Source organism: Halopenitus salinus (assembly GCF_055397165.1).
The window spans coordinates 2,508,662-2,621,964 of the sequence record NZ_AP043853.1 but is presented as its reverse complement, the minus strand read 5'-3'; the positions used below and the strand labels follow the sequence as shown (position 1 = coordinate 2,621,964).

Annotated in this window: 103 protein-coding genes, 2 tRNA genes and 2 pseudogenes (2 of these 107 running past the window's edge); 48 read left to right on the top strand and 59 right to left on the bottom strand. The window is 66.7% G+C overall.

Features of this window, described 5'->3' with window-relative positions; genetic code table 11:
• Positions 1-1,828, top strand: partial view of a carbon starvation CstA family protein gene (locus ACZ5YD_RS14980; RefSeq protein ID WP_379740444.1) — the 3' portion only. It extends 20 nt beyond the left edge of the window; 1,828 of the gene's 1,848 nt are visible here — the last part of the coding sequence; the start codon falls outside the window, past its left edge; the stop codon is at positions 1,826-1,828.
• A 65-nt stretch (positions 1,829-1,893) separates the two neighbouring features.
• Here the strand turns inward: ACZ5YD_RS14980 and ACZ5YD_RS14975 are convergent, their stop codons facing one another.
• Positions 1,894-2,691, bottom strand: a complete 798-nt coding sequence (locus ACZ5YD_RS14975) for a DUF8052 family protein (protein WP_379740447.1) — start codon at positions 2,689-2,691, stop codon at positions 1,894-1,896.
• A 119-nt stretch (positions 2,692-2,810) separates the two neighbouring features.
• On the opposite strand from ACZ5YD_RS14975, the gene ACZ5YD_RS14970 reads away from it, so the two are divergent.
• The 4 genes from ACZ5YD_RS14970 to ACZ5YD_RS14955 all read left to right on the top strand — a co-directional run bounded on the left by ACZ5YD_RS14970 (position 2,811) and on the right by ACZ5YD_RS14955 (position 4,461).
• A complete protein-coding gene (locus tag ACZ5YD_RS14970; RefSeq protein ID WP_379740450.1) occupies positions 2,811-3,014 on the top strand; it encodes a hypothetical protein in 204 nt (67 codons plus the stop codon).
• Positions 3,015-3,479: 465 nt separating this feature from the next.
• Positions 3,480-3,803, top strand: a complete 324-nt coding sequence (locus ACZ5YD_RS14965) for a DUF8028 family protein (protein WP_379740453.1) — start codon at positions 3,480-3,482, stop codon at positions 3,801-3,803.
• A complete protein-coding gene (locus ACZ5YD_RS14960; protein ID WP_379740456.1) occupies positions 3,800-4,054 on the top strand; it encodes a DUF7123 family protein in 255 nt (84 codons plus the stop codon). Before ACZ5YD_RS14965 ends, ACZ5YD_RS14960 begins: the two co-directional genes overlap by 4 nt.
• A 336-nt stretch (positions 4,055-4,390) precedes the next feature.
• A tRNA-Gly gene (locus ACZ5YD_RS14955) sits at positions 4,391-4,461 on the top strand.
• Positions 4,462-4,465: 4 nt separating this feature from the next.
• Here the strand turns inward: ACZ5YD_RS14955 and ACZ5YD_RS14950 are convergent.
• Positions 4,466-4,750: a hypothetical protein gene (locus ACZ5YD_RS14950; RefSeq protein ID WP_379740458.1), complete on the bottom strand. Its 285-nt coding sequence runs from the start codon at positions 4,748-4,750 to the stop codon at positions 4,466-4,468.
• 128 nt (positions 4,751-4,878) lie between these two features.
• Between ACZ5YD_RS14950 and cofH the strand changes: the two genes are divergently transcribed.
• Positions 4,879-6,312, top strand: a complete 1,434-nt coding sequence (gene cofH, locus ACZ5YD_RS14945; RefSeq protein ID WP_379740461.1) for a 7,8-didemethyl-8-hydroxy-5-deazariboflavin synthase subunit CofH — start codon at positions 4,879-4,881, stop codon at positions 6,310-6,312.
• A gap of 104 nt (positions 6,313-6,416) precedes the next feature.
• On the opposite strand, the gene ACZ5YD_RS14940 is transcribed toward cofH, so the two are convergent.
• The 5 genes from ACZ5YD_RS14940 to ACZ5YD_RS14920 all read right to left on the bottom strand — a co-directional run bounded on the left by ACZ5YD_RS14940 (position 6,417) and on the right by ACZ5YD_RS14920 (position 12,767).
• On the bottom strand, positions 6,417-8,534 hold the full coding sequence (locus ACZ5YD_RS14940; protein WP_379740464.1) for a PGF-pre-PGF domain-containing protein: 2,118 nt from the start codon (positions 8,532-8,534) through the stop codon (positions 6,417-6,419).
• A complete protein-coding gene (locus tag ACZ5YD_RS14935) occupies positions 8,534-10,885 on the bottom strand; it encodes a surface glycoprotein (RefSeq protein ID WP_379740467.1) in 2,352 nt (783 codons plus the stop codon). The genes ACZ5YD_RS14940 and ACZ5YD_RS14935 overlap by 1 nt, the downstream gene beginning before the upstream one ends.
• A gap of 384 nt (positions 10,886-11,269) precedes the next feature.
• A complete protein-coding gene (locus ACZ5YD_RS14930) occupies positions 11,270-11,560 on the bottom strand; it encodes an ArsR family transcriptional regulator (protein WP_379740470.1) in 291 nt (96 codons plus the stop codon).
• 326 nt (positions 11,561-11,886) lie between these two features.
• Positions 11,887-12,501 (bottom strand): DUF7504 family protein, encoded by a 615-nt coding sequence (locus tag ACZ5YD_RS14925; protein ID WP_379740473.1) that lies wholly within the window; start codon positions 12,499-12,501, stop codon positions 11,887-11,889.
• Positions 12,498-12,767, bottom strand: a complete 270-nt coding sequence (locus ACZ5YD_RS14920; protein ID WP_379740476.1) for a DUF8103 family protein — start codon at positions 12,765-12,767, stop codon at positions 12,498-12,500. Before ACZ5YD_RS14920 ends, ACZ5YD_RS14925 begins: the two co-directional genes overlap by 4 nt.
• 473 nt (positions 12,768-13,240) lie before the next feature.
• Between ACZ5YD_RS14920 and ACZ5YD_RS14915 the strand changes: the two genes are divergently transcribed.
• From ACZ5YD_RS14915 to ACZ5YD_RS14875, 9 genes are all read left to right on the top strand, one after another.
• Positions 13,241-13,795: a metal-dependent hydrolase gene (locus tag ACZ5YD_RS14915; RefSeq protein ID WP_379740479.1), complete on the top strand. Its 555-nt coding sequence runs from the start codon at positions 13,241-13,243 to the stop codon at positions 13,793-13,795.
• 91 nt (positions 13,796-13,886) lie between these two features.
• A complete protein-coding gene (locus tag ACZ5YD_RS14910; protein WP_379740482.1) occupies positions 13,887-14,141 on the top strand; it encodes a DUF2250 domain-containing protein in 255 nt (84 codons plus the stop codon).
• 71 nt (positions 14,142-14,212) lie between these two features.
• Positions 14,213-14,713: a DUF5810 domain-containing protein gene (locus tag ACZ5YD_RS14905; protein WP_379740485.1), complete on the top strand. Its 501-nt coding sequence runs from the start codon at positions 14,213-14,215 to the stop codon at positions 14,711-14,713.
• Positions 14,714-14,817: 104 nt separating this feature from the next.
• Positions 14,818-15,300 carry a DUF5809 family protein gene (locus ACZ5YD_RS14900; RefSeq protein ID WP_379740488.1) on the top strand — a complete coding sequence of 161 codons (483 nt, stop codon included), beginning with the start codon at positions 14,818-14,820 and terminating at the stop codon, positions 15,298-15,300.
• Positions 15,301-15,505: 205 nt separating this feature from the next.
• A complete protein-coding gene (locus ACZ5YD_RS14895) occupies positions 15,506-16,729 on the top strand; it encodes a translation initiation factor IF-2 subunit gamma (protein WP_379740492.1) in 1,224 nt (407 codons plus the stop codon).
• 139 nt (positions 16,730-16,868) lie between these two features.
• The gene (locus ACZ5YD_RS14890) at positions 16,869-17,312 is read left to right on the top strand and encodes a twitching motility protein PilT (protein ID WP_379741326.1); all 444 of its coding nucleotides are present in this window, start codon (positions 16,869-16,871) and stop codon (positions 17,310-17,312) included.
• 7 nt (positions 17,313-17,319) lie between these two features.
• Complete coding sequence (locus ACZ5YD_RS14885; RefSeq protein ID WP_379740495.1) at positions 17,320-17,904, top strand: DNA-directed RNA polymerase; 585 nt, start codon at positions 17,320-17,322, stop codon at positions 17,902-17,904.
• Positions 17,904-18,101 (top strand): transcription elongation factor subunit Spt4, encoded by a 198-nt coding sequence (spt4, locus tag ACZ5YD_RS14880; protein WP_379740498.1) that lies wholly within the window; start codon positions 17,904-17,906, stop codon positions 18,099-18,101. The genes ACZ5YD_RS14885 and spt4 overlap by 1 nt, the downstream gene beginning before the upstream one ends.
• A 33-nt stretch (positions 18,102-18,134) precedes the next feature.
• The gene (locus tag ACZ5YD_RS14875; RefSeq protein WP_379740501.1) at positions 18,135-18,731 is read left to right on the top strand and encodes a GTP-dependent dephospho-CoA kinase family protein; all 597 of its coding nucleotides are present in this window, start codon (positions 18,135-18,137) and stop codon (positions 18,729-18,731) included.
• Between the two features lie 102 nt (positions 18,732-18,833).
• Here the strand turns inward: ACZ5YD_RS14875 and ACZ5YD_RS14870 are convergent, their stop codons facing one another.
• The 9 genes from ACZ5YD_RS14870 to ACZ5YD_RS14830 all read right to left on the bottom strand — a co-directional run bounded on the left by ACZ5YD_RS14870 (position 18,834) and on the right by ACZ5YD_RS14830 (position 27,757).
• Positions 18,834-19,175 carry a DUF7126 family protein gene (locus ACZ5YD_RS14870; protein WP_379740504.1) on the bottom strand — a complete coding sequence of 114 codons (342 nt, stop codon included), beginning with the start codon at positions 19,173-19,175 and terminating at the stop codon, positions 18,834-18,836.
• Positions 19,175-20,092, bottom strand: coding sequence for a glutamine-hydrolyzing GMP synthase (guaA, locus tag ACZ5YD_RS14865; protein WP_379740507.1), 918 nt, complete (start codon positions 20,090-20,092; stop codon positions 19,175-19,177). Before guaA ends, ACZ5YD_RS14870 begins: the two co-directional genes overlap by 1 nt.
• A complete protein-coding gene (locus tag ACZ5YD_RS14860; RefSeq protein WP_379740510.1) occupies positions 20,092-21,759 on the bottom strand; it encodes a CTP synthase in 1,668 nt (555 codons plus the stop codon). The genes guaA and ACZ5YD_RS14860 overlap by 1 nt, the downstream gene beginning before the upstream one ends.
• Before the next feature lie 104 nt (positions 21,760-21,863).
• Positions 21,864-22,442 carry a magnesium transporter gene (locus tag ACZ5YD_RS14855; protein ID WP_379740513.1) on the bottom strand — a complete coding sequence of 193 codons (579 nt, stop codon included), beginning with the start codon at positions 22,440-22,442 and terminating at the stop codon, positions 21,864-21,866.
• Entirely contained in the window at positions 22,442-23,011 is a 570-nt protein-coding gene (locus tag ACZ5YD_RS14850) for a magnesium transporter (RefSeq protein ID WP_379740516.1), read from the bottom strand. The genes ACZ5YD_RS14855 and ACZ5YD_RS14850 overlap by 1 nt, the downstream gene beginning before the upstream one ends.
• A 105-nt stretch (positions 23,012-23,116) precedes the next feature.
• Positions 23,117-24,826, bottom strand: coding sequence for a GTPBP1 family GTP-binding protein (locus tag ACZ5YD_RS14845; protein WP_379740519.1), 1,710 nt, complete (start codon positions 24,824-24,826; stop codon positions 23,117-23,119).
• Positions 24,827-25,028: 202 nt separating this feature from the next.
• Positions 25,029-25,625: a DUF7978 family protein gene (locus ACZ5YD_RS14840; RefSeq protein ID WP_379740522.1), complete on the bottom strand. Its 597-nt coding sequence runs from the start codon at positions 25,623-25,625 to the stop codon at positions 25,029-25,031.
• A 275-nt stretch (positions 25,626-25,900) separates the two neighbouring features.
• Positions 25,901-26,725, bottom strand: coding sequence for a molybdopterin synthase (locus tag ACZ5YD_RS14835; RefSeq protein WP_379740525.1), 825 nt, complete (start codon positions 26,723-26,725; stop codon positions 25,901-25,903).
• A gap of 93 nt (positions 26,726-26,818) precedes the next feature.
• Positions 26,819-27,757: a hypothetical protein gene (locus tag ACZ5YD_RS14830; protein WP_379740528.1), complete on the bottom strand. Its 939-nt coding sequence runs from the start codon at positions 27,755-27,757 to the stop codon at positions 26,819-26,821.
• Between the two features lie 90 nt (positions 27,758-27,847).
• On the opposite strand from ACZ5YD_RS14830, the gene ACZ5YD_RS14825 reads away from it, so the two are divergent.
• From ACZ5YD_RS14825 to ACZ5YD_RS14805, 5 genes are all read left to right on the top strand, one after another.
• The gene (locus tag ACZ5YD_RS14825) at positions 27,848-29,131 is read left to right on the top strand and encodes a glycosyltransferase family 2 protein (RefSeq protein WP_379740531.1); all 1,284 of its coding nucleotides are present in this window, start codon (positions 27,848-27,850) and stop codon (positions 29,129-29,131) included.
• 58 nt (positions 29,132-29,189) lie between these two features.
• Entirely contained in the window at positions 29,190-30,221 is a 1,032-nt protein-coding gene (locus tag ACZ5YD_RS14820; protein WP_379740534.1) for a lysylphosphatidylglycerol synthase transmembrane domain-containing protein, read from the top strand.
• Between the two features lie 110 nt (positions 30,222-30,331).
• On the top strand, positions 30,332-31,081 hold the full coding sequence (gene pyrH / locus ACZ5YD_RS14815; RefSeq protein WP_379740537.1) for a UMP kinase: 750 nt from the start codon (positions 30,332-30,334) through the stop codon (positions 31,079-31,081).
• A 5-nt stretch (positions 31,082-31,086) separates the two neighbouring features.
• Positions 31,087-32,742 (top strand): lysine--tRNA ligase, encoded by a 1,656-nt coding sequence (lysS, locus tag ACZ5YD_RS14810; protein ID WP_379740540.1) that lies wholly within the window; start codon positions 31,087-31,089, stop codon positions 32,740-32,742.
• Between the two features lie 3 nt (positions 32,743-32,745).
• Positions 32,746-33,000, top strand: a complete 255-nt coding sequence (locus ACZ5YD_RS14805; RefSeq protein WP_379740543.1) for a DUF7573 domain-containing protein — start codon at positions 32,746-32,748, stop codon at positions 32,998-33,000.
• Between the two features lie 77 nt (positions 33,001-33,077).
• Here the strand turns inward: ACZ5YD_RS14805 and mutL are convergent, their stop codons facing one another.
• Both mutL and mutS read right to left on the bottom strand, forming a co-directional pair.
• Positions 33,078-34,955 carry a DNA mismatch repair endonuclease MutL gene (mutL, locus tag ACZ5YD_RS14800; RefSeq protein WP_379740546.1) on the bottom strand — a complete coding sequence of 626 codons (1,878 nt, stop codon included), beginning with the start codon at positions 34,953-34,955 and terminating at the stop codon, positions 33,078-33,080.
• The gene (mutS, locus tag ACZ5YD_RS14795; RefSeq protein WP_379740549.1) at positions 34,952-38,020 is read right to left on the bottom strand and encodes a DNA mismatch repair protein MutS; all 3,069 of its coding nucleotides are present in this window, start codon (positions 38,018-38,020) and stop codon (positions 34,952-34,954) included. Before mutS ends, mutL begins: the two co-directional genes overlap by 4 nt.
• Before the next feature lie 123 nt (positions 38,021-38,143).
• On the opposite strand from mutS, the gene ACZ5YD_RS14790 reads away from it, so the two are divergent.
• The 4 genes from ACZ5YD_RS14790 to ACZ5YD_RS14775 are packed head-to-tail and all read left to right on the top strand — an operon-like array spanning position 38,144 to position 42,913.
• Positions 38,144-39,790: a COG1361 S-layer family protein gene (locus ACZ5YD_RS14790; RefSeq protein WP_379740551.1), complete on the top strand. Its 1,647-nt coding sequence runs from the start codon at positions 38,144-38,146 to the stop codon at positions 39,788-39,790.
• Positions 39,791-39,796: 6 nt separating this feature from the next.
• Positions 39,797-42,100: an efflux RND transporter permease subunit gene (locus ACZ5YD_RS14785; protein WP_379740554.1), complete on the top strand. Its 2,304-nt coding sequence runs from the start codon at positions 39,797-39,799 to the stop codon at positions 42,098-42,100.
• A complete protein-coding gene (locus tag ACZ5YD_RS14780) occupies positions 42,097-42,291 on the top strand; it encodes a hypothetical protein (RefSeq protein ID WP_379740557.1) in 195 nt (64 codons plus the stop codon). Before ACZ5YD_RS14785 ends, ACZ5YD_RS14780 begins: the two co-directional genes overlap by 4 nt.
• A gap of 52 nt (positions 42,292-42,343) precedes the next feature.
• Positions 42,344-42,913: a J domain-containing protein gene (locus ACZ5YD_RS14775; protein WP_379740560.1), complete on the top strand. Its 570-nt coding sequence runs from the start codon at positions 42,344-42,346 to the stop codon at positions 42,911-42,913.
• Positions 42,914-42,959: 46 nt separating this feature from the next.
• Here the strand turns inward: ACZ5YD_RS14775 and fer are convergent, their stop codons facing one another.
• Positions 42,960-43,688 (bottom strand): ferredoxin Fer, encoded by a 729-nt coding sequence (gene fer / locus ACZ5YD_RS14770; protein ID WP_379740563.1) that lies wholly within the window; start codon positions 43,686-43,688, stop codon positions 42,960-42,962.
• A 151-nt stretch (positions 43,689-43,839) separates the two neighbouring features.
• Between fer and pdxS the strand changes: the two genes are divergently transcribed.
• Positions 43,840-44,748, top strand: a complete 909-nt coding sequence (gene pdxS, locus ACZ5YD_RS14765) for a pyridoxal 5'-phosphate synthase lyase subunit PdxS (protein ID WP_379740566.1) — start codon at positions 43,840-43,842, stop codon at positions 44,746-44,748.
• 47 nt (positions 44,749-44,795) lie between these two features.
• Here pdxS and ACZ5YD_RS14760 read toward each other — a convergent pair whose 3' ends face one another.
• From ACZ5YD_RS14760 to ACZ5YD_RS14735, 6 genes are all read right to left on the bottom strand, one after another.
• Positions 44,796-45,173 carry a DUF7522 family protein gene (locus tag ACZ5YD_RS14760; RefSeq protein ID WP_379740569.1) on the bottom strand — a complete coding sequence of 126 codons (378 nt, stop codon included), beginning with the start codon at positions 45,171-45,173 and terminating at the stop codon, positions 44,796-44,798.
• A 183-nt stretch (positions 45,174-45,356) separates the two neighbouring features.
• Positions 45,357-46,232, bottom strand: a complete 876-nt coding sequence (locus tag ACZ5YD_RS14755; protein WP_379740571.1) for a homoserine kinase — start codon at positions 46,230-46,232, stop codon at positions 45,357-45,359.
• A gap of 76 nt (positions 46,233-46,308) precedes the next feature.
• Complete coding sequence (locus ACZ5YD_RS14750) at positions 46,309-46,560, bottom strand: hypothetical protein (RefSeq protein WP_379740574.1); 252 nt, start codon at positions 46,558-46,560, stop codon at positions 46,309-46,311.
• Between the two features lie 130 nt (positions 46,561-46,690).
• Entirely contained in the window at positions 46,691-47,923 is a 1,233-nt protein-coding gene (locus ACZ5YD_RS14745) for a hydroxyacid-oxoacid transhydrogenase (RefSeq protein WP_379740577.1), read from the bottom strand.
• Positions 47,924-48,425: 502 nt separating this feature from the next.
• Complete coding sequence (locus tag ACZ5YD_RS14740; protein WP_379740580.1) at positions 48,426-49,583, bottom strand: MFS transporter; 1,158 nt, start codon at positions 49,581-49,583, stop codon at positions 48,426-48,428.
• A 43-nt stretch (positions 49,584-49,626) separates the two neighbouring features.
• Entirely contained in the window at positions 49,627-50,046 is a 420-nt protein-coding gene (locus tag ACZ5YD_RS14735; protein WP_379740583.1) for a PIN domain-containing protein, read from the bottom strand.
• A gap of 481 nt (positions 50,047-50,527) precedes the next feature.
• Between ACZ5YD_RS14735 and ACZ5YD_RS14730 the strand changes: the two genes are divergently transcribed.
• Positions 50,528-52,354 carry a sensor histidine kinase gene (locus tag ACZ5YD_RS14730; RefSeq protein ID WP_379740586.1) on the top strand — a complete coding sequence of 609 codons (1,827 nt, stop codon included), beginning with the start codon at positions 50,528-50,530 and terminating at the stop codon, positions 52,352-52,354.
• A 133-nt stretch (positions 52,355-52,487) separates the two neighbouring features.
• On the opposite strand, the gene ACZ5YD_RS14725 is transcribed toward ACZ5YD_RS14730, so the two are convergent.
• The 4 genes from ACZ5YD_RS14725 to ACZ5YD_RS14710 form a co-directional block, all read right to left on the bottom strand.
• Positions 52,488-52,700 carry a hypothetical protein gene (locus ACZ5YD_RS14725; RefSeq protein ID WP_379740589.1) on the bottom strand — a complete coding sequence of 71 codons (213 nt, stop codon included), beginning with the start codon at positions 52,698-52,700 and terminating at the stop codon, positions 52,488-52,490.
• 66 nt (positions 52,701-52,766) lie between these two features.
• Positions 52,767-52,958, bottom strand: coding sequence for a DUF7563 family protein (locus tag ACZ5YD_RS14720; RefSeq protein WP_464384453.1), 192 nt, complete (start codon positions 52,956-52,958; stop codon positions 52,767-52,769).
• A gap of 197 nt (positions 52,959-53,155) precedes the next feature.
• A tRNA-Ile gene (locus ACZ5YD_RS14715) sits at positions 53,156-53,229 on the bottom strand.
• A 123-nt stretch (positions 53,230-53,352) separates the two neighbouring features.
• Positions 53,353-54,039, bottom strand: coding sequence for an FxsA family protein (locus tag ACZ5YD_RS14710; RefSeq protein WP_379740592.1), 687 nt, complete (start codon positions 54,037-54,039; stop codon positions 53,353-53,355).
• Positions 54,040-54,112: 73 nt separating this feature from the next.
• Between ACZ5YD_RS14710 and ACZ5YD_RS14705 the strand changes: the two genes are divergently transcribed.
• On the top strand, positions 54,113-54,832 hold the full coding sequence (locus tag ACZ5YD_RS14705) for a DUF1405 domain-containing protein (RefSeq protein ID WP_379740596.1): 720 nt from the start codon (positions 54,113-54,115) through the stop codon (positions 54,830-54,832).
• A 17-nt stretch (positions 54,833-54,849) separates the two neighbouring features.
• On the opposite strand, the gene ACZ5YD_RS14700 is transcribed toward ACZ5YD_RS14705, so the two are convergent.
• Complete coding sequence (locus ACZ5YD_RS14700) at positions 54,850-55,704, bottom strand: TatD family hydrolase (RefSeq protein ID WP_379740599.1); 855 nt, start codon at positions 55,702-55,704, stop codon at positions 54,850-54,852.
• A 104-nt stretch (positions 55,705-55,808) separates the two neighbouring features.
• Here ACZ5YD_RS14700 and ACZ5YD_RS14695 point away from each other — a divergent pair, with 104 nt between their 5' ends.
• The gene (locus ACZ5YD_RS14695; RefSeq protein ID WP_379740602.1) at positions 55,809-56,843 is read left to right on the top strand and encodes a DUF7972 family membrane protein; all 1,035 of its coding nucleotides are present in this window, start codon (positions 55,809-55,811) and stop codon (positions 56,841-56,843) included.
• A gap of 64 nt (positions 56,844-56,907) precedes the next feature.
• On the opposite strand, the gene ACZ5YD_RS14690 is transcribed toward ACZ5YD_RS14695, so the two are convergent.
• Positions 56,908-57,501 (bottom strand): HIT family protein, encoded by a 594-nt coding sequence (locus tag ACZ5YD_RS14690; protein WP_379740605.1) that lies wholly within the window; start codon positions 57,499-57,501, stop codon positions 56,908-56,910.
• Positions 57,502-57,601: 100 nt separating this feature from the next.
• Here ACZ5YD_RS14690 and ACZ5YD_RS14685 point away from each other — a divergent pair, with 100 nt between their 5' ends.
• Positions 57,602-57,802, top strand: coding sequence for a DUF7835 family putative zinc beta-ribbon protein (locus ACZ5YD_RS14685; protein ID WP_379740608.1), 201 nt, complete (start codon positions 57,602-57,604; stop codon positions 57,800-57,802).
• A 100-nt stretch (positions 57,803-57,902) separates the two neighbouring features.
• Here ACZ5YD_RS14685 and map read toward each other — a convergent pair whose 3' ends face one another.
• From map to ggt, 4 genes and pseudogenes are all read right to left on the bottom strand, one after another.
• Entirely contained in the window at positions 57,903-58,811 is a 909-nt protein-coding gene (map, locus tag ACZ5YD_RS14680; protein ID WP_379740611.1) for a type II methionyl aminopeptidase, read from the bottom strand.
• A gap of 53 nt (positions 58,812-58,864) precedes the next feature.
• Positions 58,865-60,045, bottom strand: a pseudogene (locus ACZ5YD_RS14675) (M24 family metallopeptidase).
• A 226-nt stretch (positions 60,046-60,271) separates the two neighbouring features.
• Positions 60,272-61,534 (bottom strand): isocitrate dehydrogenase (NADP(+)), encoded by a 1,263-nt coding sequence (gene icd / locus ACZ5YD_RS14670; RefSeq protein ID WP_379740614.1) that lies wholly within the window; start codon positions 61,532-61,534, stop codon positions 60,272-60,274.
• Positions 61,535-61,811: 277 nt separating this feature from the next.
• Complete coding sequence (ggt, locus tag ACZ5YD_RS14665; RefSeq protein ID WP_379740617.1) at positions 61,812-63,458, bottom strand: gamma-glutamyltransferase; 1,647 nt, start codon at positions 63,456-63,458, stop codon at positions 61,812-61,814.
• Positions 63,459-63,602: 144 nt separating this feature from the next.
• On the opposite strand from ggt, the gene ACZ5YD_RS14660 reads away from it, so the two are divergent.
• Positions 63,603-64,820: a tRNA sulfurtransferase gene (locus tag ACZ5YD_RS14660; protein ID WP_379740620.1), complete on the top strand. Its 1,218-nt coding sequence runs from the start codon at positions 63,603-63,605 to the stop codon at positions 64,818-64,820.
• On the opposite strand, the gene ACZ5YD_RS14655 is transcribed toward ACZ5YD_RS14660, so the two are convergent.
• The gene (locus tag ACZ5YD_RS14655) at positions 64,817-66,157 is read right to left on the bottom strand and encodes an FAD-dependent oxidoreductase (protein ID WP_379740623.1); all 1,341 of its coding nucleotides are present in this window, start codon (positions 66,155-66,157) and stop codon (positions 64,817-64,819) included. The two genes, ACZ5YD_RS14660 and ACZ5YD_RS14655, sit on opposite strands and share 4 nt — an antisense overlap.
• 423 nt (positions 66,158-66,580) lie before the next feature.
• Here ACZ5YD_RS14655 and ACZ5YD_RS14650 point away from each other — a divergent pair, with 423 nt between their 5' ends.
• From ACZ5YD_RS14650 to ACZ5YD_RS14635, 4 genes are all read left to right on the top strand, one after another.
• Entirely contained in the window at positions 66,581-67,234 is a 654-nt protein-coding gene (locus tag ACZ5YD_RS14650; protein ID WP_379740626.1) for a TetR/AcrR family transcriptional regulator, read from the top strand.
• 259 nt (positions 67,235-67,493) lie between these two features.
• Positions 67,494-68,930: a sulfatase gene (locus ACZ5YD_RS14645; RefSeq protein ID WP_379740629.1), complete on the top strand. Its 1,437-nt coding sequence runs from the start codon at positions 67,494-67,496 to the stop codon at positions 68,928-68,930.
• Positions 68,927-69,349 carry a GtrA family protein gene (locus tag ACZ5YD_RS14640; RefSeq protein WP_379740632.1) on the top strand — a complete coding sequence of 141 codons (423 nt, stop codon included), beginning with the start codon at positions 68,927-68,929 and terminating at the stop codon, positions 69,347-69,349. The genes ACZ5YD_RS14645 and ACZ5YD_RS14640 overlap by 4 nt, the downstream gene beginning before the upstream one ends.
• Positions 69,350-69,386: 37 nt before the next feature.
• Positions 69,387-69,953: a YqaA family protein gene (locus tag ACZ5YD_RS14635; RefSeq protein WP_379741329.1), complete on the top strand. Its 567-nt coding sequence runs from the start codon at positions 69,387-69,389 to the stop codon at positions 69,951-69,953.
• Here ACZ5YD_RS14635 and ACZ5YD_RS14630 read toward each other — a convergent pair.
• Together ACZ5YD_RS14630 and rdfA are read right to left on the bottom strand one after the other, a co-directional pair.
• A complete protein-coding gene (locus ACZ5YD_RS14630) occupies positions 69,950-71,896 on the bottom strand; it encodes an archaea-specific SMC-related protein (protein ID WP_379740635.1) in 1,947 nt (648 codons plus the stop codon). The two genes, ACZ5YD_RS14635 and ACZ5YD_RS14630, sit on opposite strands and share 4 nt — an antisense overlap.
• Before the next feature lie 142 nt (positions 71,897-72,038).
• Positions 72,039-72,644 carry a rod-determining factor RdfA gene (rdfA, locus tag ACZ5YD_RS14625; protein WP_379740637.1) on the bottom strand — a complete coding sequence of 202 codons (606 nt, stop codon included), beginning with the start codon at positions 72,642-72,644 and terminating at the stop codon, positions 72,039-72,041.
• Between the two features lie 263 nt (positions 72,645-72,907).
• On the opposite strand from rdfA, the gene ACZ5YD_RS14620 reads away from it, so the two are divergent.
• The gene (locus ACZ5YD_RS14620; protein ID WP_379740640.1) at positions 72,908-73,879 is read left to right on the top strand and encodes a D-2-hydroxyacid dehydrogenase; all 972 of its coding nucleotides are present in this window, start codon (positions 72,908-72,910) and stop codon (positions 73,877-73,879) included.
• A gap of 347 nt (positions 73,880-74,226) precedes the next feature.
• On the opposite strand, the gene ACZ5YD_RS14615 is transcribed toward ACZ5YD_RS14620, so the two are convergent.
• The 6 genes from ACZ5YD_RS14615 to ACZ5YD_RS14590 form a co-directional block, all read right to left on the bottom strand.
• Positions 74,227-75,003 (bottom strand): IclR family transcriptional regulator, encoded by a 777-nt coding sequence (locus ACZ5YD_RS14615; RefSeq protein ID WP_379740643.1) that lies wholly within the window; start codon positions 75,001-75,003, stop codon positions 74,227-74,229.
• Between the two features lie 98 nt (positions 75,004-75,101).
• On the bottom strand, positions 75,102-76,004 hold the full coding sequence (locus ACZ5YD_RS14610; protein WP_464384477.1) for a mannonate dehydratase: 903 nt from the start codon (positions 76,002-76,004) through the stop codon (positions 75,102-75,104).
• A gap of 182 nt (positions 76,005-76,186) precedes the next feature.
• A complete protein-coding gene (locus tag ACZ5YD_RS14605; protein WP_379741332.1) occupies positions 76,187-77,356 on the bottom strand; it encodes an ABC transporter ATP-binding protein in 1,170 nt (389 codons plus the stop codon).
• Between the two features lie 62 nt (positions 77,357-77,418).
• Positions 77,419-78,297: a carbohydrate ABC transporter permease gene (locus ACZ5YD_RS14600; protein WP_379740649.1), complete on the bottom strand. Its 879-nt coding sequence runs from the start codon at positions 78,295-78,297 to the stop codon at positions 77,419-77,421.
• A complete protein-coding gene (locus ACZ5YD_RS14595; protein ID WP_379740652.1) occupies positions 78,294-79,013 on the bottom strand; it encodes a carbohydrate ABC transporter permease in 720 nt (239 codons plus the stop codon). Before ACZ5YD_RS14595 ends, ACZ5YD_RS14600 begins: the two co-directional genes overlap by 4 nt.
• A gap of 261 nt (positions 79,014-79,274) precedes the next feature.
• A complete protein-coding gene (locus ACZ5YD_RS14590) occupies positions 79,275-80,846 on the bottom strand; it encodes an ABC transporter substrate-binding protein (protein WP_379740655.1) in 1,572 nt (523 codons plus the stop codon).
• A 298-nt stretch (positions 80,847-81,144) separates the two neighbouring features.
• On the opposite strand from ACZ5YD_RS14590, the gene ACZ5YD_RS14585 reads away from it, so the two are divergent.
• The 4 genes from ACZ5YD_RS14585 (at position 81,145) to ACZ5YD_RS14570 (ending at position 85,467) form a co-directional block, all read left to right on the top strand.
• The gene (locus ACZ5YD_RS14585) at positions 81,145-82,176 is read left to right on the top strand and encodes an NAD(P)-dependent alcohol dehydrogenase (protein WP_379740658.1); all 1,032 of its coding nucleotides are present in this window, start codon (positions 81,145-81,147) and stop codon (positions 82,174-82,176) included.
• 49 nt (positions 82,177-82,225) lie between these two features.
• Positions 82,226-82,654, top strand: coding sequence for a universal stress protein (locus ACZ5YD_RS14580; RefSeq protein ID WP_379740661.1), 429 nt, complete (start codon positions 82,226-82,228; stop codon positions 82,652-82,654).
• A gap of 82 nt (positions 82,655-82,736) precedes the next feature.
• A complete protein-coding gene (locus ACZ5YD_RS14575; RefSeq protein ID WP_379740664.1) occupies positions 82,737-83,246 on the top strand; it encodes an LUD domain-containing protein in 510 nt (169 codons plus the stop codon).
• Positions 83,239-85,467, top strand: coding sequence for an LUD domain-containing protein (locus ACZ5YD_RS14570; protein WP_379740667.1), 2,229 nt, complete (start codon positions 83,239-83,241; stop codon positions 85,465-85,467). The genes ACZ5YD_RS14575 and ACZ5YD_RS14570 overlap by 8 nt, the downstream gene beginning before the upstream one ends.
• A gap of 97 nt (positions 85,468-85,564) precedes the next feature.
• On the opposite strand, the gene ACZ5YD_RS14565 is transcribed toward ACZ5YD_RS14570, so the two are convergent.
• From ACZ5YD_RS14565 to tenA, 3 genes are read right to left on the bottom strand one after another with little or no spacing between them, the layout of a single operon-like run.
• Positions 85,565-87,121: a sodium:solute symporter family transporter gene (locus tag ACZ5YD_RS14565; RefSeq protein ID WP_379740670.1), complete on the bottom strand. Its 1,557-nt coding sequence runs from the start codon at positions 87,119-87,121 to the stop codon at positions 85,565-85,567.
• Positions 87,121-87,888, bottom strand: coding sequence for a TenA family protein (locus tag ACZ5YD_RS14560; RefSeq protein WP_379740673.1), 768 nt, complete (start codon positions 87,886-87,888; stop codon positions 87,121-87,123). Before ACZ5YD_RS14560 ends, ACZ5YD_RS14565 begins: the two co-directional genes overlap by 1 nt.
• Positions 87,885-88,550, bottom strand: coding sequence for a thiaminase II (gene tenA, locus ACZ5YD_RS14555; protein WP_379740676.1), 666 nt, complete (start codon positions 88,548-88,550; stop codon positions 87,885-87,887). The genes ACZ5YD_RS14560 and tenA overlap by 4 nt, the downstream gene beginning before the upstream one ends.
• A gap of 106 nt (positions 88,551-88,656) precedes the next feature.
• On the opposite strand from tenA, the gene ACZ5YD_RS14550 reads away from it, so the two are divergent.
• The 3 genes from ACZ5YD_RS14550 to ACZ5YD_RS14540 are packed head-to-tail and all read left to right on the top strand — an operon-like array spanning position 88,657 to position 92,373.
• Positions 88,657-90,048 (top strand): four-carbon acid sugar kinase family protein, encoded by a 1,392-nt coding sequence (locus tag ACZ5YD_RS14550; RefSeq protein WP_379740679.1) that lies wholly within the window; start codon positions 88,657-88,659, stop codon positions 90,046-90,048.
• Entirely contained in the window at positions 90,041-91,054 is a 1,014-nt protein-coding gene (gene pdxA, locus ACZ5YD_RS14545) for a 4-hydroxythreonine-4-phosphate dehydrogenase PdxA (protein ID WP_379740682.1), read from the top strand. Before ACZ5YD_RS14550 ends, pdxA begins: the two co-directional genes overlap by 8 nt.
• Before the next feature lie 5 nt (positions 91,055-91,059).
• On the top strand, positions 91,060-92,373 hold the full coding sequence (locus ACZ5YD_RS14540) for a nickel pincer cofactor-dependent isomerase, group 22 (protein WP_379741335.1): 1,314 nt from the start codon (positions 91,060-91,062) through the stop codon (positions 92,371-92,373).
• Between the two features lie 195 nt (positions 92,374-92,568).
• Here the strand turns inward: ACZ5YD_RS14540 and ACZ5YD_RS14535 are convergent, their stop codons facing one another.
• Positions 92,569-93,933, bottom strand: coding sequence for a GntP family permease (locus ACZ5YD_RS14535; protein ID WP_379740685.1), 1,365 nt, complete (start codon positions 93,931-93,933; stop codon positions 92,569-92,571).
• Between the two features lie 204 nt (positions 93,934-94,137).
• Between ACZ5YD_RS14535 and fba the strand changes: the two genes are divergently transcribed.
• The 3 genes from fba to ACZ5YD_RS14520 are packed head-to-tail and all read left to right on the top strand — an operon-like array spanning position 94,138 to position 97,794.
• A complete protein-coding gene (fba, locus tag ACZ5YD_RS14530; protein ID WP_379740697.1) occupies positions 94,138-95,136 on the top strand; it encodes a class II fructose-bisphosphate aldolase in 999 nt (332 codons plus the stop codon).
• 39 nt (positions 95,137-95,175) lie between these two features.
• Entirely contained in the window at positions 95,176-96,747 is a 1,572-nt protein-coding gene (locus ACZ5YD_RS14525; protein WP_379740701.1) for an FGGY-family carbohydrate kinase, read from the top strand.
• Between the two features lie 6 nt (positions 96,748-96,753).
• The gene (locus ACZ5YD_RS14520; RefSeq protein WP_379740704.1) at positions 96,754-97,794 is read left to right on the top strand and encodes a 2-hydroxyacid dehydrogenase; all 1,041 of its coding nucleotides are present in this window, start codon (positions 96,754-96,756) and stop codon (positions 97,792-97,794) included.
• Positions 97,795-97,866: 72 nt separating this feature from the next.
• Here ACZ5YD_RS14520 and ACZ5YD_RS14515 read toward each other — a convergent pair whose 3' ends face one another.
• The 5 genes from ACZ5YD_RS14515 to aglF form a co-directional block, all read right to left on the bottom strand.
• Entirely contained in the window at positions 97,867-98,616 is a 750-nt protein-coding gene (locus ACZ5YD_RS14515) for an FkbM family methyltransferase (RefSeq protein ID WP_379740707.1), read from the bottom strand.
• An 8-nt stretch (positions 98,617-98,624) separates the two neighbouring features.
• Positions 98,625-98,948 (bottom strand): rhodanese-like domain-containing protein, encoded by a 324-nt coding sequence (locus tag ACZ5YD_RS14510; RefSeq protein ID WP_379740711.1) that lies wholly within the window; start codon positions 98,946-98,948, stop codon positions 98,625-98,627.
• Positions 98,949-98,971: 23 nt separating this feature from the next.
• Positions 98,972-99,451, bottom strand: coding sequence for a desampylase (locus ACZ5YD_RS14505; protein WP_379740714.1), 480 nt, complete (start codon positions 99,449-99,451; stop codon positions 98,972-98,974).
• Between the two features lie 25 nt (positions 99,452-99,476).
• Positions 99,477-101,657 (bottom strand): PAS domain S-box protein, encoded by a 2,181-nt coding sequence (locus ACZ5YD_RS14500; RefSeq protein ID WP_379740717.1) that lies wholly within the window; start codon positions 101,655-101,657, stop codon positions 99,477-99,479.
• A gap of 87 nt (positions 101,658-101,744) precedes the next feature.
• The gene (aglF, locus tag ACZ5YD_RS14495) at positions 101,745-102,575 is read right to left on the bottom strand and encodes a UTP--glucose-1-phosphate uridylyltransferase AglF (RefSeq protein ID WP_379740720.1); all 831 of its coding nucleotides are present in this window, start codon (positions 102,573-102,575) and stop codon (positions 101,745-101,747) included.
• A 143-nt stretch (positions 102,576-102,718) separates the two neighbouring features.
• Between aglF and aroC the strand changes: the two genes are divergently transcribed.
• Entirely contained in the window at positions 102,719-103,903 is a 1,185-nt protein-coding gene (gene aroC, locus ACZ5YD_RS14490; protein ID WP_379740723.1) for a chorismate synthase, read from the top strand.
• A gap of 61 nt (positions 103,904-103,964) precedes the next feature.
• Here the strand turns inward: aroC and ACZ5YD_RS14485 are convergent, their stop codons facing one another.
• From ACZ5YD_RS14485 to ACZ5YD_RS14475, 3 genes and pseudogenes are all read right to left on the bottom strand, one after another.
• Complete coding sequence (locus tag ACZ5YD_RS14485; protein WP_379740726.1) at positions 103,965-105,953, bottom strand: class I adenylate-forming enzyme family protein; 1,989 nt, start codon at positions 105,951-105,953, stop codon at positions 103,965-103,967.
• Between the two features lie 63 nt (positions 105,954-106,016).
• On the bottom strand, positions 106,017-106,445 hold the full coding sequence (locus ACZ5YD_RS14480; RefSeq protein ID WP_379740729.1) for a universal stress protein: 429 nt from the start codon (positions 106,443-106,445) through the stop codon (positions 106,017-106,019).
• 76 nt (positions 106,446-106,521) lie between these two features.
• Positions 106,522-107,355: pseudogene (locus tag ACZ5YD_RS14475) on the bottom strand (polymer-forming cytoskeletal protein); the annotation flags it as partial.
• Positions 107,356-107,539: 184 nt separating this feature from the next.
• Here ACZ5YD_RS14475 and ACZ5YD_RS14470 point away from each other — a divergent pair.
• Positions 107,540-108,289 (top strand): phosphoglycolate phosphatase, encoded by a 750-nt coding sequence (locus tag ACZ5YD_RS14470; protein WP_379740732.1) that lies wholly within the window; start codon positions 107,540-107,542, stop codon positions 108,287-108,289.
• A 21-nt stretch (positions 108,290-108,310) separates the two neighbouring features.
• Here the strand turns inward: ACZ5YD_RS14470 and ACZ5YD_RS14465 are convergent, their stop codons facing one another.
• The 3 genes from ACZ5YD_RS14465 to ACZ5YD_RS14455 form a co-directional block, all read right to left on the bottom strand.
• Entirely contained in the window at positions 108,311-108,484 is a 174-nt protein-coding gene (locus ACZ5YD_RS14465) for an HEWD family protein (RefSeq protein WP_379740735.1), read from the bottom strand.
• 115 nt (positions 108,485-108,599) lie between these two features.
• Entirely contained in the window at positions 108,600-109,544 is a 945-nt protein-coding gene (locus ACZ5YD_RS14460) for a DUF368 domain-containing protein (RefSeq protein WP_379740738.1), read from the bottom strand.
• Between the two features lie 6 nt (positions 109,545-109,550).
• Positions 109,551-112,691, bottom strand: coding sequence for an oligosaccharyl transferase, archaeosortase A system-associated (locus tag ACZ5YD_RS14455; protein WP_379740741.1), 3,141 nt, complete (start codon positions 112,689-112,691; stop codon positions 109,551-109,553).
• A 110-nt stretch (positions 112,692-112,801) separates the two neighbouring features.
• Here ACZ5YD_RS14455 and aglG point away from each other — a divergent pair, with 110 nt between their 5' ends.
• Positions 112,802-113,303 carry the 5' portion of a glucosyl-dolichyl phosphate glucuronosyltransferase gene (gene aglG, locus ACZ5YD_RS14450; RefSeq protein WP_379740745.1) on the top strand. It continues 437 nt past the right edge of the window, so 502 of the gene's 939 nt are visible here — the first part of the coding sequence; its start codon is at positions 112,802-112,804; its stop codon lies off the right edge, out of view.

Genomic DNA, 113,303 nt, shown 5'->3' with positions numbered 1-113,303 from the left:
CATCGTCGCGTCGTTAGTGACCTTCTCGGCCGGATATCTGGCGTATTCGAGGTATCTGGCGCAGTTCGTGGATCTGGACGACGACCGGGAGACGCCGGCACATAAATACGAGGACGGACAGGAGTACGTCCCCTCGAAGAAGCCGGTGTTACTGGGACACCACTTCTCGAGCATCGCCGGCGGTGCTCCGATCGTCGGCCCGATAACGGCCGGCGCGATCTGGGGGTGGCTCCCGGCGCTGGCGTGGGTCGCGATCGGCAATCCGCTCATGGGCGCGGTGCACGACTTCATGTCGCTTTCGAGCTCCGTGCGACACGAGGGGAAGTCGATCGGCTACATCATCGGCGAGTACGTCGGCGAGGGGGGCAAGAACATGCTGCTTTGGTTCGCGTTCCTCACCATCATCCTGGTCGTGGGGGTCTTCGCGCTCGTGGTCGGAATCGTGTTGAACGCGTATCCGCAGGCCGCGACCGCCAGCCTCGTGTACATCGGGCTGGCGTTCCTCTTCGGCGTGTACCTCTATCAGCTCGACGGGCCGCTCATTCCCGGAACGGTCCTCTTCGTCGCCGGCGTCTTCGCCGGCGTGTGGGTGGGCATTCAGTACCCCCTCGCGCTGTTCGAGCTGGCCGAGGGGTCCCACCCCGCCGGAACGATCGTTCTGCTGGGCGGAACGGGCACCTGGATCCCGGGTGCGGGCGTGCTCGGCGGCAACACCGCCGCGTGGATCCCGGTGATCCTCCTGTACGCGGCGATCGCGAGCGCCCTTCCCGTCTGGGTGCTGTTGCAGCCGCGTGATTACCTCTCGTCGTTCCTGCTGTATGCGGGGGTCGGCGGTGCGCTCCTCGCGGTGATCGTGGGAACGCTTCTCGGAACGTCCACGCAGCCGCTCGTGGTCTCGGACAGCATCAACGCCTTCGAGGGGTTCTTCGGCGTCGACGCGGTCGGCGTCTACCCGCTGTTCCCGCTACTGTTCATCACGATCGCGTGCGGGACGATAAGCGGGTTCCACTCGCTCGTCTCCTCGGGGACGACCGCGAAACAGCTGAACAAGGAGAGCGACGCGCGTCTCATCGGCTACGGCGGCATGCTCGCCGAGGGACTGCTCGCGACGACCGCCATCGTCACGCTCGCCGTGGCCGGATTCGCCTCCGACGCCGCCGCCGGCGGGATCGGCGGCGCGCTGCCGAACTTCGCGGCCGGCGGCGGGATCATCCTCACGAGCTTCGGGATCCCCGAAGCGTACGGGGCACCGTTCATGGCGCTCGTGCTCGTGAGCTTCCTCCTCACCTCCACGGACACGGCGGCACGGCTCGGCCGATACATGATGGAGGAGATCGTCGGAACCCCCGGAAGCGGCGTCGACACCGGGCTCTCCGGCGGAATCGGAGCGTTCGCTCGCGGGCGGTACACGAATCCGGTCATCCAGTGTGGGCTGGCGTACCTGCTCGTCATCTCCGGTCAGTGGGCGACGCTTTGGGCGCTCTTCGGCGGCGCGAACCAGCTGCTCGCCGCGCTCGCGCTGTTGACCGGCACCGTCTGGCTCGCCAACTGGGACCGCTCCAAACAGCTCGTGAGCACGGGCGCACCGATGGCGATCATGGTCACGATCACGGTGCTCGGCCTCGCGTGGATCACGCTGTATGAGAACCTGCTTTTGAACATCATCCAGGGCGGAGCCGAGGGCCTCGGGTCGATGATCTCCTCGGGCGTTCAGATCGTGCTCGGACTGGTCCTCATCTTCCTCGCGTTGTCGCTCGTGCGCATCGGCTACGCCAACATCACGAGCGCGCGAAAGGGAGGCACCTCGGTGCAGCCGGGCGACGACTGAGGACGACTGACGACGATCTCGTCCGCCACCGGCGGACGTCCCCACCGTTTTTTACGTCCCCATTTTCAGTTTCGGTTTCGCAACCAGTTCGCCACGCGGGAGAGTGTTCCTCGGGGTTCCGTCGACGATCCTCGTTCCGCGGACGTTCCGTCCTCCCAGAGCGTGAACGCCTCGACGACGGCCGCGAGTTCGCTCGCGACGGCGTCCTCTCGATCGGGTGAGACGACGGCGAGGTTCACCTCGTAGTGGCCGTAGTATCCGAAGCGCAGCAGGGTCCGATCCCTGAAGCCGTCGACGTACGAGCGGACGTCATCCGGAATCTCGGGCGTAACGGTCACGAAGGTGAACTCGGTCACCTGATGGGTCTCGTCGGCTTCGATGCGGTCGTCGGCGATCGCGTGTCCCGTCTCGACGAGGCGATCGAGCTCGTCGGGCGAGACGGTCGAACTCCGGCGAACGAACACGTGTTCGCGCGATTCGTGGTTGGCCCAGTTTATCGACCGGTGAAGGAACTGCCGCTGGTTCTCGACGGCCAGGAGGCCGTACAGGTCGAAGCGCTCGCGACCCGCCCGATGATCCGCTTCGAGGTCGTAGCTGTACCGGAGCCTGCGGGCGACACGACGCAGGTACTCGTCGCCCAGCTCGGGAACGCCGACGTCCGCGTCGACGCCGTCAGCATCGGACTCGATGCCGCCACCCCCGACCTCGCTTCCGCCAACTTCGCTCCCACTTCCGTCGACTTCGACCTCGCCGCCGTTCACGACGGCGTCAACACCGGCCCCGGCGGAATCCTCGGAGGGCTCGCCGGTAGCGTCGGCTTCGACCCCCGCCGACTCCTCGCGCGTCGCGTCCGGTTCGCTCATCGTGTGAGGGTTGGCCACCGGACACCTAAAACGTCGCCCCTCGACTGCGGGATCCACCACCCCTCGGAAACCATCAGGAACGTTTATGTAAATACCGGCTCGATGTACGACACGGTACCATGAGTAAACGGAGGGAGGCCTGTGGCCGGTGCGGGCTGAGCAGCGTCGTCGACGCGTCGAACGACGGCGATTCCGACCCGTTCGGCGACGAACGCATCAAGGTGTCCGAGGAGGACGCGAGGCGGATCTCGCCGAGCGCGTGGATCGCCGGCGTCGTGGAGCGACTCGACGACGCCGCGATGGGGCTGACCTATCGTCGTTGACCTCGGCGACGCCACCCCCGAGGTCGATCCCGGACCTTCCAGCGTTCGAACCGGTCTTTTTTCGACGCCGAACCCGATCGGCGTCGACGGTTCGCGATCCGAATCGCCACCCACATCGAACCCAGATCGTTCCGTACGACGGGTGCCTTGGTACGTGCGTGAGGCGGGTGGGAGCGTCCGTGAGACGGGTGGCCATGACCGCGCGCGACCGATCGTCGTCGTCGATCCGCCTCGAAACCGGCGGAGATCACGGTGAATCGAGGAACTGAACGGCGTGTCGACGTCATCCTAAATAACGTCTTAGAACGCCCGATAAAATTTCTAAGCGTTTCTAATCGGTTTGTGAAAGGTAATCGCCCGGCGTAAAACGTCGTTGAGAGTCGTTAATCCACGTGAATCTACGCTAACGCTCGTTCCATTATATAGGGGTGGCAGTCCGTGTACGAATCGAGGCAGGTGACACAGATGTCGAACACTACCCTCCGATCGAACGCGCCGCTCCCGACGCGGCTCCGCCGGCGAACCGGCGACCAGCTCCGGGCCATCGCGTTCTGGGCTGCGGTGCTTTTGCCCCTCACGTACATCCCGGTCCTCCACGGGATCGTCGTGGAAGCAAGCGCACAGCTCTTCGTGGGCCTGCTCGGGCTCAACGTCGTGTGTGCGATCGTTGGCCACGAGCACGGGATCAACCACGACGGCCGCGAACGCGATGCCCGAATGCAGCGACGGACGAATGGAACGTCGACGACCGACGCGAGCGAGATGACCGCCACGGAGTCACGATCATGAGCACGAACACCACGACCACCACGGACGGAGCGTACGGGTCCCCGAAAGCACGCCGACTCGCGGAGTTCCTCCGTGAGGAGGCGAAGAGCGGCGAGATATACGTCAAAAGCAAGTTCATCTCCGAGGACGTCGGACTCTCCCCGAAGGAGATCGGCGCGTTGATGATCCAGCTGCAGGGTTCGATCCCGGACCTCGAGATCGAAAAGTGGTCCTACACCGGCGCGACGACCTGGCGCATCGCGCCGCAGTAGCGAGCCCGACCTCGCCTGCCACCCGCCGCCCGCTCCCCATCTCCGATCGACCGTCTCAAGAGGACGGCATTCCCGATCACGTGAAGACGGCTCCGTTTCCCGTTTCCCCGTTGCCAACCTCTTCCGATACCGACAGCCGTCTCGGTACAACGACAGCCACCCCTGTACAACGACAGCTGCGATCGCGAACACCGAGATTCGGCGCGTCACGCGCCATGCATCGTCGTTTCGACGCCGTCACGTCCGGCGATCGACGTGGATGGTACCGCGGGACGTGGGCGGACCGGAACGGAACGCTTTTATTGGTCCCTCGGGTTAGAAACGAATGCGAAGAACGCACCGGTAGTGTAGTGGTATCACGCAACCTTGCCATGGTTGCAACCCGCGTTCAAATCGCGGCCGGTGCATTTCTCACGTGACTTCGTCCTTCGGAGGGCCCTCTATCGTCGCGGCCGTCTCGATCCGAACGATGCCGCGGGTATCACACAGGTCGTCGACCGCCTCCTCGGGAAGTTCGATCGAGTAGGTGTCGAACCCGAGTTCCCGGTCGAAGGTGCCCTCAAGCTCCGCGACCGTTCGACGGAGGGCGTCGGCGTCGACGTCGTCCGAATCGGGATCGATCTCGACGACCAGCGCGATGGATCGCCCGGGTTGCGGGTCAAAGCGAACGCGTCGAACCGGGTGTGAGAGGTACATGTACGCGTCGGGTAGGACGCGTCGGTGGAAAAGATCCCCGTCCGATTGCGGTGGTCCGGACACCATCCGATCCACTCCCCGGATCCGGGGTCCGTTCCTTTTTACTCGTGGAACGTGGAACCTCAATGATGACCTCCGCGCGCGATCCGGACGCGAGCGATCCCGGTGGCGATCTCGACGTCGACGCGGTCTCGAAACTCGAGTTCGACCGCCGTCCGGAGACCGACCAGTCCTTCGAGAACGCGCTCGCGAAGGCTCGAGACGGCGACCGGCTCACGGTGGACGACGGGATCGAACTCATCACGACCGGCACGGACGTGGCGGGGATCGATCCCGAGCGCAAGGAGGCGGTCCTCGAGATCGCGGACCGACGGCGCGCGGAGACGGTCGGCGAGGAGGTCACCTTCGTGGCCAACCTCAACAACAACGTGACGACGGCGTGTAACACGGGGTGTCTGTTCTGCAACTTCAAGGACTCCGCACACGCCTTCGAGGCCGAAAGCGGGATCGACCACCCCGGATTCACCAAGACGCCGGCGGAATCGCGCCGGATCGTCTCCGACGCGCTGGAGTTCGGGATCTCCGAGGTGTGTTCGGTCTCTGGGCTCCACCCCGCCTTCGCGCTCAACGGGGAACACCACGATATCCTCGAGTCGTACGCCGATCCCGAACGCGAGGTGAACTACAAACCCCCCGCGGCGTACGCGACCGATCCCGGCACCTACCGCGAGCAGATGGCCGCGATGTCGGTCGACGACGTGCATCTCCACTCGATGACGCCGGAGGAGGCCTACCACGCGAAGCGCGGAACCGACTGGAGCTACGAGGACGTCTACCGCGAGCTCGAAGCGGCCGGCCTCGACAGCGCCCCGGGAACGGCGGCGGAGATCCTCGTCGACGAGGTCCGCGACGTCATCTGTCCCGGAAAGATCCGAACCGACGACTGGGTGGCCGCGATGGAGGGGGCGATGGCGGCGGGCCTCGATACGACGGCCACCATCATGTACGGCCACGTGGAAAACGCCGCCCACCGCGTCGAACACCTGCAGGTCGTTCGCGACCTCCAGGACCGCACCGGCGGTATCACGGAGTTCGTCCCGCTCTCGTTCGTCCACGAGAACACGCCGCTCGCCGAACACGGCGTCGTCGACGGCGGCGCCAGCGACGCCGAGGACGAGCTGATGATCGCGGTCTCGCGGCTCTTCCTCGACAACGTCGCCCACGTCCAGTCCTCGTGGGTCAAATACGGCGACGAGAAGGCGCTCAAGCTGCTCAACTGCGGCGCCGACGACTTCATGGGGACGATCCTCTCCGAGGAGATCACGAAACGCGCCGGCGGCGAGTACGGCGAGTACCGCAGCTTCGAGGACTACGTCGACATGGTGAACGCGATCGGTCGCATCCCGGTCGAGCGATCGACCGACTATCGAACCCGCCACCCGATCGATCCGGACGACGGACCGTACGGACCGACGATCGGCCCGCGAGCGGACGGAACGCCGATGCTCGCGGGTCGGGACCGCGAACTCGGGAGGTCCGGGTCGGTGAATGCGGACGACTGAGGAGTGATTTCGTTCCCACGTGTCGTTGCAGTTGTCGATGACAGCGGAGCTCACGGACAACCCATCCGAACGAAAAAATGAAACTCGAGGTTCGGAACCGAACGCTACTCGGCGTAGCGACGGGCGATTAACGCACTACCGATCAGCGCGACGACGGCCATCACGCCGGTGAATCCCGGGATCCATTCCTCGGTCGTTTCCGGAGGCTCCTCGGTGTCGTCCGGCGGCTGGTCGGTCGTCTCCGCCGTATCCACTGCGTTGACCGTGATCGACGTCGTCACGGTGTCGGTTTCGCCGGCATCGTTCGTGACGGTCAACTCGACGTCGTACTCGCCCGGCTCGTCGATCGTCGTCGAGACGGTTTCACCGCGGAGCGACTCGTCGGCGATCGACCATTCGTAGGAGACTACCTCCCCGTAACGGTCGTCGGAGCCGCTTGCGTCGAGTTCGACGTCCTCGCCAACCTCGACGGTCGTCGCGGACGCCTCAATGGACGCGGTGGGTTCCGACACTGCGCTCACCGAGAAGTATGAGAATCCGGGCGTCTCGGCTTCGAGAACGACGTCGTCATCGGTTCGTTCTACGACCTCGGTGTCGAGGGGTTGCCAGTCACCCTCCGCGTATCGGTTCACACGAAGATCCTCGGCGACGGCGTCCACGTCGTCGAGGGTTGATTCGGACACGCTCGTGCGGACGGTTCCGGAGGTGTCAGTTGCCTCGTCCGGAACCGTGATCTGTACGACTGAAACGGACGCACCCGGTGAGGGTCCGGTCTCTCCGGGTTCACTTTCGAGATCCGCGACGGTGACCTCGCCGTCGACCTGATCGCTTTCGATGCGGATCTCCTCGACGGAGGTCGCCTCGGGTGTCGCCACCGTCTCGGCGGTTTCCTCGTCGACCTGCGTTGCGACCGTCTCTACTGCTTCGACGGCGACGTCATCCGGAACCGACTCGGGAACGTCATCCTCTTCGTCCCCATCGTCGGACGGCGCGGCTCCACCGCCGCCTCCACCGGCACCATCGTCACCGTCATCGCCTTCCTCGCTGTCGCTTCCGTCATTTCCATCGTCCTCTCCGCCGTCGGATTCGCTTTCGACGACGATCGTACTGGAGGCGGTATCCGTTTCGCCGGCATCGTTCGTGACGGTCAACTCGACGTCGTACTCGCCCGGTTCGTCGATCGTCGTCGTGGCGGTTTCCCCAGTGAGCGTTTCGTCGGCAACCGACCACTCGTAGGAGACGATCTCTCCGTGCTCCGTCGTCGATCCACTTGCGTCGAGGCTGATATCGGAGCCGGTCTCGACGGTTTCGGAGTCGAGCGAAAGATCGGCAACGGGTTCACTAACCGCGCTCACGGCGAAGTAGGAGAACCCCGGTGTTTCGGCTTCGAGAACGACGTCGGATGCAGTCTGCTCTGCGACGTTTGTGTCGAGAGTCTGCCACTCGCCGTTTACGAAGCGGTTGGCACGGAGGTCTTCAGGATTCGCATCGATCTCGGAGAGTCGATCGTTCGAGACGCTCATCCGGATCGTTGCTGAGTTATCACTCGCCGTCTCTGGCACTTGTATCTGTGTCACCGATACGGAATCACCCGGTGCCGGACCAGTTCCGGCAGGCTCCGTATCGAGTTCGACGACGTTGACTCCCCCGGAGAGTTCGTCGGAGTCAGGTGAGAACTCGATCTCACTCACAGGCGACTCGGGATCCTCGGCCTCGAGCGACACCGTCGGGTTCCCTGTCGCCGGATCAGTCTCGATGGGTGCTGCGACTTCGAGCACGACTTCCGCGTCACCTCGGTCGATCTCTTCGTCCGCATCATCGACGGGAACGCCGGTGAACGACAAATCGACTTCCTGTACCGCTCCGGATTCCCATTTGACGGTCTCCTCGGCGGAAGCACCGCGAACACGGAACGCCACCGTGTCGCCGCTCGAGGCATCCTCGACGACGAGTTTCTCATCGAAGGCATCGGGTCCGCCGAAGCTTCCCTCCTCACTTACAGTGATCGTGTCGGCGACCTCGCCGTTGACGACCGCCTCGATCTCGGTTCCGGTCGAAATCGGCTCACCGTTAACCGTCGCACTACCGTAGTAGGCGGCGGGTACGTCCGGCGGGCTATCGTCGTGGCTGTCCGCGACCGCGACCCCGACAGCTGTCGGGGCCGCAAGTGCGGCCAGCGCGAGGGCGATCACCAGGACGTTTCGCGTTGAGATCTGGCTCATCAACTACTCTGAGAAAGCGCGCTCTGTTCTTGATCCTGTGTCGGATCGACGACCACGGTCGCCCCGATCTCGCCATCGTCGGTCGCGAAGACCCAGTATCCACGGAACGGACCGACGTTCGACGAGCCGACGAGCGTCTCGTCACCGGCCACGTCGTAGGGGACGCTATCGGGACCGGACATCGGATTCACGACGCGTTCGACCGATGCCGTCGAAGCCGAGAAGGCCTCATCCGAACCGCCGGACTGGGGCGCACCGATGTAGTTCCACCCGGCCTCGAGGTCCGCGGAGGTCATCGACGGCGCGACGCCGTCATCGGACTGATACTCGAAGGAGATGTGGAGATCCTCCTCTCCCTCGTTGATCACGACGAAGGCGTCAAGGGCGTTGACGTCCTGATCGGCGATCTGGGAGCCGGTCTGCCACTCGTTGCCGTCGTGCGCGTAGACGACGCCGTCGACGTCACCGAATACCTCGCTCACAGTTCCGTTGACCGGTGCGGGGAACGCCACCGCGTAGGCGTTTCCGTCCGCGGGTACCGTCAGATCGTGGCCGAACTCCGTCGTCTCGGAGGGCGTGTCGACGGAGAGCTGATCGGGTTGGGTCGTCAAGAACGGATCGTAGGTGACGTCTCCCTCGATCCCGTTGCCTGCGGCCGCGTTCGGCCCTTCGGAGTGGTTCCAGTAGTTGAGCGTGGCGTCGAGTGTGTGTTCGTACTCGGACGCGTTCACCGCAAATTCATCGGCGCTTACGTTGTTCCGTCGGATCGTGACGTCCGCCGTTGCGCTTGACTCGACCAGAATGCCGGTCTCGGTGCTCTCGATCGTGTTGTTGGTGACTGAGACATTATCCCCGGAGATGTCGATTGAGCGTTCCTGTTGGAAGTTACCGCGCTCAGTGTACTCGGAGTCGTTGACGGTGATCGTATTGTTCGTAATCACCATATCGTCGGTATTCCAGCCAGAGATTCCTTGTACACCGGTGTCGATCGTGTTGTTCGCGATGTAGGATGCAATGGCATCGCTACCCGAGCTTTGTCCGATTCCAGTCACATCACTATTTATGACGTTTGATTCGACTGTTGCAGAGTCACTTGTGAGTTGAACGCCTCCGTTGAATCCGGTGAATTCATTTTCAGATATTTTTGCATTACGCCCTTCAACCCAGACAGCATACCCATCTCGAGAGTTGAAATCGCTAGTGCTTGGCCCATCGAATACCGAATTATTAATTGTAACTGATTCTCCCGTTATTTTTACTGCATTTTCTTTGTTTAGCTCTTCGAATTCCACACCATTCACAATTACACTATTGGCATTTATGTCATGGTTCCCCACGATAGTTGCTTCTGATTCGTCACTACGATCAGTACGATCACCGGATACACCCGCGTAAGGTCCTCTGATTATCACTTCTGTGTTGATTGTTAGAGATTCTTGATAATCTCCGGAATTGATATTGACTGTTTGTCCGGATCCAACAAAAGTGATAACCGGTTGTATCTGGTTAGATAACGCCTCTGAGCTCGTTACACTAAGACCATTCTCACCGAGTTCTACAGAATCATTCTTGAATATAGTTACGACGTTATCACTTTTATTGACACTATCAAGAATGCCACTAAAGTCGTTATTCTTTATTTTACTCTCGCTCGCCTCATGTTCCAATCCAACACCATCTTTGGGAGTAGCGTCAATAGCGCTTGTACTCCCCGAAAATGTGTTGTTTGTTATATTAACCTCCGTTGAGCCCCGATCAGATCCGTACGATCTCTCACCACCAATAAACACTAATTTATTGGCAGTTGCACCCTCTACGGTCGTGAATGTGTTTTTTTCATACGTGACGTTTTTAGTATTACCACCATGGAATACAGCATATCCGTCATTAGGTGCCTTGATTGTATTATTGATGAATTTAATATTTCTTTGCGGATTATCGGAGCTCCCGCCAGTCTGAATATCTAGTGCTTGAGATCCTTCGGTGGTCTGCTGAATAACGAATCCATCAACCGTAAGTCCAGAAACAGAGCCGACTGGCTCTCCTTCTGCCTCGCTAGGAAGGTAAATACCACCCTCAATTGTTGGATCGGCATCCGACGCAGATTTAAGCGTAATACCGTCCGTCGTTATCGTTACGCCACTGTAGGTTCCTTCTTTGACAATGAGTGTATCTCCAGTATTTGCAGCATCAATCTTATTTTGCAAGTCATCGCTATTGCCAACAGCAACTTCTGCCGCCGCCGCACTTCCCGCAAATCCCGTACTCAACGCGGCCACCGACAGCACCATCACGGCGGCCAGAAACACCGCGCGCGATCGCTTCCGGAAGGTTCGTTCGTCGGTTGTCATGCCTGTACTACCCCCACACCATTGGGACGGGACCGTCGGTACGGCCCGTCGATCGTCCTGTTTCGAGTCATTCTCGGAAGTACCGTATGCCGACGAAACCGGGACCGATCACGGATCCACATCACGTTCCGCTCGCTCGAGCCCTGTCGGCATATACCGTTGGTATCTACCAGCGTAGTATAAAAATTTGGGAGCAGGAGAGATGGGTCGGGACCCGAAAGCGTGCGGACACACGATGTCGAATACGGGGATCGTTTCTGAGAGCGTAGTGACGAGCCTAGATCGAACCGCCCTCCGGACTTACATCCAGGATTCGACACTTCCGAACGGTATCGGCATTGCTCGTCGACGAACGAACACCGACGGAGGAGATACGGAGCCGATCTACCGTGCCTGCAGTTCGCGTTCGATCAGCTCGTCGAAGTCAGTCTCGTCACACTCGTAGGCTTCCCGATTCTCCGCGACGACGCGTCCCTTCTCCGTGATCACGTAGAGTCCGCTGTTCGGGGCCGGTCCGATGCGTTTGAGGAGGCCGTAATCCGCCAACACCGGGAGCCGGGTGTTGATGTACGAACGGTTTCGGTCGAGAACGTACGCGAGGTTCGCCGCGTTGTTCCGCCGACCATCCGAGAGGGCCTCGAGGATGTCGAAATCGGTCGGAACCGTAATCCGCATTATGCGGGGTACCACATACGAATATAAAGTCCTTTTTGATCATCGTTCGGATTATAGACGATCTGAGAGGAATTTTCGACGATCGTTTTTCGTTTCGACACCCGACCCGATGAATCCGAGACGAACGACCATCCTCGAGCAGACCGTACCGCGACCATCCGGAAATCCGCTCACGGTTCATCTTGAATCCGCTCCCGTTCCTCCGTGAGATCGACCAGCACCCGTTCGTGGTCTCGACCGTCCAATCGAGGCAACCCTCAACCATCTCTTGTGGCGGGCTGTGGCGTGTCTATTCTCTCACGTTTCGGAACCGATACGCGACCGTGTCATCGTGATCGGCGAGACCACCCATCCGCGTCACGATCGATCACGACGTCGAACAAACCGGATAACGCTTCGACCGTCTCCTCGTCGTGAGCTGCAGGAGTCAGACGATATCGAGCGATCGCGTTCGCAGCGGTACAGCGCCCAGTCAGCTGCGAGAGGAATCGATATGCGGACTCGATGTCCACGTACTGCAGCAGCGTCGATATCGACTCGAACTGGACGTCGATCGGACGCCCCCGTTCGGCCCACTCGTCCACGCGTTCCGTGATGCGGATCCCGAGCGGCGTCAACGCGCCTGGAGAGTTCACGAACGCGGCCGAGAACGCGGATCGAGGGAGGTCGACGTCGCTCCCGTTCGGCAACGCGCACAGTATCACGCCCTCGGCTGGGTCCGCTCCGACCTGTCGATCCCACGTCTCGAGGCAGGACTTCGCCGATCGCGTGAGGGAGATCAACAGCACGTGACTCTCAGATGGATCCAAGACGGGGGCGTCCGGGAACTGGAACGGCGGCTCCGCTGCTCCCGTCGAACGATCGAGGACGAGCACGTTCGTGCCTGGATCGGGATCGAGTGGCGGATCGGGGGGCGATCGAGCCCCGGAATCCGGATTCATCGATCCTCGGGAGTTTCACGAGCCTCGTAGTCCTCGCAGTCCTCTCCGTTGAGCGTCGCCTTGGCCGTTCGGAGATCGTCGATGGCGCGTTCGTGACCGTGAATCGCGTCCTCGAGACACGTCTCGATCTCCTCGTGGTTCAGATCGAACTCGTCGTGAGTGACATAGAGGAGGTACTGCTCGAGGCTCGTGTTCGCGTGCGACTGGGCGTCGATGATCGCCTTCACTACGGTCCAGTCGATCTCGGAGGGTTCGTCGGGACTCACAAGCCCCCTCCGGATCGTTCGAATGCGCTTCCCCACGATTCGTTCGAGCGTCGGCGCGGTAACATCACGATGCTCTCGTCGCGTTGTTCCGTTTGGAACCTCACAGAGCGGCCACCCCTCCCATCATCATTCGACGATGACCGCGGATGTGCCGGCGACGTTTCATCTGACACGGATCGAACCGACATCACTCCCGGATACATCTCTCCCACACCGGATCATACCGATAGTACATACTATTAAGAACGTTACTGAACCACACCCATTTGTTGGGTTCTCACTGGTATCGGAATTATCCGTCTTCCTCGAGAGATGGGCCATCAAGTCATCGATCGTCCCGATTTCGACTCCGATAGACCGAGATACGACGGGAGTCGCGGTAGCCGTGAGCGAATTACCGTTCGCTCGCCACGACGCCCCATCACCGCAGGAGTGAATACCGTCGATCGATTACCGCCGATCGATCACGGATGATGGCCCCCACCCACGTCGTCCTCGGGCCCGTGTTGGCCCTCCCGCTGCTCGTCCTCGCCCCGGAGCTGGCGGCGACGGGCGCGCTCGCGGGAATTGCGGGCGGCATCCTCCCCGACCTCGATCTCTTCGTCGGCGAGCACCGGCGGACGCTTCACTACCCGCTTTTCTACTGGATCCCCACGATTCCGGCGGTCGGCCTGGCCGCGCTCGTTCCGACCGCGGCCACGGTCGCGATCGCGATGTGTCTGCTCGCCGCCGCGGTCCACTCCGTCGCCGACGCGCTCGGCGGCGCCCGGGAGCTCACCCCCTGGGAGGCAACCTCCGATCTCGGCGTGTACCACCACGTCGAGCGACGGTGGATCCCGCCGCGACGGATCATCAGATACGACGGCGCTCCGGAAGACGTGGCGCTCTCGTTCGTGCTTGCGATCCCGGGCGCGTTCCTCTTCGACGGGGGCGTCCGCCTCGCGGTCGCGATCGCCTTGATCGTCGCGGTCGTCTACGGGCTCATCAGAAAGCGCGTCCCGCGGTACATCGAGCCGATCGTCGAGTAGGGAGGGGACGGCTCCGTTACCGGACCTCTCGCGCCGATCGGGAGTTTAATCCACCAATAGGTATTTAAGGTATGGTAACGTGTAACACGATATGGCTGCCAGCCGGTGTCGAGACCTCGATCGGACCGACGAGAGGGTTCTCAGGTACCTCCTCGAGTCCGGCGCGGACTATCCGGCCCTGATCGCGGGAAACACCGGACTGCACGTGGCCCACGTCGAACGGCGCCTCGAGACGCTCGCGGAGACGGGGCTCGTCGAGCCGGTCAGCGACGAGGTGGTCTACCGGGCGACCGAACGGGGAAGCGAGCGGTACCACGCCAGCGACGCGACCCCCGTCTCGGAGTGATCCTCGGCGACGGGCGCTTCGATCGAGCTTCTGCGACGGGTTGAAGTCCCCGACACCCCGAGTGTCCCCCGATGGGATACGCGTGTCCGGTCTGTGAGGTGCCCCAACGGGACGGCGAACACCTGGCACACCACCTCGCGTTCACGGCGATGTTACACGGCGGCGATCACGAGGAGTGGCTCGCGGAGCACGCTCCCGGATGGACCGATCGCGAGCCCGCGGAACTGGCCGCGGACGTGACCGAACACGCCGAGGCGGCCGAGTACCACGAGGTGTTCGAGGACACCGTCCACGGTCACGACCGGGGGCGGCCGGACGTCGGGGGGGCCGACGCGTCGAGCCGCGGTCGAAATCTCGAGCACGCAAGCGGTGCTCCCAACGCCGCCGACGCCGCCGACGGCGCAAGCACCACCACGACGTCAGCTCCGGACGCCGAGACGGAGGCGATCATCGAGGAGGCCCGCGAGCTGACGCGACGGATGTATTCGGACGACCATACGGGTTCGGATGGCGATACGGATCCGGACTCGGGCGGGGACGCCGACATGGACGACTGCGACGGATCGAATTAATTCCCGATCGCCACCGGATTGCCGACCGGATCACCGCGATCCGATCGCTTCGTCGTCCGGACGCAAGCGGAACGCCCTTCCGAACCTCGCGTCTACGAACGCGCATGGACACTCGGGGAGCGTTCGCGCCGGAGACGATGGCGGAAGCACGCGAGCAGTACGTCGAGACCGGGCCGGCCGCGAAGGTGGTCGTCCGCGAGACGGCGAAGGCGATGTCCTTCGACGCCGACGAGTACGCCGACCGGGTCACCGGCGAGGTGGTCGAGACCGCCCGCGACGCCATCTTCGCCTCGATGCTGGAGGTGCGGGTGGCGGACCGCCCGACCTTCGAGGAGTGGCTCGAGACGTCCGAGACGTACGACGATTCCGACGTCGAGCTGCTGGGCTCCGAGCACGTCGACCGGATCGTCTGGCACGCCGCTCCGTTCGCGGGGACCGTGATCGCCGCCAGCTTCCACGAGGAGGAGGAGGCCGCGATCGGGACCCTTCGGCGGAACGCGTTCGGACGGATCTATCACGATCGGCTCCGATCGGGCGGGGATGCGCCCGCCGATGTGTCCGCGGACGCGTCCACCGACGAACGGTAGCGTCGTCGATTGGTAGCGTCGTCGATTCCGCGGGGTGAACGTGCGGCGAAACTGCCCGACGTGACGGCTGTATCTCGGTTCCGACGGATGCCCGACAGATCCTCGACGGCGACCCACGTCCGGGCGCCGTTCGTCCGGAGAACAGCAACTTTATCACTCGCACGGAGCCAATTCCGCACAAGATTACTCCCAAAGGAGGCTTACGGTGACAAAAGACCACACACAACCGGAGGTGAACATCGGACTCGTCGGCCACGTCGACCACGGGAAGACGACGCTCGTCCAGGCGTTGTCGGGCTCGTGGACGGACCAGCACTCAGAGGAGATGAAACGCGGCATCTCCATCAGGCTCGGCTACGCGGACGCCACGTTCCGCGAATGCCCGGGGCTCGAGGAGCCGCAGCGGTACACCGTCGAGGAGGAGTGTCCGGACGGCGGCGAAAGCGACGTCCGCCGAACGGTGTCGTTCGTCGACGCTCCAGGCCACGAGACGCTGATGGCGACGATGCTCTCGGGCGCCTCGATCATGGACGGCGCCGTGCTCGTCGTGAGCGCCACCGAGGACGTTCCGCAGGCACAGACCGAAGAACACCTGATGGCGCTCGACATCATCGGGATCGACGACATCGTCATCGCCCAGAACAAGGTGGATCTGGTCGACCGCGATCGGGCGGTCGAAAACCACGAGCAGATCCGCGAGTTCGTCGAGGGGACCGTCGCGGAGGACGCGCCGATCGTCCCCGTCTCGGCCCAACAGGAGGTCAACCTCGACCTCCTCATCCAGGCGATCGAGGAGGAGATCCCGACCCCCGACCGCGATCCCGACGCGTCCGCGCGGATGTTCGCGGCGCGTTCGTTCGACATCAATCGGCCCGGCGCGACCTTCGAGGACCTCCAGGGCGGCGTCGTCGGCGGCTCGCTCGTCGAGGGGGAACTCGAGGTGGGCGACGACCTCGAGATCCGTCCCGGCCTCGAGATCGACGAGGAGGGCCGCACGGAGTGGCAGCCGCTCACCACCTCGATCCGGTCGCTACAGGCCGGCGGCGAGCAGGTCGAGACCGCCCGTCCCGGCGGGCTGTTGGGCGTCGGAACCGGACTCGATCCGAGCCTCACCAAGGGCGACGCGCTCGCGGGACAGGTCGCGGGCGAGCCCGGAACCCTGCCGCCGACCCGCGAGGCCTTCGAGATGGACGTCGACCTCCTCGACCGGATCGTCGGCGAGGGCGAGATCGAGGAGATCTCCACCGGCGAGCCGCTGATGCTCACCGTCGGCACCGCCACCACGGTCGGCGCGGTCACGAGCGCCCGCGAGGGGGAGTGCGAAGTGAACCTCAAACGCCCCGTCTGTGCCGAGGCTGGCGCGCAGATCGCGATCAACCGCCGTGTCGGCGCACGTTGGCGGCTCATCGGCGTGGGGACGTTGAAGTAGCGTGTCGGGGATCTCGAGACGGAACGCGAGCGACCGGATCGTGACGGACGAGATCGGGAGGGACGAGACGGTGACCGAGAACCGAACCGCCGCCGACGATCCGGACGCCCCGATCGTCGCGTTGGACACGAGCGTGCTGATGGCGCCGGTCGAGGCGAACGTTCGCCTCTTCGAGGAGCTCGATCGGCTTCTCGGAACCCACCGAACGGTCGTCCCGGCGGCGGTACGCTCCGAGCTCGATCGCCTCGCGGACGGGAGCGGAACCGAGGCGACCGCCGCGGCCGTCGGCGCCGACCTGGCCCGACGGGCCGACCCGATCGAGGTCGACGACACGAGTTCCACGACGGGGACCGGAGAGACGACGCAGACGAGGATGGAGGCGGAGGAGATGAGACGGACGACGGAGGAATCGGGCGGTTCGGCGAACGAATACGCCGACGACGTGCTGGTCGCGCTCGCGGAACGGGGCGCGGTCACGTACGTCGCGACGAACGATCGACCCCTCAGAGACCGGATCCTGGCGCGGGACGTACCAGTAATCGGTTTAAGGGGTCAGAACGCACTGGCGATAACGGAACCATAGCGCACGCATGTACAAGCGAGTACGACTCACAGATACGGTCGAAGTGCCGCCGAAACACCTGGCGGACGTGTCCGAGACGCGGGTGAAGGCCCTGTTGCAGGACAAACTGGAGGGACGAATGGACGAGGACGTCGGCAGCGTCGTGAGCGTCATCGACGTTCACGACATCGGCGACGGGGCGGTGTTGCCGAACCGCCCCGGCGTCTACTACGAGGTCGAGTTCGACGCGCTCACCTACGATCCCGGGATGCAGGAGGTCGTCGACGGCACCGTCGTCGAGACGGTCGAGTTCGGCGCCTTCGTCGGGATCGGGCCGGTCGATGGGCTCTTGCACGTCTCCCAGATCACGGACGAGTACCTCAACTTCGACGGGGCCAACCAGCAGCTGGCCTCCTCGGATTCGGACAAGACGCTCGGCGTCGACGACGCCGTTCGCGTCCGGATCGTCACGAAGAGCATCGACGAGCGCAACCCGCGCGACTCGAAGATCGGCCTCACCGCCAAACAGCCGGGGCTCGGCAAACACGAGTGGCTCGAGTCCGAGCGTCGACGCCGCGAACAGCAGGGTGAAGGCGTCGTGGAGGAGGACTGATGGCCGAGGACCGCCTCGCGTGTCGGGAGTGTCACTACGTCAACGATCCCGACTCCCAGACGTGTGCGCTCTGTGGCTCCTCCTCGCTGACCGAGGACTGGGCGGGCTACGTAATCATCACCCACCCCGAGGACAGCCAGATCGCCGAGGAGATGAACGTCACGGAGCCCGGCTCCTACGCGTTGAAGGTCAGATAGCGTTCCGGACGTCCACGGGACGGATCCACCCCGATGCTACGACTTCCCAGGGAGCTTCGAGACGCGTTCAAGGAGCCGCTGGGTCCGGTGACGACCGACGCCGACGATCTCTTAGAACGCATTGCGGAGACGCGTGCGATCTACGCCGACGGAAAGCGAGGAGCGGCTGCCCCGCTCGTCGCCGTCGGCGACGTCGTCACCTACCACCTCATGAACGCGGGGCGAAACCCGGACGTCGCCCTCGTCGACGGCCGAACGGAGCGGGAGGCTGTCGACGCGGAGATCGCTCGAGCGCTCGCGGCGAGCGACGATCGCCGGATCGCGGTCGAGAACCCGCCCGGCGAGCTCTCCCGCGAGCTGCTCGCCGCCCTGATGGAGGCCATCGAGGATCCGGATCCGACCGTCATCGAGGTCGACGGCGAGGAGGACCTGGCGGCGCTTCCGGCCCTCGCGGCGGCGCCGCTCGGCTCGAGCGTCGTCTACGGCCAGCCCGGAGAGGGGATGGTCCACGCGCCGGTCACGGAGACGACCCAACGCGATGCCCGCGAGCTGCTGGGCCAGTTCGAGGGCGACGTCGAGCGGGCCTTCGAGATACTGGGCGTGGACTCGGGATCGTCGGAAAACGAGTGACGACCCGGTTCGCCGCGGACGATCCGACCACGTTCGAGACGGCGGCCACGGGCTACGTTCGAGACAGTGGCCACGGGCTACGTTCGAGACAGTGGCTATGGACTACTTTCGAGACAGTAGCTCCGTCGCCACCACGTCCGGTTCCATCAGGTCCGGATCGACCGCGAGGTCGGCGATCCCTGAGAGGAACTCCGGTAGCGACCGGTCGACGTAGGCGACCGCCTTCAACTCGGGGTTCAGCTCCTTGGCCACCGCGATCCCGGTCGCCTCCTCGACGTCCGTGATCACGAGGAGTTCTGCGGTCTCGATGCCGGCGTCCCGCAGCGTGTCCGCCGAAACGACGCCTCGGATGCGTTTGACCTCCGCGCCGCGATCCTCGAAGGCCGACTCGAGGTCGTGTTCGTCCGGACCCGCGAGAACCACGCGGGGGACAACCACCACCATCACTCGTACTCGATCGTCGCCGGCGGCTTGTGGGTCACGTCGTAGACCACGCGGGCGACGTCGTCGTTCTCTCCGGTGATGCGGCTCTGGATGCGCTGGAGGGTGCTCCAGTCGATCTCCTGGGCCCTCGCGGTCATCCCGTCGCGGCTCTCGACGGAGCGGACGGCGACGATCCAGCCGTGGACGCGGTTGTCCCCCTTCACGCCGGTACCCTTGCCGATCACGGCGGCGAACGCCTGCCAGGGGTCGTACTCCTCGAGTTCGTCCTCGACCACGTGACACGCCTCGCGGGCGACGTCCGCCTTCTCCGGGGTGACCTCGCCGATCACCCGGACGGCGAGTCCGGGGCCGGGGAAGGGCATTCGCTCCGAGATGATCTCCTCGAGCCCGAGCGCGCGGGCGACCTCGCGGACCTCGTCCTTGTAGAGGTCGCGGACCGGCTCGACGATCGTCTCGAAGTCGATGATCTCCGGCAGCCCGCCGACGTTGTGGTGGGACTTGATCCCGCCCTCGCTTTCGATACGGTCGGGGTAGATCGTCCCCTGGACGAGGACGTCGGCGTCGACGTCACGCGCCTCGCGTTCGAACTCGCGGATGAACTGATCGCCGATGACTTCGCGTTTCTCCTCGGGGTCGGTGACGCCCGCCAGCCGATCGAAGTAGCGGTCGGCCGCCTCGATCACCCGAAGCGACTCCATGAACGAGAACGTCTCGCGGATCTCCTCGGTCTCCCCCTTGCGCATCAACCCGGTGTCGACGTAGACCGGCGTGAGCTGGTCCCCGACCGCCTCGTAAGCGAGCGCCGCCGCGACCGAGGAGTCGACGCCGCCAGAGAGGGCGATGACCGCGTTCGAGTCGCCGATCTGGTCGTCGATCCGCGCCACCGCCTCCTCGATGAACTCGTCGGTGTCGACCATTATGCGGTCACCCCCTCGTCGGCCTGCGGTCCGTCCGGCTCCCCGCGGGCCTCCTCGAGTACGCGCTCGACGAACGCCACGAACGGCGGGCTCGCCCTGTCCGGCCGCGACCGGAACTCGGGGTGGTACTGGGTCCCGAGGAAGAACGGGTGGTCCTCGCGTTCGAGGATCTCCATGCGGTTGTCCGCGCGTCCCGAAAAGCGCAGGTCGTCGGACTCCAGTCGATCGATGTACTCGGGGTTCACCTCGTAGCGATGGCGGTGACGTTCGGTACAGGAGTCGTCCCCGTAGATGTCGTAGGCGAGCGTTCCGGGGTCGATCGCCGTCTCGTGGGCGCCGAGGCGCATCGTGCCGCCCATGTCCTCGGTCTCGTACTGCTCGGGCAACAGGTCGATGACCGGGTGGGGCGTGTCGGGGTCGAGTTCGGCCGAGTGGGCCGCCTCGAGCCCGAGGACGTTGCGCGCGTGCTCGACGACCGCCAGCTGGAAGCCGAGACAGAGCCCGAGGAAGGGGACGTCGTTTCGGCGTGCATAGCGGATCGCCTCGATCTTGCCGTCCGTCCCGCGGGATCCGAACCCGCCCGGAACGACGATGCCGTCGGCCTCCGCGAGCCGTTGTTCGTGTTCTTCGGCCATCTCGTCGGCGTCGACCCACAGCACGTTCACCTCCGTCTCCGTGTGGATCCCGGCGTGTTTGAGCGCCTCGTGGATCGACATGTAGGCGTCCTCGAGCGCGTACTTCCCGACGAGCGCGACGTCGATCTCCTCGTCTCGATCCCGGGTGACGAGCTCGCGCCACCGCGTCGAGCGTTCGGGCTTCGGGAGGGCCTCGTCGTCGATGTCGAGTCGGGACATCACGTACTCGTCGAGCCCCTCGTCCTCGACCATCAGGGGGACGTGGTAGACGTCCTCGACGTCGGGGTTCGAGAAGACGGCCTCGGTGGGAACGTCACAGAACAGCGCGATCTTCTCTTTGACCTCGGGATCGAGGGGGTCCTCACACCGTCCGACCAGAACGTCGGGCTGGAGGCCGATCGACCGAAGCTCCTTGACCGAGTGCTGGGTGGGCTTCGTCTTCTGTTCGCCGTTCTTCGAGTAGGGAACGAGCGTGACGTGGGTGAAGAGGACGTCCTCGTCGTCCTCCTCCTGGGAGAACTGCCGGAGCGCCTCGAGGAACGGCATCGACTCGATGTCCCCGACGGTTCCACCGATCTCGACGATACAGACGTCGGTCCCCTCCGCCGCCTCGCGGATCCGGCGTTTGATGTCGTCTGTGATGTGCGGGATGATCTGGACCGTCTTGCCCAGGTAGTCGCCGGCGCGCTCGTTCTCGATGACGTGTTTGTAGGTCTTGCCCGTCGTGACGTTGTGATCGAAGGTCATGTCGACACCGAGGAACCGCTCGTAGTTCCCCAGGTCCAGATCGACTTCGCCCCCGTCTTTGAGCACGTACACCTCGCCGTGCTCGTAGGGGTTCATCGTTCCGGCGTCGACGTTCAGATAGGGATCGATCTTCACGGCGGTCACGTCGAACCCCGCGTTCGAGAGGAGTCGGCCGGTGCTGGCGGCGGTGATTCCCTTCCCCAGCCCGGACATGACACCTCCGGTGACGAATACGAACTTCCGGCCAAGCGAGGGGTCATACCCCGTGTCGGGATCCGTCGGCATACCGACCGTGCGCGAGCGTTCGCCTAAACGGTTTCGGGACCGACGACGACTGCGAGGTCCTCACACGCGTTGGGTCGCCCTCGTTCAGCCCCCGACGTCCCCGTTCAGCCTCCGAGCGTCCATCTCGCGATCCCGAGGAAGATGAGCATCCCGAAGACGTCGACGACGTTCGTCACGATCGGAATCGTCGTGTCGTCCGGGTCGATCCCGAGACGGTAGGACCCGTAGGTGGCGGCGACGGCGAAACAGACGGCGATGACCGCGACCGACAGGCCGCTCGAAAGCGAGATGAAAAGCAGCGTGGAAAGCGGCAGACCGCTCCCGGTGTACAGGCCGACGAGCCAGACGACGACCGCGAGCGTGGCGAAGACCGTCGCCGCCAGCGCGAGGATGGCCGTCACCGTGGCCCACAGGTGTCGATCCCGCGGATCGAACTCGGTCGTCCCGAGGTGGAGCCTCGTCGTGAGCCGCGAACTGAGGATGGCCCCGAGGTTGCCGCCCATGCCCACCATCACCGGGACCATCACCGCGAGCGCGCCGTACTCGCCGAGCAGCTCCTCCGCGTCCTCGAGGGTGATCCCGGCCCACAACACGATGACCGAGAGCGCGACGAGAAGCGGGAACATGTTCCCCACGATCCGGCGGGCCGACCACGATCCGAGCGTTCCGGTCGAGGCCGCCATCAGCCGACCACCTCCACGACGCCGACCGCGACGAGCAGGAACGCCATCCCGAAGACGTCCCCGAGCGTGGTGACGATCGGTCCCACGAGGTTGTCCGGGTCGTGTCCTCGGGTATAGCCGACGAACAGAAGCGAGAGCAGGCCGAAGATCAACACGACGGAGGTCAACACGCCGGAGATGAGCATGATCGCCAGGAACTCGAGCGGGTGTGCGGCCTCCCGACCGAGCAGTACCAGCGCGACCCAGGAGATGACGGCGATCACGACGGAGATGCCGATCGCGTTCACGAAGGAGGCGACGACCGCGTGGGCGAGCCGGTCGTTCCACTCGAGTCGCGGCTCGATGAGCCCCTGGTGGAGCCCGCTCGAGATCCGTCCGCCGAGGGCCCCGTAGACGTTTCCGCGGGTGGCGAGAAACACCGGAACCATGACCAACAGTCCCGGAAACCGCTCGATGCTCGCGAGCAGCTCCTCGAGGATGACCCCGGAGAAGAGCCCGCCACAGAGCGCGACGAGGAGGACCGGGAGCGACTCCCGATAGATGGATGCGAACTCCTCGCGGACGTCCATGGATGGTCGTGTTCGAATTCGAAGTTAAAGGTACCTACTGCGTCCGAAAGCCGTGCGGCGGTCCGCGTCCGTCGTTCGACCGTCCGGCCGGAGGTGCGGGTCGGATCAGTCGTCCGCCGGAGCGGGATCCGAGCCGGCGCCGACGCCCGTGACGGTTCCGACGCCCTTGCTCGATCCCTCACGGAAGACGAACCGCTGTCCCTCCTCGACGAGGTACGGTCGGAACTTGAACCGCACGCGCGTGCGACCGGTGTCGCCCGGAAGCAGCCGGCCGTCCTCGGGGGTGAACTCGGCCGCCTCGCTCGCGGTCTCGAGGTGAACGACCGGTTCGTAGCCGGACTGGATGCGCGTCGGGTGGTTGAGGACCACGACCTCGGCCTCGAACTCCCGGACCGGCTCCGGATCGGCCGTTCGCGGGAGAAGCACCATCCCGCGCTCGAGCGACGATTCCGGGATCCCCTTCAGGGCGATCCCCACGATCCGTCCCGCCGTCGCGCGGTCGACCCGGTGGTAGTGCATCTCGATCGAGCGCACCTCCACCTCCCGGAACGAGCCGTCGGCCATCGGCCCCACGAGCAGCTCGTCGCCCGTCTCGACGGCGCCGGAGTTGACGGTTCCGGAGGCGACCGCGCCGACGCCCTTGACGTCGTAGGACCGATCCACGTACATCCGGAACTCCTCGCGGTCCGGGGTCGACCGCTTCGGGAGCGACGCGAAGAGGGTGTCGAGGTCCCCGAGCCCGTCGCCGCTCACCGCGCTCGTTCGAACGATCGGCACCACCGACTCGCCGATCTCGTCGATGGCGGTCGCCACGCCGTGCCGCTCGACCGACAGGGGCGTCCGATCCACGTCGCGAAGCAGCGATTCGATCTCGCGTGAGACCTCCTCTATGCGCTCCTCGGAGACGAGGTCGGTCTTCGTCACCGCGACGATCGTCGGGAGCTCGGTGGCCAACAGGATCCCGAGGTGCTCGCGGGTCGTCCGCGTCGGACCGTCGTCGGCGGCCACGACGAGCAGCCCGTAATCGATCCGCTGGCCGACGAGCCCGCGGATCGTCGTCCGCAGCCACGGCTCGTGGCCGACCGTGTCCACGAACGAGACCAGCCGGTCGGCCTCCTCGACGATCCGCGCCCGGTCCTGTTTGCGGTGGGGGTTGTCCATGCGGACCGGGTCGCCGTCGTCGAACCCGTAGACGGCATACGAGAGATCCGCGGAGAGGCCGCGTTCGATCTCGTGGGGCTGGACGTCGAGGAACCCCCGCGTCCCGCCCTGGCCGTCGTCCGCCTGCCCGGTGACGAGCGACCCGACGAGCGTCGACTTGCCGTGGTCGACGTGGCCGGCCGTGCCGACCACGACGTGTGCGTCGTCGGTCTCGAGGACGGACCCCTCCCGGATCGTCGCGATCCCCACGAGTCCGCGATCGTCTCCGTCGTCGCGATGGACCGCACCCGGATCGCCGCCTGCCGTCTCGACCGATCGGCGGTCGTCCGCGGTCTCGTCGGCCGTGACGCCCCAGGTCTCGACGTCGTGGATGTGGGCGTCGGCCTCCTCGGCCAGAAGCGAGAGGACGTCCATCGTCTCCGAGAACCGTTCCGGCGGGATGCCGGCGATCCCGCCGTCGTCGGTGACCCCGACGACGTAGGTGGCCTCGCCGTCGCCGGAGAGGACCCGGTGGCGAAGCTGTGCGGCGAGCGACTCCTTTCGGCCGTCCGCCAGGTGCACCTCGCGGGTGAGTCGTTCCTTGAACTCGATCGCGCCACCGTCGCGTTCGCCGCGCTCTATGGCCTGTCTGAGGACAGACCGGTCCGCGCTCATGTCCCCCCGTAGGTCGTATCGGCGTTTAAGCGTTTTCGTGGTGTGTCTACCCATCTCACGGGAGACGTCGGGTTCCGTCACAGACGCGGGAGGGCCCAAAAGGGGTGAGGAGCACACCTACGTCTTCTGCTCGCGACAGCACACTTACGCCGTCTGCTCGAGACGAATGTCGACGCAGATACGTCAGCGACGATGATCGGCGTCAGCGCTGATCCGTCACGTACGCGATCGCGGCACCGATCGCGCCGAAGACGACCGGATAGACGATCCCGGCAAGCAGCAGGGAGGGAACGAGTTCCGGCCCCGACCCTCCCACCCGAAACGCGAACACCCCGATCACGACGAGCGGCAGGTAGCCGATCGCGACCGCCGGTCCGAGCCGAACCGTCTCGACCAAAGAGGAACTTGGACCGGCACGGCGGGCAACCAGGAATCCGGCGGCGGCGAGCGTCAGCGGCGGGACGAGATAGAGGATCTCCAACGGCCCCTCGCCGCGCGCGATCAGATCGACGTAGGAGCTCGCGAGCCCGACGTCGACGTAGGCCGCCACCGCGTGAGCGTTGTAGAAGAGCCAGCCGACGAGCCGCCAGGGTTCCGGCGTTTCAACCCCGAACAGGTCGGCGATCGGTCCGATCCGCCCCATCGTCTCGCGGTACTCGCCGGCCTTCCAGAGGTAGGCCAGGAGGTAGCCGATCGCGTAGGCCGCGACGCCTCCGAGCGCGCCCTCACGGGCCGCTCGGAGAGGCGATCCGGCGGAGTCGTTCGCCGATCGTTCGGCGGCGGAATCGGGATCCGACATGGACGGTCACGACCGTCGGTTCGCGGGAGTTCCCGTGCGAGCCGATGTCCGTGCGAGCGCCGTCGTGGCGGGCATGCTCGAACCCGAGGGGCGCGGGGGAGAAAAATCCCGCGTCAGCCGGAGGACTGACGAGCGTCTGACGATCGGTCCGTCCGACCGTCGCCCGATCGGCGTCCGAATTCCGATCGGGTATCGTCCAACTTCGGTCGCCCACCGGTCAGGTCTCGGTCGCTCACGGTCGATTTCTAGCCGCTTACCGGTCGAAATCCGGCCGTTCACCGGTCGTGTACCCAGAACTCCTCGCGCTCGGTGGTCTCCTTTTTGAAGATCGGGACGCGCTCTTTGAGCTGGTCGATCCCGTCCTCGACCGCCCGGAACGCTTCCGCGCGGTGGCCCGCCAACACCACGACGAAGACGATGTCCTCGCCGTCGGGGATCACGCCGGTTCGGTGATGCATCCGGACGTCGAGGACGCCGTCGCGCGCCTCGAGTTCGGCGGCGATCTCGGCCATCCGCTCGGCGGCGACTCCCTCGTATCGTTCGAAGGCGAGGTGAGTCGTCCGATCGTCGTCGGGGGCGTCCCGCGCGCGAACACGGCCGGTGAAGGAGGCGATCGCCCCCGAGCGGTCCGCCTCGTCGCTCGCTTTGACGCGTTCGACCAGCTCCTCGAGGGTGATCCACGGCTCCGCGGCGTCGACCGCCTCGACGATCGCATCGAGGTCGGCTGCCGCGGCGGCCTCGACCGTTGCGACGACCGTCCCGGCGACGTCCTCCGGATCCCGGTCCCCGCCGACGAGCACCGTCGGGACGCGAAGCCGCGTCCGACCGATGACGATCAAGTACTCGTGATCCGGCGCGAATCGGTCGAGAAGCGACGTGAGATGGGCGCCCGTCCCCGTCGCCGTCCACGTCCCGTCATCGAGCAGCCGGACGTCGGTGTCGGCGACGCCACCCGCAGTGGTGTCGGTGGGATCGTCCCCCTCATTCCCGGCCAGCGCGTCGACGCGACCCACGCGGCCCTCGGCGCGCTCATGAAGGTGGTCAACGAGGCGATCGGCGAGGTCCGCGGCCCCGTCGCCGAGTATCGAGATCGGTTGCATATCGATGGAGGGGCGAGCCAGCGGCTTAGGACTTTCCCGGCGATGCAGGCGGTGTTCGGAACGTGACCCGAGTCCGGGGGCGGTTCGACGACATCACCCGACGTATCCGAGCGCCTGCAGCCGCGCCTCGATCTCCGCCGATTCCTCTCCCGCTTTTGCAGACTCGCCGCCCGCTCCGATCTCGCTGGACGGCTCATAGGTCCCGTGATCCGTGGCGGTCGTGGTCGTCCACGGGACGGTTCGAACGCTCGGGTGGAGACAGCCGACCGGGTGGTCGTAGATCCCCCACTCGCCGAGGGCGTCGCCGTGGTCGGCGGTGATCGCGACGCGGTCGGCGTCGACGTTCGAGAGGAGCAGCTCGACGTCGTCGAGGACGAGTCGGAGGTTCTCCCGGTAGGCCTCCCAGAACGTCTCGAAGTCGATTCGACCCTTTCTCAGGGCGTCCACGACGGTGTCAGAGAGGGCCGGACCGAAGGGGTCGGCGTCGAAGCCCGCATCGAGGCCGACGAAGGGGTGATGCGGCTGGACGTAGTGGACGATCAGCCGGTCGGGATCGGACTCGCGGGCCGTTCGAACCGCCCGGTCGGTGACCGGACGCGGCAGGACCGTGTCGGTCTCCTCGTCCCACGCGTATCGCCAGACCTCATCGAGCGTCCCGAAGCGGTCCGGGGAGAGGATCCGCTCGGAGAAGACGTTGCTCGTCACGTAGGCCGTCTTCGCGACTGACTCCGCGTGTTCGTCGGTGAACGTCTTCGCCATCCACTCCTTGGACATGCTGCCGACCGACTCCATCCGCTCTATCCCCTCGAGAAACGCGTACTCGTCGGCCACCGACCGGAGGAGGTCGACCCGACAGGCGTCGAGGATCACGAGCACGTCCCACTCGCGCTCGTAGACGTTACGCCCGCGGGGGAGCGGATACGCGAGCCACCACAGGCCGGTGTACAGGTCGTAGGCGACGTCGCCGAGCCCCTCGACCCCCCGTTTTCGAACCTTCTCGGCGGATACCGACAGCCAGTCTCGAAACGTCACTATTCGGGCGTTAAACGTCCCCATGCAACTATGTATCGGCACGTCCGGGAGCCACAACTTTAAATACTGAAAGGGAACCATAGGTGAACGATGAGCCGAATAGAGCGGCGTATCGCGGAGACGACCGGGAGCTGGATCGCGATCATCGGGCTGTTGGTGGTCGGGTTCGTGACCGCCCCGGACATCTGGACCGTGGTGATCGCGCCGCTTTTCGTTCGGATCCAGTTCCTGCAGGGCGTGTTGTCGGTCGGGGTGTTCAGCCTCGTCGTCGCCAGCACGGGATACCTCCTGGCGGCCGACGTCTGGCGCAGCGAGGACGCGGATCAGCGGATCACCGAGGGGCCGCCGGTTCAGGCCATCGTCCCGGCCTACCGCGACGCCGACGTCCTCGACGCCAGCGTCTCGAGCCTGCTCGAGAACGACTACGACCCGCTTTCGATCGCCATCGTCGTCGAGCCCGACGACGATCTGACGCGCGAGCGCGCGGAGGAGCTGGCCGCCGAACACGGGGAAGTGACTTGCCTCGTCAACGAGTCGCCCGGGTCGAAGGCCACCGCGATCAACCACGCCGTCGAGTGGAGCGCGGCCGACCACTTCGTCGTCTTCGACGCCGACGAGCGCGCCTCACCGACGTTCGTCTCCACGGCGATGGGCGAGCTGCTCGCGGACGCCGACGTCTTTCAGGGACGTCGCGTGCCCCGTCCAACCGGTCCCGTCGAGACGCTCGCCTACTGCGAGCGCGTGGTCGTCCAGGCGGGCTACCTGATCGGCGACCTGGTCGGGTTCACACACTGTCAAAGCTCCGCGACCGGCTTCACCCGGGAGGCCATCGAGGCCGTCGGCGGCTTCGCGGACGTGCTGACCGAGGACATCTACTTCTCACACCAGTGTTACCGCGCCGATCTGACCGTGGTACAGAACCGTCGGTGCACCAGCTCGATGGAGGCCCCGCACACGCTCTTCGATCTCTGGGGACAGCGCAAGCGCTGGCGGATCGGCCACGTTCAGGTCTCCCACCTCCGGATCCGCGAGGCGCTCTCCGATCGGCCGACTCTCGGCGATCTGATCACCGTCGGGCGGGCCGTCGGCGCCGTGCTCGCCGGCGGGGCGCTCTTGATACTCACCGCCCACGTCCTGCTGCTCGCGCTCGTCGATACGAGTTCCGCGCTCGTCCCCCTCGCGTGCGTCTTCGCGATGATCGGCGGGGTCTGGAGCAAGGACGCCCTCGAGGGGCGCGTCGGGCGACCCTCCTGGACCATCGCGCTCGCGCCGCTCGTCTATCTCGGCCACGGCGTCCTCACGGTCAAGGCGGTCCTCGAGTACGTGCTCACCTGGGAGGGCGAGTGGTACCAAGTGACGAAGACGGGCGCGTGACTCGCGCCGAGCCGGACGCCATTTATAAATCCTCCCGCCCTCGAGTGAGGCCAACTACGTGTCCACGGACGAGACGGTAGGCGCGGGCTGGGTCGATCGATCGGCCGTCCTCAAGACGCTTCTGGGGTTCGTGGTCGCCATCGTGCTCGTCTACCTGATCGGCGCCGTCGTCGGCTGGGAGGAGACGATCGAACGACTTCGAACGGCGGAGGCGACGTGGGTGCTCGCGGGGGCCGCGTCCGCGCTGGCGTGTCTCGTCGTGTGGGGAAAGACCTGGCACGTCGTCCTCGAGGCGATCGGCATCGACGTCCCCTATCGACGGCTCGTGGTCACGTTCCTGTCCGCGACCTTCGCCAACTACGTCACGCCGATGGGGCAGGCGGGCGGCGAGCCGTTCATCGCCTACATCCTGGCGAGGGACACCGGCGCCAGCTACGAGGAGAGCCTGGCCAGCGTCGTCACGAGCGACCTGATCCGAATGCTCCCGTTTTTCACCGTCGGAGGGGTCGGGCTCGGTTACCTGCTGTTGACGACCGGGCGGCTTCCGGGGGCCGTTCGGCCGTTCGCGCTCGTGTTGATGGGACTCGCCGTCGGCCTCCCGCTCCTGGCCGCCTTCAGCTGGCGGTTCCGACATCGGCTCCGCGAGTGGATCCTCGCCGTCGTCTCCCCGCTCGCTCGCCGAACCGATCGGATCTCCATCGCCTCCGTCCGCGACCGGATCGACCGGCTCTACGGGTCCATCGAGATCGTCGCCCGCTCGCCGCGCGCCCTGCTCGTCGCGGTCGCGTACGCCTACGTCGGATGGATCCTGTTCGCGCTTCCGCTCTACTTCTCGGCCGTCGCGCTCGGGACGCCGGTGTCAGTGCTGCTCGTCTGTTTTCTCGTCCCCGTGACCGTCGTCGCGGGATCGACGCCGCTTCCCGGCGGGCTGGCGGCGATCGAGGGAACGCTCGTCGCGTTGCTTACGGCCCTCACCGCGCTCTCGACGACCGACGCGCTCGCCGTGACGACCGTCTATCGACTCGTGAGCTACTGGCTCGTCGTCGCCGTCGGCGGGGTCGCGACGCTTTGGGTGATCCGGCGGAACTGATGGTGGGTCGGAAATCCGCAGTCCCGGCTCGCCTCGGCTGAGCGGTTCGAACCCGTGAATCCGTGTCCGCTTGACAATCCTTAAGAGCGCGACAGAGCTACCCGACTCCAATGAAGGTCGTCGTATCCATCGGCGGGAGCGTGCTCGCCCCGGACCTCGATCCGGGGCGCGTGTCGGCACACGCCGAGGCGATCGAGGCGGTCGCCGAGGCGGGCTGTGAGGTCGGGGTCGTCGTCGGCGGCGGCGGCGTGGCCCGCGAGTACATCGGGACCGCCCGCGATCTGGGCGCGAACGAGGTCCAGCTCGACCAGCTCGGTATCGGCGTCACGCGGCTCAATGCCCGGCTTTTGATCGCCGCGTTGGGCCAGCAGGCAACGCTCTCTCCCGCCGAGGACTACGACGAGGCCGCCGGAGCGCTGCGACGGGACGAGGTGTCGGTGATGGGCGGCGTCATGCCCGGACAGACCACGGACGCCGTGGCCGCGGAGTTCGCGGAGGCCGTCGATGCCGACCTCCTCGTCTACGCGACGAGCGCGAACGGCGTCTACGACGCCGACCCGAACGTCGATCCCGACGCCGAACAGTACAGTCGCCTCACGCCGCGCGAGCTCGTCGACATCGTCGTCCCGATGAGCCGCGACGCCGGGGCGTCCGCGCCGGTCGACCTCCTCGCGGCGAAGCTCATCGACAGGGCGGACCTCCGGTCCATCGTCCTCGACGGCACCGACCCGTCGGCGATCGTCAACGCGGTGCTCGAGGGGAATCACGGCGGGACCGACATCGTGCCCGACGCCTGTGAGGACCCCGCCGCCTGGAGTGGGAGCGAACTCGCGGCCGAGCCCGAAAGCGGAGGTGAGTAGGCCGGATGGCCGATGCCGACGCCGACTCCGACGTCGCGGACCCACACGCCACCGGCGAGGACGGCCACCGGGACTTCTGGGCTGACGCGGTCGCAGACGAGGTCCTCTCCCGCGACCCGGAGGAGCCGATCGTGATCAAAGGCGGCGTCTCCCCCTCCGGCGTCGCCCACCTCGGCAACTTCAACGAGATCATCCGGGGCTACTTCGTCGCGGCGGTGCTGCGCGAGCGGGGGTACGAGGTGAGACAGGTGTTCACCTCCGACGACCGCGACCCGCTCCGCAAGCTTCCGCGCAAGCTGGCGAACACGGAGGGGGAGATCGTCGGCCTCGGCGAGGTCGACGCCGGAGCCCTCGGGCGCAACCTCGGCAAGCCCTACACCGACATCCCCGACCCCTTCGGCGAGGCGGACTCCTACGCAGCCCACTTCGCGAACCTGCTGCAGGCGGACGCGGAACGCCTCGGAATCCCCGTCGAGATGGTCTCCAACACGGAGCTGTACGAGAGCGGGGACTTCGATCGGGTCGTTCGGACCGTCCTCTCGGACCTCGAGGGCGCACGCGAGGTGCTCTCGAAGTACCAGGCGAAGGTCGACGACGAGTACGTTCCGTTCAACCCGATCTGTTCGGCCTGCGGGAAGGTCACGGAGACCGTGACCGCGATCGATCCGGAGGCGGGGACCGTCGAGTACGTCTGTACCGACATGGAGGCCGGCGGCTCGACGATCGAGGGCTGCGGCCACGAGGGGACCGCGACCTTCCGCGAGGGGAAGCTCCCCTGGCGCTTCGAGTGGCCGGGGCAGTGGGACGTCCTCGGCGTCGACTTCGAGCCGTTCGGCAAGGACCACGCGGAGGGCTCGTGGCCCTCCGGCGTCGACATCGCGGAGAACGTGTTGGACATCGATCCGCCGGTTCCGATGGTCTACGAGTGGTTCACCCTCGACGGCGAGGCGCTCTCGTCGTCGTCGGGCAACATCGTCACCGTGCCGGAGATCCTCGAGCTGCTCGAGCCGGAGGTCCTCCGGTACTTCTTCGCGCTCGAGCCGAAGAAGGCGCGGGATCTGAACCTCGAGCGGCTCGACCAGCTCGTCGACCGCTTCGACCGCTTCGAGCGGGCCTACTTCGGCGAGGTCGACGACGAGGAGCTCACTCGGTTCGCCGAGCGGGCCTACCCCCTCGTCGTCGAGGAGGTCCGCGAAGGGCGGGTTCGACTGCCCTACACCTTCGCGGCCGTGCTCGGCATGGTCGAGGACGAGGCGTTCCGCGAGCAGCTGGCTCGCGACGAGGGGCACTTCGGTCCGGACACGCCCGAGTGGGCCATCGAGGACGCCCTCGATCGCGTCGAACGGGCCCGGAGGTGGGCCGAACGCATGGACAACGAGTACAACTACAGGCTCCGGACCGATCTCCCGGAGGCGTCCTTCGAGGAGGCGACCGAGGCGGCCCTCGACGACCTCGCCGACTACGTCGCCGAGGGTCACGACGGCGAGGCGATCCAGTCCCGGATGTACGAGACGGCCCGCGAACACGGTCTCGAGGTGTCCGACTTCTTCGAGGCGGGCTACCGGCTCTTCTTCGATGAGACCCAGGGCCCCCGGCTCGGCGAGTTCCTCGGCGAGCTGGAGCGGGAGTTCGTCGTCGACCGGCTCAGACGGGAGGCGTAGGCGATGGACGAGGACCGATCGCTCGATGAGTTCGCGAACCGCGACGGGGACGACGGCGAAGCCGGTGGTGGAGGCATCGAAGTCGACGATGGGGCCGACGGCGAGGCGAACGAAATCGGGGACGACGAGCGGGATCCCGCGACCGCGACGAGCACGGTCTCGACGTCCGGGTCCGACTGCGACCGGTGCGGCTCGACCGTGGAGCGCCGCTGGCTCGATGACGGCGAGTACGTCTGTTCGGACTGCAAGCAGTGGTGAAGGGTCGAAAGCCGTGGAAAGGATCGCAGGCAGTAGAAAGGGTCGAGCGGCCCCGTCCGCGATCGACGTCAACCGGCTCACCGGCGCGTCGGTCGATCGAACCCGTCCGCGAGCGTCGCCTCCTCGATGGAGAGCACCGTCGGCCGGCCGTGCGGACAGCTGAAGGGCCGATCACACTCGCCGAGGCGATCGAGAAGCGACCCCATCTCGGCGTCCGTCATCGCGTCGCCGCGTTTGAGCGACGGGTGACACGCGAGATCGGCGAGCAGCTCCTCGCGGGGATCGTCGGGACGCCCGCCCGCGGCGAGCGTCGAGAGCGCGTCTCGAAACGCCTCGACGTCGGCCGCGCGTCCGAACGGGGCCGGAACCGACCGGAGGCGGACGGTCGATCCGCCGAACGCCTCCGAGTCGAATCCGACCCGGCGGAGGTCCTCTCGGTGGGCCTCCATCGCGGCGCGCTCGTCGCTCGAGAGGGAGACCGTCGCCGGGGGATCGAGCGGGACGACGGCCTCGGGGGACGGGTCTTCGGGGGACGGATCTCGGGCGGTCTCGAAGGCGCGTCGCAGCCGCTCGAAGTTGACGCGCTCGTGGGCGGCGTGGGCGTCGACCACGAGGAGCTCCTCGCCGGCGTCACAGAGGACGTAGAGGTCGCCGTACTGGCCGATGGGATCGACGTCGGCGAACGGTGAGGCGTCCGAAGGCGCCGAAAGGGACGTCTCGAGATCCGTCGCGACCTCGGCCTTCCGTCGGAGGTCCGCTCCCGTGAGCGCGTCCTCGACAACTGCCGAGACGGCGTCCGCGACCGCCTCGCCGCGCCGTAGCCGAACCTCGCGTTTCGCCGGATGGACGTTCGGGTCCACCTCGCTCGTGGGGAGCCGCAGGTCAACCGCCGCGACCGGCTCGCGCCCGTCCGGAAGCAGTCGACCGTATCCCTCGGAGACGGCGCGTTCGAGTCTGGCGTCCTCCACCGGCCGTCCCTCGACGGCGATCCGAACGTGATCGCGGCTGGCTCGCGAGACGGAGGGGTACGCCAGGACGCCGCGAACCTCGAGATCGACGGCGGCCGAGTCGGCGTCGTTCGCGGTCGCGTCGGAATCCTTCGCGGCCGCGCCGTCATCATTCACGGTCGCGTCTCCATCCCCCGCTCGCAGGCGGCTCGTCGCGTCGATCTCCGTCGATCGGCTCGCGACCTCCCGGTCGTAGACTCCGAGGACGGCGTCGGTCCATCCCGTCCCCGGCGTCGAGAACGTCTCGCGGCCGTCGTGTTCGAGCGTGAAGGCGACGTCGGGACGCGCGAGGGCGTAGTCGGTCACGAGCGCGGAGATCCGTGCGAACTCGGCGGCCGCCCCCGCGAGCGACTCCCGTCTGGCCGGTCTGTTCGCGAAGAGGTCCTCCACGATCACGGTCGTCCCGCGGGCCCGTCCAGCGTCCTTGACCGTGACGGCGTCGTCCTCCGCATCGCCCGCATCCCCGGCATCGCCCGCAACGCCCGCGCCGGAGCGCGGCCGCGTCTCGATCCGGGTTCCGACCGCGCCGCCGGCGTTCGTGAGGATCTCGAGACGCGCGGCATCGGCGATCGACGGGAGCGCCTCGCCACGAAAGCCGAGGGCGGCGACGTCGGTCGGGTCCTCGCCGTCGCGGAGCTTGCTCGTCGCGTGCCGCTCGATCGCCAGTTTCGCGTCCGCGCGGGACATGCCGCGACCGTCGTCGCGAACCCGGAGCGACTCGGTTCCGTCACCCTCGACGGCGATCCCCACGCGGCTCGCGCCCGCGTCGAGGGCGTTGTCGACCAGCTCGCCCACCACGCGGGCGGGACGCGTGATCACCTCGCCGGCGGCGATCCGGTCGACGGTCGGCTTCGAGAGCCGTCGGATCCGAGGGGGATCCCCGTTCGATCCCGCTTCCCCTCCCTCGTGGGACCCGTATTCGTCGCGGTTCCTCGATCCGTCGCTCATCGCTTCAGTTCCCGCTTCAGCTCGGCGAGCACGTTCAGCGCCTCCACGGGCGTCATCGTGGCGACGTCGAGGTCGCGGACGGCGTCGGCGAGGTGGTCCCGCGGGGCGTGAGATCCGTTCCGGCCGTCCGCGCCGGGTTTCGGTTCCGGATCCGGTTCGGATGTCGATGTCGATGCTGACTCCGGTTCCGGTTCCGATCGGTCGGAGCCGTCGCCGTCCAGGAACTCACGGAGGGTGGCGTCGTCGCGAGTCGACTCGTCGGAAGAGGGGTCCCCGAGAACGAAACCGTCCTCGAGTGCGTCTGGACCCGCCGAGCCCCGCTCCGATCCGGGGAGTTCCTCCGAGGCGTCCGCGTCCGCCGCGTCCTCCTCCAGAAGCTCGCGGGAGCGCCGGACGACCGGCTCCGGGACGCCGGCGAGTTCGGCGACCTCGATCCCGTAGGACGACGAGGACGCCCCGCGTGCGACCCGGTGGAGGAACGTGACGTCGCCGTCCTCTCGCGTGGCCGTGAAGTGGAGGTTGAACACGCGCTCGCGGTCGTCCGCGAGGTCGGTGAGTTCGTGGTAGTGCGTGGCGAAGAGCGTCGTCGCCTCGAGTTCGTCGTGGACGAACTCCGCGGCCGCGCGGGCGATCGCCCGCCCGTCCGTCGTGGCCGTGCCGCGGCCGACCTCGTCGAGGAGCACGAGCGAGTCCGCGGTCGCGTCGTGGAGGATCTCCGTGAGCTCGCTCATCTCGCGCATGAACGTCGAGTGCCCGCCGGCGATGTCGTCTGAGGCTCCGACGCGCGTGAACACCCGGTCGACGATCCGGACCCGCGCGGCCTGGGCCGGGAGGAACGAGCCGATCTGTGCGAGCACGACCGCGAGCGCGACCTGGCGCATGTAGGTCGACTTCCCGCTCATGTTCGGCCCGGTGATGATCGCGACGCTTCCGGACGGGAGGTCCGCGTCGTTGGGGACGAACTCCCCCGTTCGCTCGACGACGGGATGTCTGCCTCCCTCGATCTCGATGCCTGGAGCGTCGCCGTCGTCGTTGTCCTCCCCGTCGGCCTCGCTGCCGTCGTCGCTGTCCTCCCCGCCGCCGTCCCCCGGCTCCACGATCTCGGGACGGACGTAGTCGTTTTCGACCGCGACAGTCGAAAGCGACCGGAGGGCGTCGAGCTCCGCGAGCGCCTCCGCGAGCGCCTGGAGGCGCTCGGACTCGGCGGCGACGGTCTCGCGGATCTCTCGGAACAGCTCGTACTCCATCGCGTCCGCCCGTTCGGCGGCGCCGAGGATCTCGTCCTCGCGCTCCTTCAGCTCGGGCGTGTAGAACCGCTCGCTGTTCTTGAGCGTCTGTCGACGGTGGTAGTCGTCCGGCACCCGGTCGAGGTTCGGGTCGGTGACCTCGATGTAGTAGCCGTGAACCTGCGTGTGGCCGACCGTCAGCGAGTCGATCCCCGTCCGCTCGCGCTCTCTTTGTTCCAGGTCCGCGATCCACTCGCGTCCCTCGCGTTCGGTCCGGCGGAGGTCGTCGAGTTCGTCGTCGAACCCCTCCCGGATGACGTCGCCGTCGGTGATCTCCTGGGGCGGGTCCGCCACGATCGCCCGATCGATCAGGTCGCGGGTCTCCGCGAGCGGGTCCAGCCGCTCGCGAAGCTCCTCCAGGTGGGAGCAGGGCCCATCGGCGGAGCGGCTCCCGTCGCCGGGTCGATCCTCCCCGCCCGCTGGCCCCTCGTGGCCTGCTTCGTCCGCGTGGCCCGCTCGCCCCTCGCCGGTGGCCGTCTTCGCTCCCGTGGTCGCCTCCGAACCGGCCGTCCCGCTCGCTCCCGTTTCGTCCGTCTCCTCCACGAGGGCGTCCCGGAGGTCCGGGACCACCTCGAGGGTCGCGTGAAGCGACCGGAGGTCGCGCGCGTTCGCCCGTCCGCGCGAGACGCGACCGACCAGCCGCTCCAGGTCGTAGGCGCTCGCGAGCCGGTCGTCGATCGTCTCGCGAACGATCGGGCGGGAGACGAGCCACTCGACGGCGTCGTGTCGCGACCGGATTCGGTCGGCGTCGACGAGCGGCCGCCGGAGCCACCGCTCGAGACACCGACGGCCGAGCGCGCAACTCGTGCGGTCGATCACGTCGAAGAGGGTGTCGCTCGCGCCCAGCCCGCGGTTCTCGAAGAGTTCGAGGCTCCGGCGGGCGGCCGCATCGAGCCGCAGGCGATCGCGGGGATCGTACCGGCGTATCCGGGAGACGTACTCGAGCGGCCCGTCGTCACCCTGTGTGTACTCGGCGTAGGCCAGGACCGCACCGGTCGCCCGGAGCTCGGCGTCGTTCGCGAACCGTCGCTTCGGGGAGGCGAGGTACGGCTCCAGGCGGTCGCTCGCGACCGACCCGCGAAACAGGTCGTCGTCGATCTCCGTCTCCATCCAGCGTGCGTCGCCTCCGCCCGCGGAACCACGGAACTCGGTCTCGGGGCCGTAGACCACCTCCGCGGGATCGATGCGTTCCAACTCCTCCGCGACGGTTTCGGCGTCGCCGCTCGTGACGAGACACTCGCCGGTGGCGACGTCGACCGCCGCGAGCCCCCGGGCGACTCGGGGGGGATCTCCGTCGACGCCCCGGTTGCCACCCCCGTCCTCGTTCCCCCGGACCACGGCGGCGACGTAGTTCGTCGCGCCCGAGGACGAAAGCTCCTCGTCGACGACCGTTCCGGGGGTGATCACCTGCGTGACCGCCCGGTCTACGAGCCCCGAGGCGGCCTCCGCGTCCTCCACCTGGTCGGCGAGCGCGACGCGGTAGCCCGCATCGAGCAGGCTCTCGAGGTAGCTCGTCGCGTTGTCGATGGGGATTCCCGCCATCGGATACTCGCCGGTCGAGTCCTCGCGTTGGGTCAACGTCACCTCACAGACGCGCGCCACCTCGGCGGCCGCCTCGCAGAACGCCTCGTAGAAGTCGCCGACCTGGAACAACACGAGGGCGTCCTCGTGTGCGGCACACAGGTCGGCGTACTGCGAGAGCATCGGGGTCAGGTCCTCGCGGGCGGCCGCGATGGATGGGGGCAATCCGGTTACCGTCGCGGGATCCGCCGTCGGCATACACGCGAAAACGGCGTGGGAGGTGCATAAACGCCACGGACGGGGAGACGCCCCGCCGACGGTTCGGCGAATCTCCGACCGCCAGATATAAGTGTAGTATTGTATAATAACACCACAACCACGATGAAACAGAACATCCGATCGATCGCGTCATTGGCGATCTCCGTCCTCCTCCTCGGAGCGACGATCGCCGTCGGCGCCGGAGCCGTCTCGGCCGAACGCTACGACGACTTCTCGCAGCCGACGCTCGAACCGACTGTACAGGGCGTGAACGTCGTCTCGCCCGGCGAGACGGAACGTCTCGAGATAGCCGTTCAAAACCGCCACGAGGGGACCACCGAGACCGACCAGCGGATCGATGGTATTGCTCAAGTCGTACAATCACATCGAGTGAACCTCGGCGCGGCGAGCGCCGTGACCGCCGACGTCGAGTCGGGCGATGCGCCCCTCACCGTCAGGACCGGCACTCAGAGCCTGGGGACGATCGATGCCGGAAGCAGCGGTCGAGCGTCCCTCACGGTCGAGGTCGACGAGAACGCCGCGCCGGGGACCTACCGCGTCCCGGTGGAGATGCAGTACGAGTACGTCCGCGGGATCACCGTCGACTCGAACGACTACATCCTCCACCGCAACGAGGAAACCGTGACGAAGTACCTCACGATACGGGTCGAGGAGTCGGTCCGCCTCGGGATCGCGAACGCCACGAGCGAGGGGCTCTACGAGGGCGCCGACGGCACCGTGACGGTGACGGTCCGAAACGACGGGTCCGAGACCGCCCGGAACGCCGAACTCACGATGCTCGAGTCGGCCCACCTCCGTCCCCGAAGCGAGGGAGTCTCGATCGGCCGGCTCGAGCCGGGCGAGCGCGCGACCGCCACCTTCCAGACCGGTACGAAAGACGTCGACGTCGCCGGAGACTACCCCGCGAGGTTCCGATTGAGCTACGAGAACGAGAACGGGAATCCCGAGGAATCCGCGGTCCGGACCGGTGCGGTTCCCATCACCGGTGGACCCGCCTTCGCGTACGAGGCCGAGACCGAGGACCTCTACGTCGATTCGATCGGCGCCGTCACCGTGACCGTCACGAACACCGGCGACCGGACCGCGAGGGACGCGCGGGCAGTTCTGGAGCCGATCGAGCCCTTCTCGCTTCTCTCGAGTCGCGCCAGTCTGGGAACGCTCGAGCCCGGTGAATCGGCGACCGCCCGGTTCAAACTCGAGGCGACGGACCGGACCGTCCCCCAGGAGTACCCGCTCACCCTCTCGGTCGTACACGACGACGACCACGCGAACCCGGTCGAAAGCGAGCCGCAGTCGGTCGGCGTGACCGTCGAGCCAGAACGCGAGTTCGCCGTCGTCGAGACCACGGATCTGACGGCCGGCTCGACTGAGACGGTCGACGTGACGGTCCGGAACGTCGGCGGCGGGACCCTGCGGAACGCCGAGGTCCGGATCAACGCCAACTCGCCGTTCGAGACCGACGACGACACGGCCTACGTGGGCGATCTGGAGCCCGGCGAAACGGCCACCGTGAGCTACACCGTCTCGACGGACGCGGCGGCGACGCCGAAGACCTACGCGGTCGATGCGACGATCAAACACGACAACGCCTTCGGCGAGACCGTCGTCACCGACGTCGAGTCCGCACCCGTCACGGTGACGCCCTCGGAGAGTCGCCTGCCGCTCGTCGGCGGAGTCGCGCTGATCGTGATCATCGTGCTGGCGGTCGGGGTCGTCTACCGGTCCCGGCTGCGCTCGCGGCTTCGATAACCACCAATGGTGACCGAGATCGGAACGTACGTCCGCGATCGCCTCGCCGCCACCGGCCGGTACGCCGCGACCAACCGGCGTCGGATATTCGCGATCGTCGCCGTCACCGCTCTCCTCGCGGCCGGCGTCGGTCTCGCCGGCGTCCAGATGAGCATGGGGATGACCCTCTACATCGACGACGACTCCCAGACTGCGAAAGATTGGGAGATGGTCAAGGAGGACTTCGGCGCCGGAAACAACGTCTTCGTCGTCGTCGAGTCCGACCGGCTCACCGACCCCGAGACGATCCGGGCGATAGATCGGCTCGACCGCCGGTATACCGAAAACGTGGACGACGTGGGCCAGGTGCGTTCGATCGCGGACGTCGTCCGTCGGGGGAACGACGGCGAACTCCCCCGAACGGAGGCCGGCGTCCGCCGGTCGATCGAACGGGTCGAAGATCGGGGCCCGGAGTCCGCGGCGATGGTCGATCGGCTACGGCCCGAACCCGGAACGACCGTCATCCTCGTGAGCTACGGCGAGGTTGATCGGTTCGACCGCGGCGCATTCATGCCCACGCGCGGCGCGGACGTGATGTACTCCGCGATCGACGCGGAGACGGACGCCGCCGTGACGCCGCCGGGGATGTCCACGACGATCACCGGACAGCCCGTCTTCGAGAACGCCGCGTTCGGGCTGATGCTGCCCGAGATGATCGCCCTCTTCGGTGGCGCGTTCGCGCTCATCTTCGGCGTCGTCTACGTGGTGATGCGCCGCAAGGTCGAACGCGGCTGGCACGTCCTGTTGCCCCTCGGTACCGCCATGGTCGCGCTCGTATACATGTTCGGCGCGATGGGCGCTCTCGGATACGACTTCAACGCGATCATGCTCGGCGTGATGCCCATCGCGTTGGGGCTCGGGATCGACTACGGCCTCCAGATCCACACCCGCTACGTCGAGGAGCGACACGCCGGCAACGAGCCCCGACGCGCGGCGGAGGTGGCGACCAGAACCACCGGGAGAGCCCTGCTCATCGCGATGGGGACCACCGTGGTCGGGCTCGGCTCGCTTCTCGTCTCGGCGGTCCCGCCGGTCCGCCAGTTCGGCGTGACGAGCGCCATCGCGGTGCTCGCCGCGATGATCCTCTCCGTCACCCTGCTTCCGGCGCTGCTCGTCCGCTACGATCGCGGGGACTACGGCGCAGCTGTCGGATCGATCGACGGTCCGATCGGCGGTGGCGACGGATCGACCGACGGTAGCGACGGAGCGATCGACGAGGGCGGCGTCGACGGTGGATCGAGCGGCGGCGCGGCGGCCGTCTCCAATCCCGCGCCCGAGGACGACCGACTGGAGGCCGCGACGAGGCGGTTCACGACGGACGTCACGGGCGGACGGCCGCTCCTCACGCTGTTCATCGCCCTGCTTCTCGTCTCGGGCGGGCTCTACGCGTACCCGCAGGTCGAGCCCAAACAGGAGATGATGGACTTCTGGCCCCAGGATCTCGACGAGAAGAACGACCTCGAGCGGCTCTCCGGGACGGTCGAGAGCCCGAAGGCCGTCTACGTGGTGGTCGAGACCGACCGGGCCTACACGCCGGAGAGCTTCCGCGATCTCGCCACCTACCAGCGGCTGATGCTCGAGAACGACCGGGTGAATGCCGTCGAGGGGCCGGTCGTGGACGTGCAGATGGCCACCGACGGCGGGATCCCGGACACCCAGGCGAAACTGGATCGAACGCTCGATGCCCACGCCGCCTCCGGCGACGGGTCCGGGTCGGCGAGCGCGGACCCTCGCTCGGAGAATCCCTCGCGGGTGCTCCTCACCTTCTACGTCGACGACGTCGAGGGTGAGGCGGTTCGGACCCTCATCTCGGAGTTCGAGGGGAACGCGGAACTCACCATGGAGCCGGGAACGGAGGTCCGGATCACCGGCAAGCCGGTGGTCAACCGCAACGTCATCGAGAACGTGACGGCCGGGCTGACCCCGATGACCCTCCTGTCGTTCGGGCTCGGGCTGGGGTTCTTGGCCCTCGCGTTCCTGTCGGCCCGGATCGCCGTGACGCTCGTCGCGAGCGTCGCGGGCGCCGCGGCCGTGCTGGTCACGGGCGCGATGTACCTCTTCGAAATTCCGTGGAACCCGCTCACCATCACGATGTCCTCTCTCACCCTCGGGATCGGCGTCGATTACGGGATCCACCTCTTCGAACGGTACGAGTTCGAAGTGACTGAACACGGGCTCGACCCGCTTACGGCGGCCGCCACCGCGGTCTCGAAGCTCTCGCGGCCGATCGTCGGATCGAGTTTCACCACCATCTTCGGGTTCGGGTGTTGACGGTCTCGCGGTTCCCCGTGCTCGCGAACTTCGGTCGGACGACCGTCCTCGCGATCGCCTTCTCGCTCGTGACCGCGATGACGGTGCTGCCGGCCGCCTTGACCGTGGTTCCGCTTTTGGACGCGGACGGCGCGGACGAGGCGAGGGACCAGGCGGTCGAGGCTGCCGGAAGCGACGACCGGAACGCATAGGAGACATCGCCGTCGGCGGGAGGCTTACGGTTCCGCGTTCCCAACCGAACGTGTGAGGAACCGGAAGCTCGTGGTCGGACTCGCCGCGACGTTCATCGGACTCACGGTGGTGCTCGCCGTCGCCGGGCTCGTGGTCCATCCGATCCTCGTCTTCGTCGCCGTTCCGTTCGGCCTCGCGGCCTACCTCCTCTGGCTGCACGCCAGCGGCCGACTCGCCGACCGGGTTCGTACGCGTCGGACGTCGAGCGGGCGAACCCGCGGGAGGCGATCCGCCGGGGACGGTCGCGCCCGCGAGTACGAACGAACGCGCGCCAGCGCCCGAAGGAACCGCGAGGCCGCCTTCGACGGGGCGCGCGGGACGGCCGGTGGTCGCGGCGGAACACGGTCCGGAGGGGCGGGAACTCACGCCGGAGCCCGGACCGACCGGGCCTCGGCTGCCGCCGATCCGGCGCCGACGCGTCGGGAGGCCGCGGAGACCCTCGGGGTCGACCCGGAGGCCGACCAGGAGACCGTCCGCGCGGCCTACAGGGAGCGAGCGAAGACGCTGCATCCCGACGCCGACGGGGGCGACGAAGCCGCGTTCAAGGAGCTCACGCGGGCCTACGATCGACTCCGGGAGTAGCTCACTCACGAGTTCGCGCCCACGAGCCGGATCCCGCACGTCCGATTCAATCGCTGGCGCGCGAGCGGTCGAACGGATCCGACGGCAGGCGAAGCTCCTCGAGCTTCGGGAGGTGTTTGAGGTTGTAGACCACTCGAAGCTCATCGGAGACGATCTCCGCCACACACGACAGCCGGATCCCGCGTTCCGTCATCTCGTCGGGGAGGACGTGGTTGACCGGAATGGACAGCTCCCCCTCGATCACCGCGACCGCGCAGTTCGCACAGGCCCCGCCACGGCAGGCGTAGGGCCACGCGAACCCGCGTTTCTCGGCTGCCTCGAGGAGGGTCTCGTCCGGCTCCGCGAGGAACCGCCCGTGATCGGCCGACGAGAGGTCGGCGTCGGCCGCCCGGTCGAAGAGGTTCTCGTCGTCGAGCGACCAGCCACGGTCCGCGAGCACCTCGTAATCGAGGTACTCGACCGTGGCACCGACGGGCTCGGATTCGCCGCCGTCGTCGTTGCCGTTCTCCCCGCCCGCTTGCGAGCCGGAACCCGAAGACGCTTTGCGGGATCGGTTCCCGTCGCTTCCGGACGATCCCTCTCCCGACTCGAGCAGGGACTCGTCGTCACCCTCGCCCGCGAGAACGGCCTCGTAGGCGGTCTTCACGTCCTGGAACGCCTCGGCCGACCCGCCGTGGTCGGGATGGGTCTCGAGCACTCGCCGCCTGTAGGCGCGTTCGATCTCCCCGTCGTCTGCGTCCGGATCGACCCCGAGCACCTCGTACGGGGAGGCCATGGATTCACTTGTCCGATCGGACCCAAAAGGCTTCCCAACACGGCGCGCCACGGCCCCACGACGTCGAACGTGCGCACTCGACATCGGCGTTGGGACGCGCGTTCGAGGCCGAAGGACGCACGTTAAGTGGTCTCCGACCCAGAATTTCACCATGGCAGACGCCACGGATCTCGAGGAACTCAAACGCGGAACCGAACTGGTAAAGCGTGGCTTCGCCCGGATGCAGAAGGGCGGCGTCATCATGGACGTCGTCACGCGCGAGCAGGCCCGCATCGCCGAGGACGCCGGCGCGGTCGCGGTGATGGCGCTCGAGGCGGTTCCCGCCGACATCCGGAAACGCGGCGGCGTCGCCCGGATGCCCGACCCCGAGAACGTGGTCTCGATCATCGACGAGGTCTCGATTCCGGTGATGGGCAAATCACGGATCGGCCACCGCAAGGAGGCGCAGATCCTCGAGTCGCTCGGCGTCGACATGATCGACGAGTCGGAGGTGCTCACGCCCGCCGACGACGAGTTCCACATCGACAAACGCGAGTTCACGGCCCCGTTCGTCTGCGGCGCTCGGAACCTCCCCGAGGCGCTTCGACGCATCAACGAGGGCGCCGCGATGATCCGCACCAAGGGCGAGGCCGGAACCGGCGACGTCAACCAGGCGGTCAAACACCAGCGCACCATGCAGCGACAGATCCGCGAGATCGCCGGCCTCGATCACGACGAGCGCGAGGCGTGGGCCCGCGAGCACGGCGCGCCCCGGGATCTGGTCCACGAGACGGCCGACGTGGGTCGGCTACCGGTCGTCAACTTCGCGGCCGGCGGGATCGCGACGCCCGCCGACGCCGCCTTGATGATGCACCACGGGTGTGACGGCATCTTCGTCGGCTCGGGGATCTTCGGCGCGGAGAACCCGACGGAGATGGGGACCGCCATCGTCGAGGCCGTGAACAACTGGGACGACGCCGACGAACTCGCCGAGATCGCCCGCGGCGCCGGAAGCGGCATGAAGGGTCGCTCCAACGACTCGCTCGAGGAGGAGGAGCGCCTGCAGGGTCGCGGCGTCTAAAGCGGATATCTTCTGACACGTCCCTCGCGTTCTTCCCGTTCGGTCACCTACAGGTCCTCCAGCACCGTCGTCAACGCGCTTGCGAGCTCCTCGAACCGGTCGATCCGCATCTCGTCCGTGGTCGCCCACACGCCGTGATCGCCGGCGATCACCCGGGTCAGGTACCCTCGCTCGAAGACCCGGATCGTGAACTGGTAGTCGTCGAGCTGGGTCCCCCTGTAGAGGGACTTCGAGTGAAAGCCCATCCGCTCGCGCTCCGCGAACCCGACGAGGTCGGCGCTCCGTTCCAAGTCACCGCGGAGGTAGATCTGCTCGACCGCGTCCTCGGTGAAGTACGTGAGGCTTCGAAGCTCGTCGCCGATCGCGGTTCGCGCCGCGCTCAACAGCTGATCCCGCAGTGGATCGGACAGCTCGTCGTCGCTCATACGGTAGCTCACAACAGGGCACACACCTAAATAATCCACCCCCGATTCTCGGGGATCGATACGGTCCGGGACGCCGACGGTACGTCCCGGATCAGACGATGGCCGCTCCGGGGATCAGACGATGGCCGCTCCGGGGATCAGACGATGGCCGCTCCGGGGATCAGACGATGGCCGCTCCGGGGATCAGACGATGGTCGCTCCGGGACCGATCCGCGTCTGGTAGGCGCGCGACTCGACGCCCGCGCCCGCGAAGGCGTCGACCATCGCGGCCGCGACGTGTCGCCTGTCGTCCATCTCGCAGGCGGCGAGGATCGCCGGGCCCGCGCCGCTCACCGTGACGCCGGTCGCGCCCGCCGCGAAGGCGGCCTCGCGGACGTCCTCGTAGCCGGTGATGAGGCGGGCGCGTTCTGGAGTCACCACCGAGTCGCACATCCCCGAGCCGACGAGGTCGGGATCGGAGCGACACATCCCGATCGTCAGCGTCGCGGCGTTGCCGACCGTCTCGACCACCTGATCCATGGAGGCGGTCTCGGGGACGACCCGGCGTGCGTCCCGCGTCGAGACCGCGACGTCGGGCAGACACGCCACGACCGGGATGTCCGTCTCGACCCCGTGGGTGGCCGTCGGAGTCGTGACGGTGAACCCGCCGACGATGGCCGGAGCGACGTTGTCGGCGTGAGCGACCCCGGAGACGACCGCCTCGCCCTCCGCGGCGATCGGAACGAGTTCCTCGCGGGTGTATCCGCGGTCGTACAGCTCGTTGAGCCCGACCGCCGCCGCCGCCGCGCTCGCCGCCGAGGACCCGAGTCCGGAAGCCGGACGAACCCCCTTGTCGATGTGGATGTGTGCGGGCGCGTCGAGCGCCTCGACGACGGCCCCGACGGTGTTCTTTTCGGGGTCCTCGGGGATGTACTGTGCGCCGACGCCGGTCACCTCGATGGAGGTGGTCTCCGCCTTCGAGACGGCGACGACGTCTGCCGGCCGGGCGAGCGCGGCACCGAAGGTATCGAACCCGCTTCCGAGGTTCGCGCTCGTCGCGGGTGCCCGTACCGTGATCATACCGTGGGGTTGCGGCGGTGGGCAAAAAAGGGGCTGGTTCCGCGATCGCCGCCGCCGAGTTCCGCCGGATCGACGGTCACCTGGCCGTGGTCCAAAGCAGCGGTGCGATGACGAGAAGCGCCAGCCCGAAGAAGATGAACGGCGCCGACATCGTCGTGAAGGGCGCGACCGCGAAGATCAGCCCGAACAGTGCGAGGTTGGCGGCGAGAACGCGCTGGCTCTTGAGCAGCAGGGCACCCACGGTCGTCACTGCGAACGCGACCAACAGGATGTGACCCAGGTGGTAGTCGAGCAGGAACCCGTCGATCAGAGATTGCAGCGGGATCATTCTCGTTTCACGGTCCGGCCGATTCGCGCATTAAAGTTCCGTTTTCGCGGACGCCGGGAACGCTCCGGGCCTCCGACCGGTTCGAGGCACCCGGTTCGACCACCGGCTCGAGGCGCCCCGTTCGACGATCTCAAAGCGACCGTTCGATGATCCCTTCGAGGTCCTCTCTCGTGACGCGGCGGGGATTCCCGACGAGGAGTCGCTGGAGCGCGTTCGACCGCTCGGCGAGGTGATCGACGTCGTCCGGTCCGATCCCGAGCGAGGACAAGCCGCCCTCGATCCCCACGTCGGCGGCCAGCTTCTCCACCGCGACGGCCGCCGCCTCGGCCGCCTCGTCGTCGCTCAGCCCGCTCGTGTCCTCCCCGAGGAGCTCCGCGATCTCGGCATAGCGGTCGAACGCGCTCGTCGCGTTGAACCGGATCACCTCGGGCAGCGTCAACGCGATGGTGACGCCGTGTGGCGTGTGGTGGACGGCCCCGGCCGCCATCGCGATGGCGTGGGTCGCTCCGAGCCCGGCGTTCGTGAACGCGGCCCCCGCCATCAAGCTTCCGAGGGACATGTTCCGTCGCGCCTCGACGTCCTCGCCGTTGTTCACCGCGTCACGGAGCCCGTCGCCGATGTGCTCGATCGCGGTTCTCGCGAGCTGGTCCGTGAGCACGGATCGGCCGTTGTAATCGGGACGATCCGTCCGGTCTTGCGGTGCGGGCTTCGCGTCGTACCGGCGGGTGACGTACGCCTCGATGGCGTGTGAGAGCGCGTCCATCCCCGAGGAGGCCGTCGGTCCCGGCGGGAGCGACACCGTCAGCCCCGGATCGACGAGCGCGACGTCGGGACGCTGGTGGCGGCTCGAGATCCCGACCTTGAGATCCTCCTCGGGCAGGGAGATGACCGAGACCGGCGACGTCTCCGATCCGGTTCCCGCCGTCGTCGGCAGACACGCGGTCGGGACTCCGGGTCCGGGAACGTCCCGTCCCCCGCCGGTCGGCGGCGCGACGTAATCCAGGATGTCGCCGCCGTGTTCGTGAACGACGCTCGTGGTCTTCGCGACGTCCATCGAGCTTCCGCCGCCGAGGCCGACGATGAAGTCCGGATCGACCGCCGCCGCCTCCTCGAGGGCACGGTCGAAGACCTCGACCGACGGTTCCGGTTCGACCTCGTCGAAGACCGTGTAGTCGTCCGGAGCGAGCGACTCGGTCGCCTCGTCGACGACTCCGGCCTCCGAGACGCCGGGATCCGTGACCACGAGGACCGAGTCCGCGTCGAATTCGCGGACGACTCCGCCGAGTTCCGCGGCCGCGCCGACCCCGAAGGTGACGTTCTTGGCCATCTCGAACTCCCAGACCGATTCGGACTCATACACCATGTACGGGACGGTGATCGGGTGGGCGACATAAATAGGTAAGCAGCTTTCAGATGACCGACGAGACCGATGACCGATCTCGAGAGCGCGGAGCGATCTCGGAATCGACGAACGAGCCTGAGAGGAGGACTGATCTCGAGGTCGACGAACGATCGACGATCCGGCTCCGAAATCGTCGATATCGAGGGACGAACGGGACGTTAGAGCGGGGCGAGACCACACGATCGCAGGACGGAAGCGAGGCGAATCGACGTCCTTCGATCGGCCGTTGACCGCCGAGAGAGGTGGTTCCTCGACCGTCGGGGCCACGGTAGGTCGCTCATAACAATACCGGCTCCCGGTCTACCCCCGATGTGGCCTCCATCCCGAGGCCACCACCGCACGATCGACGCGACCCGAGCGATCCGCGATCGTGTCCCCCCACCATTGCTGTGGCGACGTCCCCCCGTCGCCCCTTTTCGTCGATTCCAGGGAATGCCGATGCACGTGGTCGCCGAACGGCGGTTCACGTCGGCAGTCGACCGTCCCGTTCGAGGCCGGCGAGCACGACGAGCGTCGCGAGGAGGGCCACCGAGGCCGCGACGAAAACCGTGTCGTAGGCGTAGCCGCGCTCGATCAAACTTCCAAGAACCGACGAGCCGATCGACTGTGAGAGCATCCACACGGAGCTGAACACGGCGTAGGCGCTCGCCCGGGCGGAATCCGGAAGCGCGGTCAGGATGTAGGCGTCGGTCGCCGGGAACAGCGCGTGGATGACGAATCCGATGACCGCGGAGATCACCGCGAGGGCGACGAAGCCGTCGGCCGCGACCAACAACAGCAGGCAGCCGGCGAAGGACCCGACGATGGCGAGCAACAACGGGACCGACGGCAGTCGATCGACCAGCTCGCCGGCGATGAAGAACGCGGGGATGCCGGCCGCGAAGACGATCGTCAACATCGTCGAAGCCGCCGTCGGAGAGAGACCGCGCGACTGCATGTACAGCTCGTAGAAGTTGAACACGCCCTGCCAGACGAAGACGACGAGCCCGGCCAGCCCCAGCGCCGTGAGGATGATCCGCCACTCCGAGAGCGCCCCCGCGATCAGCGATCGATCCGCCTCGCCCGCGGCGGGCATCTCCGTCCGGCGGGCCTGAACGACGGCGTAGACGGTCACCACGGCGACGCCGACGGCGATCGTCCACAGCGCGTACCGCCAGTCGAACCACACCGCGACGGTGACGAGCGGCGCCGCGACCACGGCCGCGGACTGGGTCGCCGCACCGTGGATCCCGAGGATGCGGCCGACCGCCTCCGGGAACAGTTCGCTCAAAAGCGGGTTCGCCGAGACGAAATACACGCCGGAGGCGGTCCCCATGAGGAACGCCCCGAGCATGAGCTGACGCACGGTCGTCGCCGCGCCCGCGCCGGCCGCCGCCCCCGCGAGGATGGCTCCCGAGGCCAGGACGAGATGGTGTCGTGGGACGCGCGTGAGCAGCCACCCGGCCGGGAGTCGAAGGGCCGCGCTGCCGACCCACGTGAGCGTCACGATGAGGCCCGCGGTCGCCTCGCCGATGCCGAACTCGGCGATGAACACGTTCAAAAGCGGCGCGAACACGACTCTGGCGAGGTTGAGGAAGAAGACGAGCCCGCAAAGCGAACCGAATAGACGACGGCGACTCACGACGGCACTTTCGACCTGGGGGAGTCAAGTGTTGCGAACCCCCTCACGAGTTCCGGATCCTCTCTCGAGACGGTTGTCCGCTGTCGGGACTCGATCGATCCGCTCGCGATCGGCGATCGACCGGTCGGAACACGGAAGCCGGGACGAGCGTTTCCGAAAGACCGTCCGCAGTTCCGAGGTGGACCGCGTCGAAGAGGTTCAGTCGGTCGTATTTCCGTTGCAGCGCTCCGCCTGCGGCGACGTGGGACTCCCGCAGCGGCACGAGTTCGATCCCTTCGTCAGTCAGTGATTCGTTCACGCTGGTGACCCGCTCGCGGGTCCACTCGTCTTCCATCGCGTACTGGACCTCAATACAGGTCGAGACGGAGGTCTTCGGGTCGTCGATCGCGTCGAGATCGACCGCGGAGCTGAGCCGGTCGTCAGCTTTCAACACCGCGAGGACGACGTCGGTGTCAAGATACACGTTTGCGGTCCAATGATCCAGGACCGTAAACGGAGGTGAGTGATGCGGACTGTTGGACTGACCGAACCTCCGTTCTGCTACGAAATCGGGGGGTGCCTCCGCAACCCCCCGGAGAGCATGACATGCGATGACTCAATCCGCGTGTAGCTCCCTCAATTCCGTGCTTGCCTACCGATAATCCCATTGAATTTGTGAGTAGGCACCATGAGATCCTGACTCAAGGAGTAAAAAGATATGGCTGGTGTCGGAAGAGCCTCGATCCCGTCGCGCGATGTCTTTCGATCCGTTTCACGACTGGGGAGATCACTCGTCTCCCCAGCTCGTTGAGCGGCGTCGGCACGGACATCGCGTGTTCGACGTCGACGACGGTGCGCCCCTGATCGACCAGACGAAATAGGCGGTTGCCGAAGACAGTGTTCTGAACACCTCTGCCCCCAGACTCTTATATGGATTCGGGACCCATAGCAGACAAGAGAGTATCGTGAAGACAGAAACCATACCGCCTCTAGTCAACGCTCTTGAGGATATCTTCTTTGCGGTCAACGAATCCGGTTACATCGAACTCTGGAACCAAGCCGCTGCCGAGATCACCGGGTACACTAACGTGGAAGCGGGGACGATGACCCCCTCCGACTTCTTTGACCAACCGGATAGCGACCGCGTCACCGAAGCAATCAACGAGCTGTTCGAAACCGGTGACGCTGTTGTCGAAGTAGAGTTGGTGACGGCGGACGGCGACCGTATCCCTTACGAGTTCAGAGCGACGCGGCTCCCTGAAGACAGCCCCTATGCGTTCGCCGGAATTGGCCGTGATATCACCGAACGAAAGGCGGCCGAACGTGAGCGGAACGCGATCCTGAACCGGATGCGCGATGGCTTCTTGGCCGTCGATACCGACTGGCGGATCACCTACGCCAACGAGAAGGGAAAACAAGTGCTCGCCAACGCAATGGGGACCCCCCGCGAGGAAACGACGTTCGAGGGACTTCACCTGTGGGAGGAAATTCCCGATGCCGTCGACACGATCTTCTACGAGGAGTATCACCGGGCGATAGAGACTGACGAGGCCGTTTCGTTTGAGGAGTACTTCCCGCCGCTGGACGAGTGGTTCGACGTTCGGGCGTTCCCTGACGAAACCGGGCTCTCCATCTACTTTCGCGAAATCACCGAACAGCACCAACATCGCGCGGAACTCGAACACCGTGAACAGATACTCAAAGAGCTATACACGATTACTGCCGATCGCGACAGCACGTTCACCGAACAAATCCAACAGCTGCTCGCGCTCGGACGTGCAGAGTTCGGGACGGAGTACGGCTCGCTCTCGGAGATTCGAGGCGATGAGTACCTGTTCGAGATCGTCGCTGCCGACGACGACAGTCTCCAGGCGGGGGACACGGTACCGCTCGAAGCGACGAACTGTGAACGTGTGGCGACCCAGCGAGAGACCCTTGCATGGGGGAACATCGCGCAGGATGCGCCGGAGCAAACCGACCGCGCCGGCTACACCGACTGGGGCATCTCCTGTTATCTCGGGGCACCGGTGTACGATAACGATGGCGTGTACGGCACGTTCTGTTTCTACGGGAGGGACACGCGAGCCGATCAGTTCTCCGAGTGGGACATGACGCTCGTCGATTTGATGAGTCGCTGGGTGAGTTACGAACTCCAGCGCAAACAGGTAACTGCAGAACTCCAGCGACAGAACGAGCGCCTCGAGCAGTTCGCCGGCATCATCAGTCACGACCTCCGGAACCCGTTGAACGTCCTATCGGGTCGGCTCGAACTTGCCAAGGAGACCGGCGATGCGGAGGAGTTCGCCCACTGTTTCGACGCGGTCGAGCGGATGGAAGCACTCATCGACGACCTGCTCGCGCTGTCGAAGGCAGGCAAAGCGATCGGCGACGTTGAGCTCGTTATACTCGGGGAACTCGCGGAGTTGGCGTGGGAATCCGTGCCGACGGACAGCGCCACCCTCCAGATCATGGCCCACGACACGGTGCCAGCAGACGCCTCGCGGCTCCGGCAGTTGTTCGAGAACCTGTTCCGGAACGCCATTGAGCACGGTGAGGCGGATGTGACGGTCACCGTTGGCACACTTGAGCACGGGTTCTATGTCGAGGACGATGGGCCGGGGATCCCCGAGGATGACCGCGACAAGGTTTTCGAGAGCGGGCACTCGACGACTGCCGGAGCTGGCTTCGGGCTCGCGATCGTCGCGGATATCGTTGAGGCGCACGGCTGGGAGATCCGCGCCACGGAAAGTGAGTTGGGCGGCGCCCGGTTCGAAATCACGGGCATCGATTGAGCAATACGCACGAGCCACAACACGACTGGTTCAGTCGAATACTGACGCAAGGAATGTGATCGCTGTGCCACATCTCGGTATTCGGACCCCGTTTTGACTAGCGAACAGAACAACGAGTCGCTATCCGACCGTGTTACACGCGTCGCGAGGACGCGGCGGTGGTCTGCTCCTGCTGGTCGAGCTGGAACATGCGCTGGTCGACGAGCGCACCGAGTTCGAAGCGGTGCAGTATCCACACCCCGACACCGCTCGAGACGGTCACGACCACGAGATACCACGCGGCACGAACCGCGTGATCACTGCGGGAACGGAGATCGTCAGCGGTGGGTTCGTCGAACGAACTCACGGCGAACCACCACTGTTCGGGTTCTCGAGTTGGTCGGTGTGTGTCCCACGGTTCCGATTCGGTTGGTCAGCGGGATCGCCAATCGACGTCGCGTCCGGCGGCACTCCCGAGCTGGATGCGGGCTCGCGTATCGCAGGCGAGGCACCGATAGACACGACCCTCGTCGTCGCCGAAGGTTCGACGGAACGTGTCGGACACGTGAGTCCCGCAGTGTCGACACTCGTGGTCGGCGCTTGATCCGCGATCAAGACGGATCATGGCTGACACCTCCCGGTGTCGAGACTGGATGCTTCTCCAGTCACACGCACCGCAGTACAGCGTCGACCCGCGCCTGGTGAACACCTCAAACAACGCGAATAGAGAGGTACCTCAAATTCGTTATAATACCGAAATTGGATGGCTGGGGAGTCCCAGCCCACCAATTTCACCCGGATAGGTTCCGGGTTTTTTGCAGGTGGGCCAACACGGATTTGAACCGTGGACCTCCCGGTTATCAGCCGAGCGCTCAACCTGACTGAGCTATTGGCCCAGGCGAGCGCGTTCTCCGCTTGCGTTGGTAGGAGTTTAAGGGTTTCCCTTTCACATCGCACCGCAGTACGTCGATTATTGTCACCCGACGTCGGTCGATCGAAGCCGCCGATCGGTCGCGGTACTATCGACCCACGCCCTCATCGTCCGTCGCATCGCTATCGGTCGACCCCTCGTTCCTGGACGACTCCTCGTCCTCGGCCGACACCTCGTCGTCCACCGAGAAGTCGACATCGACGACGTCGTCGTCCGTGGACGCCTCTCTACGGGAGCCGCTCGCCGCTCCGCCGGATCCGGAACCCGATCCCGTTCCGTCGAATCCCCCGCCGGCTCCGAAGTCCGTGCCTCCAAATCCGGCAGCTCCGAATCCGTTTCCGTCGCCATCGCCGTTCGGAAAGCCGCCGATGTAGACGTTCCCCGAGGCGAATCCGCCCGTACGCCGCTCGAGGTAGGGGACGACGAGGAACCGCTTGACCCCTGCGCGGATCGGTACCCGTGTCGGGGGCAGCGCGAGCAGGAATCCGATCGCGTCGGTGACGAGCCCCGGCGTGAGGAGGAACGCGCCGGCGGCGATCAAAAACGCGCCGTCGAGAAGCTCGTCGGTCGGCGGGTCGCCCTGGGCGGCCTTGCGCTGGATCCGGGCAAGCGTGTGTCGCCCCTCGGCACGTACGAGCAGCATTCCGAGGATCGCCGTGAGCACGACGAGCGCGACCGTGATCTGCCACCCCAGCCGGTCCGCGACGACGACGAGAAACAACGCGTCCGCGAGCGGAATCACGAGGAGGAGCGCGAGCAGATAGCGAAGTCGCATACCCACGGTTTCAAAGCGGGCATTCATAGCCCTTTTCGTCACGGCTTTGTGGTCGCCCGCGGAGGAGACACGCATGGACCGCTCGGACCCGGCTCGCCCGCACGGAACGCCGACGGACCCGCCCGAGAGTGAGCCGTTGTCGCGGTGGGTCGCTCCCCTCCCCGAGCGGCTCGAGTCGTTCGCGCTGCGGTACGTGTGGGTGATCGTCGCGATAAACCTGGTCGGAACGGCCTTCGGGTTCTACTACTACCGGTTCCAGTTCCGGCAGATCGACGCGACGTGGTGGGCGTTCGTCCCCGACAGTCCCGCGGCGACGCTTCTCGTCGCGATCGCGTTGGCCGCGTGGGCCGTCGGCCGCCCCAACGACTACCTCTCCGCGCTGGCGTTCGTCGGGAACGTCAAACTCGGCCTGTGGACGCCCTACGTCCTCGTCGCCTTCGCCCCCGGGTTCCTCGAGTTGAACCCGGTCCCGATGTACCTCTTTTTATTCTTCAGCCACCTCGGGATGGTGGTCCAGGCGTTCGTCCTCCACCGGATCGCCGCGTTCCGCCTCCGGACCATCGCCGTCGCCGCCGCGTGGTACACCGTCGACCTCCTGTTCGACTACTTCGTCCCGCCGGGCGGACAGGTGACACACACCGCGTTGCCGTATGCGGGTTCGACGCCGTGGTTCACGACGACCGTGTTGCAGGTCGCGGCGGCGGGAGCGGTCGTGTTGACGATCGCTCCGGTCAGTTGGTTACTCCTCACGCGGCTGGAGAAGGTCCGGGCCGCGGCGATCGGCGCCAAGTGATCCGGGACTCGTCTCGTCTATCGATCGAGGGTTGCCTCGGTGTCGATCCCGTAGACCCGACGCGGCGTCTCGACGTGTGCGAGCCGGACGGCGTCCTCATAGCCCTCCTCCAACAGCCAGCGGACGCGCCGCGGTACGGTCTTCGGGCCGAGAACCGCGCCCGGGCGATCCGGGTCGTCGACGAAGTCCGTCTCCATCAGGAAGGGATCGCCGCGCTCGGCCGCCCGCTCGAGACGCTCGCGCTCGCTCATCACGCTCGGCGTCGGCCCGCGCAACCGCCCGGATGCGTAGTGTTTGACCACGCAGTGGGACTCGAGCCCGCACTCCGTTGCCCACTCGGCGAGTTCGCGCAGGTCCTCGCTCGCCTCGGTGTGCAGCTGGACGGCACAGTCGTGTTCGGCGCCGAGCGAGAAGGCGTGTCTCGTGACCTCGTTGGAGGTCTCCCACACGGCCTCCGTCACCTCGTAGTGCGGCCGTCCGGACTTCAACGCGAGCGCATCGCCGTCGGCCACGTACTCGGCGGCGACGGAGATCCCGCCGCACATCAACTCGCAAGCCTCCTTGGGCGTGAAGCCGCGGTCGTCGACGAGCCGACTGATCAGTCCGGGATGAACGCCCAGAACCGGCCAGGCTCGCCCCGGGAGAAGTTCGCTCGCCTCCGCGACGATCTCCAGCGTCTCCTCGAAGACCGCCCGGAAGTCGTCCGGCTCCTCGGGCTCGACGCCGAGGTGCCAGGAGGGCTTGTTGACCACGAGCAGGTGCGTCCCGCCGAGGTTCCGGAAGTCCTCGACGGCCGCCATCCCGCGACCGTGGCGCGGATCGAGGTGCAGGTGGTCGTCGAGCACGGGCGTCTCGAGCTGGGGTGCGGTCATCGACGACCGATCCGGGCGCGAGCCTGAAAGCGCCCCCGATCGGAGCCTGAAAGCGTCCGTGATCGACCCGTGGTACTTTGGTGTCTCCCACGAGTAACGGTTCCATGTCCGCGGACGAGGCACCCGACGATCGGCTCCGCGAGCGGGCGAAACGGTCCCGGCTGAAGTCGTGGTTGCTCTTCGAAGCTGACCGCTTGTTGGTCGCCGTACTCGTCTCGACGGCGGTGTTCGTCGTCCTGGTGGCGACCGGGTACCTGTATCCCGGAGCCAGGGAGGCGATCGGCGGCGGGGACTCCGTCGACACCCTCTTTCAGGGGTTCCTGACGGCGACGATCACCGGCGTCACGCTCGTCGTGACGTTGAATCAGCTGGTTCTCTCCCAGGAGTTCGGGGCGGTCGGGGACCAACGCGAACGCATGGAGGAAGCGATGCAGTTTCGCGAGGACGTCGCCGACGCCATCGAGGCGCCGGTGAGCCCGGTTCGACCGAGCCAGTTCCTGCGCGCGCTCGTCCAGGTGGCGGGAGAGCGTGCGTCGGAGTTCCGCGATGCGGTTCCGAGCGACGTCGACGACGACGTGGCGGAGGAAGTCGAGACCCTCACGGGAAGCCTCACGGAGAACGCAGAGCGCGTCTCAGGCGGCCTCGACGACGCGCGATTCGGCCGGTTCGAGGTGATCCTCTCCGCGTTGGATTTCAACTACTCATGGAAGATATTCACCGCCCGGCGCCTCAACGAACGGCACGGCGACTCGCTGACGGCCGAGAGTACCGAAGCCCTCGAGCGGTTGATCGAGGTGCTCCTGTTTTTCGGCCCCGCGCGCGAGCACTTCAAGACGCTGTACTTCCAGTGGGATCTCATCGTCCTCTCGCGTCGCATCCTCGCGGCGTCCCTCCCCGCGTTGCTCGTCTCGACGGGCATGATCCTGTTTTTCGACGCGGGCGCCTACGGGGTCGCGGTGTTCGACGTCGATACGCTCGTCCTCGTGGTGTCTGCCGCGGCGACCGTTGCCGTGGTTCCGTTCGTGATCCTCCTGGCATACGTCATGCGGATCGCAACGGTGACGAGACACACGCTCTCGATCGGCCCGTTTATTCTCCGGGAGACCGACGAGGTGAGCGAGGTCGAGTGGGACCGGTGAGGCGCCGGGTCGGCGGCGCGTCGGATCGGCGGTCCGTCGGGTCCAGCTTCGTGCGGACGGCTCCTCAGATCGACAATCTGACCGCTGCACGCTCGCGGTCGTCCCCGTTTCCATCGGCGTCGTCCTCGTCCCGATCGTCTCCGCTCCGACCGGCGTCGACGGCGATATCGAGAGTCGAAAACGCCTCGTGGAGGTGCTCGTAGGTCCGGTCGATCGCCTCGACGATCACCTTCGTCTCCCCGATCACGGGCATGAAGTTGGTGTCGCCCTCCCACCGCGGGACGACGTGCGTGTGGATGTGGTCGTCTATCGATCCTCCGGCCGCCGCGTCCCCGAGGTTCATCCCGGTGTTGACCCCGTCCGGGCCGATCGCGGCGTCCATGGCGTCGAGCGTGGCCGCCTTGAGTCGGCCGTGCTCGAGCATCGCCTCGTCGTCGAGGTCTCCCCACTCGCCGACGTGGTCGTAGGGAATGACCATGGCGTGGCCGGGATTGTAGGGGGCGTTGTTCAACAACACGAAGTTGTGGTCGCCGCGTGCGACGATCCACGACTCCACGTCGTCGTCGCGTTCGGGCAGCACGCAAAACGGGCAGCCGTCGACCGGGTCCTCGTCCCGCTCGACCCACTCGATGCGCCAGGGCGCGTAGATCCGGTCCATACCGTCGGTGGCGTCGCAACGTCCTTGAATCCGGGCGATTCGCCCCCGATCGATGCCGCGGGGCGAGGCTTTATCGGATCCTCTTGAGTAGCCCCAACCCATGGCGTCGCACGCCACCGATCCGGATGCGGTTCGCGAGCCCTGCGACGACTGCGGGGAGCGGACGGTACATCGAGTACGCGTGGAGATCCGGACCGAAAGCGAAAAGGCCGAGAACGCGCGCTTCTCGCGGGAACCCTACCGGATCGCGGTCTGTCGACGCTGCGGAGCCGAGACCGCGACGCGGATGAACGACGAGTGACGATTCGACCGAGCGGCTCGGCGATCGGGCGGTCGAAGGGGCGATCCGGACGATCGACCGATCGTGAAGCCGAGCAAACCCAAGGCCGGCCGATGGTCGGTCAGTCGAACCCGTGGATCCCGGCGGTCGTCACCTCGACGCCCTCGTCGGTGACGAGCAGCGTGTGTTCGGCCTGACTCACGAGCTGGCCGGCGTCCTCCTTCAACACGGGATAGCCCTTGATCACGTCCTGTCGTTTGAGCCGACGCAGCGCCATCTCCGAGCCGTCCATCTCGAGCCATCGGGCCGCGAACGGAAGCCCGTCGAACTCCTCTATCGCGGAGAGCGCCTCGCGGGCGCGACGGTCGCGAACGCTTCGCTCGCGCTCGAGTTCGAAGATCTCCTCGGTGGTCCCCTCGCCGACCTTGCCGCGCCCGTCGGTCGCGAACGGCTCGATCGCGACCGCCTGTCCGGGCTCGAGCGTGACCGACCGGTCGACGCCGCGGTTCGGAACGTTCGGGCCCGTGTGGGCGTCGTAGCGCTCGACGCCGTGGCCCGAGAGGTTGAGGATCGGGGTGTAGCCGTACCCGCGGATCACGTCCTCTATCGCCCCGCCGACCTCGCCGACCGGCACGCCGGGACCGGCCTCGTCGATCGCGGCCTCCAGCGCCATCTCGGAGGCCTCGACGAGCTCGTCGGACCCCGAGAAGTCCACCGTCACCGCCGCGTCGGCGATGTAGCCGTCGACGTGCACGCCGACGTCGAGACAGACCATGTCCGTCTCGCCGAAGGTCTCCTCGCCGCTCCCGTCGGGCGTCGCGTGTGAGGCCTCCTCGTCGACGCTGATGTTCACCGGAAACGCGAGGCCGGCGCCCGACTCGCGGACGTGATCTTCGGCCCACTCCGCGACCTCCAGGTGTGTCACACCCGGCTCGATCATCTCGCGGGCCTCGTTCATCGTCTCCGTGAGGATTCGACCGGCCTCTCTGTAGCTCTCGAGTACGTCGTCGTCGAACGGCTCCTCGCTCATGGGGACGGGTTCGCGCAGCGACCGGAAAGAGGTTGCGGGAAACGGTTCGAGGTCTAGATCGTGAACAGCTCGCGCGGGAAGTCGGCGAGCGGCTCCGCGCCGGTCGCGGTCACGCGGAACGTCTCGCTGAGTTCGACGCCGAACTCGTCCTCCCAGATGCCGGGTATCATGTGGAAGGTCATGTCCTCCTCGAGCACCGTCTCGTCGCCGGGACGGATGCTCGCGGTGTGTTCGCCCCAGTCCGGCGGGTAGCCGAGCCCCATCGAGTAGCCGATCCGGTCCTCCTTCTCGAGCCCGTACTCGGCGATCGTCTCACGCCAGGCCGTCTCGACGGTCTCGCAGGTGACCCCCGGTTCGGCGGCGTCGAGCGCGGCCTCGATCCCCTCGACAACGACATCCGCGGTCCGTTGGATCTCCGTCGGCGGATCGCCGATGAAGGCCGTTCGGGCCAGCGGCGAGTGGTAGCGGTGGCGACATCCCGATAGCTCGATGAGTACGAGTTCTCCCTGCTGGAAGGGCCGGTCGGTCCAGGTGAGATGCGGCGTCCCGGTGTGGTCGCCCGAGGGCATCAGGGGGACGATGGCCGGGTAGTCGCCGCCGTACTCGTCGGTGCCCCGGATCAGCCGGTCGTAGATCGCGGCGGCGGCCTCGTACTCGGGGACGCCCGCGTCGATCGCGTCGATCCCCGCGAGCATGGCCTCCTCGGAGATGCGTGCGGCCTCGCGCATGTACTCGATCTCTCGCTCGGACTTGCGGATCCGGATCCACCCGACGAGCAGCGTCGCGTCCTCGAAGTCCGCCTCGGGGAGGTTCGCGTCCAGGCGCGTGTAGGACTTGGCGGTGAAGTAGGAGGCGTCCATCTCCAGGCCGATCCGACCGTCGGCGACGCCGAGATCCTCCAGAACGCCGGCCAGGTAGTCCATCGGGTGGAGGTCGTGTGGCGAGTGGACGTGGTCGTCGCTGTAGGCGCGAATGCTGTCCTCGCCGAGCCAGGTCGTCGCGCGCGCGCGCCGTTTCGGTCCATGTCCCGGCCGACCCACACCGGCTCGTCGCGCTCGCGGGTGACGACGACCGCCTGGTGGACGTAAAACGACCAGCCGTCGTAGCCCGTGAGGTAGTTCATGTTCGCCGGGTCGGCGACGACGATCGCGTCCAGCCCCTCCTCGGCCAACCGCCGTTTCGTCCGCTCCAGGCGTCGTTCGTACTCGGAATCCGGAAAGAGGTTTCGCGACATGATAACGGGTCTCGCATCGAGGAACGAACGGACGCTCTAAAAGTATTTCGTGTATACTGGGAACGATTACTGTGTATATCGTCGGGCGCCCCGGTGAGCCGATCTCGAGGAGCCCGTCCCCGCGATACCGGGGAATATCGGCGCCGCAATATCGGGAAAAGCCCGGCTCCACGAGCTTCCCGGTGTCCCCGGAAAATCGGGGAATTCCGGGCGCTCGAGGACCGATCTACGACAGTTCGTCGATGTTCTCGACGACGGCCTCGGCGAACTCGCTCGTCGCGAGCTTCTCGCCGCCCTCGATCTGTCGGTGGAGGTCGTAGGTGACCTTGCCCGAGGAGATGGTCTCCTCGACGGCGTCGCGAACGAGGTCGGCGGCGTCGCTCCAGCCGAGGTAATCGAGCATCTCGCGGCCGGAAAGGATCATCGCGGTCGGGTTGACCTTGTCCTCGCCGGCGTACTTGGGCGCGGAGCCGTGAACCGGCTCGGCCAGCGCGCGGCCGTGGCCGTAGTTGACGCCGGGCGCGATCCCGAGGCCGCCGATCTGGGCGCCGGCGGCGTCGGACATGTAGTCGCCGTTGAGGTTCATCGTCGCGATGACGGAGTACTCGTCCGTCCGCGTGAGGAGCTGCTGGAGCATGTTGTCGGCGATGCGATCGTTAACGACGACCGTTCCCTCGGGCTGGTCGCCGTCGTATTCGTCCCACAGCTCGTCCTCGGTGATGACGTCCTCGCCGTACTCCTCCTCGGCCACCTCGTAGCCCCAGTCGCGGAAGGCGCCCTCGGTGAACTTCATGATGTTGCCCTTGTGGACGAGGGTGACCGAGTCGCGATCGTTCGCGACCGCGTAGTCGATCGCCTCGCGGACGAGCCGCTTCGAGCCGAACTCCGAGATGGGTTTGACGCCGATCCCGACGGGACCGTCGTGGATGACGTCGGAGACGTCCATGTCGTCCTCGAGGAACTCGCGTACCGCCTCGACGTCGTCGGTGCCGGCCTCCCACTCGATGCCGGCGTAGACGTCCTCGGTGTTCTCCCGGAAGGTGATCATGTCCATCTCCTCGGGGTTCTTCACCGGCGAGGGAACGCCGTCGATGTGGTAGGTCGGACGGACGTTCGCGTAGAGATCGAGGGTCTGTCGAAGGGCAACGTTGAGCGATCGGAACCCGGCTCCGACGGGCGTCGTGAGCGGGCCCTTGATCGCGACCCGATGGGTTCGGATCGCGTCGACGGTGTCCTGCGGGAGGTTCTCGTCGTACTTCTCGCGTGCGGCGGCGCCGGCGTAGACGCGCATCCAGGCGATCGACCGGCCGGTCGCCTCGGCGGCCGCGTCGAGCACCTTCTGTGCGGCCGGACCGACGTCGGTGCCGATCCCGTCGCCGTGAATGATCGGGACGATGGGGTTCGAGGGGACGTCGATCTCGCCCGTCTCCTCGTCGGCGAGCGTGATCGCTTCGCCGTCCTCGGGAACTTCGACCTTGTCGTAGCTCATAAACGGTGAGGTTTTCCTCGACCACCCTAAAGTGCCTACCGCTTTCCTCGCGAGCCCGAGATCGACCGAATACGCCCGGATACGGACGATCCGCGATCGGACCGGGGGTTCCGTGGTCCTCCGCGAGCCGATCGACGATCCGGCGTCCGGCTCCCCGCGACCGCCGGTGACGACGACGTCCATGCGCGTCCTCCGGTGGACGCCGCCACAGTGTCGCGATGATCGGTTCCGGTCCCGACGGGTCGGTCGCGAGGGCCGTACCGTCCCTACGTTCCGCTCAGTACCCCTGTGCGTTGCCGTCCTTTCGCGGCTCGGTCGCCGCCGACAGCACCCCGTCCGCCTCGCGAACGATCTGTGCGCCGCCGAAGTGTCCGGCCTCCATGGTCCGGACGCGGTGACCCCGTCGGGAGAGCTTGGCGGACAGGTCGTCCGGGAAGTGGGGTTCGACCGCCAGCTCGCCGGACTCGCGGTAGCGCCACCGCGGCTCGTCGAGCGCGCGCTGGATCGGCATGTCGTAGTCGACGACGTTCGCGATCACCTGGAGGTGGCCCTGCGGCTGCATGTACCCCCCCATCACGCCGAAGGCGGCCCAGTCGTCTGCGTCGAACCGTGCCACCGCCGGAACCAGGGTGTGGAAGGGGCGCTTTCCGGGCTCGAGCGCGTTCGGGTGGTCCGGATCGAGCGAGAACGAGGATCCCCGGTTCTGGAGCGCGATTCCGGTGTCGCCGGCGACCACTCCGGAGCCGAACCCGGCGAACCGCGAGTTGATGTAGGAGACGAGGTTGCCCTCCCCGTCGGCGACGGTCAGGAGGACGGTGTCGGCGTCCTCGGCGTTCGCGTTCGGCACGCCGAACCCCACGTCGTGGTTCGCCCCCTCGCCGACCTCGCGAGCACGCCTTCGGGCCCAGGACTTCGAGCCGATCGGCGGGTGGTCCTCGTAGTCGGGGTCGGTGATGTAGCGGTGGCCGTCGTGGAACGCGAGCTTCATCGCCTCCGCGAGCCGGTGGACGCGTTCGACGGAGCCGTGTGGGTGCTCGCCCGCCCCCAACTCCTCCGCGACGTTCAACGCCTCGAGCGCGATGAGCCCCTGGTTGTTCGGCGGCAGCTCGTACACCTCGGCGCCGTTGTAGGTCGTAGAGACCGGGTCCGGCCACTCGACCTCGAACGATCGCAGGTCCGAGACGGAGAGGAACCCGCCGCGGGCCTGCACCTCGGTCGCGATCGCCTCGGCGATCTCGCCGTCGTAGACGACGTCCGCGCCCTCCTTTGCGATCCGTCGAAGCGACTCGCCGAGCCGCGGCAGCGTGACCACCTGGCCCGTCTCCGGCGCGGCTCCGTCGAACAGGAAGGCCTCGCGGGCGTGGTCGGTCTCGAACACCTCCTCGCCGTGTCGCCACTGCTCGGCGACGACCTCCGAGACCGGGTACCCCTCGGTCGCGTAGCGGATCGCGGGCTGAAGCAGCTCCGCGAGGGACTTGCGCCCGAGCTTCTCGGCGGTCGCCTCCCAGCCGCGGGCGGTGCCCGGGACGGTGATCGCGTACGGCCCCCGGTGGGGCATCTCGACGTCGTCGGGATCGACCGCTCCGTCCGACTCGCCGCCTTCGGCCTCCCGATCGGCGGCCACCGCCGACCGGACGGCGTCGATCGTCGCACCCTCGGGCGCCCCGCCGCACGCCCGCATCGCGCCGACCTCGCCGTCCGCGGTCCGGTAGAGCGCGAACACGTCCCCGCCGAGCCCCGTGGAGGTCGGCTCGACGACGTTCAACGCCGCCGCGGTCGAGACGGCCGCGTCGAAGGCGTTGCCCCCGTCCCGGAGCGTCTCGATGCCGGCCTGTGCGGCCAGCGGCTGGCTCGTGGCGACGACGCCCCGCGATCCGTACACCGTCGATCGGCGCGAAGTGAAACGATCGAGGTCGGGTTCCATACCCGGCGATCGGGGGCCGGAACCAAGAATCCCACAGATCCGCGAGGGTGCCCGTCGGTCCTCCACGTTCGCGTGTCGGCCACCACGTCCGCCAGTCGCCCCACGATCGTCGACCATTTATCGCCGCTCGACGAACCGTCGACGATGGATCACGGACCGGGAGCCACGATGGACGCCGCCGACGTCCCGCCGGGCGCCGACGCCGTGCTCGTTCGCGTCGGCGAGATCGGCACGAAGAGCGAACGCGTCCGGTACGAGATGCAGTCCCAGCTCGGCCGAAACCTGAAGGCCCTCCTCGCCGACCGCGGGATCGACGCTCGCGTCCGCCACCGGCGAAATCGGCCGATCGTCGAGGTCGACGGTCCCCTCGAAGCGGCCGCCGCGACCGACGCCGCGACCGACGCGTTCGGCGTGGTCTCGGCCAGTCCCGCAGTCACGGTCGACCCCACGATGGACGCGGTCGCCGACGCGCTCGGCGACGTCGCCGCCGACCGCTTTTCGGGCGGGTCCTTCGCCGTCCGCGTGGATCGGGTCGGGGACCACCCCTTCACGAGCGAGGACGCCGAACGCGAGGGCGGAAGCGCGGTCTTCGAGGCGGTCTCCGATCGCGATCCCGAGGTGGACCTCGAGGACCCGGACGTGACGTTCCGCGCGAAGGTCCACGACGACGAGGCGTTCGTCTTCGTCGAGAAGCACCCGGGACCGGGCGGGCTCCCGCTCGGCAGCCAGCGTCCCCTCGTGGCCCTGCTCTCGGGAGGGATCGACTCGCCGGTCGCCGCCTTCGAGGTGATGTCCCGCGGGGCGCCGATCACGCCGATCTACCTCGATCTCGGCGACTTCGGCGGACCGGACCACAGAGCCAGATCCGAGGCCTCAGCCCGCACGCTCGCCGCCTACGCGCCGAACCACCTGGATTCGATCCTCGTCGTCGACGCCGGCGACGTCTGTCGGGAGCTCGCGGACACCCTCGAGAGCGGTCGAATGCTCGTCTTTCGCCGGTTCATGTACCGCGTGGCCGCCGACGTCGCGGCGGACATCGGCGCAACCGGGGTGGTGACCGGCGAGGCGATCGGACAGAAGTCGAGCCAGACGACCCAGAACCTCTCGGTGCTCGATTCGGTGACGGACTTTCCCGTCCACCGGCCGCTTCTCACGCGGGACAAGTCGACGATCACCGACCACGCCAGACGGATCGGGACCTACGAGGCCGCCGAGATTCCGGCGGGCTGTGAACGCTTCGCGCCCGACCAGCCGGAGACGCGGGCGGGACTCGAACAGATGGCCGACATCGAGCCGGAGTGGCTTCGAGAGCGGGCCCGTGCGGCGGCCGACGACCGCGAATACGTGGCGCTTCGACGTTAGCTTCCGCGCGGGAACTGGTCGATCGTCTCCGCGCGGAAGGCCTCCTCGTCGAACTCGTGGTCGTCGTCGAGGAAGTCGATCACGCGCTGGACGTCAGTCATGGCGTTCTTCAGACACGTCGAGGCGCCCGGCGAGGGCGTGATGTTGAAGAGGATGCCGTCGCCGGTGATCTTCGCCTCGCCCATGTCGAGATCCTTCGCGTCCGTGTCGACGATCTGGGGTCTGACGCCCCCGTAGCCCTTCGCTCGGTCGATGTCGGAGAGATCGACGGTGGGAACCACCTTCCGGACGTTCGGGAGGAACGCGCGCTTTCCGACCTCGGGGAGGTCGTAGACGAGGTTCCGGACGACGTAGGGGAACAGGATTCGATCGGAGAGGATGTTGGCGTAGCTGAGCAACGAGTCCGGCGTGAAGCCGAACACGTCGGTGAAGTCGGTCACCGTCGAGAGCCGTCCCCGCTCGAGTTCGGGGACGACCTTCGCCGTCGGACCGAACCGGGTGATGCTCCCGTCGTGGACGTCGGCGTCGCCGTGGACCGCGGCGAACGGCAGCTTCTTCATCTGGAGCGTGTAGACCTTGCCGTTCAACAGGTCGTCGGCGAGGAAGAAGCTCCCGGCGACCGGCAGAAGCGACATGTTCTCCCCGTAGCCCATCTCCTTTGCGATCTGGAGGCTGTGCGAGCCGGCGGCGACGACGACCGCGTCGGCGCTGAACCGCCCGCTCGTCGTCGCGATTCGGAAGTCCTCGCCGAAGTCCTCGACGTTCGTGACCTCCGTGCCCGTGTAGACGTCGACGCCCTCCTCCTCGTTGGCCTCGTCGACGAAGGACTTCGAGACCATGCCGTAGTCGACGACGTAGCCGTCCGGCGTCTGGAGCGCGCGAAGCTCCGTGTTCGGATCGCGACCCTCGACGACCTTCGGCTCGAGGTCGGCGATCTCCTCGCGGCCGATCTCGCGAAGCTTCGGGTAGAGGTCTCCGAACCCCTCCCCGTGGTACCGAGACTCGAGCTTCTCGACCTCCTCGTCGCCGACCGCGAGCACCATCTTGCTGCGCTTGCTGTGCATCTCGCGGTCGGAATCGCGGTTCTCGAGGTAGCCCGCGAGAAGCTCCGCGCCCTCCTTTACCTCCTCGGCCTTCTCGAGGGTGTAGTTCGTCTCGATGTCGCCGAAGTGTAGCGTCTGGGAGTTGTTCGTGTGGTGGGAGTTGATCGCCGCGAGCTCGTCCTCCTTTTCGATCAGCGCGACGTCCTCGACGTCCGTGAACTTCGAGATGGTGTACAGAAGCGATGCCCCGCTGATGCCGCCGCCGATGATGGCCACGTCGTATTCATCAGTCATGGTTGTACGTGTGGGCGTTAGACGTTTGTCGACGGTCACCGGTTAATTTACTTTCCATGTGGAGACGATCACTTCCGAACCTACCCCCCTAAATCACCGCAGACCGTCGTTCGACCGTCGTTATCGGCGATACCGGATTCGACCTCACGTCGAATTTGTCATTCGTTGATCGTCGAATCACTCTGGCGAACACGATCGGTGCGTCCGCGACACGCTCACCGAACCCGGAAGGACGTGGGCGATATGATTCGAAGTGAACAATTACTGATCGGTCAGTTAACATTGTATATATACTCCATCCGGCGGTATGAACCCATATATCGGAGTTGAATCGGGTTTGGCGCCTGATCGTTCGATAATCAGATCTCACTACCCCGATATTCAGTCAAAACAGTTATCAGAACGACGGCGGACAGTTAGACGATGGCCGACCGATCGGAACGCTCACATCCGAATCCCGAAGAGGAGATCATGCGTGCCACCTATCGAGCGCTGTGTGAGTACGGATACGCGGACCTCACGATGAAGCGGATCGCGGAGGAGTACGGCAAATCCACCGCCGCCATTCACTACCACTACGACACCAAGGACGACCTGCTCGTGGCGTTCCTGGAGTTCATCCTCGATCACCTCAAGGCCGCGGTCCACGAGGTCGAGACGACGGACCCGCGGACGCGGCTGGATCACCTCCTCGACCAGCTCCTCGTCGTTCCGGAGGACCACTACGATCTCCTCGTCGCGATGTTGGAGATGCGTGGACAGGCGCCGTACAACGAGACGTTTCGCGAGCGGTTCGAGCGGAACGACGAGTACGTCCGGTACATGCTCGAGACCGTGATCGACCAGGGACGTGAGGAGGGCGTCTTCTGCGACGCCGACGCGGAACACGTCGCCCGGGGGCTCGCGACGATCGTCGACGGCGCCAGAACCCGGGCGGTCACCTTCGAGGACGCTCGGGTCCTCGAGACCGCCAGACGTACTGCGGACGAGTACGTGAGAGCGATGCTTCTCCGGGACGAGCCGGGCGAATCGGATGGGCTGGACGAGCCGGACGAGCCGAACGATGGAGAGTCGTGAGCCGGAAAGCGCCGACGCCCGGTCGTCCCCGAGGGAAAACGCGGAGGGTCGACCGTCCCGTTCCGAAAGTATAAAGCGACGTCTGACCGATCCCGTATGATGATCATGGTTCCTCCGGTCGGATCGGCGGCGACCCGGGCGAGACGTAGTGGATCCGCCAGGGTTCCGTCGGCCGATCGTCGCCTCGAATCTGGACGAAAACGCCGGGATCGGAGCGACCGCGCCCCGGAGGGTCCGACGGAGGTCTACACACCCCACCATGGACGCTGACCGACCGGTCTCGAACGTCGTCCTCGTCACCGTCGACTCGCTTCGAGCCGACGCGATCGGTCCCTACGACGGGACGCGACACACGCCGGTCATGGACACGCTCGCCGACCGCGGCGCGGTCTTCGAGCGGGCGTTCGCGAACGGCAACTGGACGCCGTTCTCGTTCCCGTCGATCCTCGCGTCGCGTCCCGTCTTCGCCGATTCGGGTCGCATCGGCGTCGACGAGGTCGAGACGCTTCCGGAGGTGCTCTCCGAGGAGGGGTTTTCGACCGGGGGATTCAACGCCGCGAACGGATTCCTCACCGAGTTTTGGGGATACGACGACGGCTTCGACGAGTTCGAGCCGTTCATCACGAACGTCGGATCGAGCATCTACAGCCGCTATCTCGCCAAACACCCGACCGTGGAGGCGTGGCTCCAGCTCGCGAGTTCGCCGATCCGGCGGATCCACGCCTGGCTCAACGGCACCGCCGACGACCGGCCGTTCCTCGACACCTCGCGGATGTTCGACGTCGAACACGCCGCCACCTCCTTCATCGACGACGTCGACGATCCCTTCTTCCTGTGGATCCACTACATGGACACCCACACCCCATACGTCCCGGCGCCGCGGTACATCCGGGAAGTCTCGGACGGACTGCTCGGCACCCATCGGATGATCCACGCGCACACGCGAACCGGACTCGGATGGGACGTCGACGAGCGGACCCTCGAGGAGCTTCGAACCCTCTATCAGGCGGCGGTCCGCCAGGTCGACGCCAGCGTCGGCCGGGTACTCGACGCGCTCGCGGCGAACGGGGTCGCGGACGAGACCGCGGTCGTCCTCGCGGGCGACCACGGCGAGGAGTTCCAGGAGCACGGCCACCTCGCCCACTATCCGAAGCTCTACGACGAGCTGATACACGTTCCGCTCATCGTCGACGTCCCGGGATCCGACTCCCGGCGCGTCGAGGGCGGCGTCGGGCTCGATGCGATCCCCCCGACGGTGACGGACTTACTCGGCGCGAGCGCCGCGGAGGCGTGGACGGGAGAGAGCCTCCTCGAGAGCGCTCGCCGGGGCACGCCCCCGTCGGCGGACCCCGTGGTCTCCGTGACCGTTCGCGGCGAGGAGGTGACGACACAGCCGATCCCGCGAGAACCGGCCGACGGAGACCTCCTCGTGAGCGCCCGTGAGGGACCCTGGACCTACATCAGGAACCTCGAGGACGGAAGCGCGGAGCTGTATCACCGCCCAAGCGATCCGACCCAGCAGAGCGATCTCTCGACGGATCCGGACGCGGATGCCCGCGAGGTCATGGATCGCCTCGATCCACTCATCGAGGCACACGCGACGGCGATCCGCGAACCGGCCGACGGGAAACGCGGCGACCAGGCCGCCGTCGACGACGACCTGGAAACGCGCCTGGAGGCGCTCGGGTACCGATGATACGAGCGTTCCTCCGAAACCTCCACGAGGGTCCCTTCGCCCTGCAACTGCGGCGGTTCGTGATCGTGGGAACCATCGCGGCGGGCGTTCAGATGGCCCTCCTGTGGTTTCTCGTCGATTCCGTGTCCCTGAACTACCTCATCGGGGCGACGATCGCGATCGAGACCACGATCGTCTTCCAGTACGTGCTCAACAACGCCTGGACGTTCCAGGCGATACAGAACACGGGCACGATGGCGTACCTCTATGGCCTCCTGAAGACGAACCTCGTCCGGGGGAGCGCGATCCCCATCCAGCTGGGCGTGCTCTTCGCGCTCGTCGAGTGGCGAAGCGTTCCGTACCTCGCGGCCAACGCGGTCGCGATCGTGATAAGCGGGATCTACAGATACGTGCTCGATGCACGATGGACGTGGGGGTGATCCGGACGTGACGATCGAATCGATCCACGCGCTCGAGATGCTCCCGCCCGCCGCAGGACCGCTTCTCTCCGCGGACGGCGTCGGCGTCGCCCTCGCGGGCGGCCTCGAGGCGTTCGTCGAGTCGGCGACGGGCTGGCCGGGCATGGGGATCATCTTCGTCTACTCGTTTTTGATCGCCTTCGCGCTGCCGGGACCGAGCGAGATCGTGTTGGTCGCGCCGCTCGATCTCGGCTTGCCCACGTGGGCACACCTCGCCAGCATCATGCTCGTGAGCGCGCTCGGCAAGGCGGCCGGCAGCGTCTTCGCGTTCCACATCGGCCAGGAGGTCAAACAGTCGGGACCGATCGTCCGGTGGCTTCGGCGCTCGCGCTTTTCGATCCTCGAGTGGTCCGAAAAGCGGTCGGTACAGCTCGCCAGACAGTACGGGTACGGCGGGCTCGCGATCGCCCTGTCGGTTCCCTTCTTCCCCGATACGATCTCGATTTACGCCTTTGCCGTCCTCGAGGAGGACTACCCGAAGTTCGCGGCGGCAACGTTCCTGGGAAGCCTCGGTCGCCTGCTCGTCACGATCGGCCTGTTCGGCGGCGTCACCGCCGTCCTCTAGAACCGCCGGGTCTGTGCCGCACGTTCCGAGACCGCCTCGGCGTCCTCCGGCAACAACGCCACGACCAGGTAGTCGGCGAACTCCTCGAAGTACTCGACCACCCGCGCGATCCGGTCGGAGTCGATCGCCTCGAGCGAGTCGAGGAGCATGAACGGCAGCTGCTCGTAGACCTCGTGAACGAGGTACCCCGCCAGCGCGAATACGAGCCCGATCACTTCGCGCTCGCTCTCCGAGAGGTGATCGATGCTGTCGCGATAGGAGCTGCCGTCCTCGGCGACCCGAACGATCTGTAGATCGAACGCGCTCTTTTCGACCTTTCTGCGTCCCTCGCGCACCTCCCGGGTCTTCCGTTCGATCCACACCCGATCGATGTTGCCGTACTCGAGCGCCTCGAGAACCGACGCCATGTGCTCGTTGAACGACTCGACGGACTCGCGTTCGATCCGGTCGACCCGGGTCCGCAGCTCGGCCAACTCCTCCGTGATCTCCTCGCGGCGGTCGAGCAGCTCCTCGTGTTGTGCCGCAGCCTCCTCGCGTTCCTCGATTCCCTCTTTGACCCCCTCGAGATCCGACTCCAGGCGCTCGATCCGGAGATCCAGTTCGTTCGCCTCCCGGTGGAGTTCCAACACGTCGTCGTACTCGCCGCCGACGTTCTCCGTCTCCGACTCCAGATCCGCCACCGTCGCCTCCTGGTCCGCGATCGACTCCTCGAGTTCGGCGATCCGCTCCCGGGTCGACTCGATCTCCTCCTCGAGATCCTCGAGGCGTCGCCGAGTCCGTTCGCGTTCGCGTTCGGCGCGTTCGATCTCCGAGCGTCGCGAGGTGAGATCGTTGATCCGCTCCTGGAGGTCGCTGCGTTCGCTCAGCTTCTCGGTGCGAAGCTCGCGAAGCCGATCGACCGTCTCCTCGATCCGGTCGGCGTCGACGGTCGAGCCGCACGTCCAGCAGACGGTCTCGGTGCCGGCGTCGATCAGCCGTTCGGTCACCCGTTCCGTCCCGCCGTCGCCGGCGAGGTCAGCGTCGGAGAGCTCGAGTCCGTTGCCCTCGAGCATCTCCTCGTTGAAGCTGATGACGCTTCCGAGCTGGCTCAACGTCTCGTTGAGCGCGCGCTGGCGCTCGCGAAGCTCCTCGATGCGACCCGCCAGTCGTTCGGGGTCGTCGTCGTACTGTTCGCTCTCCTCGATCTGTTCGCGGAGTTCCTCGCGCTCCTGCCGTAGATCCTCGAGAGTCGTTCGTTCGGCCTCGAGTTCGAACTCGAGGTCCTCGAGCTCCGAACGGGCCTCGCGAAGCCGATCGAAGGCCTCCTCGATCTCGCGTTTCTGCGAGCGGCTCTCCTGGAGGCTGACGTCGGCGGCCTCGATCTCCTCGGCGACGCGCTCGCGTTCGGCGCGTGCCGCCTCCAGCTCCTCCTCCAGCTCCGTGCGGTCGGTCTCGAGGGAGGGAAGCTCGCCCTCGAGCTGTTCGTACTCCTCGATCTGGCCATCTATTCGTTGTTTCTCCCGCTCGAGGTCCGTGATCTCCGCCTCGATGTCCGCCGTGTCGACGGGACGCATGATGATCTCACGGAGGTCGTCCCCGCGTTCGACGGCGCGGCGTGCCTCGTTGTTCTCGAGGAGGAACGCGAAGAGATCGGCGATTTGGGGGTCCTCAAGGAACGGGTCGCCCCCGTAGATGGTCTCCGAGCCCTCGCGAGTGAGCGTTCGCGTGTAGGTCTCCTCGCCGATCGTGAGCTCGACTCGCCCCTCGTCGGCGTCGCCCTTTAGCGACGATCGCTCGCTTCCGAGTCCGGCCATTATCGCCTGGAGGAAGGACGTTCGGTTGGTCGCGTTGCGCCCCTCGAGGACCGTAACCCCCGGAGCCAACGTCAGTTCGTCCTCGTCGATCCCCCCGACGTTGCTCGCGTGTACTGACACGCGATCCGCAAACTGTTCCTGGTCGGTCATTGGTGGCGTAATGACCCCCGTATTGATAACTTTTGGTCTCTTCACGCGGTCGAGGCGGGGTGGATCACCCGGGCGGCCGAAGCGGTGTGGGGCCGCTCGGCGGGTCACACCTCGCAGCTATCCCTCGCAGATACACCCGCGATTACACCTCACAGTCACATCCCCCGTCGCGCAGGAGATCGCTCACGACGTGATCGGTACCACAATCGCCGCAGACGACGCGAACGTCGAGGAACACCTGATAGTCCCGGTCGGTGATGTGTCCGCCGGAGACGAGCGTCTCGATCGTCGACTCGGTCACGGCGGACGTCCGCCCCTGCAGGCGCTCGAGCGTCTCGATCTTCCGGTCGACGAGCCCCTCGGAGCGGTCGGGGAGTTCGGCCCCCCGGTAGTCCGTGAGATAGGTGTGGATCGCCTGGTGGGTGACGAAGTCGCCGAGCACGTCGTCGACGTCGACTCCGGCCCTCTCGAGCTCCCGGCGTTTGCGCATCTCGTCCGCACGGGAGACGTCGTCGTCGGTGAGGGTCGAATAGGCGCTTTCGACGTCCGCCTCGGCCACCGTCTCCCCGGCCGCACGGAGCGCCGCCTCGAGCACCGATCGGTTGAACTCGTCGGCCAGATCGCGGAGGCTCGTTCGCTCGCCGGCGACGCCCGTCCACGCCTCCTCGAGGTCCTCGCCGAGTCCGCCGAGGTCGTACTTCTCGATCACGCGTGCGACCTTGGTGTTGGGCCGCGAGGCGGTGGTCATATCCCCAGTTGCTTCCGGCGCGTTACAAGGATATCGGTGTAAATCCGATCGATCGAACGTGTAGATAACGCGCATACGGTTCCCGATACGAACGGCGAGGAGGCACGGATCGAACACGTTCGAACGACTTTTTCTCGGAGGGGTCGGTGATCCGCAACGTCGATGCGCGTTCGGAGTCGGACCGTCGGATCGCCGGACTGCGGCAGGGCAACAACGCTTTTGTACCCGTGGTGGGACCCGTCTACTGGAGCAACAGACACGAAATGACCGACATCGACGTACTCGTCCTTCGAAGCGGGACGCACGGACTGCCGGCGAGCGACTACGTGGCCGAACTCCGCGAACGGCTGCCGAACCACACGATCGAGCTGGCGCGAACTCCCCGCGAGGAGCGCGAACTGGCGGGGGAGGCACGGGTGATCTCCTCGGTACAGCTTCCGGACGAACTGCTGGAAAACGCCGAACAGCTCGAACTCTTCGCGGGAGTCGCGGCGGGGTACGACCACCTTCCGCTCGACCGGCTGGCCGAAGCCGGCGTCGCCGTGACGAACGCGTCCGGGATCCACGCGCCGAACATCGCGGAACAGGTGATGGCGTACGTCCTCGATTACACGCGCAACCTCCGAATCGGCCGCGAGCGGCAGGCGCGAAGCCATTGGGAGCACTTCCAGACGGGCGAGCTGAAGGGGAGTACCGTCACGATCGTCGGGTTGGGCGCGATCGGCACCGCGATCGCCGAACGGGTCTCGGCGTTCGACGTCGAGACGATCGGCGTCCGGTACTCGCCGGAGAAGGGCGGCCCCACCGACGAGGTGATCGGCTTCGAGGAGGAGGCTCTCCAGCGCGCCTACGCGCGGACGGACTACCTGATCATCGCCTCGCCCCTCACCGAGGCGACGCGCGGGCTGATCGACGCCGACGCCTTCGAGACGCTGCCGCCGAGCGCCTACCTCGTCAACATCGGCCGGGGACCGATCGTGGACACGGACGCGCTGGTCGATGCGCTTCGATCCAGCGAGATCGGCGGGGCCGGTCTCGACGTCACCGATCCGGAACCGCTGCCTCGCGACCACCCGCTTTGGAACTTCGAGGACGTGACGATCACGCCACACAACGCGGGCCACAGCCCGAAACACTGGTCGCGACTGGCCGACATCGTCGCCGAGAACGTCGAACACCTCGACCGCGGCGACGACTACGACGAGTTCCGAAACGTCGTTCGCCGTCCCGAGTGACGTTCCCACGAGGAGGGGGAACACATAGAGGTCCAACGACATTGGACAGAGGGCGTTTTTGACAACTGAATGGGAGACTGATCCGGAGTAATCGATCGATGATTACAGGAGTACACGTGTAATTATCTCCCCATATCGATTCGTTCGATCCGGTTCCACGTGGCGTTTCCGTCGTGTGAGCGACGATCGTCCAACCAGAATGGACGATAGCCATCGTCCAGCGGGGCGTTGGTCGCTCCGACCACCTCGGGCCCGGCTTTCGGACCGCCCTCCGAAGCCGGCCTCCCGATCGATTCCCGAAGCTGGCTCTGAGCCGACTCTGAACCGGGTCTAGCTCTGAACCGGGTCTAGTAATGTCGCGCGCGCAACTCGAGGACGTTCGCGACGTTTCGAAGCGCCGGCAGGATCTCCTCGCGAACCCGTTCGGGACCGAGTTCGTGTTTCGGTCCGGCGATCGAGACCGCGGCGTCGTCGATCCCGCCGTCGCCTTCGATCGGGACCGCGACCGATTTCACCCCGAGGGCTCGCTCCTCGTCCTCGATCGAGTAGCCGCGTTCCCGGATCGTCTCGAGCTCCTCGTGGAGCGTCTCCCGGTCGGTGATGGTTCGGTCGGTCGCGCGGGGGAGACCGCGGCGGTCCACGATCGACTCCACCTTCTCGGTGGACAGGGTGGCCAAGAGCGCCTTGCCGACCGCGGTCCAGTGCATTCGCGTGTACTCGCCGGTCGGCGCGTTGTTGAAGATGCTGCCGGCGGGTTCGGTTCGGAACAGCATGACGCGATAGCCGTCCTCCTCGACCCCGACCGTCGCGACGTGACCGGTCTCGCGGGCGAGTTCGGCCACCTCGTCCCTGGCGACCTGATAGATGTCGTCGCGATGGCGGACCTGCCCGCCGATCTCGAGAAACCGATACGAGAGGCGATACGTCCCCCCGTCGTTTCGAACGTAGCCGAGGTCCTCGAGCGTGGACAGGTGAACGTGGACGGTACTTTTCGGAACCTCCAGATGGGCGGCCAGCTCGCGGACCCCACACGCCTCCAACTCGAGGAGTCCGCGGATCACCGTGAAGCTCTTCGTGACCGCGTCGATCCGGTTCCGGCCGTCGTCCCGATCCTCGTTCGCCATCCTTGCTTCACCGTTCGACCGGAGACCGATATCGGTTGCGACGTGTCCACGTCGATTGGACGGCCGATCGCGTGGCCGTCGTCGAACGACGTCGCGGCCTACTCCTGGAGCGCCTGCTCGCGGAGCCCGCGCATGTAGCCGATCGCGAACAGCCGTCCCTTCGTGTGGTAGCCGGGGTTGGAGTTGTCCTCGCCGGCCATCGTCGGTACGTGGTCCGGTCGCATGACGACGTCGTCGTCGACGGCCTCCTCGTAGGCGCGCATCGCCGCGAGCATGTCGGTCGGTCCCTCGTCGTGCCACGTCTCGACGAAGTCGTCGGCGTCGCCCTCGACGTCACGGAAGTGGATGAAGTTGATCCGGTCGCCGAACCGGCGGATCGTCTCGGGGACGTCGACGCCCATCGCGGCGAAGTTGCCCTGACAGAACGTGACGCCGTTGTGCTCGCTCTCGTAGCAGTCGAGCACGCGCTGGTACGCCTCCGGGCTGTTGATGATGCGGGGGATCCCGCGGACGGATTCACGCGGCGGATCGTCGGGGTGGAGCCCGAGTTTGACTCCGGCCTCCTCCGCGACGGGGACGACCTCGTTGAGGAAGTACTCGATGGCCTCCCACAGCTCCTCACGCGAGACGTCGAAGGGCGCGTCCTGTTCGTCCGCATGCATGCGATCGTTCGTGTAGGCGGTCACGTAGGAGCCGCCGCGGGACTCGACGTGCGCCTCGGTCCGGGCCCACCGGATGCCGGCCATCCAGTCGTAACAGACGACGGGGATCCCGACGCGGCCGCAGTCGCGGAGGAACTGCTTGAACTCCTCGATGTCCTCGTCGCGTCCCTCACGTCCCAGGCGTACGCGCTGGGTGATGGGAACGCTCCCCTCGATCACCGAGACTTCGATCCCGGCCTCCTCGAACCAGTTGGTGAGGAGCAGGAGGTCGTCGTAGCTCCAGTCGGTCCTGTCGTCTCCGATCTCCAACGGGTGGATCACGGCCTTGGTTACGCCCATCTGTTTAGCGAGCTGCCATCGTTCGTCCGGGGTCGGCGGTAGGATGAGTGCTGGATCGACCATGCCTGCACTCATCGCAAGGCCCGATAAATACCTTGCGTATCACCCCAGTCGAGACGTCCAGATGTCGACGAAAGCCGGGTGAACGGATCGAGAACAGATCCGGTGGTAGATGGGGGCGCTCAGTAGGTGATATTAGCGCCCGTACTCTCGTCGAACAGATGGATCTTCTCTAGGTTTGCTGAAAGAGAAATCGACGAGTCCGGACTGACCGTACTCTCGGGGGACACCCGGGCGCTGAACTCCGTTTCGGAGTCCGTTGGCGGGGTCAACGTGAGGAACTTGTCGGAGCCCATCGGCTCGACGACCTTCACGGTCGCCTCAAGCGTACTGTTTTCGGTATACTCGTCCTCATCAAGAACCGATAAATCACTCAGATCTTCAGGACGAACGCCCAACGAGACGTTATCGAGAGAGCCGTCCCATTCGTCGAGGTCCGAACCGACGCTGTCGGGAAGTTCGAACTCGAAGAAGTCCCCGACCGCCTTGTATCCTCCGTCGGTCTCCTCGATAGTGACCTGCAGGAAGTTCATCGGCGGCTCTCCGATGAACCCGGCGACGAACCGGTTTACGGGGTTGTCATAGAGGTACTGCGGCGGACCGATCTGCTGGAGTTCTCCTTCGTTCAACACGACGACGCGGTCGCCAAGCGTCATGGCTTCCGCCTGGTCGTGTGTGACGTAGATCGTCGTTTTACCGACCCGCTTGTGGATCTCGTTCAGCTCCGTGCGCATCTGAACGCGAAGCTTTGCGTCCAGATTGGATAACGGCTCGTCCATCAAGAACACGGAGGGTTCTCGAACGATCGCTCGTCCGAGCGCGACACGTTGCTGTTGTCCCCCGGAGAGTTGTGACGGTTTTCTGTCGAGGAGATCGTCGATCTCCAGAAGTTCCGCCGCTTCGTCGACGCGTTCGTCGATCTCATCGTCCGGGTAGTTCCGGATTCGAAGCGGGAAGGACATGTTCTCCTTGACGGTCATGTGCGGGTACAGCGCGTAGTTCTGGAACACCATCGCGATGCCCCGTTCCCGCGGATCATAGCCGGTGACGTCCTCGTCCTCGATCATGATCCGGCCCTCCGTCGGGGTCTCGAGACCCGCTACCATTCGCAAGGAGGTGGTCTTTCCACATCCGGAGGGACCGACAAAGACGAGGAATTCACCGCGCCGAATGTCGATGTTGAGGTCGTTTACTGCAACGATCTCGCCCTCCTCATCGCTTCGGAAGACCTTTGTTACGCCCTCGATCTGGACGTTGATGTCCTCGTTTGCGTCGGCGGTGCCATCGCTCATATCCGGTTTCGCTGCCGGCGTTGATTCGGATTCGCTCATTTTCGTAGATTCGGTTTGGTCGCTCATTCTTTCAGTGCTCCGGCCGTCAGACCGCTGACGATGTATCGCTGGAAGAAGATCACCACGAGGATGGTCGGGATGATCGCGATGACGCTCGCCGCGGCCAGGGACGCCCACTGCACGGACACGTCACCGACGAACTGGTAGACGGCCACCGAGATCGGCATCGAGCTCAGGTCCGTCGTGATGATCAACGAGAAGAGGAACTCCCGCCATGAGTACAGGAACGTCAGGATCGAACACGCGGCGACGCCCGGCAACGCAAGCGGCAGCGCGATCTTTCGGAACGCCTGAAGCTGCGTACAGCCGTCGACGCGTGCCGATTCGTCGAGATCCTGTGGGATGGACATGAAGAAGTTCCGCATGATGTAGATCATCAACGGGAGCCAAAGGTAGATCTGCGCGATGATGATTCCCGGGAGGCTGTTCAATAGGCCGAGCCACGCCATGATCTGGTAGTACGGAACGATCAGGCCGATGGGCGGAAACAGACGAGAGAACAACACGCCGATGAACAGGATGTTGTCACCCCGGAACCGATACCTGCTGAAGGCATACCCAGCGGGCACCGCGAGGGTAATGACGACGACGGTCGTCGTCGAGGAGATGATCAAACTGTTCACGACCGCCCGCCAGTAACTCTCGCCGATGAGCACCTGGTAGTACGATGAGAGCGTCGGCTCCCGTGGAATGTAGTTGAGGTTGTACACCGCCTCGTTGGTCTTGAGGGAGGTGAGAACCTCCCAGAAGATCGGCACGATGACGGTGATGACCGCCAGGGCCAAAACGAGGTGGATGACCTTGGGGCTCTCCAGGACGTCCCAGAACCCCTGTCGTTTGTCGTAGCTGATCCGTTCGTAAGTTTCGTCAGTGGAGCTCATTGTCCCTCCATGTCTCCCATGACCTTGGTCACGTAGAAGGTCGCGACCACGAGCGTGATCGCGATGATGAACACGGCCACCGCCGAGGCGTAGCCGTAGTTGAAGTTGATCATCCCTTCACGGTAGATGTGGATGCTGAAGACCGTAGTCGACACGCCGGGACCACCTCTGGTCATGGGGAACACGACGGCGAACGCGCGGAACGCGAACATCCAGTTGATGAGCGCGACGATGGCGATGTACGGTCGCAGATACTGTACGGTGATCGCACGGAACGTCTGAAACGTCGTCGCACCGTCGACCTTGGCGGCGTCGTACATGTGCTCGGGGATCGACTGCAATCCCGCGAGCAACACGAGCATCGCGAAGGGCATTCGTGCCCACGCGTCGGTCAGGGTGACGGCAAGCATCGCGAACGTCGGCGTCGATAACCACGCGATGGGGAACTCGATGAGACCGAGGTCCATGAGAATCATGTTGAAGAACCCGAGTTCGTTGCCGGTAAACATCCACCGCCAGATGAGGGCGACGACGGCGAGCGGGATCGCCCACGAGAACATCAACACGGTTGCGTAGGCGTCACGGAGCCGCGAGTGGGCCACGTGGTTGATCGCCAACGCGATTATCAGACCGGATCCCAGACTGATCGCGAGGGAACCGAAGGAGTAGATGAGCGTGTTCAGGAAGTAGTCCCAGAACTCCGCGTTCTGGAACATGGTGACGAAGTTCTGTGCGCCAACGAATCGTTCAACCGCTCCGGGAAGTGTCAGATATAGAGATTGTTGGAAGAGATAGAAGACCGGATAGACGAAGATAGCAAAGATGGTCAAAATCGCGGGTCCCATCAACACCAACAGAATGTGGTCATTGGCGAACTGGGATACCCGATGGTGAAGGTTCTCGTATGTCGTTTCGGGTGCTTTTAATCCAGCCTCTGATTCGAGGGGCATATCAAATAAAATTCCAATCGGGGTGGTTTACTGACCGAGGACCGTGTCGATGTAGCTCTGTGCGGAATCGAGCGCTTCCTCGGGGGTCTTGGACCCGGAGATCGCCTGCTGGCACTCCTGGCTGATGTTCTGTTTGATGGAGCGCTGCTGCGGGAAGACCTCCGTCTTGTTGAGCTCGGCCTGTCGTCCGCGGATCTCCGGATACAGCGCGGCGTCAGTCTGGGCGGCCTCCTCGTAGACCGCGGTGTGCCACGACTGGTTGCCTTCGTCGACGAACTCCCACCACGCGGCCGGCTGTGAGATCCGAGCGTCGAGGTACACCATCGCCGCCAGTTTGGCAGCATCGGACGCATTGATGTTGATGCCGAGCCCGTTCGGCGAGGCGAGACCCGCACGGGTCGGGTTCGGCGCGTCCGAGCCACCCTCGGGAGTCAGCGTCGGCGTGTAGTCGTCGCCGAACTCCGCTTCGGCACCGGGAGTCAGGTCGCCGTAGACGGGCACCATCGCGAACTGTCCGGAGGTGAACCCGTCTGCGAGATCGCCCTGGCCGAAGTTGACCACGGACTCCGGAACCCACCCGTTGTCGAGCCACTCGACCATCTTGCCCAGGGCGTGATAACCCGGCTCGTCGTTGACCGTAACCGTGCCGTCGTCGTTGAGGAACTCGCCGCCAGCCTGGTAGTAGTGTTTGTTGAAGTCCCGCAACGTGTAGGTACGCGAGGCGCCGCGGTAGGCCCAAGCGTAGGCGCCCGTCCCCTCGAACGCCTGCATACACGTCTCGAGTTCGTCCCAGGACCATTCACCGTTCACGATGCTATCGATGACTGACTGATCGATGCCCTGATCCTCGAGCATGCCGACGTTGACGTGCACGAGGTCGCCTTCGAGGTAGACGGGACCGCCGTAGAGGCTGCCTTCGTACTGGAGCGTCTGTGCGGCGGGCTGAAGGGGATCCCACATCGAGTCGTCACCGAACAGCGGGTCGATCGCTTGAAGATGACCCGCCTGCGCGAACGACGACAGCGAGTCGGCCACGACGACCTGGAACGCCTCCGGCTCGGACTCGCCGGCCTGAAGGAACGCGGTCTCCCTCGGAATCGCCTGATCGACCGTGATCTCGAGAGGATTGATCGTGATACCGGTTCGATCCTCGAACATCCCGTGCGCGGCGACCGTCGCCGGGTCAAACTCGAGTGATCCGAAGTTGAGTATCTGGATCTCGTCGATATCGCCCGCCGCCGTGTCGTCCCACCCCTCGGGGGGCTGCCAGGGAGCGGATTGAACCGCTTGGGATTCCGCCCAGGCGCTGGAGTCAGCACGATTGCCTTCGTCGGGGATGGCCTGTCTCTGCTCGAGTGGCCACTCGTCAAGCGTCGTCGTACGGCGTGCCTCCCAGTTTTCGGAGAAGCCGATGCTTCGGGCCTGCTCCATGAAGCCGCCGGAGCCGCCGTTGCCACCGCCATTACCGCCGCCGTTGCCACCGCCATTACCGCCGCCGTTGCCACCGCCATTACCACTACAGCCGGCAAGTCCGATCGAACCGGCCGCAATGGTTGCTTTCAGTACGTCTCTGCGATCGATTCTGCCATCGTGTGGCATAATAGCACTTTCAAATTGGAATTATAAATAGGTTACTATACCATGGTATTATTAATTCATGATAATCAGGACCCGGGAAGGGTTTGATCCCTCACGCCTATCGCCTAGGTGGCCTCGCGGATCGAATTGCTGAAACCTATCGTCGCTAATCAGCGTAGTCGAAAGGATAATGCGACCTGTTTTCGTGTGCCAAAGTAATGCTCGGGCAACAACCAAGGGCCACGGAACGTTCTCGGATCGATGGAGATCCTGCTTCAAAAGCGTCGGTCCGACTCGGACGTGCAGGAGGCGACAGCTGATGCGCGCCGCCGAACTCGTCGACGCCGGTGACGTTCGACTCCGCGACGTGGACCGGCCGGAGCCGGCCTCCGACGAGGTGCTCGTCGAGATCACCGACGTCGGGATCTGTGGCTCGGACCTCCACTGGTACGAACACGGACGGATGGGCGATCGGATCGTCGAGGAGCCGCTCGTCCTCGGCCACGAGAGCGCCGGCCGGATCGCGGAGGTCGGATCCGACGTGGAGGGCTTCTCGTCCGGCGACCGAGTGGCGGTCGAACCCGGCGTCCCGTGTCGACGCTGTGAGTACTGTCGAACCGGCCGCTACAACCTCTGTCCCGACGTCTCGTTCATGGCGACGCCCGGAACCGACGGCGCCTTCCGGGAGTACGTCGCCTGGCCGGCCGACTTCGTCCACCCGCTTCCCGACTCGGTCTCCACCCGCGACGGGGCGCTCTGTGAGCCGATCAGCGTCGGGCTCCAGGCGGTCGACCGCGGCGAGGTCGACGTCGGCGACTCGGTACTCGTCGTCGGTGCCGGCCCCATCGGAACCCTGGCGATGGCGTGTGCGCGCGCGGCGGGCGCCAGCGAGATCGCGGTCACCGACATCGTGGATTCGAAGCTCGAGCGTGCGCGTTCGTTCGGCGCCGACCACGCGATCGACGGTCGTGCGGGCGACGTCGCAGAGCGCGTCCGCGATCATCTCGACGGCGGCGCGGACGTCGTCATCGAGGCCTCCGGCGCACGGCCGGCGGTCGAGACCGCGCTCGATTCGGTCGCACGCGACGGGATCGTCGTCCTCGTCGGGCTCGCCCCCGACGCCGAGGTACCGGTCTCGACGTACGATCTCGTTCGCGGACAGATCGACGTCCGCGGGAGCTACCGGTTCGCGAACCAATACGACGACGCGATCGCGCTGCTCGAGGACGGTCGGATCGACGTCGGCGCGCTCGTCGACTTCGCCGATCCGCTCTCGGAGATCGGGGAGGCGCTCGAACGCGCCAGCGATCCCGCGATCCTCAAAGGAATGGTGTCCGTCGGCGAGGAGTGACCCCGCCGCCCCGGAAACGTTTATGTACCATGGGTGAGCCCCGATCCACATGGTCATCCTCGCAGCGGTGAGCGAGTCCGAACAGTCGCGCGAGATCGCACTCGAGGCCGACGCGTTGGCGGCGGCCTTCGACGACGAGGTCCACCTGATCCACGTCACCGACGAGTCCGAGTACACGAGGACCGTCGAGCGCCAGTCGGAGTCACGACAGGAGGGCTCTGGGGACGTCGCCGAGGCCGCCGCGGCGGAGGCCGTCGAGGACTTCCTGGAGGAGCTCGACGCCGAGACGAAGGTCGTCTCGCGGATCGGAACGCCGGGCAAGAAGATCGTCGAGTACGCCGACGAGGTCGACGCGAGATACCTCGTGATCGGGGGACGGAGTCGATCGCCGGTCGGCAAGGCGCTCTTCGGGAGCGTCACGCAGTCCGTCCTGTTGAACACCGAACGGCCGGTCGTCACGATCACCGCGAGCGACTGATCGGGCCCAGCGAAACGGGACGGTGCGGCGGCGTCGATCCGCATACTGAAGCTTTATTTACGAGAGAACCCACCACCGACGTATGAGTGCCGTACAGCAGTTCCAACGATCGCTTTCGGAGCTTCCGGACACGGTTTCGACCGTGACGACGCCGGAGGAGTTCCCGGACGCGCTCGAGTCCGCGATCGATCAGCCGGCGGTCGGCGCCGAGCTTCCCTTCGAGTCCGTCTCGCTCGAAGGAGCCAACGTCACGCTCGATCCCTCGCCGGACCAGCTCCGGGAGGCCGAGACCGGCGTCTCCGGCTCGCGGCTCGGCATCGCCTCGCTTGGAACCGTCGCGATCGAGTCGCTGCCGGGCGGCGACGAGTTCGTCTCGCTGTACCCGTCGACACACGTCGCCGTCGTGTTCGAATCCGACATCAGAACCGACCTGAAGTCCGGGTTCGAGTGGCTCGACGAGGAGTTCGAGGACGGCAACCGCTCGTTCATCCTCGCGACCGGCCCGAGCGCGACCGGCGACATGGGGGCGCTCGTCCAGGGCGTCCACGGACCCGAACGAGTACACGTCATCATCATCCAGGACGATGAGTAACGCATCAGAGAAGCCGCACCTCGACGCGGACAGGATCCGGAGCCTGATGGAAAGCGAGGGCGACGGGATAAAGGAGAACACGAAACACCTCAACGCCCAGCGGTACGCCGCGATAGACGAGATGGGTCCCGACGTCCACGAACAGTACCGCAGGCAGGCCCGCGAGATCAAGGAGGACGCCATCGAACGCCTCCCGGAGCTCATCGAGGAGACGAAGGAGGCAGTCGAGGCCAACGGCGGCACCGTCTACGTCGCCGACGACGCCGAGGACGCCAACGCGTACATCTCCGAGGTGATGGACGAGAAGGACGCGGAGTCGGTCGTGAAGTCGAAGTCGATGACGACCGAGGAGATCGACATGAACGAGGCGCTCGAGGAGGCCGACGTCGAGACCTGGGAGACGGATCTCGGCGAGTTCGTCATCCAGGTGGCGGAGGAGGCGCCCTCACACATCGTCGGTCCCTCGCTGCACCGCTCCCGTGAGGACATCACCGAGCTGTTCAACCACGAGTTCGACGTCGAGGAGTCGCTCGATACGCCCGAGAAGCTCACCGCCTTCGCACGCGAGTACCTCGGCGAGCGCATCGACGCGGCAGACGTCGGGATCACGGGCGCGAACTACGTGATGGCCGAAAGCGGAACGATCGCGCTCGTGACGAACGAGGGGAACGCCCGCAAGTGCGCCGCCATCCCGGACACCCACGTCGCGGTCGCCGGCATCGAGAAGATCATCCCGAGCATTCGCGAGCTGCACCCCTTCGCCGAGCTCATCTCGCGGTCGGCGACCGGCCAGGAGATCCCCCAGTACCTCTCCATCCTGTCGCCCCCGGTCGATACGCCGACCATCGACTTCGAGAACCACGACGTGGAAGGGTTCGGCGGCGACGACGCCGACCGGGAGTTCCACCTCGTGCTCATCGACAACGGCCGCACGGAGATGCGCGCGGACGACGAGCTTCGCGAGACGCTCTACTGCATCCGGTGTGGCGCGTGTGCGAACTCCTGTGCGAACTTCCAGTCGGTCGGCGGCCACGCCTTCGGGGGGGAGACCTACACCGGCGGGATCGCGACGGGCTGGGAGGCCGGCGTCGAGGGGCTCGACGTCGCCGAGGAGTTCAACGACCTCTGTACCGGGTGTTCGCGCTGTGTGAACGCCTGCCCCGTGAAGATCGACATCCCGTGGATCAACACGGTGGTCCGCGACCGGATCAACCGCGGCAAGGATCCCGGCTTCGACGACCTCCTCGTCGACGGGTTGATCCCCGACGAGGAGGAGAGCGGCACGCCGCTTCGCAAGCGCTTCTTCGGCAACTTCGAGACGGCCGCGAAGCTCGGCAGCGCCACCGCGCCGATCTCGAACGCGATCGCCGGCTCCAGTCCCGCCCGCTCGATCATGGAGTCGGTGATCGGCGTCGATCGCCGCCGCGAGCTTCCCTCCTTCGAGCGAACCACGCTTCGAAAGTGGGCGAGCGCCCGCGAGTCCCCCGTCGAGAACCCCACGCGCCGGGTCGTGTTGTACCCGGACGTCTACACGAACCACGTCCAGACCGAACGCGGGAAGGCCGCGGTTCGCGTCCTCGAGGCGCTCGGCTGTTCGGTCGAGATCCCGGACGTCGGCGGCTCCGGCCGCGCGCCGCTTTCACAGGGCATGATCGCGACCGCGACCGGAAAGGCCGAGGACGTCACGGAGACGCTTTTGCCCTACGTCGAGGACGACTACGACGTGGTCGTCGTCGAGCCGAGCGACATCGCGATGTTCCGCCGCGAGTACGAGCGGCTCGTTCCGGAGGCCGACCAACGGGCCCTCTCGGAGGGGAGCTACGAGATCCTGGAGTACGTCTACGGCCTCCTCGAGAACGGCGCCGAGCCGGAGAGCCTCTCGAGCGGCGACGGCGAGGAGGTGGCCTACCACAGCCACTGCCAGCAGCGGACCCTCGGGCTCGAGACCTACACCGAGACGGTCCTCGATCGGCTCGGCTACGACGTCGTCACCTCGGACGTCGAGTGTTGTGGAATGGCCGGAAGCTTCGGCTACAAGGACGAGTACTACGAGTTGAGCATGGACGTCGGCGAGACGCTCGCCGAGCAGTTCTCCACGGACGAGACCCGCGATCGCACCGTGGTCGCGAGCGGGACCTCCTGTATGGAACAGCTCGACTCGCTGCTCTCGCGCGGGAACCGGCACCCGGTCGAGCTGCTGGATCCGACACGCACCGAGTAGCGACGATCGCCGGCCTCGGGGGATCGACGACGATCCCCACCGGTTCTTACCGCGTCTCCTTCTTCACCACTTCTCCGTCCTCACCACTTCTCCGTCCTCACCGATCCTCGCCGACGTCGCCGGTTCCGGCCGCCGAAACGCCTTCGCCGGCTCGCTCGTCATCCCCCTTCGCGTCGAGCCGGCCGATCTCCCGAGCGAGCCGGTCGAACTCGAACGATCCCGCCGACAGCCGGGCGAACGCGAGCGTCGCGAGTCCGGAGACGGCGAACGCGCCGGCGAAGGCGGTCAGGTACAGCCCGTCGGGTGCCGGAAGCAGCGCGTCGAGGATCGGCACGGCTCGCAACGTCTCCCCGATCCCGAGCGGGAACGGGAAGTAGGCGGCGCCGACCGCGAGTCCGGCGACGGCGCTCGCCAGCGCGCCCCGCCCGCCGAGCGATCGCGAGTAGAGCCCGGCGACGAGCGGGATCGCGACCGCGGCACCGAGGAGGTCCGCGAACAGGAAGAGTTCGAGGACGCTTCGCGCCTCGAGGCTCACGAGGACGGCCGCGGCCGCGACGGCGACCGTGAGCCCCCGTGCGCCGAGACGGAGGGTCCGATCGTCGGGGTCATCGAGCAGCCGCGGCAGGTCGGCCGTGACCACGCTCGCCAGCGCGTTGAACAGGCTGTCGATGGAGCTCATCACGAGCAGCAACGCGAGCAGCACGACCGCCAGCAGGACCGGCTCGGGGACGGCGCTCTCGAGCAGGGTGAAGAAGGCGATCGCGGGGTTCTCCACGGCGACGTTGCCGACCGCCACCACGCCGAGCAGGGCGGCGACGGCGACGATGAGACCGTTCACGAGCGTCGCGTTCCGGAAGCTCCGGGTGACGGTCGCCGAGTCCTCGGCGGCGTAGATGCGCTGCCACCACGTCTGGTTGAGCAGCTCGGCACCGAGGACGGCGAGCGCGATCGCGATTCCGAACCGGAGTCCGGCCGGGGCGGTCGGATCCAGCAGGGCGGGGTCCGCGGCGGCGATCCCCTCGTGGACCGCGGCGGGACCGCCGAGCGCGAGGACCGACCCGACGACGGTGATCGCGAGAAGCGGGAGGACGACGACCGCCTGGATCGTGTCCGTGAAGATGCTCGCGCGCAGCCCGCCGTAGCCGGTGTAGATCAATACGAACCCGCCGACGAGGACTGCCGTCTGCCACTGGGGCACGCCGGCGACGAACGAGAGCGCGAGCGAGATGCCGGTCAGCTCGGCGGCCACGAAGACGAACATGTAGGCGACGCTGACGACCAGGACGAACGCGTACATCGCCTCCCCGTAGCGGACGTAGGCGTACTCGGTGAGCGAGTGGCCCTCCGGGATCGCCTCCCGGATCCGCGGACCGATCGTGGCGTAGACCGCCATCGGCAGCGCCTCGCCCACGCCGTAGCCGATCACGGCGGCGATCCCGAAGGCGGCCCCGGCCTCCGGCGCCGAAAGCAGGATCCACACGCCCATCACCGAGGCGACGAGGGTCGCGGTCGTCCGCCCCTCGCCGGCCGAATCACGGGCCGAGATGAGGTCCTCGACTGAGTCGACGTGCCCCCTGGAGGCCCGTATTCCGAGCAGCGTGAAGACGACGAGCGTCGCGACCGTGAGACCGAGCGCGGTCGCGGTCGTCACCATCAGTTCTCACCTCCCGAATCGGCGAGGGGGCCGCCCGGCGCCGTTCGACGTCCGTCCGGCGCCTCGAACGCCGCCTCGAAGAACGCGGCCTCGAGTTCGACGGTCCTGGAGAACAGGCGATCGAGGCGGCGGCGACGACGGGGCGAGACCGCGGCGCCGTGGCGATCGAGTTCGGAACGGAGCCACTCGACGAACGACTCGAACTCGGGGTTCGCGTGGAGGTCGACCCACTCCGCGAGGTAGAATCGGTCGGGCGTCGATCCCGACTCCCCGTCCGCGACCGACCGCGCCCACTCGAGGTAGATCCACTCCGCGGGAACCAACACGGCGAGCGTCTCCGCGTACCCGCCCTCCCGACCGGCGCGCTCGAGGAGGTCCTCGAGAGCCAGCGTCGTCGGCGCGTGCGTCGGATCGCGGACGTCCGATTCGGGGACCGAAAGCGCCTCGAAGGAGCGCTCGAAGTAGTCGTTCTCCTCGTCGGTGAGCACGCCGAGGAACCCCACGAGCCGCGATCGAGCCGCCATCGTCGGCGCCGTCGCGACCGCGTGTCCGAAGGTGCCGACGAGCGTGTCGAGGAAGGCGTAGTCCTGCACCAGGTAGCGTCGAAAGACCTCGTCGTCGAGCTCACCGGCGCCGAGCTCCCGGACGAACCGGTTGTCGACCGCCGCGCTCCAGCCGGGCTCGGCGCGGTCCCGGAGCCACTCCGTGACCCTCGCGTCGGACCGATCGGCGGCGTACGCCTCGAAGGAGCCGTCGGAGGGGCTCAAAGCGACCACCCCTCGCGCCGCCAGGCGGCGTCCCAGAACCGGTACTCGTAGCGCGCGGAGGTGTGAAACAGCTCGCGATAGCGGTCCCGGTCGGACTCGCTCGCGTCGGCCGCCACCTCGTCCATCAACTCGAGACACCAGTCGGTCAGTTCGGTGAACTCCTCGCCGGCGTACGTCCGGATCCACTCGGCGTAGCGGTCGTCCGCGGGCATCCCGTCCTCGGCGAGACGGGTTCCGGTCTCGTTGAACCCCCACATGCACGGGAGGAGGGCGGCGACCAGATCCCCGAACGTCCCCGTGGCCGCAACCCGGACGAGGAAGTCCGTGTATCCGCGGGTCGTCGGCGAGGGGTCGGTCGCCTCCAGATCCGCCGGCGAGAGGTCGAACTCGGCGGCGTAGGCGCGATGGAGGTCCATCTCGGTGTTGATCGTCGACTCGAGCAGCTCGGCGAAGGTGCCCATTCGATCCAGGTCGGGCGCCTTCGCGGCGCCGTGGGAGAACACGCGCGCGTACTCGATCAGATAGTAATAATCCTGTCGCACCCAGTACCGGAACGGCTCCTCCTCGAGCGTTCCCGCGCCCAGCGCCTCGACCATCGGATGATCGAGGATCGCCTCCCAGATCGGGTCGGCGATCGGCTCCAGGTCGGTCGTAAAGCCCATGGGCGAGGGTCGGCGTTCCGCCGTTATATAAGTTGGTAATACCATCCGATGATTCCACTCGTTCCGATCCGGGGCAGTTTTGGGGCCGTCGCCGCTATCGGGGGGCATGTATAACGCCGCGATCGTGGCGGACGACCTCACGGGCGCGATGGACACCGCCCACGGGTTCGCGGCCCGTGGCCATCGAACGGCGGTCCTCGCGTTGCCGGGGGACGTCGAGGGGTCGCTGGAGTCGGACGCGTCGGTCGTCGGGACCAACACGGACAGCCGATACGTCGACCGGGAGACGGCCGTCGAGGCGGTAAAGGAGGCCGTCCGGCGCGTTCCCGCGGAGGTCGTCTTCAAGAAGATCGACTCGACGCTTCGGGGCAACGTCGCCGCGGAGATCGACGCCGCCCTCACGGAAGCGGGCAGCGACCTCGCCGTCGTCGCGCCGGCGTTTCCGGGCGGCGGCCGGACCACCGAGGACGGGGTCCACCTGGTTGACGGAACGCCGGTGGCCGATACCGAATACGGCGCCGACGAGGGCGGCCCGACCGACTCGTCGATCCCCGTCCTCCTTTCCAGCCTCGATCGGCGGGTGGTGACGGTCGAGCTGGCGGTCGTCGAGGAGGGCGTCGACGCGGTTCGATCCGCGCTTCGAGAAGCGGTCGAGGGGGCGAACGAATCGTCCGAAACCGGACCCGGGGACGCCGACCGCGCGCACGGAGCCGTCGACCGCGCGCCGATCGTCGTCGCCGACGCGCGCACGGACGGGGATCTCGCCACCATCGCGGAGGCGGCGGCCGATCTCGATACGCTCTACGTGGGGAGCAACGGGCTGGCCGACCACGTGAGGGTCCCGGAATCGGGTCCGGCCTCGGACACGGTAGATACGGAGCCGACGGACGCACGGAGGTCGGGCGAGGAGCCGACGGACGAGGATGCGGCGAACGCGCGGGCCTCCAAGGATGCGGGCGCCCCGCTCGGAGTGATCGGGAGCATCAACTCCGCGACGCTCACGCAGCTGTCGAAGGTCCCGTCGGACGCGGTCTTCGAACTCGATCCCGTCGCGACCGTGACCGGAGAGGGAAACGACGGGACCGTTTCCGGGGCGCTCGCTCGGCTTCGCGCCGGCGAGAGCGCGGTGGTCACCGCCGCGGTCGATCGGGACGCGGTCGATCGGACCGTCGCGGCCGGCGCGGAACGCGGGCTCGACGGGAGCGAGGTGAGGCGTCGAGTCGCGGCGGAACTCGGCGAGACCGCGAGGCGGATTACGGCCGAGGAGCCCCCCTCCGGGGTGTTCCTCACCGGCGGCGACATAGCCGTCGCGGTTCTCCGGGCGCTCGACGCGACGACGATCCGGCTCACGGGACGGGCCGTCGAGGCCGGGATCCCGATCGGTCGCCTCTCCGACGGAGTCGCGGCCGGAACGCCCGTGGTGACCAAGGCGGGCGGATTCGGCGGCGAAGCAACGATAGTTAACTGTCTGAACGCGTTAGACTCCAGCGATGAGTGAACGACACCCGATCGTCGGGATCACGATGGGCGATCCGGGCGGAATCGGCCCGGAAGTGATAGCGAAGGCCTACGGAGGGCTTCTCGAGCGATCGCGACCGATCGTCATCGGCGACGCTGACGTGATCGAGGCGGCCATCGAGGTCTGTGATCTCGATCTCTCGGTCGAACGCGTCGACGACGTCGCGGACGCGAGCTTCGCGGACGACCGGATTCCCGTCCTCGATCTGGACAACGTCGCGGAGATCGTCCGCGGCGAGGTCAAAGAGGAGCACGGCGTCGCGAGCCTCGAGTACATCGAGCGCGCGATCGAGCTCGCGAAGGCCGGATCCATCGACGCGATCACGACCGCGCCGATCAACAAACAGGCGACGAAGCTCGCCGGGAGCGACTACGCGGGCCACACCGGGATGCTCGCCGACCACACGAACACCGAGAACTACTCGATGATGCTCGTCGAGGACGAGCTGCGCGTCACCCACGTCTCGACGCACGTCCCGCTGCGTGAGGCCTGCGACCTCGTCACCGAGGAGAACGTCCTGTCCGTCATCCGGCTCACCGACGAGGCGCTCTCGGATCTCGGCATCGAGTCGCCGTCGATCGCCGTTGCGGGGTTGAACCCCCACGCGAGCGACGGCGGACTCCTCGGGAACGAGGACGGCGAGGAGATCGAACCCGCGGTCCAGCAGGCCCGATCCGAGGGGATCGACGTCGAGGGGCCCGAATCCCCCGATACGATCTACGTCAGGGCCGCCCGCGGGGAGTTCGACTGCGTGGTCTCGATGTATCACGACGAGGGACACATCCCGATCAAGATGCTCGGGTTCGCCGGGGGCGACGCCGTCTCCGGGGTCAACGTGACGATCGGCCTGCCGATCATCCGGACGAGCGTCGACCACGGCACGGCCTTCGACATCGCCGGCGAGGGGATCGCCTCCGAGCGGAGCCTGATCGACGCGGTCGACGTCGCGGTCGACATGGCGAGTTCGGGAAGGTCGAAACGATGAGCGAGATTCCCCTCGAGGTTCCGGACGCGGAGCGGCTCGCCTCGGCCAACGACGCGACGATCGAGGAGTTCCCGCGATTCGCTCCCGTCGAGGTCGACTGGGAGGTGGAGACGATCGAGGACGTCGACGCCGCCGGCCGGGAGGCGGTCGACGACCTGCCGGCCCTCGACGATCTGGCGGCCGGCGCGGAGATCGCCGTGACCGCCGGGAGCCGCGGCATCCACGACTTCCCGGAGATGATCCGCGGCGTCATCGACGAGCTGCAGGCGCGCGGCTACGAGCCGTTCGTCTTCCCCTCGATGGGGAGCCACGGCGGCGCGACCGCCGAGGGGCAGCGCGAGGTGCTCGCCGACCTCGACATGTCCGAGGAGTCGCTCGGCTGTGAGATACGCGCGACGATGGACGTAGAGCGGGTGGGCGAGCGGGACGGCAGTCCGGTCTACGCCGACGCCAACGCCGTCGCCGCCGACGCGATCCTGATCGCGAACCGGGTGAAGCCGCACACGGACTTCTCCGCGGGGATCGAGTCCGGGCTGTGTAAGATGTCCGTGATCGGCATGGGCAAACACCGCGGCGCGGAGATGATGCACAACGCGGCGCTCGCCGGCGACATGGGCGAGGAGATCCGCGAGCGCGCGCGGATCCTCATCGAGGAGCTGCCGATCCTCGGCGGGGTCGCGCTGATCGAGAACGCCCGCGACCGGGCCGCCCACGTCGAGGGCGTTCCCGCCGAGTCGATCCTCGATCGCGAGCCGGAGCTGCTCGAGCGGGCCTACGAGGAGCTGCCGACGCTGCCGGTCGACGATCTCGACCTCCTCGTCGTCGACGAGAGCGGAAAGGAGGTGAGCGGGACCGGCCTCGACACCAACGTCATCGGCCGGCTGCGGTTCCGCGGCGAGGCGGAGCCCGACACGCCGGATTACACCCGCATCTACGTGCGCTCGCTTACGGGGCCCTCACACGGAAACGGTCTCGGAATGGGGCTCGCCGATCTGATCCACGAGGACTTCGTCGCGGATCTGGATCTCGGGGACACCTACCTCAACGTCGCGACGAGCGGGGAGACGTCCCGGGCGAACATCCCGCTCATCGTTCCCGAGGACGCGAGCGCGTTCCAGCTCGCGCCCTCGATCACCGGCACGCCGGACCCGAGCGAGCTTCGGATCGCCCGGATCCCGAACACGATGGAGCCCGGCACGCTCGTCGTCTCCGAGCCCGTCGTCCCCGAGCTCCAGTCGATGGAGAACGTCACCGTCGGCGAACTGGCGCCGCTCGCCTTCGAGGACGGCGAGCTTCCCGAGGACCCCTACGGCGTCTAGGTGAGGGTTCGGTCGCCTTCGATCGGCGGTGTCCCTCACGAAGCGGAACGAATGCGGGGAGAGGAACGTGGGCGGCGGGAGTTGACCGTTGGAGGCGGCCATTCACGGCCGGTTCAAAGCGCGAGCGAATCGTGAATCGAGCGCGATCCGAACACGGTCCGATTCCGATCCGGACGCGATCGGCGTGTCGTTCGATCAGGCGAGCGGCAGGACGGTCGACATGATGAAGACCATCGCGAGACCGCTTATCGACATGATCGTCGCGACCGCGCCGTAGCTTTTGAACGTCTCCATCGTGTTGATGCCCGCGGTCTCCTTGATGATCCAGAAGCCGCTGTCGTTGAACCACGGGGCGATCATGCCGCCGAAGCCGACCGCCATCATCAGGTAGACCGGATTCACGGAGAGGCCGCCCGCGAGCGGCGCCATGATCGAGGCGCCGGTCAGGATCGCGACCGTTCCGGATCCCTGTGCGACGCGGATGATCGCGGCGATCAGCCAGCCGGTGAACAGCAGGCCGAGGCCGATCTCCTCGAGGCCGCCCGCGATGTACTCGCCGACGCCGGCCGTCGCGAGCATCGCACCGAAGGTGCCACCGGCCGCGGTGATCGCGATGATGTTGCCGCCGGATTTGATCGCCTCGGTCAGCTCCGAGTTGAACAGATCGACGTCGCCGTCCATCTCGAAGCGGTAGAAGGTGTACGCCGACACCAGCGCGGCCGCGGTCAACGCGAAGTTCGGGTCACCGAGGAACGTCGTCGCCGTGACGATCGAACCGCCCTCGTAGAGCGTGCCCGCGATCGTGCTCGAGGCGATGAGGACGACCGGAAGCAGAATCGGAAGCAGCGACTCAACGAGGCCGGGGAGCTCCGAGAGGTCCGCCTCGGCCTTGTCGCGCAGGCTGTCGGCGGTGGCGCCCATCGCCTCGCGCAGCGGGAAGTCCTCACGGCTGTGGAGGAACCGTCCGTAGACGATGCCCGCAAGCAGCGAGGAGGGGAGCGCGAGCGTCGCGCCCACCAGGATCGCGATGCCGAGATCCACGCCGAGCTCGTCGGCCATCGCGAGCGGACCCGGCGTCGGCGGCACGAGCATGTGCGTCGAGAGCGCGCCGGCCGCCAGCACAGAGATGTACAGCGAGAGCTTCACGCCCGTCCGCGCCTTCATCGATCGGCCGAGCGGGGCGAGCAGGTAGAACACGTTGTCGAAGAACACCGGGATCGAAAGCAGGTAGCTGCTTCCGAGCAGGGCGAACTCCGAGTTCTTCTCGCCCGTGATCGACAGGAACGCGCGGACGATGCGTTCCGCGGCGCCGCTGTCCATCAGGGTCTTCCCGATGATGGCCGCCATCAGGATCGGAATCCCGATGGCCACCATGACGTCGCCGAAGGATCCCGCGATCTCGGAGGGTACGTCCCCGATCGGTATCTGATCGGTGAAGATCCCGATCGCCATCGACGCGATGACGAGCCCGAGGAACGCGGGTAGTTTGAGCCACACGAGCAACAGTACGACCGCCGCAACCCCGATTACGAACGGTACGATCGGGTTTGAGAACACCATGCAATCCCCGTTCCTTGCTCGCGTGTATTAATTATTACCAATCTGCTCCGAGAATTAACCAACATCCACACTTCGAGCGGGTCGGTCGGGATTCGACTCGATCGTTCGATCGACCGAGTCGCGATTCCGACCCGTCGGGCGCCGCACTCCCGACCTATCGGCCCTTTCAGAAGCTATTTACCGACGTCCTCCGGATCCCGGATGATGCCGTACCATCGCGGGAACGAACTCGCCGACGTCTACGCGAACGCACGGTCGAACGGCCACGGGTTCGTCGCCAGCAACGTGACCCACCCCGACATCGCCGCCGGCCTCGTCCGCGGCGCCGAGGCGGTGGAGTCGGACCTCGTCGCCCAGATCAAACGCGACACCGCCGAGTACCTCGGCGCGGGCGACGTCGCGGCCGGCCTCGAGATCCTCACGACCCAGCTCCGCTCGATCGCCGACGACGGGGGCGTGGGCGTCTTCTGTAACGTCGACCACGTCTCGGCCGACGACGACGAGCTGCTGTCGGCGGCCATCGAGTCCGGGAACCCCTCCTCCGTGATGGTCGACGCCTCCGATCGGCCCTTCGAGGAAAACGTCGAACGGACCGCGGCGGTCGTCGACCGGATCGAGGACCGTGGCGCGGACCTCCTCGTCGAGGCGGAGCTCGGGACGATCGCCGGCACCGAAAGCGGAGAGACGACGACGGAGGCGTTCTACACCGACCCCGAGGAAGCCGTCGAGTTCGTCGAGCGGACCGGCTGTGACCTGCTCGCGGTCTCGATCGGCACCGAACACGGGGTCTCGAAGGGACGCGACCTCGACCTCCGCGTCGATCTGGCCGCCGAGATCGACGAGGCGCTTCGCGCGAACGGCCACGAGATCCCCCTCGTGGTCCACGGCTCCTCGGGACTCTCCGCCGACCAGGTCTCGGCGCTCATGGAGACCGGCGTCTGCAAGCTCAACACGAACACGCGCTATCAGTACGAGTACGCCAGGACCGCCTGCGAGTTCTACCACGACCACGCCGACGCCATCCTCCCGCCGGAGGGGGTCGAGGACGACCGCGAGACGTTCTTTTCGGGGGCGGAGTGGTCGCCGAACAAGGCCGAGTTCAACCCGCAGGTCGTCGGCGAGGAGATCCGCGACCGGATCGCCGAGGTCTACGGCGATCTCGCGACCGTCTCGGGCAGCGCCGGGGAGAGCCGATATGTGTAGGATCGACGGCGCGCGCGACCGGATCGGGGTTCACGAACGATGAGCGACTACCTGCTCGGACTCGACGCCGGGTTGACCCGCACCAAGGCCGTGATCTTCACTCCCGACGGCGAGGTCGTCGCGCAGTCGGGCCGGGACACGCCCGAGGACCGGCCCGATCCGGACCGCCGCGAGGTGGACCCCGAGGCCCTCTTCGAGGCATCCGCGGCGACGATCCGTGAGACGCTGGCCGACGGCGACGTCGCCGCCGAGGACGTCGCCGCACTCGGCGTCTCCGCGCACGGACACGGACTCTACACGCTCGACGCCGACGGCGACCCGGCTCGTCCGGGGATCAAATCGACCGACAGCCGCGCGACCGACCTTCTCGAGGAGTGGGAGTCGAACGGCACCGCGGATCGGATCCGCGAGCGGCTGGGCTACGCGCCGTTCGCCGGCGATCCGATCAGCCTGCTCGCGTGGCTCGAGCGTCACGAGCCCGACGCCTACGACCGGATCGACCGGGTGCTGTTCTGCAAGGACTACATCAAGTACCGCCTGACCGACCGCGTCCGGACCGACGAGATGGAGGCGAGCGTCTTCGAGAACCCGCGAACGAACGAGTACGACCGGGAGGCGCTCGAGTCCGCCGGGATCGGTTCGTGTCTCGACGCGCTCCCGGCGGTCACGCGGAGCTTCGAGTCGTGTGGAACCGTCACCGCCGCGGCCGCCGAGGCCACCGGCCTCGCCGAGGGGACGCCGGTGGCCTCCGGGCTCCACGACGTCGGCGCGACCGCGCTCGGGACGGGCGCCTACGGCGCGGGGCAGGGGGTACTCATCGTCGGAACGTGGGGCCAAAGCATCGTCGTCCTCGACGGCGAGACGGAAGGCGGGAGCGCCCCCGACGCCCCCGACGATCCGGACGCGGCAGGGGGCACGGACGGGCCGGCCCCAGGGCTCACCAGACGCTACCTCGACGGCAAGCGGCTCCGGTACAAGGGCAACCGCTCGGCCGCGGCCTGTCTCGACTGGTTCGTCGAGGAGGTCGGCCGCGACTGGCACGACCGGGCGGACGAGGAGGGCGTGAGCCGGTACGCCGTCTACGATCAAGTCGTCGAGTCCGTGCCCCCGGGCGCGGACGGGGTCCTGTTCCACCCGTACCTCGACGGGTCGACGGACGCACCGACCGACCGGGGCGGCTTCTACGGGCTCACCACGGACCACACCAAGGCGGACATGCTCCGGGCGGTCTACGAGGGCGTGGCGATCTCCCAGGCGGCACGGCTCGCCGAGCTGGAGCCCGCGGACGGTCTCGACGACGTTCGGCTGGCCGGCGGCGGCGCGCGAAGCGAGGTCTGGAGCGACGTCTTCGCCGCGGCGCTCGACCGCGAGGCGATCGTTCCGGCCGGCGGCGAGGCGGGCGCCCGGGGCGCGGCCATCTGTGCCGGGATCGCCGCCGGGATCCATCCCGACCACCGGACGGCCACGGAGCGGATGGTTCGGATCGACCGCACGCACGAACCGGACCCCGAGGCGGCGGCGGTCTACCGCGACCGACGCGACACCTTCGAGTCCGCGCTGGAGGCCATACGGCCGATATGGAAACGCCTAAGCGACGGCGACCGGGCATGATACGTGATGAGCGAACCCCGATGTCTGCTGTGTGGTGACCCACAACAGCCGAGCGAGTACATGTACGAGTCGGCGAGCGCCCTCGAGGACCACGGCGTGACGGTCGACCGGATGGAGTGGAACGGCGACCTCGACGCCGCGGCCTTCCGCGACGTGACGATGGACATGGAGGAGCGCGGGCCGAACGACTACGACGCGAGCGACATCGTCGAGAACGTGGGCGACGCGACGATGCTCGTCGTCCACAAGGCGCCCGTCTCGCGGGCCGTCCTCGAGGCCGGCGAGGACCTCGAGGTCGTCGCGGCCGCCCGCGGCGGCGTCGAGAACGTGGACTTGGAGGCGGCCGAGGACCACGACGTCACCGTCCTGCACGCGCCCGGCCGCAACTCGAACGCGGTCTCCGATTACGCCGTCTCCTTCGGGCTCGCCGCCCACCGTCGGATCCCCGAGTTCGTCGCGACGACCGGCGACGGCGAGTGGAACCTGGAGTTCGACCCCGCCGGGCTCCCCCGCGACGTCGAACACCTCACCGTCGGCATCGTCGGGTTCGGCAACATCGGCCGCAAGGTGGCGAGCCGCTGGAACGGCTTCGACCCCGAGGTCATCGCCTACGACCCTTACGTCGACGACGACGAGATGCGTGAACACGGGGCCCGCTCCGTGTCGCTCGAGGAGCTGCTGGCCGAATCGGACGTCGTGACGCTTCACGTCCGGCTGACCGACGAGACGAAACACATGATCGACGCCGAGGCGTTCGATCGGATGGGCGAGGACGCGCTCCTCGTGAACACCGCCCGCGGCGGGCTCGTGGATACGGACGCGCTCGTCGAGGCGCTTCGATCGGAATCGATCGGCGCCGCCGCCCTCGACGTCTTCGAGGAGGAGCCGCTTCCGGAGGGTCACCCCCTGTTGTCGCTCCCGAACGTCCTGCTTTCGCCACACACCGCCGGATCGACACGCGACGCCGTGCTCAACGGCTCGCGGATCGTCACCGAGGACCTGCTTGCGATCCTCGAGGGCGAGGAGCCGACGAACCGAGTCGTCTGAGCGCGCTGCCGGCGTCGTCCTCTCTTCGATCTCGGTTCGGTGGAGCGGTCCGATCGTCGCCGAAGACGCCGATCACGGACGAAACACCCACCCCTCGGCGAGGCGTTCAGCCGTGTACCCGAGCGCGTCGAACCGCTCGCGGAGCCAGCCCACCCGGTAGTCGGTTCCCCCCGCGTCGACGACGTGGGGCTCGAAGTAGACCGTCGGGCGGTGATCCTCGATCGTCCGTTCCGCGCCCGCGATCGCCTCACGTCCGAACCCCTCGACGTCGATCTTGAGGTGATCCGGCGGGGGCGCGTCGACGTCGTCGAGACGCACCACCGGAACAGTCGTCGTCTCCCGCACGTCGGCCGTCCACGCCGCGGCGTTTCCGGCGTGAAACGAGCCGAGCTCGCCGTAGCTCGAGCGGTGAAAGGTCGCCGTCCCCGTCTCCTCGCCGACGCCCTCGGCGCGAACCGACACGCGGTCCTCGAAGTCGTTGCACGCGACGTTCCGCCGGAGCTGTTCGACGACCGCCGGGTCCGGCTCGAACGCGACGACCCGGACGTCCGGACGGGTCGCGGCGGCGGCGAGGGTGTAGACCCCGGTGTTCGCGCCGACGTCGTAGACGACCTCCCCGGGAGCCAGCTCCGAACAGAGCGCCGAAAGCAGCTCGTCGCGACAGTGGCGCGGCAGCGGCTCGTAGCTTCGAAACCACGCGCCGGCGGCACGCTTCGGCGGCGCCCACACCCGGCGGTCGTGGTTCAGATCGTTGAGCCGGTAGTAGCTCCGATAGGCGGCGTCGACGATCGCCGTCCGGGCGCGCGAGATGATCGGGGTCACCCGCCCCGCTACTCCTCGGTCTCGAGGTCGCCGTCCCACGCTCGGTAGCCGCCCTCCATGCTCGCGACCCGCGCGTCGTCGTCGACCGCCTCGTAACTCTCGATGAGCTTTGCGGCCTGGATCGACGACTGGCCGATCGGACAGGCGACAACGACCTCCTCGCCCCAGTCGTGTTCCTCGACGCGTCGGGGGAGTTCGGCCATCGGGACGTTGATCGCGCCTGGAATGTGGCCGTCGGCGTACTGGCGGGGGCTCCGGATGTCGACGATCTGGACGTCCCCGTTCGCCTTGAGTTTTCCCTCGACCTCATCGGGAGTGACCTCCTCAACCATGATTGCCCCTGGGTCGTGACGCCCTAACACGTTTCGGCTTCGTCCCGGTCGTCCTCCGCCACCCGCGACGATCGATCCCGGGGTCGAACCGAGACCGTCTCCGGTTCGAAACGGCCCTCGTCCCCGCGCCATCGCCAGGATCCGACGAAGGGGCGGCCGTCGAGCGCACAGATCACGTAGGAACGGTCCGTCCAGGTGGCGCGAGCCACGTCCGTCCCGCTCGGCCGGGTGGGCCCGGTCGGATGGGAATGGTAGAACCCGACCACCTCGCGTCCGGCCGCCTCGATCGCCTCGACGATCTCGAACAGCTCCTCGGGATCGATACGGTACCTGGTCGCGGGAGTCTCGGCGGCGTTGTCGGCCGGACGTGTGCGAACCACGCGGCTTTCGGCGTCCGCTCCGCGCTCGAACGTGCCGGCGAGCACGCCACAGACCTCCTCGTCCCCTCCCGTCATCGCGTGATCGACGACGTCGTCGTAGGCCTCCCGGGTGAACTCGATCACGCCGTGCCACCTCGCTGGAGGCCGATCACGAGCCTCCTCCCGTTCGGATCTCGAATCGGACGCCGGAGAGTTCCTCGGCGTCGGCGATCGATATCTCCCAGCCGTGGGCCAAGACGATCTGCCGGACGCTGGCCATGCCCATGCCGATCCCCTCGCCGCTCTCCTTCGTCGAGAAGCCGGGCGTGAAGACGCGCTCCCTGTGGTCCGGGTCGATCCCGGGACCGTCGTCCTCGTAGTAGAGTCCCTCCTCGAGCGCCCCGATCCGGACGTCCACGTCCGACCCGCCGTGTTCGATCGAGTTGCCGACGAGGTTCTCGAGGAGCCGCTGGAACGCGTCGGGGTCGGCATCGACGACCGGGTCGTCGGCGACCGTGATCGAGACGGCGTTCGGCGGATCGACCACGGACCGAACCCCCTCGGCCGCCTCGGATACACGGACTGCGGTCCGCTCGTCCACGATCTCGCCCGTCCGGAGGGTACTCGCGAGGTCGACGCGGAGGTCGTCCACGCGCTCTATGGCGTCGACCGCCTGATCGACGTGTTCCATCTCGTCCGTCTCCAAGGCGAGGTGCAACCGCCCGCGGACCGTCGAGATCGGGTTCTTCAGGTCGTGTGAGACGAAGCTCGCGAACTCGTCGAGCCGCTCGTTCTGTCGTTTCAGCTCGCGTTCGCGGCGCGCCCGCTCCGTGACGTCGCTTCCCGAGACCACGATGGCGGTCACCGCGTCCGACTCGTCGGTTACCGGCCTGAAGGTCCCCTCGACGACCGACGGTTCCCCCTCATCCGTGTCGTGTTCGACGGTGTACCCCACATAATCGCCGTCCGCCGCGCGTTGGATCCAACGCTCGACGTCCTCGCGGCGATCGTCGCCCCACCAGGGAGTCTCCGGGAAGGGCTCGCCGATCACCGCCTCGCGGTCCGCGTCGACGTATCGGAGCGCCGTCCGGTTCACCTCGCGCAGGGTCCCGTCGACATCGAGCAGTCCGACGAGGAGATTCGGGTCGTCGAAGATGGCCTCGAACCGGCGTTCGTTCCGCCTCGAGCGCCGCTTCTGCTCGACGAACTCCGTGATGTCCCGTCCCTCCGGAATGAGCAGGGTGACCTCGCCGGTCTCGTCTCTCACGGGGCGCACGGAGAAGTCGATCAACGCGTCCCCGTCCGCGCCGTGAACCGTCGCCCGGTTTCGGTACAGCTCCCCCTTGCGGGCCGTCTCGACCGCCTCTCGAGCGATCGCCGGTCCGCCCTCGGAGCGCTCGAACCACGGCGTCTCCCAAAGCGGGTCCCCGACGACGCTCTCCCGGTCGACGCCCGCGAACTCGAGGGCCGTCTCGTTGGCCTCGATCACCGTCCCGTCCGGCTCCAACAGCCCGGTGAACTGGTAAGTGTTGTCGAAGATGGCCTCGAACCGGCGTTCGCGCCGTCTCGATTCGGTCACGTCGGTGATGACTCCTTCGAGTCTGGGGGCGTCGGAACCGTCGGAACCGCCGCTCCCGACCGCACAACCCCGCTCCGTGACCCACCGGCGTTCGCCGGCGGCCGTACGGATGCGGTAGGTGAGCTCGAAGGACTCGTCGGCCGCGAGGGCGTCCTCTATCTCCGTCCAGACGGCCTCCCGGTCGTCGGGGTGGATCACGTCCTCGCCCCAGGCGAGCGACTCCGACTCGAGCCGTTCGGGCGTGTATCCCGTGATCTCCTCGCAGTCGCCGGCGACGTACTCCATCGGCCATCCCGGGTCGTTGCGGCACCGATAGACGATCCCCGGCAGGTTATCGACGAGCGTCTCGAGCCGGCGGCGATGCGTCCGGGCGTCACGCCGCGATCGAAACCGCTCGACGGCGTTCTCGATCCGGTTTGCCAAAAGCGTGTACTGTTCGGTTCCCGGTTCCTTTTGCAGGTAGTCCGTGACGCCGGCGGAGACCGCCTTGCTTGCGATCTCCTCCGACCCCTTGCCGGTGTAGAGGATGAACGGCAGCTCCGTATACTCCTCGCGCAGGTCCTCGAGAAACTCGATCCCGTTTCGACCCGGCATGTCGTGATCGGAGACGACGCAGTCGACGGTCCGCTCGCGAAGCGTCTCGAGGCCCTCGTCCGCGTCGGTCGCCGTGAGAACGTCGAAGCGGTCGTTCTCCCGCTCGAGGAACCGGGTGGCCATCTCCGCGAACTGGGAATCGTCGTCGACGTGCAGGACGGTGATCGAGGCAGTCATGCGGTCACGCTCGTCGAATCGGTCGGTCCCGATCGCCGCGGGTTACGCTCGAGGTGCTCGCGCCGGCCCGAGTCGTCGTACTCCGGGTCACGTCGTCGCGGGTCCCTCCGGGTTCGACCGTGATCCGGACCCGCCTCCCCCATCGTCGTCGGGTCCTCCCCCGGCGTGGTCGTCGACGTCGGTCGTCGACGTCTCCGTCTCGTCGACGTCCCCCTCGAGGCGTCGTTCGGCCTCGTCTCGGTCCTCGGGGTAGCCGACGTCGATCCGCCAGCCGTCGAGGCCGATCGCGTCGATCGTTCGGCCCGACTGGATCAGCAGATCGATCGCGTCCGACAGCTCGTACTCGCCGCGGTCCGAGGGCTGCACGAGGTGGCACGCGTGGAAGATCGCCGGCGAGAACGTGTAGAACCCGGTCATGACCAGGTTAGAGGGCGGGTCGTCGGGCTTTTCGATCACGTCCGTGATCTCGCCGTACTGGTTCGTGTCACAGACGCCGTACCGGGAGGCCTCCTCGAAGGGCACCTCCTCGACGAGAAACGCGGCGTCGGCGCGATCCTCGCGCTGACGGCGGACGACGTCCTGGAGGTTCGCGTCGAAGACGTTGTCGCCGAGGATCAACATGAAGTCGTCGTCGACGTGTTCTTCGACGGTGAGTAAAGCGTGCGCGAGCCCGTTCGCTTCGCGCTGGTGGGCGTAGGTGATCGGAACGCCCTCGTAGACGTCCCCGTAGTGGTCGATGATGACCTCCTTTTTGTAGCCGACCACGACGACGAGCTCGTCCGCGCCCAACTCGATGAGCTGATCGAAACAGTGGGTGAGGATCGGATCGTCGGCGACCTCGACCATCCCCTTCGGTTTGTCGTCGGTCAGGGGTCGCAGACGCGTCCCCCTTCCCGCCGCGAGCACGACTGCCTTCATACGCCGTGGATCGGTCCATCGGGTTATATATTCGGGGATTCCGGGCCGTCGGCCGTCCACGGCGTCGAGCACGGCCATACGTCCGGGATCGAGTCCGGCGAGGATACAACACCTATTTGGTTCCGACGACACACCTGCAGGTAATGAACGGGAACCGGTTCGGTCGTCTCTTCCAGGTGACGACCTACGGCGAGAGCCACGGCGAGGCGATGGGCGTGACCGTCTCCGGCTGTCCCGCCGGCGTCGAGCTCGAGGAGTCGTCTATCCAACGCGATCTCGACCGGCGCAAGCCGGGCCAGTCGATGATCACGACCTCGCGGGGCGAGCCCGACGAGGTGACGATCAACTCGGGCGTCCAGGACGGCTACACCACGGGGACGCCGATCGGCATGGTGATCGAGAACAAGGACGCCCGGTCGGGCAAGTACGAGCCGTACGTCACCGCCCCGCGGCCCTCCCACGGCGATTACACCTACTCCGCGAAGTTCGGCACGCGAAACTGGGGCGGGGGCGGCCGCTCGTCCGCGCGCGAGACGGTGAACTGGGTGGCGGCCGGCGCGGTGGCCAAGGCCGTTCTCGACGCCTCCGACCACGACGTCGAGATCAAGGCGCACGTCAACCGGATCGGCGAGATCGAGGCGCCCGAGGTCTCCTTCGAGGAGATGCTCGAACACGCGGAGGAGAACGACGTGCGCTGTGGCCACCCCGAGACGGCCGAGCGCATGCAGGAGCTGATCGCCGACTACCAGGAGCGGGGCGACTCCATCGGCGGGTCGATCTACTTCGAGGCCCGCGGCGTTCCCCGGGGACTCGGCGCGCCGCGGTTCGACGGCGTCCCCTCGCGGCTGGGCCAGGCGATGATGTCGATCCCGGCGACCACCGCCTTCGAGTTCGGGCTCGGGACCGACGCGGTCGAGGTGGCCGGCTCGGACCGCAACGAGGACTGGGAGTTCGACGAGGGCGACCACCCGGAGACGGTGAGCGAGGCGGGCGATCCGGTGCCGGTCGGAAACGACCACGGCGGCCTCCAGGGCGGGATCACGACCGGCGAGCCGATCTACGGCGAGGTCACCTGGCACGCGCCGACGTCGATCCCGAAGAAGCAACACACCGCCGACTGGGAGACCGGCGAGCGAAAGGAGATACAGGTCGTCGGCCGCCACGATCCGGTCCTGCCGCCGCGGGCCGTCCCCGTCGTCGAGGCGATGCTGTACGTCACCGTCCTCGACTTCATGCTGCTCGGCGGTCGGATCAATCCCGACCGGGTCGACGACCGACCCGGCCAGTACGACACCGACTACCACCCGAGCAGTCCGGAAAACGAATAGGGGGCGTTCGTGCGCTCGACGTGATCGTTCGGTTCGAACGCGCTGCCCGCTCGTTCGACCGCTAATCCTCGGAAGCGTCGGAAGCGTCCGAGTCCCCGATCGCATCGCCGGCCGACCGGCTCCCGCCCTCATCGGCAGCGATGGGATCGCCGCCGTCGACATCCGGATCACCGCGATCGGCGTCCGGATCGCCGCCGTCGTCTTCAGCCACGGCAACGTCTCCTTCAACCACGTCGGGGTCGTCCCCATCGTCACCGTCCGCGTTTCGTCCCGCTTCGGCATCCGTCGCGCCGTCGCGAGCGGGCTTCGGATCGGCCGGCTCGAAGCCGGCCTCGTCGAAGTCGATCTCCGGAACCTCGACCGGTTCGCCGCGCTCCTCGAGTCGTGCTCTCGCGGCCGATCGATCGACCGTTCCGGAGACCGTCCGGGGGAGATCCGCCGCGTAGGCGATCGTGCGCGGCAGCTTGAACGCGGCGAGCTCCGATCTGGCGTGCTCGATCAGGTCCCGCTCGTCCATCGAGACCGGTTCGTCGGTCGGGTTCGATTCGTCCAGGGAGGGGCGGTCGTCACCTTCGTTTCCGGTGTCGCTTTCCGCCGGCAGCTCGTCCCCGTCGTGGGTCGGCTCGTCGGCGTCGTTGCGTCCGTCGTCCCGATCCGGCTCCGCTGGGCCGTTGTGGCCGTCATCCCGATTCGACCCCTCTGCGTCGTCGGATCCGTCGTTCGCGGGCACGATCAATGCGCCGACGCGTTCTCCCCAGGTTTCGTCGTCGATCCCGACGACCGCGACGTCCTCGACGTCGGGGTGTGATCGAAGGATCGCGGCGACCTCTCCGGGCTCCACGTTCTCCCCGCCGGTGATGATCCGGTCGTCGCGACGGTTGAGGACGTGGACGTACCCGTCGGCGTCGACGCGGCCCACGTCGCCGGTGTGGAGTCCGAAGGGGCCGAACGCGGCGTCGTTCGCCTCCGGCATATCGTGATAGCCGAGCGTGACCGTCGGTCCGGCGACGACGAACTCGCCGACCTCCCCGGTTTCTACGGGGTCGCCGTCGTCGTCCACGACGGTCAGATCGGTCCACATGAGCGGTCTCCCGACCGTACCCGGATGATCGAAGGCCTCCTCGGGCGTGGCGGTCGTGATCTGTGAGGCCGTCTCGGTCATGCCGTAGGTGGGATAGACGGGGATCGAGTAGTTCTCACAGCGCTCAACGAGCTGCTCGCTCGCCGGCGCACCACCGAGCAGGACCGCACGAATCGAGTCCGAAAGCGTCCCGCGGCTGTCGAGCATCCGGGTCAGCATCGTCGGGACGAGCGAGACGCCGGTGACGTCGTACCGGTCGACGTCGTCGGCCGCGCCGCCCGGATCGAACCCCTCGCGAAGGACGATCGTCGTGCCGTAGAGCACCGTTCGAAGGACCGGCGAGAGGCCGCCGGCGTGATGCAACGGCAGGGTGAGGAGCCAGCGATCGTCGCGTCGCACGCCGAGGCGAAACGCGGAGGCGACCGCCGAGAAGAACGCGTTTCCGGCCGTCACCTCGACGGGCTTGGGTCGACCGCCGGTTCCGGAGGTGAAGAGCAGACACAGCGTGTCCGCGAACGTCCAGGTCGGCTCCCCGATCGGGCCGGGGTCGGCGTCGTGGACCGCGTGGACGCCGTCGCGGTCCGGATCGTCGACCGAGAGGACGCGGACGTCGGCGTCCGAGAGCGCCTCGACCGCCGTCGCCTCCGTCTCCGCGCCACAGACCACGTCGTCCACGTCGGCCGCCTCGGCGCGGTCGGCGATCTCGCGCGGGGTGAGGTCGTGGCCGATCGGCACGAACGTGGCGCCGAGGCGCATCGCGGCGTGGATCAATCCGACGTAGCCGACCTGCGGGGCGAGGTGAATGCCGAGGGTGGTCCTCGAGTCGATCCCGAACGCGGCGAGGCGACCGGCGGTCCCGTCCACCAGCCGATCGAGGTCGTCGTAGGTCCACGACTCGCCGTCGGCCGCGCGCACGAGCGCCGTCGCGTTCGGCGTCGCGGCGACGCGGTGAGAGAGCCAGTCGCGCATGCGTCCGGGTATTGGAGGGGGGTCCCTACTGTCTTGTGATCGCCGTCGGGGCCGAGGAGGACGTCACTCCTCGTGGCGGACGGTGAGAACCGGCACGTCCGAGGTTCGGACGACGCGTTCCGTGACGGAGCCGAGCAGGTAGCGGTCGAGTCCCTGTCGGCCGTGGGTTCCCATCACGACCAGGTCGATCCCGTTGTCCTCGACGTACTCCCGGATCGTCCGATAGGCGGTCCCGTTGACGACGCTCGAGACGACCTCGACGCCCGCCTCCTCGGCGGCCTTCGAGACGCGTTCTATGGCCTCCTCGCCCTCCGACTCGAGGGCTTCGACGACGATCTCCGCTCCGGCCTCGAGCGTGGAGTACGCGGAGCCGTCGACGACGTAAAGCGCGTGAACGCGGGCGTCGTAACGGCTCGCGAGGTCGATCGCGTGTTCGATCGCGGCGTCGGCCGCCGGGCTTCCGTCGGTCGGCACGAGGATCTGATCGTACATCTCGGATGGGGGTACGAAGTCGACCGATTAAAACCCACTCCTCGCGAGCGCGAGTTCACTTCGGGGGTCACTCCGGAGTCGATCGGACGAGCCGCATCTCGCCGCGGGCTCGCAGCCGCCCGTCGACGTCGGCCCCCTCGTAAATGGAGAGGTCCCGTCCGGAGACGTCGCCGAGCACGCGGGCGCCGGGCTCGATCGTCACGGTCCCGTCGCTCGTGGTCACGTCGCCGTGGATCGTGGTTCCCTCGCCGACCGATACGTCGCCGCGGGCACGCAGGGACCCGAAGAGTTCGGTGTCGCGTCCCACCTCGATCGTTCGCGCGCGAACGTTCCCGTGGAGCCGGCAGTCGTCGCCGATCGTCGCGGGCGTCGAGACGCGCCAGGCGTCGTCGGAGACGTCCGCGCCCTCGGGGATCGAGAGCGGATCGCGGGCGTCCCCGCCCTCCGAGAGGGCCCTCGCCAGCTCGTCGGCCGCCTCGGTCTCGCCGGCCCGAAGCAGCTGTGAGAGGACGACGAAGTAGAAGACGATGGTCGGGACCGGGTTCCTGACCACGATCCAGCCGTTCGCCTCGAATCCCTCCTCGACGTCGACGTCGTCGCCGATGTCGAGGTCGCCGGAGACCATGAGCCGGCCGCCGACATGGACGCGTTCGCCGAGATAGGCGTCCTCGCCGACCAGCACGTTGCCGGCGACCTCACACCACGTGTCGAGACGGCAGTCGCCTTCCGCCTCGATGTCCCCGCCGACCCTGACGCGTTCCGCGGCGATCACGTTACGTCCCCGAACGCCGAACTCGACGTCGGCCTGTCCGCCGATGAGGACGTCCCCGTCGGTCACGAGGTCGTGCTCCTCGACGGTCGTGTCCGACGGGACGGAGAGTTCCTCGATCGGATCGCCACGAAGCGGCACGTCCGGTCACAGACCGCGAAACGGTATAAGTGAAACGGGGCGTCCGACGGACGGCGGACGGAGATCGGCGGGCGGCGGACGGACGACGGACCATCGTCGAGACGAACGGCCGACGACACACCGACGACGACACACGCCGCCGACGAACCGTAAGCGGGTTGCCTTCGGCTCCCGGCCTCCCTGCATGGTTCCACCGCTGGTGCTCGACATCGACGGGACGTTGACGACCCCCGAACATCGCGTCGACCGTCGGGTCTTCGAGATCCTCCCGAACTGGGAGGCGCCGGTCGTCCTCGCGACGGGGAAGGCCTTCCCCTATCCGGTCGCGCTCGCGCACTTTCTGGGGCGGTCCGAGACGGTCATCGCGGAGAACGGGGGCGTGGTTCACACGGAGGGAAACACGGAGTTCGCCGGCGATCCGGACGCCTGCTGGGACGTGATAGAGGAGTTCCTCGAACGCGGCGGCGACCTGGGATGGGGCGGACGGACGACGGTCAACCGCTGGCGCGAGACCGAGGTGGCCGTCTCGACGGACGCCGACGAGGAGCTGCTTCGCGAGATCGCCGCCGACCACGGACAGACGGTCGTCGACACCGGCTACGCCTACCACGTCAAATCCCCGGACGTCTCGAAGGGCGCGGCGCTCGAGATCCTCTGTGAGACGTGCGGGTACGATCCCGATCGGTTCGTCGCGATCGGCGACAGCGAGAACGACGCCTCGACCTTCCGGGTCGCCGGCGAGTCCTACGCGGTGGCGAACGCCGACCCGGCGGCCCGCGAGGCGGCCGATCACGTCCTCTCTGCGGGATACATGGACGGGACGGCGAGCGTGCTCGAGCGACTGCTCGTGGGGGACGGGAGAGATAACGCGGCCGGTGTGAACGAGCGGGACGGCTCCGACGATGCGGATGACGAGGACGTCGCGGACGAGTGAGCCGGCTCGCGACGGTGCGGTTCAGACGTCGGCGTCATCGAAGGGGACGAACTCCCCGTTGATGTCCCACTCGTGGATGCAGTAGACGTTTCCGGGCTCCTCCACGCGCCAGCTCTCGCGATCGGCGTCCCACCGCTCGCGGCGCCCGCAGTTCTCACAGGCTCGGTCGGTCGGGGTTCGAAGCGTCGAGTTCATACGTACGTGAGCGACCCGCAAGCAAAAAAATCCCTCTATCGGCGAGGCGTCGAAGGACGACCGCGAGAGCGGAATACGAAGGGACGTTCGCATCGGTGTTCGAGGGACGTTCGCCTCAGTACTCGATCGCACCCGAGTAGCGATCGAGGACCAGAACCACGACGGCGCCAACGACGGCGACTCCGAGGAACTCCGGAGCGGCCGCGTTCCAGCTTCCGCCGGTCGCCGCGAGCGTCCGATCGACCTCGACGACCGGCGCGCGGAGGGCGCCGACGATCAGGCTCACGAGGAAGGCGACCGTCGCGGCTCGCCGGTGCTCCAGCGCGCGTCGCACCGCGTGGGCGACCGTGAACAGGCCGACGACCCCGCCGGCGAGGAAGACGACCACGGGCGGCGCGGCCGCGATCGCGGGGTCCGGATCGCCGGCGGCGACCGCGGACACGATCCCGTCGATGAACGCCGAGAGGGCGTCGGTCATCCGCTCGTACTGGCCGAGGATCACGAGCAGGAGCGACCCGGAGATCCCCGGCAGCACCATCGCGCTCACGGCGATCGCACCGGCGACGAAGACGACGCCGAGACCGCCACCGAAGACGCTCTCGGCGTACCCGGAGGTGAGAAAGGCCGCGAGAAATCCGACGACGGCGGCGGCCTTTCTTCCGGACGTCGAGAGGTCGACCTCCGACCGGAGCACGACCGCCGAGGCGGCGATCAGCCCGAAGAAGAAGCCGAAGGTCGCGACGGGCGCCGCCTCGAGCAGGTGCTCGACGATCCGGAGGACGGTCACGATCGCGGTCGCGATGCCCGCACCCAACACACAGAGGAACGGGCCGTCAAGCTCGAGGAACGCCGCCCGCGCGTCGGGGAGGTTCGCGGGCTTCGCTCCCGCGAGGACCCGTCGGATCCGGTCGGGGTCGACGGCGGTGATCGCGGCGATGAGCCGCTCGTAGATCCCCGTGATCAACGCGATCGTGCCGCCGGAGACGCCGGGGACCGCGTCCGCACAGCCCATTGCGACCCCGCGGAGGTAGACGCCGAGCCACTCGCGCGCGTCGACCATCGAGGGTTAGACCGCCGCGATCGAAGCGTCAGCGGACCGGTGTGGGGAGCCGGCGATCGTGATCCGGTTCGTCGTGTCGTTGGTCCCGTCTGAACCCGATCCGTCGTCCGTTCCGTTGGTCCCGTCCGAACCCGACCCGTCGTCCGTCCCGTTCGTCACGTCGGTTTCGTTGGTGTCGGTCGCGTTCCCGTCGTCGCCGAGGAGCGATTCCTCCTGGAGTTCGACGGTGGAGACCGACTCGTTCTCGCCGACCACCTGTCCCTCGGTGACGTTCACGGTGCCCGTGCTGTAGGTGAGGCTGCCGTTGTCGGCGGTCGGCGCGGTGCCGATCGCGTAGGGGCCGGTCGCACGAACGCTGGTGTTGGTGTACCCGTTCTCGGGGCCGTACTCCGCGTAGCCGGTCGTCGAGTAGGGTACGTGGAAGGAGAACTCCCCGTTCTCGTCGGCGGTGGTGAACTGCCGGTAGGTGAACGTCTCGTTGGAGTCCGGGTAGGACATCTCGACGGCTGCCTCGACCTCCTGGCCGGGCTCCGCGCCCTCGCCCTCGATGGTCGCGCCGGGGACCTTCTCGAAGGTCTTCACCCAGTCGGCCGGGGTGTCACGAAGTCCGGCGTTGAAGTACTGTTCGGCGCTCGCGTCGCTCGCGTGCACCAGTCGGTAGTGCTCCAGCGCCTCGACGCGCTCGCTCGGGATGGATCCGATCCCGCCGATCTGGGCGGTCCCGCTCTGGTTCTCGACGTAGGCCTCGGCCTCGGCCATCGACCCGAAGCTGCGGGCGAACCGCTGGTCGCCCTCCGGAACCGTCCGGATGGTGGTCTGTGAGCCGTCCTGGGACTGCACCGGCGTCTCCTCCCAGTCGAGGACGACCGGCTCCGGATCCTTCGCGCTGCCGTGGTACTCGTAGAGCCTGACCATCAGGCTCTCGTAGTAGCGCTGCTCGCGCACCTGCGTGACGGGCGTGAACCCGCCCTGCTGGTTCGGCTGATAGACCAGCTTCAGGAAGTCCGTACGCGAGACGTTCCCGTCGTCGTAGAAGGTGACCGGCGCGCCGAACTTCGAGTTCGGGTGGACCATCTGCCAGTCGACCATCACGTACCGGGTGTTCTCGCCCTCCGTGCTCTGGTTCGCGAGGACGGCCTGCGCGCGTTCCTCGCTGGGCGCCAACAGGACGTTCGCGGCCTCGACGGCGTTCTGCTGGAAGGGGTTCGCGTTCGGTATTCGCTCCGCTCTGGTGGTTATCCAGTGGCCGTAGTCCCACCACGACTGGACGCCGTAGGCGCCCTCGGGGTACTCGAAGTCGCCGTCGGCGGGGCGCTCGTAGGCGCCGTTGTAGTCCATCGCGTTGTCGTGTCCTTCCAGTTCGCCGGGGTGGGGCGTCTCCTCGTTCATCCACTGGAGGCTGTCGTCCCACTCCACGACCGATCCGGGCTGGCTGTTCGCGCCCGCGGCCCACGCGGGGGTGACCATGAACAAAAGCGGGGCGACGAGCACCAACACGACCGCCGCGAGGGCCATGACCTGCCAGCCCTCGATCCCGCGTGCGGCCTCGACGGGCGACTTGCCGCGCAGATCGAGCGCGTCGAGCGCGAGCTGGAACGTGTAGCCGGCGCCGACGGCGACGACGACCGCGAGGTAGTAGTTGAACCGCTGTTGGGTGAACGCCATCGCGAGGATGAACAGCCCCCAGACGACGAGGTAGAGGTCCTCGGAGTCGTACCGCTGGAGGTAGGTCGCCCCGACGAGAAGCGCCGTCGCGATCGCGAGGCCGACGACCTGCCAGGTGAGGCCAACTGCCCCGCCGATCGCGTCGTACGCCTGCGGGACCGCGTAGACGGAGCCGATCAGGACGAATCCGGCGAGGACGTAGCCCGTCTCGCGGGGTTCGTCGCTGCGGGCGAGCGGCCGGACGATCACGTAGAGGAGCGCCACGAGCGCGAGGAAGAACGCGAGGCCGTACTGGCCGAGGACGAACTCCGCGAAGCCCTGCTGCATGAGCGGCGGCTGGGCCTCGCCGATCGTCCGCGTCTCGGCGCCCGTCGAGAAGCCGACCGTCCGGAGCAGGTTGTGCGAGATGGTTCCCCACGCGGACGGCAGCACGAGCGCGAAGGCGCCGACGGAGGCGGCGATGAGCCCGCCGACCGCCGCGGGATAGGCCCGGGCGTCGATCCCGCGCGCCTCCCACTGGCGGGCGAGGAACGCGAGGAGGACGCAGCCGGCGGCCGTGCCGAGCGGGAGCAGGACCTGCGTGAGCGAGTAGGCGGTGACGCCGAAGGAGAGGTCGTCGAGCGGGATGACCATCAACAGCCCGGCGACGGCCATCGAGACCGCGCCGGCGAACGCGACCGGTTCCGGGCTGTCGCCGTTGACGACGTCGCTCGTGATCTTGATCACGAGGAAGATCCCGGTGAAGCCGACCATCATCACGCCGGGCTGCCAGGTCGCCATGTAGAGCGCGAGCGCGACCCCGGCCGCGGCCGCGTAGCCGGCGGGCCGCTTCAGAGCTTCCCAGTCGGAGTCCGCGACGAGCTCCCAGACGGGCTTTTCGCGCTCGGCGACGCCGAAGGCCGCGAGGAAGGCGAGAACGGCGATGGAGGAGAAGAGGACCTCGCCCGCGTGGTGGTCCGGGAAGCCGACCATCGTCTGGCTGAGGAAGGTCCCGGGGATGAGCCCGAGGACGACGACGGCGACGACCGCGGAGAGCCGGTCGAGGAACCGACGCGCGATGAAGTAGGTCGGGATCGCGACCGCGGTCCCGACGATCGGGGCGGCCACGAGCATCGCGCGGATGATCCCCTCCTCGCCGCTCGGCGTAAAGGGCGTCGAGAGGACGACGAGGACCGCGAGAATGTGGTCCCAGAGGGTGCCGAAGTGGCCGACGTGGCTCCCGTACGGGAAGCCGGTCCACACCTCGTAGGGGATCGTCGAGGGCCAGTTCTCGAGGAGATAGGACGTCTCACGGAGGTGGTACCAGGGGTCGTTGCCGCGGAAGTAGGGCTCCCCGTCAACGATGAAGTTGTCGTACGCGCGGAGGCGCGAGTACAGCATCACCGCGAGGACCGCGACGATCGCGGGGACGTGGTACCATCGCTCGAGGAGGTCGAGGACGGACTCGCCCGGGCGGTCGTCTGGCTCGGTCTGGTCGCTCATTGTACGATTCGAGTTCCAAAATCCGCATAAGCCTTGTCATATCTCGATCCGACGGGCCGCGAACGTGCGTTAGTAATCCTTATTCGGCCGACCGCGCAACTGCGAGCCGAATGAAGGTCTCCGTCGTCGTCTGCACCTACACGATGGATCGCTACGAGGTCTTCACGGAGGCCGTAGAGAGCGTCCTCTCCCAGACGTACGAGCCGATCGAGGTCGTGCTCGTCGTCGACGGCAACGAGGAGGTGTACGACCGCGTCCGGGCGGACTTCGGCGGCGAGGAGAACGTAATCGTCCACAATAACGACGAGAACCGCGGCATCTCCTACAGCCGGACGAAGGGCGCCGAACTCGCGTCCGGGGAGATCGTCGCGTTCATCGACGACGACGGCGTGGCGGAAGAGGACTGGATCGAGAATCTGGTCGAGGTCTACGAGGAGACGGACGCGATCGCCGTCGGCGGCGACGTTCGACCGAACTGGATGGGCGAAAAGCCGGACTTCTTCCCCGAGGAGTTCTACTGGCTGGTGGGCTGTGTCGAACCCGGATTCGCTGAGGACGGCGAGGAGGTTCGAAACACGTACGGATCGAACATCTCGTACAAACGTGAGAAAT

What these genes read in the sequence shown, in the direction of transcription:
- ACZ5YD_RS14975 (WP_379740447.1), bottom strand. Translation starts at nt 2,691, where the DNA reads ATGAGCGAACCGGACGCGACGCGCGAGGAGTCGGCGGGGGTCGAAGCC.
- ACZ5YD_RS14970 (WP_379740450.1), top strand. Translation starts at nt 2,811, where the DNA reads ATGAGTAAACGGAGGGAGGCCTGTGGCCGGTGCGGGCTGAGCAGCGTC.
- ACZ5YD_RS14965 (WP_379740453.1), top strand. Translation starts at nt 3,480, where the DNA reads ATGTCGAACACTACCCTCCGATCGAACGCGCCGCTCCCGACGCGGCTC.
- ACZ5YD_RS14960 (WP_379740456.1), top strand. Translation starts at nt 3,800, where the DNA reads ATGAGCACGAACACCACGACCACCACGGACGGAGCGTACGGGTCCCCG.
- ACZ5YD_RS14950 (WP_379740458.1), bottom strand. Translation starts at nt 4,750, where the DNA reads ATGTACCTCTCACACCCGGTTCGACGCGTTCGCTTTGACCCGCAACCC.
- cofH (WP_379740461.1), top strand. Translation starts at nt 4,879, where the DNA reads ATGACCTCCGCGCGCGATCCGGACGCGAGCGATCCCGGTGGCGATCTC.
- ACZ5YD_RS14940 (WP_379740464.1), bottom strand. Translation starts at nt 8,534, where the DNA reads ATGAGCCAGATCTCAACGCGAAACGTCCTGGTGATCGCCCTCGCGCTG.
- ACZ5YD_RS14935 (WP_379740467.1), bottom strand. Translation starts at nt 10,885, where the DNA reads ATGACAACCGACGAACGAACCTTCCGGAAGCGATCGCGCGCGGTGTTT.
- ACZ5YD_RS14930 (WP_379740470.1), bottom strand. Translation starts at nt 11,560, where the DNA reads ATGCGGATTACGGTTCCGACCGATTTCGACATCCTCGAGGCCCTCTCG.
- ACZ5YD_RS14925 (WP_379740473.1), bottom strand. Translation starts at nt 12,501, where the DNA reads ATGAATCCGGATTCCGGGGCTCGATCGCCCCCCGATCCGCCACTCGAT.
- ACZ5YD_RS14915 (WP_379740479.1), top strand. Translation starts at nt 13,241, where the DNA reads ATGGCCCCCACCCACGTCGTCCTCGGGCCCGTGTTGGCCCTCCCGCTG.
- ACZ5YD_RS14910 (WP_379740482.1), top strand. Translation starts at nt 13,887, where the DNA reads ATGGCTGCCAGCCGGTGTCGAGACCTCGATCGGACCGACGAGAGGGTT.
- ACZ5YD_RS14905 (WP_379740485.1), top strand. Translation starts at nt 14,213, where the DNA reads ATGGGATACGCGTGTCCGGTCTGTGAGGTGCCCCAACGGGACGGCGAA.
- ACZ5YD_RS14900 (WP_379740488.1), top strand. Translation starts at nt 14,818, where the DNA reads ATGGACACTCGGGGAGCGTTCGCGCCGGAGACGATGGCGGAAGCACGC.
- ACZ5YD_RS14890 (WP_379741326.1), top strand. Translation starts at nt 16,869, where the DNA reads ATGGCGCCGGTCGAGGCGAACGTTCGCCTCTTCGAGGAGCTCGATCGG.
- ACZ5YD_RS14885 (WP_379740495.1), top strand. Translation starts at nt 17,320, where the DNA reads ATGTACAAGCGAGTACGACTCACAGATACGGTCGAAGTGCCGCCGAAA.
- spt4 (WP_379740498.1), top strand. Translation starts at nt 17,904, where the DNA reads ATGGCCGAGGACCGCCTCGCGTGTCGGGAGTGTCACTACGTCAACGAT.
- ACZ5YD_RS14875 (WP_379740501.1), top strand. Translation starts at nt 18,135, where the DNA reads ATGCTACGACTTCCCAGGGAGCTTCGAGACGCGTTCAAGGAGCCGCTG.
- ACZ5YD_RS14870 (WP_379740504.1), bottom strand. Translation starts at nt 19,175, where the DNA reads ATGGTGGTGGTTGTCCCCCGCGTGGTTCTCGCGGGTCCGGACGAACAC.
- guaA (WP_379740507.1), bottom strand. Translation starts at nt 20,092, where the DNA reads ATGGTCGACACCGACGAGTTCATCGAGGAGGCGGTGGCGCGGATCGAC.
- ACZ5YD_RS14860 (WP_379740510.1), bottom strand. Translation starts at nt 21,759, where the DNA reads ATGCCGACGGATCCCGACACGGGGTATGACCCCTCGCTTGGCCGGAAG.
- ACZ5YD_RS14855 (WP_379740513.1), bottom strand. Translation starts at nt 22,442, where the DNA reads ATGGCGGCCTCGACCGGAACGCTCGGATCGTGGTCGGCCCGCCGGATC.
- ACZ5YD_RS14850 (WP_379740516.1), bottom strand. Translation starts at nt 23,011, where the DNA reads ATGGACGTCCGCGAGGAGTTCGCATCCATCTATCGGGAGTCGCTCCCG.
- ACZ5YD_RS14845 (WP_379740519.1), bottom strand. Translation starts at nt 24,826, where the DNA reads ATGAGCGCGGACCGGTCTGTCCTCAGACAGGCCATAGAGCGCGGCGAA.
- ACZ5YD_RS14840 (WP_379740522.1), bottom strand. Translation starts at nt 25,625, where the DNA reads ATGTCGGATCCCGATTCCGCCGCCGAACGATCGGCGAACGACTCCGCC.
- ACZ5YD_RS14835 (WP_379740525.1), bottom strand. Translation starts at nt 26,725, where the DNA reads ATGCAACCGATCTCGATACTCGGCGACGGGGCCGCGGACCTCGCCGAT.
- ACZ5YD_RS14825 (WP_379740531.1), top strand. Translation starts at nt 27,848, where the DNA reads ATGAGCCGAATAGAGCGGCGTATCGCGGAGACGACCGGGAGCTGGATC.
- pyrH (WP_379740537.1), top strand. Translation starts at nt 30,332, where the DNA reads ATGAAGGTCGTCGTATCCATCGGCGGGAGCGTGCTCGCCCCGGACCTC.
- lysS (WP_379740540.1), top strand. Translation starts at nt 31,087, where the DNA reads ATGGCCGATGCCGACGCCGACTCCGACGTCGCGGACCCACACGCCACC.
- ACZ5YD_RS14805 (WP_379740543.1), top strand. Translation starts at nt 32,746, where the DNA reads ATGGACGAGGACCGATCGCTCGATGAGTTCGCGAACCGCGACGGGGAC.
- mutL (WP_379740546.1), bottom strand. Translation starts at nt 34,955, where the DNA reads ATGAGCGACGGATCGAGGAACCGCGACGAATACGGGTCCCACGAGGGA.
- mutS (WP_379740549.1), bottom strand. Translation starts at nt 38,020, where the DNA reads ATGCCGACGGCGGATCCCGCGACGGTAACCGGATTGCCCCCATCCATC.
- ACZ5YD_RS14790 (WP_379740551.1), top strand. Translation starts at nt 38,144, where the DNA reads ATGAAACAGAACATCCGATCGATCGCGTCATTGGCGATCTCCGTCCTC.
- ACZ5YD_RS14785 (WP_379740554.1), top strand. Translation starts at nt 39,797, where the DNA reads ATGGTGACCGAGATCGGAACGTACGTCCGCGATCGCCTCGCCGCCACC.
- fer (WP_379740563.1), bottom strand. Translation starts at nt 43,688, where the DNA reads ATGGCCTCCCCGTACGAGGTGCTCGGGGTCGATCCGGACGCAGACGAC.
- pdxS (WP_379740566.1), top strand. Translation starts at nt 43,840, where the DNA reads ATGGCAGACGCCACGGATCTCGAGGAACTCAAACGCGGAACCGAACTG.
- ACZ5YD_RS14760 (WP_379740569.1), bottom strand. Translation starts at nt 45,173, where the DNA reads ATGAGCGACGACGAGCTGTCCGATCCACTGCGGGATCAGCTGTTGAGC.
- ACZ5YD_RS14755 (WP_379740571.1), bottom strand. Translation starts at nt 46,232, where the DNA reads ATGATCACGGTACGGGCACCCGCGACGAGCGCGAACCTCGGAAGCGGG.
- ACZ5YD_RS14750 (WP_379740574.1), bottom strand. Translation starts at nt 46,560, where the DNA reads ATGATCCCGCTGCAATCTCTGATCGACGGGTTCCTGCTCGACTACCAC.
- ACZ5YD_RS14745 (WP_379740577.1), bottom strand. Translation starts at nt 47,923, where the DNA reads ATGGTGTATGAGTCCGAATCGGTCTGGGAGTTCGAGATGGCCAAGAAC.
- ACZ5YD_RS14720 (WP_464384453.1), bottom strand. Translation starts at nt 52,958, where the DNA reads ATGATCCGTCTTGATCGCGGATCAAGCGCCGACCACGAGTGTCGACAC.
- ACZ5YD_RS14710 (WP_379740592.1), bottom strand. Translation starts at nt 54,039, where the DNA reads ATGCGACTTCGCTATCTGCTCGCGCTCCTCCTCGTGATTCCGCTCGCG.
- ACZ5YD_RS14705 (WP_379740596.1), top strand. Translation starts at nt 54,113, where the DNA reads ATGGACCGCTCGGACCCGGCTCGCCCGCACGGAACGCCGACGGACCCG.
- ACZ5YD_RS14700 (WP_379740599.1), bottom strand. Translation starts at nt 55,704, where the DNA reads ATGACCGCACCCCAGCTCGAGACGCCCGTGCTCGACGACCACCTGCAC.
- ACZ5YD_RS14695 (WP_379740602.1), top strand. Translation starts at nt 55,809, where the DNA reads ATGTCCGCGGACGAGGCACCCGACGATCGGCTCCGCGAGCGGGCGAAA.
- ACZ5YD_RS14690 (WP_379740605.1), bottom strand. Translation starts at nt 57,501, where the DNA reads ATGGACCGGATCTACGCGCCCTGGCGCATCGAGTGGGTCGAGCGGGAC.
- ACZ5YD_RS14685 (WP_379740608.1), top strand. Translation starts at nt 57,602, where the DNA reads ATGGCGTCGCACGCCACCGATCCGGATGCGGTTCGCGAGCCCTGCGAC.
- map (WP_379740611.1), bottom strand. Translation starts at nt 58,811, where the DNA reads ATGAGCGAGGAGCCGTTCGACGACGACGTACTCGAGAGCTACAGAGAG.
- icd (WP_379740614.1), bottom strand. Translation starts at nt 61,534, where the DNA reads ATGAGCTACGACAAGGTCGAAGTTCCCGAGGACGGCGAAGCGATCACG.
- ggt (WP_379740617.1), bottom strand. Translation starts at nt 63,458, where the DNA reads ATGGAACCCGACCTCGATCGTTTCACTTCGCGCCGATCGACGGTGTAC.
- ACZ5YD_RS14660 (WP_379740620.1), top strand. Translation starts at nt 63,603, where the DNA reads ATGGATCACGGACCGGGAGCCACGATGGACGCCGCCGACGTCCCGCCG.
- ACZ5YD_RS14655 (WP_379740623.1), bottom strand. Translation starts at nt 66,157, where the DNA reads ATGACTGATGAATACGACGTGGCCATCATCGGCGGCGGCATCAGCGGG.
- ACZ5YD_RS14650 (WP_379740626.1), top strand. Translation starts at nt 66,581, where the DNA reads ATGGCCGACCGATCGGAACGCTCACATCCGAATCCCGAAGAGGAGATC.
- ACZ5YD_RS14645 (WP_379740629.1), top strand. Translation starts at nt 67,494, where the DNA reads ATGGACGCTGACCGACCGGTCTCGAACGTCGTCCTCGTCACCGTCGAC.
- ACZ5YD_RS14640 (WP_379740632.1), top strand. Translation starts at nt 68,927, where the DNA reads ATGATACGAGCGTTCCTCCGAAACCTCCACGAGGGTCCCTTCGCCCTG.
- ACZ5YD_RS14635 (WP_379741329.1), top strand. Translation starts at nt 69,387, where the DNA reads ATGCTCCCGCCCGCCGCAGGACCGCTTCTCTCCGCGGACGGCGTCGGC.
- ACZ5YD_RS14630 (WP_379740635.1), bottom strand. Translation starts at nt 71,896, where the DNA reads ATGACCGACCAGGAACAGTTTGCGGATCGCGTGTCAGTACACGCGAGC.
- rdfA (WP_379740637.1), bottom strand. Translation starts at nt 72,644, where the DNA reads ATGACCACCGCCTCGCGGCCCAACACCAAGGTCGCACGCGTGATCGAG.
- ACZ5YD_RS14620 (WP_379740640.1), top strand. Translation starts at nt 72,908, where the DNA reads ATGACCGACATCGACGTACTCGTCCTTCGAAGCGGGACGCACGGACTG.
- ACZ5YD_RS14615 (WP_379740643.1), bottom strand. Translation starts at nt 75,003, where the DNA reads ATGGCGAACGAGGATCGGGACGACGGCCGGAACCGGATCGACGCGGTC.
- ACZ5YD_RS14610 (WP_464384477.1), bottom strand. Translation starts at nt 76,004, where the DNA reads ATGGGCGTAACCAAGGCCGTGATCCACCCGTTGGAGATCGGAGACGAC.
- ACZ5YD_RS14605 (WP_379741332.1), bottom strand. Translation starts at nt 77,356, where the DNA reads ATGAGCGATGGCACCGCCGACGCAAACGAGGACATCAACGTCCAGATC.
- ACZ5YD_RS14600 (WP_379740649.1), bottom strand. Translation starts at nt 78,297, where the DNA reads ATGAGCTCCACTGACGAAACTTACGAACGGATCAGCTACGACAAACGA.
- ACZ5YD_RS14595 (WP_379740652.1), bottom strand. Translation starts at nt 79,013, where the DNA reads ATGTTCCAGAACGCGGAGTTCTGGGACTACTTCCTGAACACGCTCATC.
- ACZ5YD_RS14590 (WP_379740655.1), bottom strand. Translation starts at nt 80,846, where the DNA reads ATGCCACACGATGGCAGAATCGATCGCAGAGACGTACTGAAAGCAACC.
- ACZ5YD_RS14585 (WP_379740658.1), top strand. Translation starts at nt 81,145, where the DNA reads ATGCGCGCCGCCGAACTCGTCGACGCCGGTGACGTTCGACTCCGCGAC.
- ACZ5YD_RS14580 (WP_379740661.1), top strand. Translation starts at nt 82,226, where the DNA reads ATGGTCATCCTCGCAGCGGTGAGCGAGTCCGAACAGTCGCGCGAGATC.
- ACZ5YD_RS14575 (WP_379740664.1), top strand. Translation starts at nt 82,737, where the DNA reads ATGAGTGCCGTACAGCAGTTCCAACGATCGCTTTCGGAGCTTCCGGAC.
- ACZ5YD_RS14570 (WP_379740667.1), top strand. Translation starts at nt 83,239, where the DNA reads ATGAGTAACGCATCAGAGAAGCCGCACCTCGACGCGGACAGGATCCGG.
- ACZ5YD_RS14565 (WP_379740670.1), bottom strand. Translation starts at nt 87,121, where the DNA reads ATGGTGACGACCGCGACCGCGCTCGGTCTCACGGTCGCGACGCTCGTC.
- tenA (WP_379740676.1), bottom strand. Translation starts at nt 88,550, where the DNA reads ATGGGCTTTACGACCGACCTGGAGCCGATCGCCGACCCGATCTGGGAG.
- ACZ5YD_RS14550 (WP_379740679.1), top strand. Translation starts at nt 88,657, where the DNA reads ATGTATAACGCCGCGATCGTGGCGGACGACCTCACGGGCGCGATGGAC.
- pdxA (WP_379740682.1), top strand. Translation starts at nt 90,041, where the DNA reads ATGAGTGAACGACACCCGATCGTCGGGATCACGATGGGCGATCCGGGC.
- ACZ5YD_RS14535 (WP_379740685.1), bottom strand. Translation starts at nt 93,933, where the DNA reads ATGGTGTTCTCAAACCCGATCGTACCGTTCGTAATCGGGGTTGCGGCG.
- fba (WP_379740697.1), top strand. Translation starts at nt 94,138, where the DNA reads ATGCCGTACCATCGCGGGAACGAACTCGCCGACGTCTACGCGAACGCA.
- ACZ5YD_RS14525 (WP_379740701.1), top strand. Translation starts at nt 95,176, where the DNA reads ATGAGCGACTACCTGCTCGGACTCGACGCCGGGTTGACCCGCACCAAG.
- ACZ5YD_RS14520 (WP_379740704.1), top strand. Translation starts at nt 96,754, where the DNA reads ATGAGCGAACCCCGATGTCTGCTGTGTGGTGACCCACAACAGCCGAGC.
- ACZ5YD_RS14510 (WP_379740711.1), bottom strand. Translation starts at nt 98,948, where the DNA reads ATGGTTGAGGAGGTCACTCCCGATGAGGTCGAGGGAAAACTCAAGGCG.
- ACZ5YD_RS14500 (WP_379740717.1), bottom strand. Translation starts at nt 101,657, where the DNA reads ATGACTGCCTCGATCACCGTCCTGCACGTCGACGACGATTCCCAGTTC.
- aglF (WP_379740720.1), bottom strand. Translation starts at nt 102,575, where the DNA reads ATGAAGGCAGTCGTGCTCGCGGCGGGAAGGGGGACGCGTCTGCGACCC.
- aroC (WP_379740723.1), top strand. Translation starts at nt 102,719, where the DNA reads ATGAACGGGAACCGGTTCGGTCGTCTCTTCCAGGTGACGACCTACGGC.
- ACZ5YD_RS14485 (WP_379740726.1), bottom strand. Translation starts at nt 105,953, where the DNA reads ATGCGCGACTGGCTCTCTCACCGCGTCGCCGCGACGCCGAACGCGACG.
- ACZ5YD_RS14480 (WP_379740729.1), bottom strand. Translation starts at nt 106,445, where the DNA reads ATGTACGATCAGATCCTCGTGCCGACCGACGGAAGCCCGGCGGCCGAC.
- ACZ5YD_RS14470 (WP_379740732.1), top strand. Translation starts at nt 107,540, where the DNA reads ATGGTTCCACCGCTGGTGCTCGACATCGACGGGACGTTGACGACCCCC.
- ACZ5YD_RS14465 (WP_379740735.1), bottom strand. Translation starts at nt 108,484, where the DNA reads ATGAACTCGACGCTTCGAACCCCGACCGACCGAGCCTGTGAGAACTGC.
- ACZ5YD_RS14460 (WP_379740738.1), bottom strand. Translation starts at nt 109,544, where the DNA reads ATGGTCGACGCGCGCGAGTGGCTCGGCGTCTACCTCCGCGGGGTCGCA.
- ACZ5YD_RS14455 (WP_379740741.1), bottom strand. Translation starts at nt 112,691, where the DNA reads ATGAGCGACCAGACCGAGCCAGACGACCGCCCGGGCGAGTCCGTCCTC.